The organism is Aquirufa sp. OSTEICH-129A, assembly GCF_054558355.1.
Genome location: NZ_JBPXKC010000005.1, coordinates 173,015 through 257,279, shown reverse-complemented (window position 1 = coordinate 257,279; position 84,265 = coordinate 173,015). Strand labels below are relative to the sequence as shown.

The 84,265-nt window shown below is 39.9% G+C and carries 61 protein-coding genes (1 of these 61 only partly in view); 20 read left to right on the top strand and 41 right to left on the bottom strand.

Annotated features, from left to right (window positions below; all coding sequences use genetic code 11):
• The coding region (locus SKC36_RS11005; protein ID WP_459465916.1) for an invasin domain 3-containing protein at positions 1-8,315 on the top strand (8,315 nt) is incomplete at its 5' end.
• A 174-nt stretch (positions 8,316-8,489) separates the two neighbouring features.
• On the top strand, positions 8,490-9,089 hold the full coding sequence (locus SKC36_RS11000; protein WP_459454626.1) for a Crp/Fnr family transcriptional regulator: 600 nt from the start codon (positions 8,490-8,492) through the stop codon (positions 9,087-9,089).
• A 307-nt stretch (positions 9,090-9,396) separates the two neighbouring features.
• Here SKC36_RS11000 and SKC36_RS10995 read toward each other — a convergent pair whose 3' ends face one another.
• The gene (locus tag SKC36_RS10995; protein WP_459465915.1) at positions 9,397-10,281 is read right to left on the bottom strand and encodes a YitT family protein; all 885 of its coding nucleotides are present in this window, start codon (positions 10,279-10,281) and stop codon (positions 9,397-9,399) included.
• Between the two features lie 344 nt (positions 10,282-10,625).
• Between SKC36_RS10995 and SKC36_RS10990 the strand changes: the two genes are divergently transcribed.
• The 3 genes from SKC36_RS10990 to SKC36_RS10980 all read left to right on the top strand — a co-directional run bounded on the left by SKC36_RS10990 (position 10,626) and on the right by SKC36_RS10980 (position 14,129).
• Positions 10,626-11,126: a heme-binding domain-containing protein gene (locus SKC36_RS10990; RefSeq protein ID WP_459465914.1), complete on the top strand. Its 501-nt coding sequence runs from the start codon at positions 10,626-10,628 to the stop codon at positions 11,124-11,126.
• 143 nt (positions 11,127-11,269) lie between these two features.
• Positions 11,270-12,412, top strand: a complete 1,143-nt coding sequence (locus SKC36_RS10985) for a glycoside hydrolase family 88/105 protein (protein ID WP_459465913.1) — start codon at positions 11,270-11,272, stop codon at positions 12,410-12,412.
• A 4-nt stretch (positions 12,413-12,416) separates the two neighbouring features.
• Positions 12,417-14,129, top strand: coding sequence for a prenyltransferase/squalene oxidase repeat-containing protein (locus SKC36_RS10980; RefSeq protein WP_459465912.1), 1,713 nt, complete (start codon positions 12,417-12,419; stop codon positions 14,127-14,129).
• Positions 14,130-14,134: 5 nt separating this feature from the next.
• Here the strand turns inward: SKC36_RS10980 and SKC36_RS10975 are convergent, their stop codons facing one another.
• The 13 genes from SKC36_RS10975 to SKC36_RS10915 all read right to left on the bottom strand — a co-directional run bounded on the left by SKC36_RS10975 (position 14,135) and on the right by SKC36_RS10915 (position 28,798).
• Complete coding sequence (locus SKC36_RS10975; protein WP_459465911.1) at positions 14,135-15,514, bottom strand: sulfatase family protein; 1,380 nt, start codon at positions 15,512-15,514, stop codon at positions 14,135-14,137.
• A 2-nt stretch (positions 15,515-15,516) separates the two neighbouring features.
• The gene (locus tag SKC36_RS10970) at positions 15,517-16,983 is read right to left on the bottom strand and encodes a sulfatase family protein (RefSeq protein WP_459465910.1); all 1,467 of its coding nucleotides are present in this window, start codon (positions 16,981-16,983) and stop codon (positions 15,517-15,519) included.
• A gap of 50 nt (positions 16,984-17,033) precedes the next feature.
• Complete coding sequence (locus SKC36_RS10965; RefSeq protein ID WP_459465909.1) at positions 17,034-17,483, bottom strand: hypothetical protein; 450 nt, start codon at positions 17,481-17,483, stop codon at positions 17,034-17,036.
• Positions 17,484-17,566: 83 nt separating this feature from the next.
• Entirely contained in the window at positions 17,567-18,565 is a 999-nt protein-coding gene (locus tag SKC36_RS10960) for a GRP family sugar transporter (RefSeq protein ID WP_459454617.1), read from the bottom strand.
• Positions 18,566-18,583: 18 nt separating this feature from the next.
• A complete protein-coding gene (locus SKC36_RS10955) occupies positions 18,584-20,128 on the bottom strand; it encodes an ADP-ribosylglycohydrolase family protein (protein WP_459465908.1) in 1,545 nt (514 codons plus the stop codon).
• 3 nt (positions 20,129-20,131) lie between these two features.
• A complete protein-coding gene (locus SKC36_RS10950; RefSeq protein ID WP_459454615.1) occupies positions 20,132-21,079 on the bottom strand; it encodes a nucleoside hydrolase in 948 nt (315 codons plus the stop codon).
• Complete coding sequence (gene rbsK, locus SKC36_RS10945; protein WP_459454614.1) at positions 21,076-21,972, bottom strand: ribokinase; 897 nt, start codon at positions 21,970-21,972, stop codon at positions 21,076-21,078. Before rbsK ends, SKC36_RS10950 begins: the two co-directional genes overlap by 4 nt.
• Positions 21,972-23,168 carry a Gfo/Idh/MocA family protein gene (locus SKC36_RS10940; RefSeq protein ID WP_459465907.1) on the bottom strand — a complete coding sequence of 399 codons (1,197 nt, stop codon included), beginning with the start codon at positions 23,166-23,168 and terminating at the stop codon, positions 21,972-21,974. The genes rbsK and SKC36_RS10940 overlap by 1 nt, the downstream gene beginning before the upstream one ends.
• A gap of 1 nt (position 23,169) precedes the next feature.
• Complete coding sequence (locus SKC36_RS10935) at positions 23,170-23,985, bottom strand: phytanoyl-CoA dioxygenase family protein (protein WP_459465906.1); 816 nt, start codon at positions 23,983-23,985, stop codon at positions 23,170-23,172.
• Positions 23,986-24,160: 175 nt separating this feature from the next.
• The gene (locus tag SKC36_RS10930; protein WP_459465905.1) at positions 24,161-25,765 is read right to left on the bottom strand and encodes an amidase; all 1,605 of its coding nucleotides are present in this window, start codon (positions 25,763-25,765) and stop codon (positions 24,161-24,163) included.
• Positions 25,766-26,044: 279 nt separating this feature from the next.
• Complete coding sequence (locus tag SKC36_RS10925; protein WP_459454610.1) at positions 26,045-27,034, bottom strand: aldo/keto reductase; 990 nt, start codon at positions 27,032-27,034, stop codon at positions 26,045-26,047.
• Positions 27,035-27,037: 3 nt separating this feature from the next.
• A complete protein-coding gene (locus tag SKC36_RS10920; protein ID WP_459465904.1) occupies positions 27,038-27,820 on the bottom strand; it encodes a TauD/TfdA family dioxygenase in 783 nt (260 codons plus the stop codon).
• A 129-nt stretch (positions 27,821-27,949) separates the two neighbouring features.
• Positions 27,950-28,798: a polysaccharide deacetylase family protein gene (locus tag SKC36_RS10915; RefSeq protein WP_459465902.1), complete on the bottom strand. Its 849-nt coding sequence runs from the start codon at positions 28,796-28,798 to the stop codon at positions 27,950-27,952.
• 91 nt (positions 28,799-28,889) lie between these two features.
• On the opposite strand from SKC36_RS10915, the gene SKC36_RS10910 reads away from it, so the two are divergent.
• Positions 28,890-30,449 (top strand): Atu1372/SO_1960 family protein, encoded by a 1,560-nt coding sequence (locus tag SKC36_RS10910; protein WP_459465901.1) that lies wholly within the window; start codon positions 28,890-28,892, stop codon positions 30,447-30,449.
• Here SKC36_RS10910 and SKC36_RS10905 read toward each other — a convergent pair.
• The 3 genes from SKC36_RS10905 to SKC36_RS10895 all read right to left on the bottom strand — a co-directional run bounded on the left by SKC36_RS10905 (position 30,446) and on the right by SKC36_RS10895 (position 33,541).
• Positions 30,446-31,267 carry a sterol desaturase family protein gene (locus SKC36_RS10905; protein WP_459465900.1) on the bottom strand — a complete coding sequence of 274 codons (822 nt, stop codon included), beginning with the start codon at positions 31,265-31,267 and terminating at the stop codon, positions 30,446-30,448. The two genes, SKC36_RS10910 and SKC36_RS10905, sit on opposite strands and share 4 nt — an antisense overlap.
• Before the next feature lie 87 nt (positions 31,268-31,354).
• The gene (locus SKC36_RS10900) at positions 31,355-31,981 is read right to left on the bottom strand and encodes a PepSY-associated TM helix domain-containing protein (protein ID WP_459454605.1); all 627 of its coding nucleotides are present in this window, start codon (positions 31,979-31,981) and stop codon (positions 31,355-31,357) included.
• Positions 31,982-32,041: 60 nt separating this feature from the next.
• Positions 32,042-33,541: a DUF2271 domain-containing protein gene (locus SKC36_RS10895; protein ID WP_459454604.1), complete on the bottom strand. Its 1,500-nt coding sequence runs from the start codon at positions 33,539-33,541 to the stop codon at positions 32,042-32,044.
• A 245-nt stretch (positions 33,542-33,786) separates the two neighbouring features.
• On the opposite strand from SKC36_RS10895, the gene SKC36_RS10890 reads away from it, so the two are divergent.
• On the top strand, positions 33,787-36,216 hold the full coding sequence (locus tag SKC36_RS10890) for a TonB-dependent receptor (protein WP_459465899.1): 2,430 nt from the start codon (positions 33,787-33,789) through the stop codon (positions 36,214-36,216).
• Between the two features lie 51 nt (positions 36,217-36,267).
• On the opposite strand, the gene SKC36_RS10885 is transcribed toward SKC36_RS10890, so the two are convergent.
• The gene (locus SKC36_RS10885; protein ID WP_459465898.1) at positions 36,268-37,458 is read right to left on the bottom strand and encodes a DUF6786 family protein; all 1,191 of its coding nucleotides are present in this window, start codon (positions 37,456-37,458) and stop codon (positions 36,268-36,270) included.
• Between the two features lie 292 nt (positions 37,459-37,750).
• Here SKC36_RS10885 and SKC36_RS10880 point away from each other — a divergent pair, with 292 nt between their 5' ends.
• Positions 37,751-38,587, top strand: a complete 837-nt coding sequence (locus SKC36_RS10880) for a glycerophosphodiester phosphodiesterase family protein (protein WP_459465896.1) — start codon at positions 37,751-37,753, stop codon at positions 38,585-38,587.
• Between the two features lie 54 nt (positions 38,588-38,641).
• On the opposite strand, the gene SKC36_RS10875 is transcribed toward SKC36_RS10880, so the two are convergent.
• From SKC36_RS10875 to SKC36_RS10850, 6 genes are all read right to left on the bottom strand, one after another.
• The gene (locus SKC36_RS10875) at positions 38,642-40,879 is read right to left on the bottom strand and encodes a hypothetical protein (RefSeq protein ID WP_459465895.1); all 2,238 of its coding nucleotides are present in this window, start codon (positions 40,877-40,879) and stop codon (positions 38,642-38,644) included.
• A gap of 24 nt (positions 40,880-40,903) precedes the next feature.
• Positions 40,904-42,085: a sialidase family protein gene (locus tag SKC36_RS10870; RefSeq protein ID WP_459465893.1), complete on the bottom strand. Its 1,182-nt coding sequence runs from the start codon at positions 42,083-42,085 to the stop codon at positions 40,904-40,906.
• Positions 42,086-42,089: 4 nt separating this feature from the next.
• A complete protein-coding gene (locus SKC36_RS10865) occupies positions 42,090-43,172 on the bottom strand; it encodes a polysaccharide deacetylase family protein (protein WP_459465891.1) in 1,083 nt (360 codons plus the stop codon).
• Positions 43,173-43,248: 76 nt separating this feature from the next.
• The gene (locus SKC36_RS10860) at positions 43,249-44,547 is read right to left on the bottom strand and encodes a hypothetical protein (protein WP_459465890.1); all 1,299 of its coding nucleotides are present in this window, start codon (positions 44,545-44,547) and stop codon (positions 43,249-43,251) included.
• 66 nt (positions 44,548-44,613) lie between these two features.
• On the bottom strand, positions 44,614-46,254 hold the full coding sequence (locus SKC36_RS10855) for a SusD/RagB family nutrient-binding outer membrane lipoprotein (protein WP_459454596.1): 1,641 nt from the start codon (positions 46,252-46,254) through the stop codon (positions 44,614-44,616).
• A gap of 26 nt (positions 46,255-46,280) precedes the next feature.
• Positions 46,281-49,676 carry a SusC/RagA family TonB-linked outer membrane protein gene (locus SKC36_RS10850; RefSeq protein ID WP_459465889.1) on the bottom strand — a complete coding sequence of 1,132 codons (3,396 nt, stop codon included), beginning with the start codon at positions 49,674-49,676 and terminating at the stop codon, positions 46,281-46,283.
• Positions 49,677-49,842: 166 nt separating this feature from the next.
• Between SKC36_RS10850 and SKC36_RS10845 the strand changes: the two genes are divergently transcribed.
• From SKC36_RS10845 to SKC36_RS10835, 3 genes are read left to right on the top strand one after another with little or no spacing between them, the layout of a single operon-like run.
• The gene (locus SKC36_RS10845) at positions 49,843-50,706 is read left to right on the top strand and encodes an AraC family transcriptional regulator (RefSeq protein WP_459454594.1); all 864 of its coding nucleotides are present in this window, start codon (positions 49,843-49,845) and stop codon (positions 50,704-50,706) included.
• Between the two features lie 41 nt (positions 50,707-50,747).
• Complete coding sequence (locus tag SKC36_RS10840) at positions 50,748-52,043, top strand: hypothetical protein (RefSeq protein WP_459465887.1); 1,296 nt, start codon at positions 50,748-50,750, stop codon at positions 52,041-52,043.
• Between the two features lies 1 nt (position 52,044).
• Complete coding sequence (locus tag SKC36_RS10835) at positions 52,045-52,830, top strand: polysaccharide deacetylase family protein (RefSeq protein WP_459454592.1); 786 nt, start codon at positions 52,045-52,047, stop codon at positions 52,828-52,830.
• Here the strand turns inward: SKC36_RS10835 and SKC36_RS10830 are convergent.
• From SKC36_RS10830 to SKC36_RS10815, 4 genes are all read right to left on the bottom strand, one after another.
• Positions 52,827-53,771, bottom strand: coding sequence for a dihydrodipicolinate synthase family protein (locus SKC36_RS10830; protein WP_459454591.1), 945 nt, complete (start codon positions 53,769-53,771; stop codon positions 52,827-52,829). The genes SKC36_RS10835 and SKC36_RS10830 overlap by 4 nt on opposite strands.
• A 2-nt stretch (positions 53,772-53,773) precedes the next feature.
• A complete protein-coding gene (locus SKC36_RS10825; protein WP_459454590.1) occupies positions 53,774-55,279 on the bottom strand; it encodes a sodium:solute symporter family protein in 1,506 nt (501 codons plus the stop codon).
• 1 nt (position 55,280) lies between these two features.
• The gene (locus tag SKC36_RS10820) at positions 55,281-56,300 is read right to left on the bottom strand and encodes a sialidase family protein (RefSeq protein ID WP_459454589.1); all 1,020 of its coding nucleotides are present in this window, start codon (positions 56,298-56,300) and stop codon (positions 55,281-55,283) included.
• Between the two features lie 141 nt (positions 56,301-56,441).
• On the bottom strand, positions 56,442-57,293 hold the full coding sequence (locus SKC36_RS10815; RefSeq protein ID WP_459454588.1) for a LiaF transmembrane domain-containing protein: 852 nt from the start codon (positions 57,291-57,293) through the stop codon (positions 56,442-56,444).
• 164 nt (positions 57,294-57,457) lie between these two features.
• On the opposite strand from SKC36_RS10815, the gene SKC36_RS10810 reads away from it, so the two are divergent.
• The 3 genes from SKC36_RS10810 to SKC36_RS10800 all read left to right on the top strand — a co-directional run bounded on the left by SKC36_RS10810 (position 57,458) and on the right by SKC36_RS10800 (position 62,313).
• Positions 57,458-60,454 (top strand): PVC-type heme-binding CxxCH protein, encoded by a 2,997-nt coding sequence (locus tag SKC36_RS10810; protein WP_459465886.1) that lies wholly within the window; start codon positions 57,458-57,460, stop codon positions 60,452-60,454.
• Between the two features lie 132 nt (positions 60,455-60,586).
• The gene (locus SKC36_RS10805) at positions 60,587-61,387 is read left to right on the top strand and encodes a 3-keto-disaccharide hydrolase (protein WP_459465920.1); all 801 of its coding nucleotides are present in this window, start codon (positions 60,587-60,589) and stop codon (positions 61,385-61,387) included.
• Positions 61,384-62,313: an SGNH/GDSL hydrolase family protein gene (locus SKC36_RS10800; RefSeq protein WP_459465885.1), complete on the top strand. Its 930-nt coding sequence runs from the start codon at positions 61,384-61,386 to the stop codon at positions 62,311-62,313. Before SKC36_RS10805 ends, SKC36_RS10800 begins: the two co-directional genes overlap by 4 nt.
• Here the strand turns inward: SKC36_RS10800 and SKC36_RS10795 are convergent.
• Together SKC36_RS10795 and SKC36_RS10790 are read right to left on the bottom strand one after the other, a co-directional pair.
• The gene (locus SKC36_RS10795) at positions 62,310-63,230 is read right to left on the bottom strand and encodes a metallophosphoesterase (RefSeq protein WP_459465883.1); all 921 of its coding nucleotides are present in this window, start codon (positions 63,228-63,230) and stop codon (positions 62,310-62,312) included. The genes SKC36_RS10800 and SKC36_RS10795 overlap by 4 nt on opposite strands.
• Before the next feature lie 9 nt (positions 63,231-63,239).
• Complete coding sequence (locus tag SKC36_RS10790) at positions 63,240-63,995, bottom strand: sterol desaturase family protein (RefSeq protein WP_459465882.1); 756 nt, start codon at positions 63,993-63,995, stop codon at positions 63,240-63,242.
• 148 nt (positions 63,996-64,143) lie between these two features.
• Between SKC36_RS10790 and SKC36_RS10785 the strand changes: the two genes are divergently transcribed.
• Together SKC36_RS10785 and SKC36_RS10780 are read left to right on the top strand one after the other, a co-directional pair.
• Complete coding sequence (locus SKC36_RS10785) at positions 64,144-65,262, top strand: vWA domain-containing protein (RefSeq protein ID WP_459454583.1); 1,119 nt, start codon at positions 64,144-64,146, stop codon at positions 65,260-65,262.
• A gap of 6 nt (positions 65,263-65,268) precedes the next feature.
• The gene (locus SKC36_RS10780; RefSeq protein WP_459465880.1) at positions 65,269-66,711 is read left to right on the top strand and encodes an AAA family ATPase; all 1,443 of its coding nucleotides are present in this window, start codon (positions 65,269-65,271) and stop codon (positions 66,709-66,711) included.
• A 293-nt stretch (positions 66,712-67,004) separates the two neighbouring features.
• On the opposite strand, the gene SKC36_RS10775 is transcribed toward SKC36_RS10780, so the two are convergent.
• From SKC36_RS10775 to SKC36_RS10755, 5 genes are all read right to left on the bottom strand, one after another.
• A complete protein-coding gene (locus SKC36_RS10775; RefSeq protein ID WP_459465919.1) occupies positions 67,005-68,603 on the bottom strand; it encodes an FAD-dependent oxidoreductase in 1,599 nt (532 codons plus the stop codon).
• Positions 68,604-68,677: 74 nt separating this feature from the next.
• Positions 68,678-70,162: a DUF1501 domain-containing protein gene (locus SKC36_RS10770; protein WP_459454581.1), complete on the bottom strand. Its 1,485-nt coding sequence runs from the start codon at positions 70,160-70,162 to the stop codon at positions 68,678-68,680.
• 4 nt (positions 70,163-70,166) lie between these two features.
• Positions 70,167-73,379, bottom strand: a complete 3,213-nt coding sequence (locus SKC36_RS10765; protein ID WP_459465879.1) for a DUF1553 domain-containing protein — start codon at positions 73,377-73,379, stop codon at positions 70,167-70,169.
• A 3-nt stretch (positions 73,380-73,382) separates the two neighbouring features.
• Positions 73,383-74,783, bottom strand: a complete 1,401-nt coding sequence (locus SKC36_RS10760) for a c-type cytochrome domain-containing protein (protein WP_459465878.1) — start codon at positions 74,781-74,783, stop codon at positions 73,383-73,385.
• Positions 74,784-74,792: 9 nt separating this feature from the next.
• Complete coding sequence (locus SKC36_RS10755; protein WP_459465877.1) at positions 74,793-75,512, bottom strand: hypothetical protein; 720 nt, start codon at positions 75,510-75,512, stop codon at positions 74,793-74,795.
• Positions 75,513-75,642: 130 nt separating this feature from the next.
• On the opposite strand from SKC36_RS10755, the gene SKC36_RS10750 reads away from it, so the two are divergent.
• Positions 75,643-76,209, top strand: a complete 567-nt coding sequence (locus SKC36_RS10750; protein ID WP_459465876.1) for a pentapeptide repeat-containing protein — start codon at positions 75,643-75,645, stop codon at positions 76,207-76,209.
• Here the strand turns inward: SKC36_RS10750 and SKC36_RS10745 are convergent.
• From SKC36_RS10745 to SKC36_RS10730, 4 genes are all read right to left on the bottom strand, one after another.
• A complete protein-coding gene (locus SKC36_RS10745) occupies positions 76,177-76,713 on the bottom strand; it encodes a hypothetical protein (protein WP_459465875.1) in 537 nt (178 codons plus the stop codon). The genes SKC36_RS10750 and SKC36_RS10745 overlap by 33 nt on opposite strands.
• Positions 76,701-77,204, bottom strand: coding sequence for a GNAT family N-acetyltransferase (locus SKC36_RS10740; protein ID WP_459465874.1), 504 nt, complete (start codon positions 77,202-77,204; stop codon positions 76,701-76,703). The genes SKC36_RS10745 and SKC36_RS10740 overlap by 13 nt, the downstream gene beginning before the upstream one ends.
• 87 nt (positions 77,205-77,291) lie before the next feature.
• On the bottom strand, positions 77,292-78,656 hold the full coding sequence (hemN, locus tag SKC36_RS10735) for an oxygen-independent coproporphyrinogen III oxidase (RefSeq protein ID WP_459465873.1): 1,365 nt from the start codon (positions 78,654-78,656) through the stop codon (positions 77,292-77,294).
• 313 nt (positions 78,657-78,969) lie between these two features.
• Entirely contained in the window at positions 78,970-79,611 is a 642-nt protein-coding gene (locus tag SKC36_RS10730; RefSeq protein WP_459465872.1) for a DsbA family oxidoreductase, read from the bottom strand.
• A gap of 111 nt (positions 79,612-79,722) precedes the next feature.
• On the opposite strand from SKC36_RS10730, the gene SKC36_RS10725 reads away from it, so the two are divergent.
• On the top strand, positions 79,723-80,073 hold the full coding sequence (locus tag SKC36_RS10725; protein ID WP_459465871.1) for a DUF2834 domain-containing protein: 351 nt from the start codon (positions 79,723-79,725) through the stop codon (positions 80,071-80,073).
• Positions 80,070-80,756, top strand: coding sequence for a carbohydrate-binding family 9-like protein (locus SKC36_RS10720; RefSeq protein WP_459465870.1), 687 nt, complete (start codon positions 80,070-80,072; stop codon positions 80,754-80,756). The genes SKC36_RS10725 and SKC36_RS10720 overlap by 4 nt, the downstream gene beginning before the upstream one ends.
• 18 nt (positions 80,757-80,774) lie before the next feature.
• Here SKC36_RS10720 and SKC36_RS10715 read toward each other — a convergent pair whose 3' ends face one another.
• Positions 80,775-81,653: a PIG-L deacetylase family protein gene (locus SKC36_RS10715; protein WP_459465869.1), complete on the bottom strand. Its 879-nt coding sequence runs from the start codon at positions 81,651-81,653 to the stop codon at positions 80,775-80,777.
• A 12-nt stretch (positions 81,654-81,665) separates the two neighbouring features.
• Positions 81,666-83,816, bottom strand: a complete 2,151-nt coding sequence (locus SKC36_RS10710; RefSeq protein ID WP_459465868.1) for a TIM-barrel domain-containing protein — start codon at positions 83,814-83,816, stop codon at positions 81,666-81,668.
• 193 nt (positions 83,817-84,009) lie between these two features.
• Between SKC36_RS10710 and SKC36_RS10705 the strand changes: the two genes are divergently transcribed.
• Positions 84,010-84,265, top strand: partial view of a DUF4260 family protein gene (locus tag SKC36_RS10705; RefSeq protein WP_459454568.1) — the 5' portion only. Its footprint extends 116 nt past the window's final position; only the first 256 of its 372 coding nucleotides appear in the window; it begins with the start codon at positions 84,010-84,012; its stop codon lies off the right edge, out of view.

Sequence of the window (84,265 nt, the reverse complement as noted above, 5' to 3'; positions counted from 1 at the left end):
CCACCGCTGATGGAACAGTTACTCTTACTCGTAAGACAGGTACTGGTACTTTAGGTGGTACACTTACAGGTACCATTACTTCTGGATCTAGTGCAGTTACCATCTCAGGTGTTACTTATACCAAAGCTGAAACGGGTGTAGTTTTAACTGCAACAGGAACTGGTGCTGGTAGTAATGTAGCAGCCAAAGTTGGTGATTCTAATGCGTTCACTGTTGTGGCCGGAACAGCATCTAAATACCTTGTTACCAGTAGCAATTACTCTCCAGTAGTTGGAGCTAATGTAACGATTACAGCACAATTAGTAGATGCATATAACAACCCTGTCAGTACCGCTGGTAAAACCATTAATTGGTCTAAGAGTGATGCTGCCAATGGCTCTTTCTCATCAGCACAAAGTACAACGGATGCCAGTGGTACAGCTACCGTGACATTTACAACACATACTGTTGCTAATACAACAACAACCATCACGGCAACGGATAACACAAGCCTTACGGGTACTACTACAAATATTACAACAGATGCTAGTGGAGCTTCTAAATTAGTGGTAAGTAATATCGCTCAGCAAACAGCTGGCACTAGTTTCGCCGTTACCGTTACTTTAACTGATGAAAATGGCAATGCGGTAAATGCAAGTGCTAATGGAACAGTAACGCTGACACGCAAAACTGGTACTGGTACTTTAGGTGGAAATTTAACAGGTACCATTACTTCTGGCACCAATTCCGTAACCATTTCTGGCGTTACTTATACCAAAGCCGAAACCGGCGTAGTTTTAACTGCTACGGGTTCTGTGGCTGGAAATGTGAATGGAAAAACGGGTGATTCCAATGCATTCACCGTGCTTGCTGGTGCTGCAGATGCTACTGCATCTACATTAACTCCGACTTCAGCAACTATTACAGCCGACGGTTCTACGACTCAAGTATTAACCGTGACTGCTAAAGATGCCAATGGAAATAATGTAGGAGCAGGTGGAGCTACCGTTACCATCACTAAATCTTCGGGATCTGGTACAATTGGTAGTGTTTCAGATAACTCAAATGGTACCTATACGGCTACTGTTACTGCTCCAACAAGCTCTGGTAGTGGTATCTTTGTAGCAACATTAAATTCCAACCCGGTAAAGAGTGGCACAGGTTCTCAAACTCAATCTACCATTACCTATGCGGCTGGTGCAGCAACTAAATTAGTTGTTTCTTCTATCTCGCAACAAACAGCTGGTACAGGGTTTGCCGTTACCGTTACACTAACCGACGTAAACGGCAATGCAGTCAATGCAACTGCGGATGGAACCGTTACTCTTACTCGTAAAACTGGTACAGGTACTTTAGGTGGTACACTTACAGGTACCATTACTTCAGGATCTAGTGCAGTAACCATCTCAGGTGTTACTTATACTAAAGCAGAGACAGGGGTAGAGTTAACAGCTACTGGTTCTGGATCAGGTAATGTTTCTGGTAAATCAGGTGATTCTAATGCCTTTACGGTAGTAGCGGGTGCTGCATCCAAATACATCGTAACAAGTAGTTCAAACTCCCCAGCGGCTGGCGGTACTATTACTATCACCGCCCAATTGGTAGATGCTAATAATAATCCTGTTGCAACTTCAGGTAAAACCATTACTTGGACTAAGAGTGATAATAATGGTTCTTTCTCTCCTACTTCAAGTAATACGGATATCAATGGAACAGCTACTGTAACCTTCACAGCCCATACCTTAGCTGGAACCACGACAACCATTACAGCGACAGATAACACAAGCTTGACTGGAACAACATCCACCATTACTGTTGGTTCAGGTGGAGCAAGTAAATTAGTTGTTTCTACCATCTCAGGTCAAACTGCAGGAACTGCTTTTGCTGTGACGGTTACCTTAACAGACGCAAACGGAAATGCAGTCAATGCTACTGCTGATGGAACAGTAACGCTGACACGCAAAACTGGTACTGGTACTTTAGGTGGAAATTTAACAGGTACCATTACTTCGGGATCTAGTGCAGTAACCATCTCGGGTATAACTTATACCAAAGCCGAAACCGGCGTAGTTTTAACTGCTACGGGTTCTGTGGCTGGAAATGTGAACGGAAAAACGGGTGATTCCAATGCATTCACCGTGGTTGCTGGTGCTGCAGATGCTACTGCATCTACATTAACTCCGACTTCAGCAACTATTACAGCCGACGGTTCTACGACTCAAGTATTAACCGTGACTGCTAAAGATGCCAATGGAAATAATGTAGGAGCAGGTGGAGCTACCGTTACCATCACTAAATCTTCGGGTTCTGGTACAATTGGTACTGTTTCAGATAACTCAAATGGTACCTATACAGCTACTGTTACTGCTCCAACAAGCTCTGGTAGTGGTATCTTTGTAGCAACATTAAATTCCAACCCGGTAAAGAGTGGCACAGGTTCTCAAACTCAATCTACCATTACCTACGCGGCTGGTGCAGCAACTAAATTAGTTGTTTCTTCTATCTCGCAACAAACCGCTGGTACAGGGTTTGCCGTTACAGTTACATTAACCGACGTAAACGGCAATGCGGTCAATGCAACTACTGATGGAACCGTTACTCTTACTCGTAAAACTGGTACAGGTACTTTAGGTGGTACACTTACAGGTACCATTACTTCAGGATCTAGTGCAGTTACCATCTCAGGTGTTACTTATACCAAAGCCGAAACTGGCGTAGTTTTAACTGCTACAGGATCAGGTGCTGGAAGTAATGTGGCAGCTAAAGTTGGTGATTCTAATGCCTTTACTGTAGTGGCTGGAGCAGGTGCTAAATACCTAGTAACTAGCAGTTCTAGTTCACCTGCTGCAGGTGCAACAGTAACCATAACAGCTCAGTTATTAGATGCTAATGATAATCCTGTTACAACTGCTGGTAAAACCATTACTTGGACTAAAAGTGATATCAATGGTACTTTCGCTTCGGCAACTAGTACTACAGATGCTAATGGAACAGCCACAGTGGTCTTCACTTCGCACTCCGTTGCTGGTACAACTACAACGATTACTGCAACTGACAATTCGAACTTAACAGGTACAAGTCCAAGCATTACTTCTGGTTCTGGAGGAGCAAGCAAATTGGTTGTTTCAACCATTGCTGGCCAAACAGCAGGAACGGCATTTGCGGTTACTGTCACGTTAACTGATGCCAATGGCAACCCTGTCAATGCGTCTACCAATGGAACAGTAAGCTTAACCTTGAAATCTGGAAATGGTACCTTAGGGGGAACTCTAACAGGAACTATTAATGCAGGCTCAAGTGCGGTAAATATCTCAGGTGTCACATATACCAAAGCAGAATCAGGTGTTGCTTTAACTGCAACAGGTTCTGGTAGTGGAAACGTTGTTGGCAAATCGGGAGATTCTAATACCTTCAGCGTCGTGGCTGGAGCAGGTGCTAAATACATTGTCACTAGCAGTAATTCAACACCAACCGCTGGTGGTACTGTGACAATTACCGCTCAATTAGTTGATGCCAACAATAACCCTGTCACAACTGCTGGTAAAACGATAACTTGGTCGAAGAGCGACCTAAATGGTTCATTCTCATCTGCGACAAGCACAACAGATGCCAATGGTATAGCAACAGTAACATTTACTACGCATACAGTTGCAGGTACATCTACGACCATCACAGCTACAGACAATACTAACTTAACTGGAACGTCAGCAGGGTTCAGTTCTACTGCCTCTGCAGCGTCAAAATTAGTGGTAAGCACCATTGGAAACCAAGCAGCAGGAACGGCATTCTCTGTAACAGTTACATTGACTGATGCCAATGGAAATGCAGTCAATGCAACCGCCAATGGAACCCTAAGCTTAAGTTTGAAAACAGGTACAGGTACTTTAGGTGGAACTTTAACTGGAACCATGACCGCTGGTTCGAGCACACTTACTATTTCTGGTGTTACTTACACCAAATTAGAGTCAGGAGTTGTTATCACAGCTACGGGTTCAGGTGCTGGAAATACCAGTGGAAAATCAGGAGACTCAAATGCATTCAATGTAACGGCTGGTAGTGCAAATAAATTCATTGTTTCAAACATTACGGATAAAATTGCCTTAAATGCCTTCCCTGTTACAGTTACCTTAGTAGATGCCAATAATAACCTTGTCAATGCCGACGTCAATACTACGGTAACATTAAGTGTTAAAACGGGAACAGGTACTTTAGGTGGCACAATTAGTGGCACAATCATTAGTGGCAATTCAAGTGTAACCATTACAGGTGTTACTTATGATAAAGTTGAAACTGGCGTTGAATTGAAAGCAACGGGTACAAGTGCAGGTAGTGCCAATGGTAAAATTGGTAACTCCAACGCATTTGCAGTTAGTGCGGGAGTTGGCTCAAAAATCAAATTGAGTACACTTAGCAATTATGTTGCGGGTACTACGCAAACGATAACGGCCACCTTAACTGACGAAAATGACAATACGGTTTTAGCTACGGCTAATGGAACAATTACCTTAAGTGTTAAAACTGGAACAGGTACCATTTCAGGTACTTATACTGGAATTATTTTGGCAGGAACAAGTTCTGTCACCATCACCGGTGTAGTTTATAACAAAGCAGAAACCGGCATAGTGTTACGCGCCACTGGTACCGGAGCTGGATCTAATGTAAACGGAAAAGTGGGAGATAGTAATGCCTTTACGGTAAGCCCGGGTCCACTTTATCGCTATTTCATTAGTGGTTTAACCAAGCAAGAGGCTGGTACTACTCAGACGATTACCATCCGAGCGTTGGATCAATATGATAACATCATTCCTTCGTATGCAGGAGTGAAACCTATCACCTTCACAGGTGCCACCGCTGCTTCGGATATTTATAAGCCTAGTGCAGGTGCCCCAAATAACACTCCTACGTCCATTGGTGGTGGTAATGGCACATTGAATCAAACGGTTAAAAAGACAAATTCAACTACCACAGCAACTACCGTAAATATAAATGCAACTTCTGCAGGTAATATTGTTGTTCAAAATCCAAGTTCGACTAATGTCAATCTAAATGCTACACTTAGTACATCTTTATCTGAATTTGGAAGTACAGTCAACCTAACATTTACCAATGGTATTGCAAGTGCAGTGATTATTCTTTACAAAGCAGAAGTTGCTACCATTTCGGCTACTGATGGGGTGGTAAATACGCCAAAAGAAGGAGAATTACAGGTAGAAGTAGTTAACTCAACCTTTGTTAAATTGGAAGTAACACTCGCTCCGCAGCAAGTGGTAGGTCAACCTTTAGTAGGTTCATTAAAGGCCCTTGACCAATATGGCAACGTAGTGAAAAACTTTGATGCATCCCAAAACAACATCACAGTTGTTGTTACGAATTTAACAGGTAATGTAACAGGACTTTCTGGAACGATTAAATTAACCAGCCCAAGTGACTTTGTTAATGGGGTGGCAGACTTCTCTTTACTTGGAATTAAATACCAAGGTGGATCAGGTAATGGTGGATTTACCTTTACCCCAACTACGGGAGCAGGCGTACAAGCAGAAAATATTGTGGTTGTTGCCGATGACGTGGATGGTGATGGTGTATCTGATGAGAAAGAAGTAACCGATGGTACCGATAAAAATGATCCATGTTCGTACTTGGTGGCTAGTCAAGATTTCTCCAAAACAACACTTACTTGGAAGGGCTTAGACTGCGACGGCGATGGAACAACCAATGGTACCGATGCAGCTCCATTGAACTCATGTATTGGAGGTATTCCAGGATATATTCCAGTGAAAGGATCTTTAGGATATCAACGATATTTCTTAGGAGACTGTGATGGTGATGGCATAACCAATGACATGGAATGTTACGGTGGATATACGGGTGGTACTGTTTGTCAAGACTTTGACAGTGATGGTATCCCGAACTCTCAAGATCCTGATTCAGATGGTGATGGCATTTTAGATATCATTGAAAAGAATATTGATAGTGATGGTGATGGTGATGCCAATTACTTAGATCTTGATTCTGATAACGATGGTATTTTGGATTCCATGGAAAGAACTGTTGATAGTGATGGTGACGGAATTCCAAACTACTTAGATACTGATTCAGATAATGATGGTATTATGGATGCTTGGGAGGCTACGAATAGCACTCGTGGGGTTATAGATACCAACTATGATGGACGTGTTGACATCAATGGATCAGCTCCAGATGTAAACGGTAACGGATTGGTTGACTTCTTAGAATCTAATCCAGCTCCAATTCCAGATACAGATAAGGACGGTACTCCTGATTATTTAGATCTTGATTCCGATGGTGATGCCATCAGCGATAAAGTTGAATCTACAGGAGATGCGGATAAAGATGGTAAACCAAATTACCGTGATAAAGATTCGGATGGAGACTGGTTAGGTGATACCGATGAGCGTGACCGTGATAATGATGGTGATGGTACTCCAAATTACTTAGATCTAGACTCTGATGGAGATGGTATTCCAGACGCATGGGAAGGCAAGAGCAAATGCGCTGCCTGTGACAATAAAAATGATGATAATGATGACGGATGGGATGATCGTGGTCAATACAAAGCCGTTATTGATACAGATAAGGACGGCTCGCCTGACTTCTTTGACCTAGATTCGGATAATGATTGTATTCCTGATCGTATTGAATTAGGTGGTGATGTGGATGGTGATGAAATCCCTAATTTCCGTGATGAAGATTCTGACGGAGATGGTATTCCAGATAAAATTGAAAGCGTGGTTTGTGAAAGTCCTGTGGATACAGATAAGGATGGCATAAAAGACTTTGAAGATCTTGACTCCGATGCAGACGGAATGCCAGATGCAATGGAAGCAGGAACTAATCCAAGTGCGCCTATTGACTCTGATAAAGATGGCTTAGCCAATTACCGAGATACCGATTCGGACGGCGATGGCATTATGGATATCTATGAGGCAGGAAGCAATCCAAAATCTCCAGTAGACACGGATAAAGATGGTACTCCAGATTACCTAGACCTAGATTCTGATGGAGATAAAATACCAGACCAAATTGAAGGTGGTGGAAATGGATTCAAACCATTAGATAGTGACTCAGACGGTATCGAAGACTTTAGAGATTTAGATTCAGACAATGATACGATTCCAGATGCGATTGAAGCGGGCCCTAGCCCAAGCAATCCTTTGGATTCAGATCAAGATGGTAGCTATGACTTTAGAGATTTGGATTCTGACGCTGATGGTTTATCAGATAAAATGGAAGTAGGATCAGATCCAAATAATCCTTTAGACACTGATAAAGATGGTAAAGCAGATTATATTGACACCGACTCTGACAATGATAGCATTTTAGATCGTTTAGAAATTGGTTCTGATGCCAACAAAGCATTGGATACCGATGGCGATGGCTTACCAAACTACCGTGATACCGATTCTGATAATGATACCATTTTAGATAGCTTCGAAGTTGGCCCGGATGCCTTAATTCCAGCTGATTTTGATAAAGATGGTGTAGCTGATTATATCGATAGCGATTCTGATAATGATAGCATTCCAGACAAGGTAGAAGTAGGAGCTAATCCTGCCGCTCCATTAGATACAGATAAAGATGGCGTTTCAGATTACCGTGATACGGATTCTGACAACGACGGCTTATCCGACAAGATTGAAGCTGGATCTGATCCAAACAGACCTGTGGATTCTGACAAAGACGGACTACCAGATTACCGTGATGTGGATAGTGACAATGATGGTATCCCTGACAGAATTGAGGTAGGAAAAGATCCTAATAAACCTGTTGACACAGATGGTGACGGAACGCCAGATTACCGTGATACGGATTCTGACAACGACGGAACTCCGGATAGTATTGGAGCTGGAAATAATCTAAATACCCCATTGGATACTGATAAAGACGGTATTTACGATTACATAGATCCAGATGACGATAATGATAGAATTCCTGATTTATTAGAAGATGATTTGAATTATGGTGCTATGCCTGATTGTGATAAGGATGGTATTCCAAACCGACTTGATCCAGATAATTGTGACACCTTTGTTCCGCAAGGAATATCGCCAAACAATGATGGATTCAATGATAAATTGATCATTCCAGGAATTTTGAACTACCGTAATAGAATCAGTATTTACAATCGTTGGGGAGATTTAGTTTTCGAAACTGAAAACTATAAAAATGATTGGGGTGGAGAAAGTTCTCCTAACAATGTATTAAACATAGATAAAAAATTACCAGATGGGGTATATTATTATGTTGTCGATTTCTTTGGTGTTAAACCAAATATTTCAACTTACGTATTCATAAATCGCACTGCGTTGGATCGTTAACATAACTACTTTAACGCATGTAAAAACGAGGGCTTCAAGTCCTCGTTTTTTTTGCCCCTAAAAAATTGCCCTCCTTTTCTTTTTTATTTCATAGAATTAAACATAACTTTTGAGGGAATATGCAGTTTCGACTCATTAGAAATTAGCAAATCCCATTCATGTTTCTATTCAACTATGAGTAACCCGACACCCAAGAATTTATATAGCCTAATCTTTTTTAATTCAATTACTCCTATTTCCAAGGATTTAAAACAATACCTTTCAGCCCATATGACAAGTCATAGCTTTAAGAAAGGCGAATTAATATGCCAAGCTGGGGACACAGTCAGCCACTTACATTTAATTAAAAAAGGATTAGTTCGTGGTTATTACCAGCATGGGTCAAAAGAAATTACCCAATGGGTAGATTGGGAGAACCATGTTTTCACCTCGGTGGGCGGATTTTTCATGCGGACGCCTTGCAAAGAAAATATTCAAGCTATAGAAGCCACACAAACGGAATCATTGCATTATGACGATTTGCAATATTGTTTAAAGCACTTTCCTGACATGGCTACTATCTATCGAACCTTGTTTGAATTTTACTTAGTTTCAGCGGAAGAAAGAGTCTATATTTCACGGATTCCTAATGCCAAAGACCGATATGACGCATTTTTGGCCTCTGGATACTCCGAAAGTATATCACGAATTCCGAATAAATACATTGCCGAATTTCTGGGAATTAGACCCGAAACATTAAGTAGATTAGGTCATGATCATCCCGATATATCGTAATTCAAAGGGGATTAAATTATTGACAATTATCAAGAGGACATATCAAATTTGAAAATAATTCGATGAGATTGCCATCCTTTGACTTACTTTTGTGGAACCAAATCACAACTACTATTAGTTAGCTAGTTGCTCCGTGTTCTTAATAAATAAACGAAAAAGGAATTTCTTTCTATCTGACAGTAATGTCTAGCCAGTGAGTTTATTCCTTTTTTTATGCCAAAAAGCAACTAATCAGGCCTTATCAATAGCTTCTAAAGCTGCTTGATTTGTTTGGTCAATTCATCCCAAAAACTGTCCTTGGTTTATTTTAATGTTTCAGTGGTCGCTGTTTAATCATGCCTCCTTTGGTATCTTTTACACTAGACATTACCACAAAAGCATCTTTATCAATTTGTTCAATGGCATTGTTCAGTCGATTAAGTTCCAATCGAGTCACAATGGTATAAACGATGTCCACATGTTCTGATTCCCCCTTTTTCCCAAATCCCTTTTTTCCTGAATAGACCGTAAAACCCCTTCCCATTTCCTTTTGAATCATTTCCTTGATGGCATTATGTTCGCTTGAAATAATAGTCACTCCCATATATTCTTCAAAACCTTCTAAGAAAAAATCCAAGGTCTTTGAAGCAGATAAATAGGTTACCATAGAATAAAGGGCAATTTCTACCGAAAGAAAATAGGTAGCCGCTAAAAAAATACACGCATTTAAACCAATGATGATGTCTCCTATGGTCGTTCCCAAACGTTTACTCAAATAAATAGCCAATACCTCTGTTCCGTCAATCACCGCTCCCCCACGTATAGTCAAACCTATACCTGCACCCAGAAAAAAACCACCAAACAAGGCCACTAATAAATTATCACTGGTTACATCAGGAAAAGGAATAAAGGCCACTACAGCCGCTAAACCAGAAATAGCAAATGCTGTTTTGATAGCAAAGGTTCGGCCCATCACGCGTAAGCCTAATAAAACAAAAGGAATATTGATGATGATCAATAATATGGCCAAGGGTAATTTAGTCACATTCGTGAGTAATAAAGATATACCGGTGGCACCTCCATCAATAAAATGATTGGTCAATAAAAACCCTTTGAAACCAAATGAGGCCGAAAAAATCCCCAAAATGATTAAAACGATATCCTTGAGCAAAGACTGATTGCGGCTTTTATTTGAAGAATGTTTATTTGGCATAGGCTAAAATTATATTTACAATCGGAATAGGCATTAAACTTCTTTATTAACAGCATAAAACCATTCGCTGTTCCATTCTATAATTAAACACTTTTTTCAAAAGCACTAGGCTAACTAGATTGAAACCTAATTCAAAAAGGATCGAACAGAATAATTAGATAATTAACTAAATCATGAAATAACTCAAACCTTAACCTGGGTGGATTTCAACTATGTCAAATATCGTAATCAATAAAATTCTCTTGACTTAAAATTGGATTTTTCTCCCATAAATTAGATTAAAATATTCCTAATTTTTACTAAATTAGGGAAATAAGAACCAAAAGACCAATCGAATACATCGCATGAAAAAGAAAATTCTAATTACCCTTATCGTTGTTCTTGTGGGGATACAATTTATCCGCCAAGAAAAAAATGAATCTGATGATCAAACTTTTGCTATCTCCAAGAAATACCTAGTACCTGAAAATGTGAATCATATTCTTCAAGTGGCATGTAACGACTGCCATTCGAATAAAAGTACTTATCCTTGGTACCACAACATTCAACCTGTTGGGTTTTTCTTAACGCACCATATCAATGATGGGAAGAAACATTTAAACTTATCTAGTTTCACCAAATTGCCGATTGCGGTACAAAACCATAAATTGGAAGAAATTGTAGAAACCGTTGAAGAAAAAGAAATGCCCATGGAATCTTATACGTATTTTGGCCTACACCCAGAAGCGAACCTGAGTCAAGAACAACGTGAGGTGCTAATCTCCTGGGCAAAAGCTCAAATGGACAGCCTGAAGGCTCATTATCCAGCTGATAGCTTAGTGATGAAAAAAAGAAAACAATCCTAAAACAAAAATCATCATATAACTATTTATATGAATTTTTGTACAGAATAAAGGATTAAAATATCTATATTGAAGGGAAAATGTATGGCTACAAAAGCAACATTTTCCCTTTTTTTGCTCTAGACCTTTTAAATGATGATTAAGCGATGAAAAATAGATTTTTCCTCAGCCTCCTCTTGTGTTTTTCTCTGAGTATAAGTCAAGCTCAAACTTGGATAGATTCATTAGACCGATACGGTAGAGAAGTGTATATGCCTGCCGAAAAATATGTTTGGGATTGGGGACAAGCCACTTTTCTTAATTCTTTAATTCATTTATATCAAAGTAAACCGGATACAGAAAAAGCACAATACCTTCAATACATTCGAACAGCCATGGATAAAACATACGATGTAGCCAATGGCAAGCATCCCAATGCCATAGCTTCAGGAATAGGCATGGCGTTTTTAGCCCGAGTGAGCAAAGAGGAAAAATACAAAACCAAAGCCCAAGCGATATATCAAGATTACCTAAATGCTCCAAGATCTAAAAATGGAGGCATTTCTCACCGTACAGAGACCGTTGAATTATGGGATGATACGGTATATATGCTCCAAATGTTTCTCATGGAAATGTACCGAGGCACTGGAGATGAAAAATACCTGGCGCATATCTACTCCCAAATAAAGGCACATAGTCAATCCTTAGCTAACCCCAATACAGGGCTTTGGGTGCATGCATGGGACGATGATGATCAAGATTATGATGATGGATGCAGTATAGTGGGTTGGCCAGATAAAAAGACCCGAAAAAGTAGCGAATACTGGGGTAGGGCAAATGGTTGGGTAACCATGACCTTGGTTGATGTGATAAGCAACATTAGCCCCAAGTCCAATTACTACGAACCATTAAAAAAAGAATTTCTTTCCATCATTCGGACCTTGCCATCTTTGCAAAACAAACAAACTGGGCATTGGTATCAACTCCTTTTGTACCCACAGGACGCCAAAAACTGGGAAGAAAGCTCTTCTACAGCCATGTTTGCTTATTCCATGGCTAAAGGAATAGAATTAGGTCTATTGAATCCTTCCGAATATTTACCTTCTATCCATGCCGCTTACCAAGGCTTAAAAAAACATAGCTTGGTGCAGCCTAAAGGCCCTTACCTATGCCCTAGTCGAGTTTCCGGAGGAACTTGTGTAGGTATGAAAGACTATTATTATGGAAGACCAATCGTGGAAGGCCAAGGCTTTGGCATTGGTTCATTTATCATGTTCGCTCTAGAATACCAAAAAATCGCACGCCACTAATGCCATGAAAAGAAGAAAGTTTGTACAAATCGGAGCAATGGGTTTAGGTTCGTTAAGTCATGCCCATTGGGCTTATTCCGCTAAGGCAAAGGAAGAAAAACCAGCCTGGCTTATCCAAATCATTCGACAAAATGACCAAGATTTTCCTCGCTTTGAAGCACTTCGAATTAGCGATCCAAAGCAGGTCTATTATGGTGGTTTTAGAGATGGGGATGATATTCCAAATCCACAAACTACGGGTTATTATGTATTGAAAGTGGCCTGTGCCGTCATTAGTCCGGAATCTAGTTTTTACCAATCTCAAATACTCTTAGATAAAGCCATTCAGGCTACACAGTGTTTGCTTAAAATGCAACATCCTGATGGTACCATAGACCTATTAAGTACCAATTTTCACTCACCTCCAGATACGGCATTTAGTGTAGAAAAGTTGTGTGTGGCCTATGCCCTACTTCAAAAAAACAATGCCGATAATCGCTATACAAACCTGATGAAACCGTTAGAAACGTTTTTAAAGCGTTGCGGAGAATCATTGGTAGTAGGTGGAATTCATACCCCAAACCATCGTTGGGTGGTCTCAGGGGCTTTGGCCAAACTATATCAAATTTGGCCTGACCCTCGATATAAGGCAAGGGCGGAAGAGTGGCTCCAAGAGCATATTGATCTAGATCCAGATGGACAATACACCGAGAAAAGTGCAGGTATTTATTCCGCTATTATCAACAAAGCACTTATAGCCATCCACCATGGATTTAAAAAACCAGCACTGCTGGAGGTAGTTCGGAAAAACTTGGAAATGACTTTGTATTATGTGCACCCCAATATGGAAGTGGTGACAGATGCCTCAAACCGACAAGACAAAGGCGGCATTAATATGTTTGAAAATTACTATTATGCTTACCGTTATTTAGCCATTTTAGATAAAAATCCTCGCTTTGCAGCCATGTGTCGATTGATTGAAAAAGCTTATTTTCCAAGGATTGGCACGCACATCGAAAACTTTTTGGATGAACCCTTTTTATGGCAAGAACTTCCCGCTGGAGAAAGTATCCCTACTCAATATGTAAAATCATTTCCTTATTCGGGATTAGTCAGAATTAGGAGGGATAAATGGGATTCCACCATCTTGGTTAATAATCCCAATTTCCTGACTTTTCATCATGGAAATGCCATTCTTCAAGGACTACGTCTAGCGGCTTCATTTTTCGGGAAAGGTCAGTTTCAATCTCCGGAAATTAAGCAAGTAGGGAACACTTGGTTGCTTCAACAATCGTTGGATGGGCCTTATTTTCAACCACATGCTAAGGAGCAAATTGACCCGAGCGGCGATTGGGAAAAAATGCCTCGAAGCAATCGTAAACAAAGTGAAATTCAATACCTAGAAACAAAAATTCAAGTAAAGGAAATCGAGGGCGGTTTGAATATTGACATTGACATGAAAGGAACTGACGGAGTTCCTGTGAGTCTAGAACTAATCTTTCGAGGAGATGGCCAATTTGAAGGAGTTATTCCAAGTGGAAAAGAAAGTAATGCCTACCTATTAAAAGAAGCCGAAGGTAAATACACTTTAGCTGAAGATAGCATCCGATTTGGCCCAGGCAGAGCAGAGCATAAAGCCATCCACTTAAGGGGAGGTTTGCCTTTTGCGCAAGCTCCATCTGTTTATATCACAGGCTTCACTCCTTTTTCACATCAGCTATATTTAAGAAAAAATTAAAGCCACTAGGGTAGCCGTTGTCCCTCCAAGGAAGCTACTTTATTGGCTAATTTTTGGCGCATTTGATTTAACACCTTTTTAAACTTTGGCTCATTGGCTAAATTATTTTTCTCCAATGGGTCAGCTTGTAAATCATACAATTCTTCCCGATCTAAATGATCGCGGTATCTGAAATACTTCCATTGTTTGGATCTAATTCCTTCGCTGGAAGCAATGATTTTAACCTTCCAAAGGTGCTCTACTAAAAAGTCTTTTCGTGATTTGGCTGGCCTTTTCCCCTGCACATAAGAGGATAAATTTTGCCCTTGCCAGGAATTGGGAATCGGCAGACCTGCGAAGCCAAAAATGGTAGGTGCAATATCAATATTCAGTACTTCATCCGATATGTCTTGGTGTTTGGAATTCCTAGGATCATATACGATCATGGGTACACGAAGGGAATTATCATACATTAGCCACTTTCCGGCCAACTGCCGTTCTCCCAAAAAATACCCATTATCGCCCATGACAATGATGACGGTGTTTTTATCTAAACCCTTTTCCTCCAGCACCTTTCGGATTTTCCCAATCTCCACATCCACTCCAGATATCATGCGATAATAACCTTTCACACTTCTTTGGTATTTTTCAGGTGTATCAAATCGCCAATACCAGCGTGTTCTATTTTCGCCTGTTCTAACATATTCTGGCTGTGCCAAAAAATCCGCCTCGGTGGCCATAATAGGTGGTGCAATCGTCACATCTCGGTACAAATAATCTACCTCTGGCTGCCAAAAGTATTGCTGCTCAGAAGGGTCATGCGCATGGGGAGCTGAAAAACTGAGTGATAAACAAAATGGTTTGTCCTTGGGGGCTTGGGCAATAAAATCCATGGCTTTTTGGCCGGTATATCGACTTAAATGCACCGAATCTTTGCCCAATTTCTTATAAAAATACCCTCGATAATCTTTTAGCTTATCATCACGATCATAACTTTCTCCTTGATCAAATAGACTTGAAAAGCCCGCATAATTTATCCCAAATTTGCCATAAAATCCGGTATAATACCCGGCTAGCTTTAACATGACGGGGTAAGACTGGGCAACATAGCCTGGCTTGATGTCCCCTTGTCCAAAGGTATATTGATGTGTTCTTTCATACATGCCCGTGATAATACTTGCCCGACTAGCCGCGCAAATGGGCGTGGTAACGAAGGCATTTTTGAAATAAATTCCCTTCTTTGCCAAATCATCCATCACGGGCGTTTGAATGATTTTATTACCTGCATATCCCAAAGCATCCCAGCGATGATCATCGGTCAAGATGAAAATGATATTAGGCTTATTGGATTGGGCAATCCCCATCCAAGGCAACATTATTAAGGTTAAAACGAGCCATTTTTTCATGCTTATTTAGGATTTTGGGGATAACCGGTGGATAAATCGCTAATGGGTATTCCTTGGTAATTAACTTTCTGATAAGGAACAGTTTCCGTTTCATCAATTAAATAATTCCATTGTTTGACATAAAAAAGGCCCGACTTAAACTCGTCCTTTCTTTTCTTCAATTCCGTTTGTAATGCCATTTCCATTTGGTTTTGAACTTCTTTCACCGAATCCTGATTAACCAAATTTCGTAATTGAAATGGATCATTTTGATTGTCAAACAATAGCCAAGGTCCCTTTAAATCTTTGACATAAGTATACCGATTAGAAACTAAACCACGGTATTCTCGGCCTCCTTTAGCCCGAGGCCATTGGCCAAAAGGCTGCACGCAAGATATCAGTGTATAGGCCACATCATCCTTTTTCTTTCCTTGCAAAACAGCTGAAAAATCGTGCCCTTCCACCGATTTAGGGATTTTAATTTGGCTCAGCCCTAAGAGCGTTGGCATAATATCGGGAGTATTTAATAGAATATCTAACTTCTTGCCTTTCCTCCCAAATGCTTTGGGATAATGCAGTAAAAATGGCACTCGAATACTCTCTTCATAGGGTTGCTGCTTATTCCAAGCTCCATGTGACCCTAATAAATCTCCATGATCCGATGAAAAAACGATGATGGTATTTTCGTCTAAACCCTGATCCTTGAGTGCTTGCCACATTTGCCCTACGCAATCATCGATGGCCGTCATGTGCGCATAATAACCACGGGTATCCTTAATGGCCTTTTCTCTATTTTCTGGAGGTACATTATCCCGCAACTTAAGCTCCAGGTTTTCGTACATTTTACTATACTTTTCTGGGGCCGTTTGATAAGGATCATGCGGAGAACCTATGGAAATAAAAAGCATGAATGGTTGGGAAGTAGTAGATTGAGCCTTTAGGTATTTCACCACATCTTCCGACTGAGCGATGGCATCATAAGTCTCCCAAGTTTTTTTAACAGGTGAATCCCCCGAATAATATTCCGAATGGTTGTAATCATGGGTGCATTCCAAAGCTTTCCAATAGTCGAAACCTTGTCGGCGCGTTTCGGGAATATAGGAACTTCGCCCATGTCCATCCATATGCCATTTACCAATATATCCTGTCTGATATCCTGCTTGTTTGTATATTTTAGCGATGGTCGTTCGATTGGTATCGAGTAAGACATCATTCATAAAAACGCCATGACTAAGCGGGTATTGACCTGTAATTAAAGAGGCTCGGTGGGGGGAACAAACAGGCATTCCAGAAACCGTTTTACGCAAATTGAGGCTTTCTTTTTCTAATTGATCCAAATGAGGCGTTTTTACTTGTTGGTCTCCCGCATAGCCGATGGATTGTGCTCGCCATTGATCGACCAAAATGTAGAGAATATTCGGTTTTTTAGGCTGTGCCTGTAGGGAAAAATATCCAAGCATGGAAAGTAAAAGGAATACAGAATTTTTCATGCAATGGATCTTTTAGGTTTAGGTTTTTATCAAGGCAATAAGAAGTTTCCTTATTGAGATAATTCGCTTTTCAACTGGGCAATTTTGGCTTGTAATGTATTAATCGTATCAATTTTCAGGCCTTTACTAAAGGTAATTTGATGCAACAAGTCACCATTTTGTAAGGCAATCCATTCATCGCAACCATCGAAACAGACATTGCAAGTTTTATAATTTAATCGAATAAACTGATACCAATTGACGGAGCTCTTTAATTCCGTCCATTCTTGGTCAGTCAATTTTCTGGTTTTTAAAATCTGTGCCTTAGCCGATTTACGAGGAACATAATAGACATAACGTACCGTTTGATTCGCAATTTCTAAGGTATCTATGCCTGCGCCCCAGCCACAGATATAGCCTGCTTTGATTTTAAAATTTGATTCATTCAAAGGGTCAGGAGTGGAATTTTTACAAGACATCATCCATACACCTAATAAGAACACTAAACCTACATTCTTCATAATAATTCAATACTTGATGGATGTAATACGATGAAAGAGTAGGTAAAATTGTATCCGTTTTCTTTAATTCATAGCCATTGAGATTACTTTGCCCCAATCAATAATGCCAAACCGACAATATACAAAAGCAACATCCAATTGAGCATGCTTTTGGTAGAACTCTTGGCTTTGGCAAATTCCTTCCAAATGAAAATACCCCAAATAGCCGCCACTACCGTAGCCCCTTGGCCTAAACCATAAGACACCGCCGGACCAGCTTTTTCGGAAGCCAAAATGCTTAATGCCATCCCCACAAACCAAATCCCTCCGCCTAAGATCCCCATCACATGGTCTTGAAAAGACCCTTGGAAATAATCCCCAAATGAAACGGATTTACCCGAAAACGGCTTTTTCATTTGCCAGGTATTGAACAAAAAAGAACTGCTTAAAACTCCCACTGAAAATAAAACTAGTGCGGAATAAGGACTTAACTTCCCTAATTCAGGTTCTACAAAATTCGTGGCCATAGAGGCTGCTACGTATTTATAGAATAAACCCATCAAACAGCCACTAATAACGGACAAGAATAAACCTTTGCTAGATAGCTTTTCGGAAACTCCCTCATTCAGTTGTTTATAGGCTCGGGCATTTAAAATAATGGCCAAAGAAATCAAAGCTACCCCGCCAAAAATCAACAAGGGACTACCTTGTGGAGAGGCCAAATAATTGACCAAAACACCTAATACCAAGGCAATGCCGATGCCCACGGGGAATGCCACGGACATACCCGCAATGGAAATAGCGGCGACCAATAAAATATTGGCTCCATTAAATATTACACCACCCAAAAAAGCAGAAAAGAGGTTTTCTTGGCTAGCTTGGTTTAAATCCGGGATAAAACTTCGACCCTCTTCTCCGACACTTCCTAAGGTCAAGGCAAACAATATTGCCGAAATCAATATCCCTAGCGCATAATCCCAATAGAATAATTCAAATCGCCAATGACTGCTAGTCAATTTTTGGGTATTGGCCCAAGACCCCCAGCATAGCATGGTCACGATGCACAATAAAACCGCGGTCAAATAATTTTCAATGATAAACATGGCGTACTATTTAGAGGTTTATTTCAAATTTCCCAATCGGTAAAACTGCGAATCGGTGGATTTTTTGCCGGGAGCATCATATACTATCACATCCATCATCCGCACTTCCTGTCCTTCTACGGGGTTCAATAGTTTCAAACGAACTTGGTGCTTACCCGGTGCCAAATCGTAGTTCCAGGTCAATTCATGGCGTCGAGTGGTAAAGGCAGTGGGTAATTGAGCCTTTTCCATCAATTTGCCATCGACATATACCTCCATTTCAAAATTATGGTTGGAAGTAGAGGCCCATTTGGCTGTTTCGCCGCGAAGCACAAAACCTTTTCCGCTAAATTCAAATTGGTATTCATCTTTCAGGGCCTTTCCCACACCAATTTTCTGAATCGGATACACCCCATCAAAACTCTTTTCAAATGCCACCGCTTTAGGCGCCTCCACAGGAATAAAAACCTTTTCTCCCACAATTTTACCCCCATTTCTTTCAATATTTAGTAATGCATGTTTGAAGCCAATGCTATACACATCGGTCAAAGAGGTACTTGTGTATTTAAAATCTATCCCTTCTGCTTCCTTTAAACCTTGTTTCCAGTAGGAAGGAATTTTGTCATAACCCAACATCGTTCCCAATATTCCTCCAGCAGAAGAGGGGTTGCAATCTGCATCCTGCCCACAGCGTGTGGTGATTTCCATCGTTTTCGTAAAATCTCCTTGTCCATACAATAAACCAATCACGACATAGGCTGAATTTACGGTAGCATCTATATTAAAAGGTGCAAAAACGCCATCTGGGCAACCAATATCTTGAGCCCATTTCTTCTGCACTTCCAACCAAGTTTTAGTCCAATCATTCGGATATTGTTTATGCCAACGCACTACATCTGAGATGCATTGGTAATAGGCGCTTTGCTTGGGAATTGTTTTCAATGCTTCCTGGATGATGTGAGGAATGTTATTGGATACAAAGGCCAAAGTATAGCAAGCTCCCAAAAATACTCCACCATAATACCCATCACCATAGTTCATGATATGGCCAATTTTATCGGAGATTTTAGAGGCAGCATTGGGCATACCGGGCGACATCAAGCCAGCAAAGTCGCACTCAATTTGGTAGTCAATACAATCTGCATGTGGATTATTTTTCCAATGCCCAGAAGCTGGTGCACCTATTCCATGCAAAATATTATACCTACCTGCCTGATTAGCATGCCAAAGTGCATATCCTGCCTCCGCATAAGCTTTGGCATGAGAAGCGATGGGGGCATCTAATCCTTCCCTTTCGAAGACCTCAACAAAAGTCAAATCCATATATAAATCATCGTAAAGACCAGCATTTTCTAACATGGTCTTTTTCAAATAGCCATCGTACCAAGGAACGGGTTGGTAGGCATCAATCATGGTGCCATTGTAACGAAACTCCATGGGGCCACCAAAGGTCACTCCTATGGTTTGTCCGGCCCATCCGCCCTTGATTTTATCTTGAAGCGTCTGTTTAGAAAGGACAATCGACTTAGACTGAGACCAGGCTAAAAAGGGTAAAAACATTAATAACAAGCCAAATTTTTTCATGTTTTAGGGTTTTAAAGCAAATTTTTGATTCAAATATTGGTCCATTAAAATTTCAAGAACTTTAGCCTCCTTGATTTTTATACCAACGATGGCATTTGACTTGCCAACTGAGCTGCGAGTAAATCCTTGATCATCTACAGCAATGTGCCGCTTTTCAGTTTGAAATAAATCTGGATGTAACAACATGGCGATGGCCACTGGATCGAATAAAGTGGGTGTCTCCTGACCCCACAGTCGATATAAATCTGTCAGCGCATTGGTCAAGGGGCTATTTTTCTCCTTTAAAAGCCGACGGTTCTTCGCGGAAAGTTTCACTTGAGAAGTTACATCAGTACCAGCATAAGTAATCTTAGCTCCAGAATTTACAAATTGCTGGGAAGCGGGCACATCTACTTTAACATTCCACTCGGCATCAATCGGCTTCTTTTGGTTATAGCCCACATCAAATGAGCCAAACATGGCATAAATATGTTTTGCTTTCTTTAAAATTTGGGGGTCTTTCTGGATGATGTCAGCAAAGTTAGTGACGGGCCCTACCGAAAAAACCACGACTTCGTTGGGGTATTTTTTGATTTGCTCGATGATGAAATCAGCAGCAGGTTTGGCCTGTGGTTTAATTTCCTCAAATCCTTTAGCCCAAGAAAATTGATCCGCATACCAGTTGGCTCTTTTGTCAATATGCGACGTATTTCTTCCCATAAACACCGGAATATGACTTTGTCCCGTATCATACAACATCTTTAATGCCAAACGAGCGCGGTCGTCTGTTCTACCATAACAAGTGGTAATTCCTAAAATTTCCAACTTGTCCTGTTGGGTCAATAAATAGGCCAATGCATAGGCATCGTCAATATCATCTCCCAAATCGCAATCAAAAATGACTTTTTGTTTTTTGCTTTGGGCGTTCAGAAAAAAAGGAACTAATAAAAGAAGTAAGATAAGTTTTTTCATAATTGCTTTCGATTGGGCATGGAGGCTTGTGCTCCTAATTGAGTAACAGATAATGCAGCGGCTTTACAAGCAAAAGCAATCGCTGATTCAAAGGTCATTCCTTCAGACAGGGCAACTACCAATGCTCCATTGAAACAATCTCCAGCGGCGGTGCTATCTACCGCTTTAACCTGCTGGGCTGGCACATGACCAAAACCCTTGGATGTTTTCCAATAGGCCCCTTTGGACCCTCGGGTTATGACTACCCTTCTCACTCCACGGGTTAAAAAATAGTCGCAAGCCTGAGATAAACTAGCTTCATCCATAGGCCGGATTCCTGTTAAAAACTCTGTTTCAGTTTCATTGGGAGAAATAATATCAATGTAAGCATAAATAGATTCAGGTAAGGAACAGGCAGGTGCGGGATTTAAAACAACTGAAATACCCGCATGATGGGCTTTTTCTAGCGAATAAACGACAGTTTCTAAAGGTATTTCGAGTTGAATTAAAAGCCAATTCCCTGCTTGAAAGAGGGAATTCGCCGCTTCAATATCTTGAGGTAAAAGGCGAGCATTGGCTCCTGAGGCCACCGTAATGCAGTTTTCTCCATGGGCATCTACATTGATTAAAGCAACACCCGAAGGTTGTTTATCGTCTTGGCAAATAAATTCGCTATGAATTCCTTCTAGGGCAAATTGTTTGAGGGCACTTTCTCCAAACACATCTTTTCCTACTTTGGCAATAAAATAGGTCGTTCCCCCTAGTCGGGCGGCAGCAACAGCCTGGTTGGCCCCTTTACCCCCTGGATTCATAAAAAAAGTTCCCCCCAAGACCGTTTCCCCTGGGGCTGGAAGCCTGTCCGACTGGATAACCATGTCGGTATTTGAACTGCCTATAACGATGATTTTTGCCATTATACCCAAGTTTCTTTTTCAATAATTTCCCCTGTGGCTTTGACTTTCAGGATAACTTTCTTGTCGCCATTAGGCAAAATCTCTTCCTTGATAAACCAGTGATCCCCATCAAATTCTTGGTAAACGGATGGTTTTGATAGGCCAACTTGACCACGCCATTCGGGTAATTGTACCGGTTCCCACAATTTTGTTTTCGCCGATCGATAGGCCGCATCTATAATGGCGTTCACTACATAACCATCATAGAAAGTTTCCATGGGGCTTTCCCCTTTCTCATAAGCATCAAACATATCGGTAAACATATTGGTATAACCCAGTTCATGGGCTTCGTCTCCAACAGGAAACTGCCAGCCTGAATCGCTCTCTGCCTTTTCGGCCACATAGGATTTACCAGCGCCCGAAGTAAACATTTCAAAACCTGTTCTCAAAAATGAATTGATCCAAATAGTCCCTTCGGTTCCCATTACTTCATCTCGTAGGTCCATTCCTCCACGAAAAGTCCAAGACACTTCAAACTGCCCTATGGCTCCGTTTTCATATTTTACTAATCCAATTGCATGATCTTCGGCATCAATGGGTTTTACTTGAGTATCTGCCCAGCACATCACTTCCACAGGCTTTACATCTTTGCCAATGAAATTGCGGGCAATTTCTATGCAATGGCAACCTAAATCCAACACGGCGCCTCCTCCAGCTTTTTGAATATCCCAAAACCAATCTGAATGTGGACCAGGATGGGTTTCTCTGGATTTTGCCCATAAAATTCGACCTAGTGCGCCTGATTGAACTGATTTTAAGGACTTCAAAAATTTAGGCGTATAACAAAGGTCTTCCAAATAACCAGCGAATATCCCCGCCTTTTCACAGGCTTGGGTCATGCGCAGCGCCTCCTCGGCCGTTCTTCCAAGCGGTTTCGTACAAAGCACCGCCTTTTTGTGTTGCACACATAAATTAACGGCTTCTTCATGCAGGTAATTCGGGAGAGCAATTACCACAAACTCCGTAGCTGGATGGGCGATGGCCTCCTCCATATTCGTTGTGTAATGAGCTACTTGGTAATCTTTGGCAAAACGAATTGCTGTTTCTTCTTTTCGAGCATAAACAACACTCACCTGGTCTTTTCCTCGTCGACCCGTCAATGAATCCGCATAAAATCTACCAATAAATCCTCCACCTAGAATACAAACTTGTGCCATCTTATTTTAAATCTTGTAAGGTTATTTCTTTGTCTTTACTTAAAAAATCTGCTTGGTTCACGACCCTTTGTCCACTGGCCAAAAGAGCCTCATCATCCACTACTTGAACGGGCTCAATACAAGAGGTATGCTTCTCTCTAAAGGGTTTGTTATAAGAAAGATTATAAGCCGAAATCACAGACCAGCGAGCCTGATCGGATAAATTAGCTTCGGAACGATGTAAAATATTACTGTGGAAAAATAGCACGTCTCCCGCTTTCAATTCACAATAAACGAGCTCTGAAATCTTTTCCGCTTCTGTCACAAAATCCATGTCGGCCCCTTGTTGTTCTCCTGCAAATAAATGCTCAAATCGCTGCATTTTATGGGTTCCTTTCAACACTTGTAAACAGCCATTTGCTATAGTGGCATCAGTTAAGGCCACCATGACAGATATCATGGCTTCAGGAAAAAGAAAGCCATTTTTATACCAATAACCATAGTCTTGATGCCATTCCCAAGAACCACCTACGCGAGGTTCTTTTTGCATTACTTTAGAATGAAAATGACAAACCTCGCCTTCTCCTAATAAGGTTTGAACGCCTTCTACTAAGCGCTTACTCCGCGACATAAGCCCAAAGGAATCGTCCCCCGCTGTAAACCAAAGTGTCAGTTTCGTTTTTTTCCCAGATTGATCATTTAAATCAAAAGCTTGATTAACCACAGATTGGTCGGTGGCCACAGCGTATAATAAGTCAATTTCTTCTTTGGAGAAGAGATTTGGCATAATCAAGTAACCGTCTCGATGGTATGCCTCCTTTTGTGTTTGATTTATCATAGTTTAGATTAGATAAAGCTAATATAAGTATTTCTTAAAAAAATCTTATTTTATCTACCCTGATTACTAGAAACAAAAGGAAATTTATTTGACGGCTTCAAACAAAAAAGAGTGGATTTCTTTATTTAAAAAGCTCGGGATGCATTTCGTCCCAAGGTGTCGCATCCTGATATATTTAGGCCAATGCCAAAAGCGTAGCCTCGTCGAACAAGTTCCCCAAAAAACTAATGCTAGTAGGTTTATTCGTTTTTTTGTCAAAACCATTGGGAATACAAACTACTGGGTGGCCAGTCAGATTGGTAATGGCCAATTGATTTCCTGAAAAAAGGCTAGGGCTGATAATCACATCATAATCTTTGAAAAGGTAATTGACTTGCTGCATCAATAGATAACGATGACGTTGGGCATTAATATACTCCACAGCCGGGATAAATCTGGCGGTTCTAAACTGATTTGGCCAATCTCCTTTTCTTTGCATGGTTAATTCATCATCCACGTTAAAACGAGTCAATTCATCAAATTGGGCAGCGCATTCAGCCCCGATGATGATATCCATCATTTGGAAAGGATAAAACTGATTATCTGGAAATTCTACCGGAACAATGTTTGCTCCTGCCTGTTTGAGAATTTGGAGCACTTTCCATTCATTAGCACTACTATCTTTTAATTTTTCAAAATAGTTTTTGGCATAAGCGATTCTTAACTTTTTGATATCCAATTGATTGGTATAATTAAACGCTGCTTCCGTAGCCGATAAATCTAGTCCATCTGTACCCCTAATCGCATTAAAAACAATTGCGGCATCTTCCGCATTCCTGCAGATCGGTCCTATTTTATCCAAGCTATAACTCAAAGCCATAGCCCCAGTGCGGCTCACCCTTCCAAAAGTAGGTCGAAGTCCCAAAGCACCGCATACGGTAGATGGAGAAACGATACTTCCCCAGGTTTCCGTACCAATGGCAAATGGGACTAGTCCTGCCACAGTGGCTGAAGCAGAACCTGCTGACGAACCTGAGGAACCTAAAGCCAGATTCCACGGGTTTTTTGTTCTACCTCCATACCAATAATCACCCATGGCTAGGGCCCCTAATGTGAATTTGGCGACTAAAACGGCTCCTGCCTGGCGCAATTGCTGATAGACAAATGCATCTTCTTCAATCACTTGCTCTTTGTAAGGCGCTGCCCCCCAAGTAGTTTTAGTTCCCTTTACAGCAAAAAGGTCTTTTAGGCCATAGGGTATTCCATGTAAAAGCCCACGATATTTTCCTTGGGCTATCTCTTCATCAGCTTGCTTAGCCTGTTCCATGGCAATGGATTCTGTCAAAGAAATCAGGCACTGTAGCGTATCCCCATATTTCTTTATTCTATCAATATAAAATTCGGTCAGCTGAACTGAGCTAATCTTTTTGGTTTTGATTAATTCGGCCAATTGGGGAATGCTATAAAAAGCCAGCGATGATTTTCTATTAGGTAAATCGGTACCTAGAGCTTTGGACCAAAGGATAGGCTGTTGGGTTTTATTGACCGTTACACCGGGAAGAAGTACGGTTTGCCAAAGACTTAAGGGAACGGAATTGGGTAGATGAACACGATGTTGTTCTTGGTAAATAGCTAAATTATCTTGCACATCCGACAATAGGGTATCTATTTCCTTGCTAGTAAAATTGAGGTCAAAAATCTTGGCTGCCCCTTCTACATCTTTCTTTTGAATTTTAGAGGACTGAGCCAAGCCCGAGGTAACAAGAAAACAGAAATGGATCCAAAGTATATATTTCGCCATAGGGTAGTCATTAGTTACCATGAAATAAATCAAAATAAGCGAAATAGTAATTTCTAATTAAAAAAATATCAGGATGCTGATTAGAAAAGGCTTGGAATTGAATAGCCCCCCCGATTAGATTTGTCAACTTAGATTTGTCAACTTAGATTTGTCAACTTAGATTTGTCAACTTTTGAAAAGTTGACAAATCTATGGGCAAACCTTGGGGGGGAATGCAGAATCAAATTCAAGGGCAAATCAAGCGGCGAAAGTAGGTTCAATACCTAGATGTAATCAGAACTAACTTGTAGGCTTCCACCAATCGGGAACTGATGGAACCGTTTGTTGTATACGTTGAATATACCCCTGGCTAAGTGCCGGTAAATTCGCAGCTTGTACATTGGATTGAACCTGAGCCACTGATCTAGCCCCCGGAATCACCACCGCGATTTGAGAATTTTGTAGCGTAAAACGTAAGGCATTCGACGAGAGTCCTCCTGGTAATTCGGCTAAAAAGGCAAGTTTCCTAGCATTTTCAAGCATCCAATTTTTATCTCGATCCGCCATATGAGATCGGTAATCATCCTCTCCAAATTGTGGATCTTCCAACAATAAGCGGTCACTTAAGAATCCCGAACCTAAAGGAACCCTTCCAATCATATCGTAATCTAGATAATCAGGATGATTGAATAAAATCTCCTCAGCCCGACGATCCAAAGCATTATATATCACTTCAATCACTGATCCAAAACCGGCATCCATCACCCGCTTGGCGCCATAAACACTTTTAGAACTTACACCATATTGTCGAACAAGTCCCCTTCGAACCAATTCCTCAAACGGCTCAGGATCATATTGTTCCCAATCAAAATTATCTGGCGGGCTATGCATCAACAATACGTCAATATGGCCTCTGCCTAAGCGTTGTAAACTAGCGTTAACACTGGCATGAAGGTGTTCAGCAGAAAAATCCTGACCTGTACTTCCATCGGGTAAATACACATTCCCAAACTTGGTACAAACAATAATATCCTGCGGGTAAGTAGCCGCTTGAAGCGCTTTTCCTACGATAATTTCAGAAAGGCCTTTGCCATAAGAATCCGCTGTATCAATGAATTGAATACCCGATTCTAAAGCCGTAGCCAAGATAGATAAAGATTCTTGTTCGCTGATTTCACCCCAGCCCATGGCCTTTCCCTGAACCATATTGGGTCCTCCCAATTGCCAAGTACCAAGGCCTAATTTCTGTTGTAAGCGAGTCGAAAAACGAGGAATGCCAGCTTTCTTCATGTCCTAAGACAATTGAAAATCTGGCTCTAAAATAATCTTCCCTTTAATCAAGCATCGTTCGCCTTTTTGAGTAGCGAAATAGGCATTTCTGCCATGTAAAATACGATCATCATGAAAAAATGCCGCCTCTCCACGTTCTAATTGAACAGGTAAAACCAAACCAGCATTTATCACTCGAGTTTCTAAAAATTGGTGAAAATCTTCTACCAATTGCAAAGCTTCAGGTGTATTGTCTTTATCCACACAGAAATAGTTCCAGTTGGCTAGCCAACCCAATTCATCCTGGTCTAAAATCTTACGTACTTTCTTATGGCCCGCCTTTTCAAAATTCACTGTAATGGTCATCAAACGCTCCAATAGTGCTTCTTGACCGTCAATTTTCAAGCAATCAACCAAATCTGGCAAATCAAAAAAAGTGGTAGCGCCTCCGCGAGCGGCACGCGATGTACAATAAAAAAACTGCAATGATTTCTCATCCCCTAATTCCACATAGGAATCATCAGTATGTAAGGGCTGACGGGTATTACTACTTCTATAACGATCTGGAATAGCAGGGTCATAGCTGATATCTATCCAACGATTGTCCTTTCTTTCTCCTGTAATCAAATCTTCATCCTCATTGAAAGGGGTCCCGATTGAATCCGCAAAATTGATGTAAAACTGCTCCAAAGGAATTGGTAAATTATACCCAGCCAAATGGATTACCTTGTATTGTTTGACCGCCTCTGTCAACTCAGCAATGGTTTCTTGTTCGGTCGTAAAATTAATTTTCTTAAAGAATTTCATACGTAGATATTTCAAATTTGCTACAATCAGAACAATTCAATTATTCCAATTTCAAAGGTACAAAAATTTGTGAACTGACTTTTCTTGCTTGTATGAATAAATTATTAATCGGTCAATGCTTAAGCTCATTCAGGGCTTAGGTCCTAAATCTCGGTAAGCAATGATTTTAATTCCCAAAGTTTTAATGGCATTCATTACTTTTTGACTTGTAAATAATTCTGTTACGCCTTGTCTGTCTACTGCCACTGCCTCATAACCAATATGTGAAATGGCCTTCAGTTCCGAATCATCAAGTCCAGGATGGTCAACAAAAACATAGGTTTTCCCTGCTTGTAAAGAGCCAAGCATGTTGATAAAACTATCTATTTTCTGCTCAGATGTCTGATGGGGCCCTTCATAAGTAGCCCGATCAAAAGGGTATTGGGTGTTTTCATAAATCAAGTGATACTCTTTGGCTAATTTCTTAGTTAATTCATGTACCTCATTGGTGATTCTGGAACAACCCATGTGAGAAGAAATATGACTTATCCATGGGATTTTTTTGATGGCCAATTCTATTTGAGCCCTGAATTCTGCTTCAATATCAGCCAAGGTAAATTTATTATCCACGATAGCTAAGCCTGGATAATTCTTATTGGCATAAACCATGGGAAAAAAATACCCGTCTGGATCTCGTAAACTTTTCGCCTCAGTTAAAGGTCTCCACTTAAGTTTATCCCACTCACTCGTTAATGCCAAATGTATCCCCACATCGATAGTAGGGTGCTGATGAAGCATCTGAACGGCCTCAGGAAACCAAGGTGAAGGGACAATAACCTCGATGGACGACTGGATTCCTTTTACAGAAGATTGGATCAATGCCAAATTTCCTGAATGGCTATAACCCATATCATCCCCTCGAACCACGAGGCGGGGAGCTGGGGAGTTTTGAGCCCAAGCCTGAAACGCACAAAAAAGCAATAGTAAAATCTTTTTCATCTTGTTTAAATGAGGATAAGGAAAATTGTTCTGGGAAAAATACCCAAATTTTACGGACATTCGTATCTTGTTGCACAAAAACCTATTTTCCATGTTAAGCTCCATTTTCTTATTTGTCAGTTCCCTATTCTCGATATTACCTTCGGATTCGACACAATATCAATTGATTGTAGGATCGTATACCAAAGCTAAAAACCCCGGTATAGAGGTATTTGATCTTGATATAGCAACTGCCAAAACGAAGGTCAACTATGTAAGAGAAAACCCCAATGCCTCCTACCAAGCCATCTCTGCTGATGGGAATTTATTGTATTCTGTTTCTGAAGAAGGGGGTGGTAAATCTGCCATAAGTGCCTACGCCCGAAATGCCAACGGAACTTTTACCAAATTAAACACTAGCCCAACCCTGGGTGACGGCCCCTGCTTTGTGAAATACCATGAAGCGAGCAAAACCGTATATGTTGCTAACTATGGCAGTGGTTCCCTGAATGTTTTTAAAACTGAAGAAAACGGTCGACTACTCCCGGCTTCTCAATCCTTTTTTTACAAAGGTGCTAGTGTCATTACGGGCCGACAAGATGCCCCGCATGCCCACATGGTGGCCATTTCTCCTGATCAGAAAAGCTTATATGTTCCCGATTTGGGTTCTGACAAAATACATTGGCATCCGATTTTACCTGATGGGACTTTGGCCGAAAATTATCAGTCCATTTCAGTCAATCCTGGTAGCGGTCCTCGCCATATGATTTTTCACCCCAATGGGAATTTGGCATACGTTATTAATGAATTAAATGGCAGCGTTGATGTCTTTAAAATCAGTGCTCAAGGTTTGGACAAAATTCAAAACATCGTTTCTGATACCAGTACCAAAGTGGCCGTCAAAGCCAGCGCCGATATCCATATTTCTCCCAATGATAAATGGCTCATTAGTTCGAACCGTATTACGAGCGATAACCTGGCCATATTTGCTATTCAGGCTGATGGGACATTGAAAACACTAGCTTATCAGGCAGTGGCAAAAATGCCTAGAAATTTCAGTTACGATCCAAGTGGGAAATGGTTATTTGTGGCTAGTCAAACTGAAAATAAAATTCAAGTCTTTTCTGTCAACCAGCAGACAGGTCTTTTAACGGATAGCAAGCAGGATATTCAAGTCGTAGCTCCCGTTTGCCTTTTATTTACCAAAAAACCTGATAGTCCTGAGGAGCGTTTACAAGCATTAGGAATCAATTTACTTAAACCTAGTACCCCATTGGCGAATTATGTCAAATTTACTCGTGCTGGAAATATTGCCTATTTGTCTGGGCATTTACCCGAGAAGGCTGAAGGAGGATTTGTACTGGGAAAACTAGGAAACAAGCTCAGTGTGGAAGAAGGCCAAGCGGCAGCCAAATTGGCTGGGATAGCATTGATCTCTACCTTAAAAGCTCAATTGGGCGATTTGCGCAGAGTTAAACGCATTTTGAAAGTGACAGGATTTGTTAACTCTGATCCTAGCTTTACCCAACAACCCATGGTCATGAATGGCTTTTCTGATTTAATGGTGGCTGTTTTTGGCGATAAAGGAAAGCATGCGCGTTCAGCAGTAGGGGTAAATGTCTTACCCAATAATGCTGCCGTAGAAGTAGAAATGGTGGTAGAGCTTTACTAATAATCTGTTTTGATGCTTGAATCAAAAGGAGCTTTTAACTGGTAGCCCAGTTCGCCATCTCGTTGATTATCCAAGACGTCCAAACCGTATACAACTTCATGGACTGCCGTGCTATTGTAAGTACCTAATATTCTATCCCAAATGGAAAATATATTTCCGTAATTGGAATCCGTCTGCGGGCGACTTACATGATGATGCACCTTATGCATGTTAGGTGAAACAATCACATAGCTTATTGTGGTATCAAGCCATTGGGGTAAACGAATATTGGCATGGTTGAATTGAGAAAGTACTACTGAAATACTTTGATATATCATGACTAACCACATAGGGGCTCCACAAACTAATACTCCTAGCAGAGTAAATAATGCCCTAAAAACACTCTCCCCTGGATGATGACGATTGGCGGTAGTGGTATCTACCTTGGTATCTGCATGATGAACCATGTGAAATTTCCACATCACTTTAACTTTATGTTCTACCCAGTGGACAAAATAGGCCCCTACTAAATCCAATAACAACAATCCTAGAATTAATTGCCCCCAATTTCCCATTGGAAACCATTGTAAAAAACCTATTTGATTGGCTACCGCCCAGTCGCTTAATTGAACAATCCAAACCGCGAAACCAAAATTGACTAGGATAGTGGTGATGGTAAATAGGAAATTAATCCCCGCATGTTTCCACTTATTATAACGGAAAGACACCAATGGAATGGCATTTTCTACCAACCAAAAAAAGGTAATTCCACCAGCTAAAATAAGTGCGCGGTGGCTACTAGGGATATGATCAAAATAAGAGATAAGTTGCTCTAACATAGGGATATGGTTTTGCCTAAATCTTAACAAAGTAGGTCAAAACCTACTTCAATTCCAAAAGATAAACATCCGTAGAATAAGAATTGTTTAGGTTAAAAAGTAATATATCCCATAGGAAAGAATTAGGCCTATGAATGCCCAAAGCAAACCCGTAATTTTTCTTTTCTTCAAAAATAACAACAAGATTAAACCCGTGGCAGAAATGAAAATCATGAAAATCGCTGAAATATCAATCACCCAAGCCCATGATTTTCCGGTATCTCTTCCTTTGTGTAAATCATTGATTACAGCCATCCAACCCATGCGCGTTTCTGTGAGATCATAAGTACCTGTTTCACGGTCAATAAATACATCCGCAGTATATCCAGGACCTTGAAATGAAACCGAAATTTCAGAATCATCAATTCTAAAATCATTTAACTGACCTTTAATTCCATGGGTGTTTCTTAGGTGTTCAACTACCTCCAATTTGGCTATTTTTGCGGTATCTGCCTGATGTACCCAGGTGACATTTAGTTTTGCTTTTTGTTCCTGAACATCTGACTTTTCAGGTAACCACTCTTGATGGTTCAAGGTTAAACCTGTCACTGAAAAAAACAAAACGATAGCAAAGCTGAACATGGATAAATAAATGTGCAACCATCGAGAGATTTCAGCGGTAGAACGACGAAGTTTATTTGATTTAGGCTTTAATTTAGAATTAGGAGTACTCATACGTTTGGTATAAAGGAGCCCATGATGGCACATGAGCTCCAAAGAAAAATTTTAATCTACTTATTTGGCTACGTAATTTAAAGAAGCACCGGTTACTTCTTCATTTCCCGAAAGTGTTTGTTTTTGATCTTTACCATTGAAATTCATTTCTTGTTTCATCAATTGGTAAGTCCCATGCTCACGAGCGGCTTCAATATACACCGTATATTTTCCTTGTTTGACATACTGACCTGCGTCATTCTTTCCATCCCAAACTAAGGTATATTCCCCAGGTGAACGAGTAGCACTGGCTAAAGAGGCGATATCAATTGCACTTTCTCTCTGGGCGGCATACCAAGAACGTAAATCAGGCAACCATCTTGGCTTATTGAACCATAATGCGATACGTCTAATTGGCTTATGATTTTCATCTTCTACCCAAACGGCTACAAATGGCCGACGAAATCTACCTTCAAAACTGGCTAACTCAAATTTGATTTGTAATTCTTGTTTTTCCGTCCACATTTTCTCCTTTTGATTGACCATTAGGATGTTGGTACTAAAACTAGATGGACTAACACTCGGAGCGCTAGAAGCAAGTAAATTTTTCCAGTTGGGGCTACTATATTCCTCTCCTGATTTCGTAAGAATTAAATAATCTGTATCAGGAATGGCAGCGGCTAGGCGCTCACTTTGTTGGGGAGTCATCACTTGAAAAGCAGTAGACAAAGCACCTGCTGTTACTGCATCAGGATGTACGACTGTGGCACTGATAATATCTGAGGCCGGTTGACCAGTCAAGGGATTGATCACATGTGAAAACCATTGTTTATTGATTTCAAATCCTCTTTGATAATCTCCTGAAGTAGCTACCGCTTTATTTTCCACAATAATTTGGGAATGTGGAGCCGCATTTTCAGCAAAATTACGGGGATCTTTTATTGAAATTTGATCTACTCCATTTCCTTTAATGAGGATATCTCCTCCTACATTTAAAACAATTCCATGGATTCCTTCTGTCGCTAAAGCCTTCTCTGCTGCTTTTTGCATGACATAAGATTTTGCAAACGAATGCAAGCGCAAGGTAGCTTGGCTAGTTTTAGCAATGCTTTGTTCCAATTCATTGATTTCCCAATGTTTCTGTTGGGCTAAGCGGACAGCCGCTTGAATATTCTCTTGAGAGGGTAATTGATTTGCTGCACTGGCTGCTTTCCACACCTGAGTAATTTCTTCCGAGGAAGCATTGATGATGCCTCCTGTTTTTTCATTCCAGGCATCAAATTGTTTTAGTACTTGTAGTAAATCGATTGATACAGGTTTAAATTCTCCTTGACTTGCCATCCACTGATTAAACTCGGTGTTGGAATGATAAGTACCCAAAATTTGACTCAGGCGCTGTACTTCAGCAAGCAGGCTGGCTTCTGCTTTTTTAGCAGCTCCATAATGTGAAGCAGCTATTTTAAGGTCTAAAGATGTTCCCAATAAATGATCCATTTGAGAAACATAGATACCAGAAGATTGGGTAGATGTAAGTTGAGGCGTAGCAACAGAAAGGGCCGCAAGGCCAAGGGATTTTAACATAAGCTATTTCATTAGGGTTTTTTGATGTCGAAATTTAATTTTATTCATTTGTTAGCTCTTCAAAATATAGATAAAGTCCTCTTTTGTGTCTACCCAAAGCAAAAATAATTCCTTTTTATAAACGCGGCTCTGCCCTGATTATTAGACGGCTATCTGTATTTACGTTGTAATTAATCCCCATTTTGTCGATTTTTACGAAAAAAATTACCTCTAAGTCCCATATTCGGGCTGTTATCAAAAAAACTATGAAAGTTAAATCCCTAGTAAGCATTACGTACCTTCTTTTTGTCCTAAGTTTTCAAATTGTAGCTCAAATAGGCCCCAAAGGCAAGATCAAAGGTCAAATTATTGAAAAAGATTCTAAAGCTCCTGTACCATTTTCTAGCATTCGAATATTTCAAGCAGGTGCCCAAAAACTTATTACAGGGGGAATAGGTGATGATAAAGGTCATTTTTCAACGGATGTGGTTTATGGGACTTATGATGTAGTCATTGAAAGCGTTGGCTTTGAAACCATTACTCAAAAAGGAATCAATATCAATAAAGACAATCAAACCATTCAATTGGGCGTATTGGAAGCAAAGGCCTCATCCAAAACCTTGGAAGAGGTGACTGTGAAAGGTCAAAAGGCATCCATGGAATTGGCCTTAGATAAGCGAATTTTTAATGTTGGCACCGATTTAGCCAATCGTGGTGCGACAGCCTCTGAAATTTTAGGAAATCTACCTTCTATTCAAGTAGATGGTGAAGGTGCTGTCAAACTAAGAGGAAGTGACAATGTCCGTATTTTAATTGATGGCAAACCATCTACTTTAGTGGGCATTAGTGGATCAGGCGGCTTACAGTCTTTGCAAGGAAATTTAATCGAAAAAGTGGAAGTGATCACCAATCCTTCGGCCCGGTATGAGGCAGAAGGTATGGCAGGAATCATCAACATTGTTTTGAAAAAAAATCAGAATCAGGGCTTTAACGGTGCCATTGAAACGACTACAGGATATCCTGAGAATTTCGGTGCGACAGCCATTGTCAATTACCGCAAAGACAAACTGAATTTCTTTTTAAACTACGGATTGTTTTACCGTAGAACCCCAGGAAGAGGTAATATTTATCAGGAGGTGTATACCCCAGGTCAGACCAATTATTTACAACAAACCTCTCAAAATAACGTCAGGGGAATGGTTAATAATATTCGTGGTGGGGCTGATTACTTTTTCAATGAAAAAACGGTATTGACCGGTTCGTATATTTTCCGAAGAACCGACGTTCGTCGTATTTCCGATTTCCATTATTTGGATTACCAAAAAAGCTTAAGCAATTTATATAGTATTACTGACCGTCAACAGGACGAGAAAGAGGCGGAGCCTAATAGTGAATATGCCTTAACCTTCAAGAAATCCTATGCCCGAAAGGGAAAAGAATTTACCGCTGATTTGCGCTATTTGGATTATTGGGAGAGCTCAGATCAATTGTTCACTCAGGTAGGAAAAAGACCTGATGGAAGTGCATTTCCAGAAAATTCAAGAATTCAAAAATCCCTGAATGATGAAGCAGAACATCAATGGATTTTACAAGCGGATTATGTAAATCCGGTTGGGAAAGATGGTAAAATAGAAACAGGTTTACGTACGAGTTTCCGGGATATGACGAACGATTACATTGTCACCCAAAGACAAGAAACCGGAGAATATACCGTGGTTCCTGGTTTACAAAATAACTTTGTTTATAACGAAAATATTACAGCTGCCTATGCCATTTGGGGTACCAAAATCAAGAAGTTTTCTTATCAAGTAGGTATTCGTGGGGAGATGACAGATATCCGTACGGAGTTATTGCAAACCCAAGAAAAGAATCCAAGAAACTACGCCAATCTCTTTCCTAGTGCCCATTTTACCTATTCTTTGTCGGCAGATAATTCCTTTCAGCTAGGTTATTCTAGAAGGGTGCGTAGGCCTACTTACAATGAATTAAGCCCTTTTGTTACATTTTCTGACAACCGAAACTTTTTCTCCGGTAACCCTAATTTAAATCCACAATTCACGGATGCTTTTGATTTAGGGCACGTAAAATATTATGAAAATGGAAGCATCAGCTCGTCCATTTATTATCGAAATACAGATGGAAAAATTGACCGTATTCGTCAGGTTGATGCCAATGGTTTTTCTGTTACATTACCCCAAAACTTCAAAAATGAAGTTTCCATGGGAGCAGAGTTTACAGGTTCCTCTAACTTAAGTAAAGCCTGGAAAGCTGATTTGAGTATCAATATTTTTCGTGCCAAAGCTGATGCCAGCAATATTGACCCTACTTATGTAAGTGACACATATTCTTGGTTTGCGCGTCATACTTCCCGAATTAAATTAGGAGGTGGCGTAGATGCCCAAGTGAGAGCAAACTACGAAGCCCCTCAAAATACCGCACAAGGGACAAGAGGGTATATAGCTTGGATGGATTTATCAGCGAGTAAAGATATCATGAAAGGAAATGGAACATTGACCTTAAATATCTTAGATGTTTTTAGTTCAAGAATCATGCGTTCAGAAACCAGAGGTACTGGATTTTATACCAAATCCGAGTTTCAAGGTCGTTTGACGCAGTTCAATTTAACCTTCAATTACCGAATCAAAACTACCAAACAAGCAGCTAAGCAGCGTAGAAGTATGATGGATGAGGAGTAGATAGATTTACCTAATACAGGTTAAAAGCTCAGGATAAATCTTGAGCTTTTATTATTTCCAAGGCAAATTCTTCAGTTCGATTCCCAGTAATTTTTGACAAACCTGATTCAATTTTTCTTCAGAGGCTTCTAAATGAAAGGTTCTTTGAACATGCCTCAGCGACTGACCGTGATGCAGCGCTATGGCCGGAGAAGAGCTTTCCAATTCATAAAATTTACCCATCTGAGTCCCCGTATCATTTTTGCCATCATTATAGGCATTTAAGGCATCTCCTTGGTAGGGGTTTTCCTGAATTTCCCACATGGAATTGACATATTCCTGATCACCATGATAATCAAATTGAAGAATGGTCAAAATACGATTGGCAGCATCATAACTAGCAGCTAAAGGTACCAGGGCTTTGGGAGGAATTCCCAATTTACCCCTTGAATTGGCATCGGCTTTAAAGTAGAGCATACCCTCTTTTTTGATGAGTCTATCCGCAGGAATCTGACCAAAATACGCATCATTTATGCCCGCCTCTTGACCTTTTTGATAAGGAATTAAAATGGTGTTTTGATCCGAAGCCTTCATCATACCCAATAACCAAATCGATAATACCCCGCTTTCTTTATTCCAATCTTTCCCCGTATTCTTTAATACATTATCTGTCTGATAGCCTACCCAAGAAATCCCATCCAAGGAGACCTGTAAATGTTTCGAGGCTTCTTCCTGACTTAATAATTTGATTTCTCGATCAAGAGAAACGTTAAATTGAGTTCCTGAATAATTCTCTATCTCAAAATCCTTATGAAAAAGGGCCTTTTGCGCATCTGATTTCACTAATGGATAAGTCTCTGTATCAATGATGGCTGGAGTCTGCCAATGTTCAAAAGTAAAAGGATCTCCTTTTTTAAAATACACGGAAAATTGGCCACCCTCAGGTCCCAACCAAAAGCGTTCCTCTCCCCCAAATGCATTCATATATGGACCCAATTTCCCCGATTTAATAAGTTCATGATTAATCCAACCATAGCTAAATCCTGCCGCCCCCTGAGAGCTACTAGTCATAACCCGTGCTTGGTATTTTCCTACTATAAGCACTTGTTGATCTCCTTGACTTAATAATACGGTAGTAGGCTCGTTTTTCAATAAATCATAATCGTATGCAAAACTATTTTCTGGGTTAATCATGGTATGGGAAGGCTTAGTAGGTTGACAAGCCATCATTCCTGCAAGGACTAATAAATAATGAACTTTCATAGGTTTTGAGGGCTTGTAAATAGCTTTCAAGTTAATTAAAAATCTTAACGCTGGCAAGGTTCGAAACCTTGACAGCGTTGTCGATAACGAATTACATTTCACCCATATTGTCCAAAATATTGATAATCTTGGAAGCCTGTTTTTTTACCTTTAAAATTCGATATTTCAAGAAAAATCATTACTCATAAATTTAATATTCAATAGCCCTATTTTCTCCAAATAAATGCCAATAGATGCTTAATTTTGAATTTGAAAAATGATAGTCTTTTTCAAATTATGAAACCTATTTAATATGAAAAAAAACATTTGGATAATAGCATTATCCATGGCTAGCATCATGTCTTGCCAGAGGTCCAACAGCCCTAACCAAATTGAAGCATGGACCTATAAGTCACAACAAAAGCTTCGAATTTCGGCCCATCGTGGAAACTCAGGATTAGCTCCTGAAAATACTTTGGCTACCTTTCAAAAAGCTTTAGATATGGGAGTGGATTTCATTGAGATTGATGTCAGAACCTCCAAAGACAATCAATTGGTTATTTTACATGATGGAACTTTGAACCGAACTACCAATGGTACAGGACCTATTGCCCAATTGACTTTAAAAGAAATCAAACAATTAAAAGCAAACAAAGGCTGGGAAGCAAAATTCTCCGAGGAGCGAATTCCTACACTAGAAGAAACACTTCAATTAGTCCAGAAATGGAATAAACAGAAAAAAACAAAAACGTTTATTTATGTGGATTGCAAGCAGGTGGCACCCAAACCTTTATTGAATTTAATGAAAAAATATCAGCTGGATAAAGAGTCTGTTTATTATGGCGATGATGATTTCTTAGAAAAATTAAGAATGGAAGACCCTAAAAGCAAAAGAATGCCCAGCTTAAATAAGTTCGATGAAATGGACGCTAAAATAAAACGTTTAGCACCTTATGCTTTTGATGTCAATTGGCTTCGGATCAATGAACAATTGGTGAAAGCACTTCATGAAAAAAATATCCGCGTTTATTCTGATGTATTAGGACCGCTAGACCAAGCTGTTAATTATCAAAAAGCGAAAGAACTGGGAGTAGATCTAATTCAAACCGATCATGTAAAATCAGTTTATAGATATTTTTTGGGAAACTAATCTGCAAAATTCAACGTTGTCAAGGTTTGAAACCTTGACAACGTTAGGAAATTTTTACTTTTTAGGCGCTGAAATCACCCCTAAATAACGACCCATCCAATAAGGCAAAAGCCAAATATCTCCTGCACTGTGCTCAGATAAACCATTCCCCCCATTACGATCCATATTGAACTGATTTGCGTTATGGCGCATGATGGGTTTTTCGTCTGGTGGTAAAACTTCTTGGGTTGTTTGACGACGGAAATTATCCGCCACTTTTACTATATCCTTACGGTGGCTATTTTGAATTGCCCAATCAATCATATCCAAAGGGTGTTCCCGCAAATACCAGGCGGCCTCATTTAAATCAAATTGTTTAGTCCCAGTTAATGCCGTGAAAATATTCCATGCTCCCTCTTTCTCTGGGCGCTCTATTTGCCAGTGATCCAGGATGGATTTCTTGAAACTAGCTTTTAAGGTATCATTGAAAGCATATCGGTATAGCCCCCAATAACCTACATAATACATTTCATCATCGGAGTGATTCCAACCATCCGACATGTTTTGAGCATGGGCATCCGCATCCTTTCCAGCACGGCCTAACACACTAAATGGACGCATTAAATTCTCATAATATCCATGTTTTGTTAATAGTTCAAACGCCTTTTGTTTATACTTTTCTTTCTTCGTGAAATGATAGGCAGTTTGCAGCATGGCTGTAATATTAGATGAATTTAATTTCCTATCCCCTACGTTGGTCGGGAAAGCATTAACATATTTGGGATTCCATTTTCCCCATAAAGTTGGCTTTCCGTCGAAGTCAATTAAATACATATCATTTTTCAAGATATGCGACATTAATGTATCAATCAGGACGATAGATCGTTTCTTTAAATCAGGATCATCCACTAATTCGGCCATAGCACCAAAGGCAAAAATATGCCCAATCACCTCATCACTACTCGTGGTAGATTTAAAATCCCACTCAGGATCAGGTGATGGCTGCCAGCGCTCTGGATCGGATAAACTTGAGATAAAACCACGACGCTCAAAGGAACGTGCGGGGAATCCTGGAACTGGAGTTAATTTATATAAACGCTCCATGGCGTCTAATGACTCCCGACAATTTTGCAAGGCTTCTGGATCTTTCGTTGCCGCATAACGGAAAATTTCTCCTCCCAAATACATGGATGTCCAAAGTCCATCATTATCTGAATCAGCCAAATATCCGGTACTTAAATTTCCTTTTTGCATACCATCTAAGGAAGCATTAAATCCATTTCTAATATGTCGTTTTCTCACTTGCTCATCATAAAAAACAGCCTTTTCATGCAAGGTCATTTTCTTAAAACAGATTTGTCCTAAACCTCCCGTAGTAGTGATTAACACGGAATTTTTAGGCCCTTCAGCTATGTGCTTAACAACATTGCTTGGTAACCATCTTTCTCCATTATAATAATCAAACTTTCCATCTTTCTTCAAAGCAAAAGCGCCTTTGGAAGAACCAAACCAGACTTTATCTCCAATCACTTTAATGGCCGTAATTTCAGTCCAAGGTAATTTTTGTTGCGTTTCGCCCACTTGTTTCAAGGAAATATCAAGCACCTGATAGCCCGAATTAGTCCCCACATAAGCCTTGGTCGAATTTTCAGCTATATCAAAAGCCGTGAATGGTCCACCAGCGATAAGTTTAGAAATACTTCTTGAAGCTGGAGTAAATTGATACAAGCCTTGTTTTCCCAATATAAAATACGTCTGGCTAGAAGCCTGATATTTCATATCCAATACCTGATCCCCTGATAAATCTCCTTTGAAAAAGGTTTTAGAATCTTTCACCCAATGTATACTTATTCCATCCGAAATTAAAAAGGCAAAGTCTTTACCTCCAACCACTTGATTCGCCTTAGCTAATTCATGTTTTGAATAAATACTACCTGCAAAAGCGTGACTTAAAATGGCCTTATCATCTATCAAAACAAATTGCTTCTGATACGAGGTCAATGCTGCCATTCGTTTAGGCGCGCTGGTCCGGTATTTAGTGTCTTTTATCAAAGTCCCAGGATACAAAAACTGCCCATCGTGTGGCAAAAGAGTTCCTGTAGATCCAAACAAAATAATATTACCATTTCTATCGGAATAGCTCGCATTTAAATCAATTGACTGATCTTTAGCGAGATAATATTTGACACTATAATCCTGCCAAAAAGGAGTGTCTTGATATACAGGCTGCTTGGCTTTATTTTGAGCCCATGTCAAATGTGTGGCCAATAATAGACACACATACATTAATCCATTTAATTTACTGATTTTCATTTTATAGGTTTAGGTTTAAATTCACTACTCGGATTTGATTTTCTGTGGATCCACGACCACGTATTTGATGGATTTTTGATCTTTCTCTAGGTGAGAAGAATATGAAATATGTAAAAGACCATCAGGACTTTGAGTCATACAAGGATAAGAAAAACTACCTTTTCCCGGAGCTACATTTTCTAAGTAGGTCTTCCAATTCCAAGTTTTCCCTTCATCATCAGATAAAAACAAGCCTAGGCGGTACCGCCCATCAATAATATCATTTCCTAAAAATGCCAAGCGACCGTCTTTCAGCACTAGAAGCTCTACACTGGCGGTATTAGGGATATCTGTTTTCACCGAGGGAGACCAACTTTCCCCTTGATCTGTGGACTCACTCATATGTACTCGCGGAGGATTATCCCCGCTATCACGTAAATATGCCAAAAGGTTGCCATTCTTTTTTTTCACAATAGCCGGCTGAATGGGTCCACGACCGACCAATGGCAAGCTTGGCCGCCAAGTTAGTCCTTGATCATCCGAAATAGCCATCAAAGAGAAATTGAAACCATCGGAATACAAAGGCAATATGATACGTCCATTGTCCAATATGAGCGGTTTGATACGCGTCATCCATCCAAAACTTCTTTTCACTGGATCTGCACTCGCCTTGGAAATCATTTCATCATATTTCGGAGCATAGCCTGCCCAACCAATATGATGCTCGGGTAATTGTTTCAATTTTTTACTCACTTCGCTAGCAAAATCATTGCCTGGTTTTAACAAAATATTGTCTTGCCACTCCCAGACTGGTGCGCCATCTTTGGAATAATTCGTGGATGTCCGCACGCGCAAAACTGATTGTTCCCATTGGTTAGCTTGAACTGCTATCCATACTAAGAACAGTTTATCTTCCCTGTTTAAAAATAGAACCGGATTGCAATCTGGAATATGGGGTGTATCGGCCATTAAAAAGGGTTCACTCCACTTAGAATCCCCATTTTTTAGTCGAGAACCCATTAATTTAACATCGTCGGCAGTTCTTTCTCCACTTCCATAAAACCAAACCGACAGGTAGTCGCCATTAGGCAAACGAACCAAGCTACTTCCATGGACATGCTTGTCTTGTCCTGGGAAAATAAGCATGGACTTGACAATAGCCGAACTTTGAGCTAGTGATTGAAGAGAAATCACTAACAAAACCAATAGTATTTTAATAAATTTCATGTGATTATTTTACTTTTTTACGGCGCTCCATTAACTCCCGGAAAGTACTTAAAATGATACCTTCTTTCTCTATATAGGCCTTTAAATCTGGATGCATCATGGAGTTCATATCAGCTAATCGAGAACCTCCAGAACCACTGATAAATTTAAATTCTTCAGTGATATCACTACTGTGTACGATCAACATGGCTACGCCAGGCTTCATGTGTTCCAATTGGTAAATCCACTGATCTGCTTTGTATTTTCCCCACTCCGCCGGGCTAGGGTTACCTTCTGGTTTCCAATCTCCACTATCTGAGTGTAAATCATCCAATACGGGTAATCCTGCTTTCCAAAGCATTTCACCAATCTTCTTGGATTCAGTCACTAAGTCCGTTAAACCAAATTTGGCCATAGGTAAAGGCATTCCTTCTTTCCACTTGCCTTCTGCCTTCATTTTTTTGATATAAGGCTTATTCACAGATTCAATCAACATTTTATTATTACCTCCAGGGAACATAACAGGAATCCCTAATTCCATTCCCACTTTTAAATACCGCTCCAAGAAAGGAGGATAGGCAAATAAGGTACCCATATGTGAATCTAGGTGGGTCGGTTTCCAACCCAAGCGAGTGGCACGTTCTATTTGCGCTCTAATTTCCCTTTCTACTTCATCTGGGCTACCATTTTTAATCACTTGTTCCACACTATGCCAAAGGCAACCATCCCCATCACTTAAGGTAGGTACTTGTTGAAAACCAGATAATGCCGGCCAACGGTAATCCTTCCACTCCGAAGTTAAGGTCAAGTGTAAACCTGCGTCTAAATTGGGGTGGTTTTTTTGGATGTAATGAATAAAACTAGCGGCCCATGGACAAGGCATCATGATACTGCAAGATGTAGCGACTCCCTGTTCTATGGATTTATAAGCCCCTTGATTGGAGGAATAGGACATCCCGCAGTCATCCACGTGAAAAATGACTACTTTTTTACCCTTTGGATAGCCTAATTTTTCTGCGTAAGTAGGTTCTAACTGCTGAGCACCTACAGTAGTAAATACCATGCTGGATGCCACGAAAGCCCATAAAAGTAGTCCTAAATTTTTCATATGATAAAACACAAGGTTTAGAAAAGGGAAATAGCCAAAAATAACTTGGCTAAGATAAATCAAAACGTTTTAAATTTTACTTCGTACTAGGTTTTGGACTAGCTTGAATTAGTTGTAAGGCCTGGTCCATATAAATTTCTGCGGTCATTTCACCTAAACTAGTACGGGTGACATAATCATAGCGTTTGAAGCTATTATAGTCCACCTTGGCCAACATATATCCAAAAGCGTCATTGGTAAGTCCAAACAAAAAGGGCATTTTAGTAGCCATGTGACGTTTTACATAATAACCTACATTGGGCAAAGCCTCACCTGGAACCGTTAAAATCTGTGCGGGCCCAATGTTCAATAGATTCAATTGTGTACTAACCGTATTAGGTTTTTTGTATTCGTATTTCAAAGGTGAATTTGTCAAAATATAGCGCATAATTTCCGAATCCACAGGAAGTTCAATCATTTTTGATGTACAATAAATGGAAGGAGAATCTAAAACAGGGGCTTTGTTTATAATTCGTAATGCCTCAGCAGCCAACAACTCCCCTATCCGAATGCATTCCTCCCAGGTATTGGCTTCTTTTTGATTACTTTGACCTTCTTTCCCATATTCCAAACGGGTATCTGCTGTGACCATACCTCCTTGGGCTCCATTCATAAACAGAGCCACACCTCCTGCTTGGGCTTCAATTCTATCGTATAAAGGTCCGCATAAATCCGGACTTAAAATGCCTCGACCACTTCCGAGTACTTCTGGGTGAACGGCATAATTAACTAAGGTAGCAATGGCCTTCCCTTGGCGGGCACCCGAAGTAGCAATGGCCTGAATAACCCCACAGCGTGGATCATATAAAGCAGGAGCATAATAATTATAGGCAATCTTTCCTTTTGCTTCCTCCACATTCACTTTTAAAGCAGCAGGTTCTAATTTTGATATGGCTTCATTTACTGCATCAGCAATTTGCTGAACGCAAAAATCTAGGTATTTTAAATCGGCATAATTTTTTCCAGTAGCATCTGGAAAACCATAAGCATCTGGGGCGGAGTGTGTATGCGTAGCACCAATTAATATATTTTCTGGGGCAATTCCCTTGATAAGGGCTCTGGATTTATTTCCAAGAACAGAGGTCCACCCTAAATTATCAACATTGACAATCGCAAAACGGGTATTTCCTTGTTCAAAAACCATGGCACGGGCAAATAAATCACCCTTCTTTTCTATGCTAGGTTTGGGAGTGCCTATACCCCCCGACACGGGAAGTAAAGGGTTTGGAGTAATAACTCGAACGGCTGCCCCCACCCGTAAGGTTTGAGCAGTCGCTTGAGTAAATAAACTTAAAAATAAAAGTATTAAAAGGTTTAGAGGTGTATATAGTTTCATTGGTTAACAGAAGATTAGAGCATCTAATTTTTTGAAGGGCCTCCCGAGAGAGGCCCCTTAAAATTCTTAATATGGCTTACCCGTTCCTTGGATTACCCAAGGCTTAGACCAAGCACTGTTTTTACCATCAGCCTGTGAATAATTAGTCACTTCTAATTTATCCAAAGCAGCAGATGTATTTTTTGCATTGATACGTAACTCATCCTGCATGTAATAGAAACGAACAGGAATTGCTTGACGCTTTGCCACAGGACCCGCCTTTAATTCTGGGAAACCTGTACGACGGAAGTCGAACCATGCCTCCGTAGCGGCAGTCCAGCTAGCAATCCATTTTTGCTCAATCACTTGCTTTACCGTTCCTGCATACGCCACACCAGCATTAGCCAAATAAGCTGAAGCAGTAGAACCTACTCCCCAAGTAGTCAATGAAGCTTTTACTCCATTTTCATAGAAAGTTTTGGCATCACCTACTGAATAGCCTTTTAATGCCGCTTCCGCTAAGATAAAGTTTACTTCCGCTGCAGATACTAAACGAGCTCTCAACAAAGGTCCAGAGGCATTTTTGTACATTGGAGCTAAGAATGAAACGTGAGGGTTAAACGAGGTTTGACCTGGTGTAGGGTTCATGTTATAAGCAGATGGTAACTGAGAAAAAGAGGTAGGTAAACCTACATATTCTTGATCCGTATCTACTTTAGAATTACCTACTACATCAGGAGACAAATAACGCTTTCCGTCAATGATCTTATCTGTTTTGGCTGGAAGACTTGCATCAACTACTAATGGAATTTCCACTTTAGCAGCCCAAATTCCTAAACGAGGATCTTTAACTGTTTGTAAATATTCCACAAATGTATTCGCCATTTTGATACGACGGTAATTACTACCACTCACATCATATACTGCATTAGCTGGCCAAGATGTACCATCTGATGTTCCTGGAAAACCCATGGTTGCATCGTCAGAGTTAGTCAAAATCACAGGATAGTTCGCTGGATTTTTTGCAATCTTCTCAATACCCGCTTTAGCTACATCAGGTTTCTTTGCAGAAATACGCATGTAATAACGTAAAGCCAAAGAGTTGGCTAATTTACGCCATTTAGTAGGATCACCTGAATAAATCACATCCACGTTATCCACGATGTTCGAATACTCGCTTTTTTGCTTAGATAACAAGGTATTTGCTTTCTCCAAATCCGCTAAAATACCCGTGTAAATAACCTCTTGAGAATCATATGCAGGTAGGATATTATCAGCTCCACCCGTTTCTCCTTTCAAAGCATTCGTATAAGGAGCATCTCCCCAAAGGTCTGTAATCAAACCAAACATAAATGCTTTATTGACTAAAGCCACTCCTTGTTGGAATTCCCAATTCAAGGCTAGGGCACGGTTATACAATAAGTCGTTATTACGTAAAATATCATAGTAACCAGACCAACTTTGGTTTCCACCCCAGTCATAATCATTATGACCTGATGACCAAGCATCTTTTTGCGTATGTTGAACCACACCTGCAATATCTTGATATCCTAGGTTTACATAAGCCTTGGACATTTCCGTTAACACGGTTGGCATAACCAAATTAGGATTTACAACCTCTGGCTGAACTCCATTTGGATTTATATTCACTTTTGTCAAGTCTTCACAAGAGAAAAATACTCCGGTTAATAGGGTGAAGGCGACAGCTTTTATTAATCTTATTTTCATGATTTTAATGTTTTAAGGTGCTTTGATTAAAATGTCAAACCAAGTTTAAATCCTACTGGGATAACCCAAGGAGTAACATTATAGCGCTCAATTCCTTGCTTAAATTGGGTTCCCGCTTGTGCTCCTGCTTGTGGCTGGAAAGCTGTTTCAGGATCTATACCAATTTTAGAAGCCGTCCATAAAATGATATTACGGCTATAAACAGAGAAGTTAGCACTTTGCAAACCTAAGCTCTTAACAAAATTACTTGGTAGCTCATATCCTAAAGAGATCTCTCTCAACTTCACGAAAGAAGCATCGAAAGTAGCTGCACGAGTAAAGCTCCATGGATAATTATCTCCGTATGGTAAAATACGGGTATTAGGACCACCTAAATTTTCCTCATAACCTGTAATGTTTCCTTTACCATCATAAATGGCAATTACACCTGGGTTAAACACACCATTAGGATAGGTTTTTCCTCCATATTCAAATGGGTATCCACCATATTCCTTAGTAGGTCCACCAACGATTGGGAAATAACCATTTTGGTTGATGCGGATATATTTATCTTGGTTAGCTACTAAAAAATTACGTAATGCATCTCCCGTTAATCCATTTGGATTAATCAAGTTGTCTAAGAAACGTTGAGATTTCAAATCAGACTCTCCATAACGATAAGTTTGAGAAACAAAGTCCCCACCACTTCTCCAGTCGAAAGTCATATTTAAACTAAAGTTCTTATAAGATAAAGAAGTCTGTAAACCTAAAATGAAATCTGGGTTAAAGTTTCCAATCTTAGTACGTGTATTACTAGCGTTCACCGACTGCCAAGAACCATCTGAATCCAAGATTGGATATCCATAATACTTAGATGATTGATCTTTTACCGTCACAATTTCCGCATCGTAAATATCTCCAATCTTATCTCCTACGTAAGTCCATGCACCACCTTTAGCATCTGTCCAAAGTGTATAGAAATTCAAACCTTGTGAAAGCTCTTTAATCGTAGTTTCGTTCTTGTAGAAGTTAGCCGTTAAATCTAATCTCCAACCATTCTTGTCGATTGGCGTTCCACCCGCTGTTATTTCTATACCCTTAGATACTAACAAACCTGCGTTGATGTTCTTCGAAGTAAAACCTGAAGAAGAAGGTAATGTAGTCGGGATAATTTGGTTACGATTTTCTACGGTATAATATGTTCCTGAGAATCTCAAACGATTTTTGTACATCGTCAAATCAGCTCCTAAATCATACGAAGTAGAAATTTCTGGCTTCAAATCTGGTAATAAGATAGAACCTGATTTTCCTAAACGAGTTAAAGAACCCCATGCCTCAGCATTTTGAAGTGTATTGATCAAGGCATAAGGATTGGTATCATTACCCACTTGCGCCACACCTGCTCTTACTTTCAATAAATCAATCTTGTCATTTGGAATAGCAAATGCTTCATTCAACAAGACACTCAAAGAAGCTGATGGATAGAAATAAGATCTATTTTCTACTGGCAATGTACTTGACCAGTCGTTACGAGCAGTCAAATCCAAATAAACCATGTCCTTATAGCCAATGTTCGCCATACCATAAGCACTGTACACCACTTTCTTAGTCTGGAAACTAGAATAGTTGATATTCGTGTTAGCAATGTTCTGTAGAGTAAATAAACCTGGAATAATCAAGCCTGTACCTCCTCTAGAAGATGTGCTTACGTCCATCGTTTTAGATGTTCTAGCATTGGCTCCCACGGAGAAAGATAATTGGAAATCTTCCACTGGCTTAGTCCAAGTAGCTAAGAAGTCTACGTTACGCTCATAGCGGTCTAGATTCATGATACCATAGGCACCATTTTTTTCACCAGTATAGGATTTAGAAATTTTTGTCTCGCGTGTTTCACCATAAGTATCCAAAGCATAACGAGCCATGAAACTTAATTCTTTCGTGATCTGGTAGTCTAATTTAACATTACCAAAAGCACGATTACGTTCAAATCCATTTTTCACTTCATAAGCTAAGAACCATGGATTATTATAATTTCCAATAGCCTGAGATTTCTGTTGTAATCCCTCTTGACCTGGAACCCAGTAATCTTTCAAATCCATGATGTTGATGTGCGGAGAAACGGCATAAGCCCATTGCAATGGGTTAGCTCCTCTTTCACTAGCTGGACGGTTATTGGAGTTATTTCTGCTCAAATCAATGTTAGCGCTCAATCTCAATTTGTCTGACAATTTGAAAGATGAAGCAGCCGATAAAGAGTTCTTGAATAAATCAGAACCTGGAATAATTCCACGGCTAGACATGTTAGAGTAAGTCAAACGATAGTTGGCTACATCATTTCCATTGGTCACAGAAACACCGTTTGTAGTGGTGATACCTGTTTGAACGAAATTTTTAATATTGTCGGCATACGATTTCAATTCGGTAGGAATTTGTTTTCCATCGGCTCCCTTAGGACTATTCCATTGAATAGCTGTGTAACCTTTATCTAACTCAGGTCCAATACCTCCAGCAGATCCTTCTTCAATCTTTAAAATTCCTCCTGGATATGGGTTATTGTCTGGAGTAAATGGAAGTACACCCGTTGCAAACTTCGAGTGCATTTTCAAAAATTTGAAAGGTTGATCAAATACGGTATTTGAAGTAATATTTACCGTCATTTTCTTTGCCTTTGCTCCATTTTTAGTGGTGATTAACACCACACCATTTCCTGCACGTGAGCCATATAAGGCCGCCGCACTTGGTCCTTTCAATACAGATACACTTTCTACGTTCTCCGGATTTAAGTCAGAAATTGCATTTCCATAATCCACTCGGTTATCATTACCAATTTGACCTACGTTATTCAAGGAGTTAATTACTGGCACACCATCAATCACAAACAATGGCTGGTTGTCATTGCTCAATGATTTCGCACCACGAATGATCATACTAACAGAAGAACCTGTACCTCCTGTAGAGTTGATACTCACACCCGCAACCTTACCAGATAAAGAGTTCAAAACGTTTTCGTTTACAACGCGGCTGATATCTTTTCCTGCCACTTTACCTACCGAGTAGCCTAGCGACTTTTCTTCACGCTTGATACCCAAGGCTGTAACTACCACTTCATTTAGTAATGCAGTGCTAGAAGATAATGAAACGTCTAATACACTACGACTTCCGATACGAATCTCTTGCGTATCAAAACCTACAAATGAAAATACCAAAACAGGATTCGTTCCATTCACTTCTATGGAGTAAGCTCCAGATGAATTAGTGGTTGTTCCTTTCGTAGTTCCTTTCAGTGAAATATTTACACCTGGAACTTCCGTACCATCCTGACTGGAAGTAACCTTACCAGTAATCAGTCTGGACTGAGCGACAGCAGCTGAATAGCACCCGGCTATCATGACCGCTACAAATAGAAAATGCCGCAGCATTTTTACTGTAAAATTTAATCTCATAATTGAATTGATTTGGTTAACAAAAGATATTAATCGGTAAACAGGTTTAAATTTTTAACAAAAAAATGCATTAAAATGGATGAATAATTAAATAAATTTGTCAAATAGCACAACTATTCTAGCATAATAGCTCCAATACCTCCAAATTAACAACTTTAATAATTCAATGAAGGCTCATTTACTTAAAGTTTCGAACCAACCACTGCGTTCATTTAGTGTTCGTCGGGACATAGTTAATTACTTTTTTAACAAGTATCATTACCATCCGGAAATCGAATTGTTATTAATTGAAAAAGGAACTGGAACCCAGTTTGTGGGTGATAGTATTCAACGATTTCAAGATGGCGATTTACTCTTAATTGGCTCCAATTGTCCACACTATTTACGAAGTGATAACGTGTATTTCCAAGGCGACGAAGACCTAAAAGCTAGCGCCCTGGTTATCCATTTTAACCCTGATTTATTTGGAAATTCATTCCTTAAACTACACGAAAATCGATTTATTTTTCAATTATTAGAAGAAGCTAGAAAAGGAATCCGCATACAAGGTGAAACCAAAAAACAAATTATTTGTCGGATGAATTCTATCCTAGACAATGAAAATGATAACCTAGTTTTACACTTGTATCAAATTTTAGATCTACTTTCCATGAGTAAAGAAAGGGAAATTCTTTCCATGGGTATCCTAGAAAATTCTACCAGCGAAAAAGAAACAGAACGCCTAAATTTAATCTATAATTACTCCGTTAAGCATTTCAAAAGAAAGATTAGTATTGATGAAATTGCCAGCATTGCCCATTTAAGTCCCTTGTCATTTTGTCGGTATTTTAAGACCAAAACCAGGAAAAACTACGCCAGCTTCCTAAATGAAATACGGGTTGAATACGCTTGTAAATTGATTAAGGAAAATCAATTTCTGGTAACCCAAATATGTTATGAATCGGGCTTCAATAATTTCACCAACTTCAATAAAGCCTTTAAAAAAACCACTGGTAAAACTCCTTTTCAGTATGCGAAGGAATTCAATTAATACCTGAATATTCTGTTAACATTTTCTAAACCTATCAAACAATGAACAACAAAAAATTATTATTATCTCTACTGACAGTAGGGATGTCTTTAGGAACGGCATGGGCTATACGTGGCCAGTTTGGACATGAACATGGTGCTGCCTGGGCTGGTTCCATTGGGTCCATCGCAATTTTACTAGTAGCCAAACGACAAGACTGGTTTTCTAAGGCTTTTCAAATTATCGTTTCGGGAGCCATGGGTTGGGGAATTGGTGGCGTGATGAGCTATGGCCTGGTAGTAGGTTACGGCCGAGATACAGAATTTATCAATGTCTATTATGGCTTAATTTCCCTTTTTGTTATCGGAGGGCTTTATGGTTTTATTGGTGGAGGTTTATTTGGACTTAGCCTATCCAACTCAAGTAAAAGCCCAGTTGCCTGGCCTCAGCTTTTAGTTGAAATGGTTGTTGGAGCTATCTTATTTTACTTTTTCATCATCCAACAATATGAATGGCTAATGACTCCACCAAGAGATGAATCTTGGGCAGGTGTTTTAGGAATGGCTGCCGCACTTACCTGGTTCATGTTTCGCACCAAACAATATTCCGCCCTTCGGGTAGCGCTATTTGCCGGACTAGGCGGAGGCTTTGGTTTTGCTTTTGGTAATTTCTTACAAGTATTAGGACATGTTTCCGAAATAAAATTCAATTTCTGGAATGTGATGGAGTATTCGCTCGGTTTCTTTGGTGGAATAGGTATGGCTTATGGTACGTTTACTTCCCATTGGGAAGATACAAGCGAGGAAAAGTATACTAAACAATGGTTTCCTATACTGATGTTAGTGCTGATTATTCCCTTTACCATGTGGCAACAAAATTTCCGTATGGACCGTTTGGAGAAAACCATTACCCCTTTACTCCAATCCTCCGATCAGGCCATGGAACTATCGGTTCGATGGGATTCCCTATTATTAATCCTATTTGCTGGAATATATTGGATCAATGTGCATGCCAAATCCAAGTCCTTAACCTATGAGGATATCAGAAAATTCTTCATCGGTCATTTTGGTCTTTACATGTTATTAAGCATCATGATCACCGGGGCATTCTTAAGTACCTACCGTATTGAGCAATATTTATACCTTGTCAATTTTGGTATCATTTTATATTTAATTAATCGCGTAGACCTTAGCTTTGAAAATTACTCTATTTCATGGAAAAGCTATGCGAAAAACCTAGGTATCGTCTTGGCATTCATCGCCGTATTGGCATTTATCGCTTCCAATTCGCACGATGAAATCAAAAGTTCTCATAAACGATTTGGACAAGAAATTCCACTTGAAACACCTAAACCATAACATGAAACAAATCCCTCACCTTCTTTTGGGAATAGCCCTCTTAGTGGCTATTCCTTCTTTTGCTCAAAATTTTACCTGGCCCCAAGGTAAAAAGATGGCATTGAGCCTCAGTTTTGATGATGCCCGTGCTAGTCAGGTAATTCATGGTACACAGCTGCTCAACCAATACGGCGTAAAAGCTACTTTTTTCCTTAACCCTGGTGCCATGGAAAAAAACTTAGCAGCTTGGAAGAAAGCGGTTGCTGCAGGACACGAAATAGGGAACCACAGTACTTCCCACCCTTGCACAGGAATATTTACTTGGTCTAGAAGCAATGCACTAGAAAACTATACCCTAGAAAAAATGGAGAAGGACATATTAGATTGCAATGTTTCCATCGAAAAGAACCTCGGGGTAAAAGCCGAAGTTTTTGCCTATCCATGCGGACAAACCTTTATTGGGAATGCCGCTCAAACGCAAAGCTATGTGCCACTCATAGCCAAGCATTTTTTATTAGGCAGGTTATGGAAAAGCGAAGCGCCCAACGACCCTACTTACCATAATTTTGCTCAACTGACGGGTATAGAAATGGATGGACAAGATTTTGAACAAATCTTACCTTTGATTGAAGAGGCTAGAAATTCAGGAAAATGGTTGGTATTGGCTGGTCATGAAATGAATGAGTCGGGTAATCAAACTACCCGACTCAGTATGCTCAAAAAACTCATGGAATATGCCAATAATCCAGCTAATGGTATTTGGATTGCCCCCATGGGAACGGTAGCCAAATTCATTCAATCACGCTAAACTAATGGCCCAAAATCCAGACTTTTTACCATAGGCAAAGCCAAATAATCCTGGATTAGTTTATCCAAAGCAGAGGTTTCCTTCGGCGTTAATTTACCTACATCACGGCGGGTAGCTAAACGAATGGGGAAGCCTCTTTTTTGTAATACATATTTAGCACTGGTTGGATAAACCGTATGCATCACGTCCATATTGTCGATAAAGAACTTTTGTACAGTGGCCACTTGATCTTCTTTTCCAGGTGTATTAAAGTTGGCACATAGCCAAGCGATCAGCTCTGGAAAATAATTCCCTTGAATACAAGACAATCCCATGGCACCTGCCTTTAATACAGAGACAGCATGACCCATGTAGGCATCGTATAAACCAAAATTATAACCCTGAGCAGTACGAATACGTAAGGCAACCTTAGCTAAATCCAAGGAGGTGTCTTTATGATATACCAAACGTCCTGACGGTAATAAATCTTCTAATACCTCTTGACTAATCAAGCGCTTGTAAGGTACAGGGCACTCATATATGCCAAAGGGAATTCCTGGTGTCAAATCCATGAAATGGTGCATATGCTTTAAAAACTCCGCATCTGACTCATCTTCCTTCACCATCAAGTTATTTAATACAATCACAGCATCCACTCCCAAAGCATAAATAGCTTTAGAAAAATCTGCCATTTCCTCGATACTATCTCCTAGCGTTCCCGTAGCCACTACTGGCACTCTTCCTGCTGCCGTTTTCACAACAGTTTCGACTAAACTTAAGCGCTCCGCACGAGTTAATTCATACATTTCGCTCGACAAACAATTAGCAAATAGGCCAACTGAACCTGTTTGAATATACATTTCCGTTAAACGGGCTATTCCTTCCAAATCCAAAGAATGGTCTTCTTTGAAGCTACTTATCATCACGGGTACGAAACCCTTCGGTAATTTCTGCTGCATCATTTTTACTTTTTACTAACAAATTTTTGAACAAGGCGACCGATTAATATGATGGAAATGGTCCCCAATACGACGGTCATTTTAGAATCAAAGGGGCTTCTATACGCTTCTGGGAAACTATCTTTAAAAGATATCCAAGCAATGATGGCCACGCCGGCAATGGCCCCAATTTTGGCCGCCAAATTTTCCACATGTTTTGATAAAAAACCTAGTAAGAAAATCCCTAACATACCCCCTGCAAATATCCCTGATAATTTCCACCAAACATCTAAGAGACTTTTGACGCCTATCATGCTAATGCCAAAGGTGATACCCAATAAGCCCATAATCACCGTAGCGATATGCAATACTTTCAATTGCTTAGCTGCTGGTAAATCCTTTTGAACATACCGTAAATAAATATCCTTTAAAAATACGGTAGCCGAGCTATTCATACCGCTACTCATGGTACTCATAGCTGCTGATAGCAGAGCCGCCATCAATAAACCCAACAAACCTTTTGGAATCTGTGTCTTCATGAAAAATGGCAAAACACGATCCCCATAATCAGCCGGTTTTAGGGCATCTAGGGCAATACTTTTTTCAGCGGAAACCTGCTGCTTTAATTCCAAAATCAAGGCTGGATTTTCCATGTAAAAAGTATAGAGCGCTGTTCCAATAAAAAAGAACAAACAAGAAACTGGAACAAAGTAAAATACACATAACCAAATGCTTTTAGCCGCTTCTTTGGCATCTTTTGCTGTATGGTATCGCTGAATGTAGTTTTGATCAATTCCGAAATTGGTCAAATTGATAAAGAAACCATACAACAAAACCACCCATACGGAACTGGTGCTAAAATCTGGATCAAAACTTCCTAAACTAAATTTATCATCGCGAATCCCAACTTCGATAACCTTGGAAAAACCTGTTTGGTAAATAATAATACCAACGATCATCAGTGCACCCATGGTTTTTAAAATGGCCTGAATTACTTCCGTCCAGATAACTGCCTCCATGCCACCTAGAACGGTGTAAAAAATGATGCATAAACCAGAAACGATGATAATCAAGCGCATATCTACACCCGTAAGGGCATTGATAGTCAAGGCAATTCCATAAAAAATAGTACCCATCCTGGCCAATTGCGTCATGATGAAACAGACCATGGCGTAGGTCCTTGCCCAGGCTCCAAAACGTTTTTCTAAGTGCGTATAGGCACTAACTTCTCCCGAGTTACGGTAGAAAGGAACAAAATACTTGGTGGAAACCCAGGCCGCAAATGGAATGGATAAACTAAAGACAAAAGGATTCCAGTTTGACCCAAATGATTTCCCAGGGTCACCCAAAAAAGTGATGGCACTTAAAAAAGTAGCGTAAAAACTTAAACCTAAAGCCCAGCCAGGAATTTGGCCTGAAGCCGTTGTAAATTGCTCGGAACTATTATTTTTCCTTGAAAAATAAATACCTATGGCCACCATGCAGAGCAAATAAACTACAATGATGCTAAGATCAAGAATAGGTAGTGTCATATTACAAAGTGATCACAACGTGCTTAATCTTCTCTCGCTTCCATGTATAGGTAATATGTATCTTACCATCTTTCGTTTGGATCACTGCTGGGTAGGAGAATTCAGCCTTAGGCTCTGTTTCTAATACAGCCAATTCTTTCCAAGTTTTACTATCCGAAGAAATTGCTACGTTTAGAGGAGAACGTTTACCTCCCCATTCTTGAGATTCTTTAGTCACATGGTTATAAACCAATACTTGACGGCCATCCTTTAAGGTTACTGCATCAGTTCCAGAATTGGGATTTGGAAGCGAAATGGCCTTTAAAGCTGTCCAGGTTTTACCTTGATCCGAAGAAAATGCCTCTAAAATAAATCCATTCTTACTCCGACAAAGAATTTGTAAACGTCCGTCTTTTAAAAACAAGACACTCGGTTGAATGGCAGAAAACTCTTTTCCATCATTTATGGCATCGGTGCGTGACCAGGTACGACCCCCATCTTTGGTCATTTCAAAATGAACGCGCCAGCCATTGTCCTCTGAACTAGTTGGACAAAGCAAGGTGCCATCCTTCAACATTACAGGCTTATTTTTAATCGGACCTAAAATACCGAGTGGCAATCGTTCAGCATTTGACCAAGTTATACCGCCATCTTTCGAGCGCTTAATCATACCCCACCAATCTCTAGGGGTAGGTCCTTCTTTATAGAATAATAATAACTCTCCTCCTTTTGAGGCAGGCATTTGGAATAAAACGGGGTTCCAAAGGGGATAGCGAATGGTACTATTTTGAACCCCATTAGCTACTTCTACCGGAGCCGTCCATTTACCATTCACCATTCTGCTCACCCAAATTCCTACATCTGGATTACGCTCTTCGGTTCCTCCAAACCAGGCCGTAACTAAGCCTTTGGGGGTCTCTTCAATGGTGGAGGCATGACATTCTGGAAATGGCGCCTTATCGTAAATAAATTCTGAGCTAGTAATCTGCGCGAAAGCTCCTTGACCTAGCACCATAAGTGCCAGTATGTATAAAATTTTCATAGTTAAATAGGTTCAATGGAAAGCGAAATTACACTATTTATGAGAAAATCACCCTTTTTAGCTAATTTTTTGAAAAAAAGAGTCTCCAAAAAACGAATTTAAACTTATGAAAATACCTTCCTGCAGCCAAAAAACGTATACTTAACGGATATCTTTAATTTGAATTCCTGACAAAACTTGAAAGCCATTTATACGTAAAATCTTCCTCTCACCTTCTATATTATTACCAAAAGTCTTTCTTTTATCTTCAAAACCTGCCAATAAAGTTGTGTAATGCTGCCTAATTTCCCAATGTGCAGGCACATATAAAGTAGTCCCTCCCATGATTTGAGTTAATTCAATACTTGCCGATTCTCCTTCGAATGAAACTTGGCTAAAATCAATTTCCAAACCCGCTACAATGTTGGTCAAATTGGCTCCTTTAAATTCTTTGCTCGTAGCCTGAATAGTGCTCGAATTAAAAACTACGGATACCGCTAAAAATGGGTCATCATTGATAGAAAAATGGGTATTTGATTTATCAAATGAAAAGGAATCATTTTCCATGTCTGAGCCGGATGAGTCCTTATTTTTCTTACGGTTCGACTTCTGAATCAAAGAAATACCGACAATGATAAATACGATAGGTAAGGTATACTCAAAAATATCAATATCCATAAATTCTCGGTCTACCAAGAAGGCCCCGCCTATTAATACTGGCCAAATCCAACCAGTCCTTTGGAAAGAACTACTAATACCAGAAACTAATCCCACAATGATCAAGATGACAGGCCAAGTAAATAGCCAATCAGGGAATAAGAACCAGTCAGCCTGCCGAATAAAAAATACGACACCAACTAATAGGAATACAATACCTACGGTACTGCTAGATTTTGAAGTAGATTTTTTGCTCATGATTTTAGGGTATACAATTATTTTAACAAGTAAATCAAAAGGATTATTTCCTTCATCCAATTTGGGATAAACGGATAAAGCAGCTAGGTGAATTGTCAAAATGACGGTGTAACATGCTGACAAAGACCGACAAAAGACAACTATTTATACATGTTGATAATAAAATCTAGCATATTGTATAAATTCTGTTTTTTGTTTGATTTTGAGACTCATCAAAAATTAATAAATACACTAACTTGCGATAACTAAACCTATAAAACACCATGCGTAATTTATTATTCATTGCTCTTTGTCTCAGCATTTTCGCTTGTTCAACTGAGAAAAAGAATGCTCCCAAGCTGTCCAAAGAACACCAAAAAGCCCTTGATGATTTTCAAATCATGGAAGGATTTGAAATTGAAATGGTCGCCGCAGAACCCTTGGTAACTGATCCTGTAGCTATGGAAATAGATGAAGATGGCAACTGGTTCGTATTAGAAATGCCAGGTTACCCTTTGGACTTAAGTAAAACGGGACAAGTGCGTAAACTTATAGACAGCAATGGTGATGGCTATCCAGATAAATCGGAGATTTTTGTGGACAGTTTGACCCTTCCCATGGGAATTATGAAATGGAAAAAGGGAATCATCGTGGCTGATGCTCCTAATATCCTCTATTTCGAAGATACCAATGGCGACAATAAAGCGGATAAAAGAGAGGTCATCTTAACTGGGTTTTCTTTGTCCAATCCCCAACACAATATGAATACGCCTAAGTTTGGTCTTGACAACTGGATTTACTTAGGCCACTCTGGATCCATCAATTCCTTTGCCTATGAATACCTGTTTGGGGATAAAGGAAGTGACATTCGCTATCCTTCAAATCCAAAGGCAAATATTCTTCCCAAAAATGGTAATGGGCGAAATGTGCGCTTCAAACCAGATAGTTTTGGACTAGAATCCATGTCAGGAGAAACTCAATACGGCCATACCTTTGACCCTTGGGGCCATCGATTTTATACGGATAATGCCGATCATTTATACCATGAAGTATTGGATGCTCGCTATACCAGCACCAACCCAAATTTAGTTATACCAGAAGCCATGGAAAAAATCCCCGATCATGGGGATGCTTGTGAGGTATATCCCATTTCAGAGAATCCCAATCATCAATTATTAACCGATGTGGGAGTCGTGACATCAAGTTGCGGCATCACCTGGTATGATGGAGGTGCATTTGGAAAGGATTTTAGTCAAGTGACTTTTGTTGGCGAACCAGTACATAATTTAGTCCATGCCGATATCATTGATTCGAAAGGTTCTACCTTTTCTGGCAAAAGACTATTGGAGAAAAAAGAATTTTTAGCTTCCAAAGACCCCTGGTTTAGACCCGTTAATTTTTATGTAGGACCTGACGGGGCTTTATATGTGATTGACTATTACCGACAATTGATCGAGCATCCGGAGTGGATGTCGGAAGAAGTGAATAAAAGCGGAGCCTTGTACAATGGTAAAACCAAGGGACGCATTTATCGAATCACTAAAAAAGGAAGTGCAGGAATGAATTGGATGAATGAAACACGTTTATCGAAAGAATCCTCCGAAAAGCTGGTGGAGCTTTTACAATCCGACAATGGTTGGTTCAGAAAGACTGCGCAGCGCTTGTTGTTCCATCGCAAAGATGTCTCGGTAGCACCAGCTTTACAAGAAATCATAGCCAATAAGGAGGCAGAAGCCAGTGTACCGGCCTTATGGTTATTATCTGATTGGGGTAAATTGACTCCAGCAGATTTGGTGGGAGCATTAGGAAATAAAACGGCCGGGGTGCGTGAAAACGCTTTAAAAATTGCCGATCAGCATTGGCATTTACCGGCTTTCGCCTCCGATAAAGCATTGACCCAATCTATCATAGAAACAGCTAAAGATACGGATGCCCGCGTTCGTTTTCAATGGCTTTGTTCTTCTGCCTTTTTTACTTTTCCAGAAGCCGTGGCTCTGAGAAGTATTATTTTGAATCAAGATATTGACGACCATTGGGTGGGCGTAGCTGCTATTGCCGCATCAAAGGGCTCAGAATTAAATTTGTTAAAAGGAGCGATTGCCAACTTTGGGAATAAGCCTTCAGAGGGAAAAGAAAATTTCTTTGCCTATGTCGCAGCGGCATTAATGAAAAAGCAAGACATAAGTTTCTTAGCATTAACGAGCGATTTACAAGTAAGCAATGATTGGTGGCAGGCAGCTTTACTTAAAGGTTTAGCTTCCTATGCTGATTATGCCGAAAAGAAAATTAACTTGGATGAAAAGCAAAAAAATGCCCTCGCTAAATCCTTCATGATTTCCCCAGATGCTAAGATGCGCCATGCCATCATAGCGGTATTTAAAGCGGTAGGTTTACCGGCAGATAAAGCATTTGCTAAAGAGGTTTTTGCTAAATTTTCAGGCAGTCAAGATGCCAAATTCCAGGAGGATGCCTTAGCCTTATTAAGCTTACCAAAGGATCCTGCATTCACCAGCAAATTAATTTCATTCATTCGTACTTCTACCAGTGAATCCATTCAATTGGCTAGTATCAAGGCGCTCCCTAATCAAATATCTACTCAAGAAATAGCCCAGATCAATCAAGTATACACCAAGATGAAAATGCCTTCTCGTAAGGCTTGGATTCGGTATCAAATTGTGAATGAAAAATACATGATTCCACTCTTGAAGGAAATTGCTACTAAAAATATCCCTAAGTCAGATTTGGAGTGGCCTCAATTGGTAGAGCTAATGAATTCGTATGATGCCAATATCCGAAAATTAGCGCGTGAGGTTTTGGCCATCAGTGAGGATAGAAAAGCCGTTTTACAAAACTATTTACCTGCAGCTGATATGGCAGGAAATGCGGCAAAAGGCAAAGAAATTTTTAAGAGCAATTGCACCGTTTGCCATCAAATCAAAGGGGTCGCTGGAGTAGCATTTGGGCCAGATTTGTCAACGTTGAAAAGTAGAAATGCGCTTTCAATTATTACTGAAATTATCAACCCGAATAACTCCATCGCTGATAAATATGGCAACTGGGATTTACAATTATCCGATGGTACCCGACTATCCGGAATTATAACTTCTGAAAATGATAATTCCCTAAGTTTAAAACAAATGGGGGGAGCCGTACAGGTTATCGAGAAATACCGCATCAAGTCAAGAGTCGCATCCAAGGTTTCTGCCATGCCAAATGGATTAGATGCCAATATCAAACTTCAGGATATGGCTGATTTAGTGGCATTTATCAAAGGAATTTAAACCGAAAAATGACTAGGGTTGCCAGCGTTTGGAACGCTGTCAACCCTGTTACAAAAACAAAATAATCGAATTTTTTATTCAAGAATCTGATATATTTGGACATTCGCTCTATTTACCTATTAACTGATAATGATGTCCAAAACAGCACTAGTATGTATCGCCCTATTATTGGCATTTAATGCCTTTTGTCTCAAGCCTAAAAAAGAAAAATGGGTTTCCTTATTTAATGGGAAAGACATCAAAGATTGGACTGTAAAAATATACCACCATGAAGTGGGAGATAATTACGGTCAAACATTCCGGGTAGAAGATGGCATGATTAAAGTGCGGTATGACCAATACGACCATTTTAATAATCGATATGGGCATTTGTATTATAAAAAACCGTTTTCATACTATAAACTCCGCTTAGAGTATCGATTTACGGGTATTTGGAGAAAAGATGCCCCCGATTATACCTTAAAAAACTCGGGTGTCATGTTCCACTCTCAAGACCCCAAAACCATGCCAAAAGAACAGGATTGGCCAATTTCTGTGGAAATGCAATTTTTGGCCGGCTTAGGTGATGGAAAACCTAGACCCACAGGAAATATGTGCTCACCCGGAACGGATGTATTTTATCAGGGTAGAAAAGATCCGAGGCATTGCATTAACTCTAGTTCTAAGACCTATGAAGGAGATCAATGGGTAAAAGCCGAACTCGTAGTACTAGGAGATTCCTTAGTAAGCCATTATATCAATGGAGAAAAGGTATTGGAATATACCCAACCTCAAATTGGTGGAGGTGTGGCCAATGGCTATGATCCTGCGATCAAAATTGATGGAAAATTATTGAAAGAGGGATATATTGCTCTGCAAAGCGAAGGCCAAGAAATCGATTTTAGAAATATCGAAATTCAAGTTTTACCCATTCCAAAATCCAGAAAAAAATGAGGCTAAAAAAGACACCATTGCCCTGGATATGTTTACTTTTCATTTGCTCATGGAGTAGTTTACAAGCTCAGCTATTTGATGACTCCGTCAAACGAGTGCTTTTTCTAGGAAATAGCATCACCTATGCTGCTGGTTATGTGCAGGCGATAGAAGCTTACCACAAGGCCCATTTTCCCCAACATAAAATTGAATTCATCAATGCCGGTTTACCTAGTGAAACCGTCTCAGGCTTGTCAGAAGAAGGACATGCCGATGGGCGATTTCCTAGGCCAGATTTACACGAAAGATTGGACCGTGTGCTACTTCAAACCCAACCCGATATTGTTTTTGCTTCCTATGGCATGAATGATGGCATTTACCTGCCTTTGGATTCCCTTCGTTTTCAAAAATTTAAAGATGGCATTACTTGGCTACATGCCCAAATTGAAGCTCGGGGTTCTAAAATCATACACTTGACTCCCGCCCCTTACGATGAATTATTGGGGAAAAAATTAGGCTATGCCCAAGTACTAGATCGCTATTCAGAATGGCTCATCCAACAAAAAAACTGGGAGGTGATTGATGTGCATTTTCCTATGAAACAATACCAATCGAACCAACAAAAGATAGACCCAAATTTTGCTTTAGCGAAGGATGGTGTTCATCCGGGAGATTTGGGACATTGGCTTATGGCCCAACAAATTTTATTTCACTTAGGTCAAAAGAATATACTTCAATCGAACTCCATACTCCAAGCTTTATCGAATCTGAAAGACCCTCAAGCTTTCTATCAACTCATTGTGCAACGACATAATTTGATGAAGGATGCTTGGCTTGGCTCAACAGGACATCGGCGACCTGAAATGAAAAAAGGACTTCCTTTGATGGAAGCCCTGCAATTATCTTTAGCCATAAACAAGCAAATAGATGCGATGCTCGCTCCTTAGTCCACCATCAATTGTTCAAACAAAAATAATTGTGATGATTTAGGGTCAACAATCACCCGAACCGCTTCCATGTCCGCCTCTCCAAAAACTTGTAAACGCGTAAAATTCAATATCGTCGACTTCTTATCTGGCATCAACAATGGCTTCTCAATAATCAAGCGATGTGAATCTCCATTGATCCACAAAATAGGCTTTCCATAGGCACGGGTTAATGCTGTTAATTTCTCTACAATTTGAGTAAATCCGGTTGGAACAGCACCATGGTAAAACATGTCGGCCTGTGTAAAAAACACCAAACCTTTCTTATTGCTCGCCTTCGCAAACACTTCCTCCAACCACGCTTGATTGGCCTTTTCGCGATCATTAAATTCCGTGTTATCGGCATTTCCCCCTTTCAAATTATTGTTTGAACCCACTAAGTGAATCGTCGCGAATTGTATACCGCCATATTCCCAAGCATTATTTTCAACATAGTTAGCAAAAGCAGGATTCTCAGATTGAGAAACTAATTTAATCTTCTTCTTCCCAAAGCTTTCCTTCTTAGCAAAAAACACTTTTCTCAGTTCTTTTAAGCGTTCATTGGCATCATATTCTCCAGCAGCTTTGCGGTGACAATCCGTCCATTCGTTATCACCAGGTGTATATACCAAAGGCTGATCAAAGGTTTCAAAATACTGATGTATTTTATAAAAGTACTCCGTAGAGCATGGGGTAGACCCGGATTTAATGTCTCCCACATGAACACTAAAAACAGGTTTCTCTTGATTTATCTTGTTGATCACTCCTTCAAACCGAGCATAATCTTCAGGCAATTTGTAGGGCATATCTCCAAAAGCGATAAAATCAAATTTTTTGTTTTGAGCGAATGCTCCCAGACACAGAAGTAAGCTGAAAAGGAATGTTGATAAAAATTTCATAAGATAGGTTTATTTTTTTTGCTTTACTTTTTCAAAAGTCGCATCATAATCTTCGCGTAAAGTTCCCATAATCCGGTCCCAAAACAGCAAATACAAGCCATAATTTCCTTTAAAATATTTATGATGCTGGTTATGACTTACCGAAGTATTAATCCATTTGCCAATCCAAGTTTTAGAAAAACCTGCTGGATATAATTCCCATCCCAAATGGCCATAAGCATTGTAAATGATGGAGAAAAAGAAGAACAAATATATGTGACTTTGATGCACTGGAATCGTAAAAACAAATAGGGCAAAAATGCCCGTTTCTACGATAGATTCCAAAGGATGAAAGGCATAAGCCGCCCAGGGCGAAGGGTTAGTCGACAAATGATGTACTTTATGCACCCATTTAAAAATACTTGGATGGTGCATAATTCGATGAGCCCAATAGAAATAGGTGTCGTGCATTAAAAACATCAACAAATACGCGAACCAATAATAGCCCCAACCCATCTCATCCATTCGGTCATAAAGCGTCGTATAGGGCCTTACGGCAGGGTTTTGTACAATGAAAATGGGTACGGCCGCAAAAAGAATTATGGTCCCAAATGAATAAGCCATTTCACGCAAATAATCCTTGTTAGCAGGAAATGCGGCTTGTATTTTTTTACTGGATAAGGCCTTCCTAAAAAGGACATAGAAAATCAAGAAGTATACTCCTGCCACCAAGTAATATCGGCTACCTATACTAAAGGCAATTTGAAGAAATTTTTCTACGCTCATAGGTATAATTTTGCCTGGTAAAAATATGGAATTCAAGCCGCTTAAAAAACTTTGCCAGTCCGAATTCAAACTCATCCTGCATATTTTTACATTTATGAAACAGAAAAGCCTAGATTAGCGTTACTATAAAGCTTCCCAACCCCATGACATGAGTCAAGAAAATAAAAGAGCCTTCTATTTTAAAATCTATGAGCCTGAGAATCAGAGCCCTTTCGATAAGCTTTTTGCTATTTTCAAAGAGCTGATTGTGCATACTTCAGGTGATTTGGATGAGGCGATCGACTGGCTTCGGGAATTAGATAAAGAATATCAGCTAACGGATGAGGCCTATACCATCGACGATTTCATTGAAGACCTGAAAAAAAGAGGCTATATACGGGACGAAACGAAGGAAGATGGGAGTTCGGGTTTGGGCATCACCGCCAAAACAGAGAGAGCCATTCGTCAACAAGCACTGGATACGATTTTTGGCGATTTAAAACGCAGTGGGTCAGGAAACCATAAAAGCAAACATCCCGGTAGTGGCGATGAACATACGGGTGAGTTTCGTGAATACCGTTTTGGCGACAGTTTAGAAAAAATTTCTTTGACCGAAAGTCTACGCAATGCCCAGATTAATCATGGCATGGACCAATTCCAACTCAGCGAAGATGACTTGGTGGTCGAAGAATCCTTACATAAATCTCAAATGAGTACCGTGCTGATGATAGACATCAGTCATAGCATGATTTTGTACGGAGAAGACCGAATTACCCCAGCCAAAAAGGTAGCCATGGCCTTAGCCGAACTTATCACAACACGCTACCCTAAAGACACTTTGGATATTTTGGTCTTTGGCAATGACGCCTGGAGTATTTCCATCAAAGATTTGCCCTACCTCAAAGTAGGTCCTTACCATACCAACACCGTGGCAGGCTTACAGCTCGCTATGGATATTTTAAGAAGAAAAAGAAATACCAATAAGCAGATTTTCATGATCACAGATGGTAAACCCAGCTGTGTGAAATTACCGAATGGGGAGTACTACATGAATAGCAATGGCCTAGATGAGTACATTGTTGACAAATGCTATACCCAAGCTCAGCAAGCCCGAAAATTACATATTCCTATCACCACATTCATGATTGCTCGGGATCAATACCTGCAACGATTTGTGAATGAATTTACCCAAGCCAATCAAGGCAAAGCCTTTTATACAGGGCTAAAAGGATTGGGAGAAATGATCTTTGAAGACTACGAAACGAATCGAAAAAAACGCATTAAATAAAGCCACATGTCCATGAACAACATTGCCACCTTAGGAGAGTTAAAAAAATCAGCTTATACGAGTAGAGGAATCAAAGATGAATTAAGACAAAATTTGATTGCCAAAATCAAGTCGGGACAAACTCCGTTTGAAGGAGTGCATGGTTTTGAACATACGGTTATTCCTGAGCTGGAGAGAGCTATTTTATCTCGACACAACATTAACCTACTTGGCCTACGTGGACAGGCGAAAACCCGATTGGCACGGTTGATGGTCACACTTTTGGATGAATATATTCCTTTTGTCAGCGGTTCAGAAATCAACGATGATCCCTTTCAGCCGATTTCACGGTATGCCAAAGATTTGATTGCTGAAAAAGGAGATGCAACACCTATTTCATGGTTACACCGTGATGAGCGATTCTTTGAAAAATTAGCTACCCCTGATGTGACGGTGGCCGACTTAATTGGGGATGTAGACCCCATTAAAGCAGCTAATTTAAAGCTTTCTTATGCCGATGACCGAGTGATACATTTTGGGATGATTCCTCGTGCCAATCGCTGTATTTTTGTCATCAATGAATTACCCGATTTACAAGCCCGCATTCAAGTGGCTTTGTTCAATATTTTACAAGAGGGTGATATTCAAATCCGTGGATTCAAATTGCGCATGCCATTGGATTTGCAATTTATTTTTACGGCTAACCCAGAAGATTATACCAACCGTGGTAGTATTGTTACTCCTTTGAAAGACCGTATTGGTTCTCAAATCTTGACACACTATCCAGAAAGCATCGAAATTGCCAAAACCATTACGGCGCAGGAAGCCAAGCTAGAAAAAGAGCAAAAAGACCGCGTGTACATTCCTGATTTGGCCATGGATATTTTGGAACAAATTAGCTTTGTGGCAAGAGATAGTGAATTTGTAGATGCCAAAAGCGGTGTAAGTGCGCGCATGAGCATAACGGCTTTGGAAAACTTAATGAGCGCTGCCGAAAGACGTTCCTTGAGAGCTGGAGATGAACATACCTCTTTGCGTTTATCGGATTTCATGGGCATCGTTCCATCCATTACAGGAAAAGTAGAGTTAGTGTATGAAGGCGAGCAAGAAGGGGCAGCAGAAGTAGCCCAACAGCTAATCAGTCAGGCGGTGCATCATTTTTTCCCCAACTATTTTCCTAAGATTGAGAAATTAAACAAAAAGGATTTAGTGAGTCCTTATGATCCTTTATTGGAATTTATCTTCACGGAAGGCGGTGTCGTGATTACGGATGATTGTCCAGATGCAGAATACCAAAGTAGCCTTGACTCCATCAAACCTTTGGATGATTTATTGAAAAAATACATCCCAAAAGTCAAGAAGGAAGACCGCTATTTCATGAAAGAATTAGTGCTTTGGGGATTAGCCGAATACCGTAAATTGAGTAAGGAACGCATTACGGAGGGATATCAGTTTAAGGATTTGCTTTGATAGAATGTAGAATGGAAAATGTAGAATGAAGAATGTCTTGAGTCTTGTCCTGAAATAGGTTGATAGTTTAAGTATTTCTGGCAAATTCAAATTACAGGATTTTATTGCCTAATTACCCTCGTTTGTTCCAAAAGATTTTAGGGGATCAATTTGAAACCATTTTAGAAACAGAACGATTTAACTAGGGGAAAATGTTCAATTATGGCTTTTGACCAATCTAATTAGGGAAAAGATATTCTACATTCTTCATTCTACATTCTTCATTCTTCATTCTAAACCCTAACCCCTAATAACTAATAACTCACCACCTGCCCATCTTTCAAAAGTCGATCTTTCAATAGCGAATAGGGCACTTGCTGCGTACTGGTTTTTTGCTGAATAGCCAATACCGCTGCGGTGGCTGCGGATTGTCCCAATATCATAAAGACTGGCTCCATGCGGATGGATCCATAGGCGATGTGCGAGCTAGACAAACAAACGGGTACCAATAAGTTCTGACATTCCTGTTCTTTGGGGACAATGGAGCCATAGCTAATGGAATAAGGTTTATCTGGATGCACTCCAATATCTCCCTCATTTTGGACATAGCCTTCTGCCGTCACAAAGCGCTGCGCATTGTGTGAATCCAAAGAATAAGAACCCATTCCAATCGGTTCTTCGATTTTCGTTTTTCCCAAGGCATCTGCTTCTTTCATCACGTATTTTCCCAACATTCGGCGGGCTTCTCGCACATATAATTGATGCGGCCAGCCTCCGTTGTCCTTGAATTCATCCTTCGCCAATCCCCAAGTTTTCATGCGTTCCTGAACCTCTGATGGCACCCTAGGGTCATTTTGCAAGAAATACATCAATCCTTTTTGATAAAATTCGTGTTCTTTGATGATGGCTTTTCTGCGGGCATAACTAGCCTCTGGATAATCGTAGTTTTTGCCGATAAAATCCGTGCTAAATGGGCCATGGTTATTGGTATCCGTCTTTCGATTCGGAATCGCGTCAAACTTATCAAAGGTTTCTCGCCAACCACTTTCAAACACCCGGGCATACAAAGTATATCGATTCGGGTCATAGCCTGCTGGCTTCGGAAAAGCAATGCGGTTATTTGGATGATTGCTTAAACACATCCTAAAGCAATAAGCCTGAATTTTATGATCACCTGAGCCATTAGGACCCGGTTTTTCGGTAGAAACCTCTGGCAATAATCCACTGCTAGGGTCATTGGCAATCACATATGGGCTAATTTTGGATTTGAAATAATGCCCATGCTGAAATACTCCCACTTGTACCCCATTCCACTTTTCTCCATACACCGAATTGGCTTCCCTTCCAACATGGTATTTCACTCCCGCCAAGGCCATCAAGTCGCCTTCATAGGTGGCATCAATGAACATTTTACCCACAAAATGCTTCTTAGACAAAGTTACCATCTCCTGAATTTTGCTGTCTTTTAATCGGATGCCTTGTTTACTGCGGTCCAACCATTCGTCACGCAATACTTGAATTTGGTACTCCTTCACCAAATCCTCAAATACCCGCTCTGCAGCATGGGGTTCAAAAATCCACATGGTTCTATTTGCCCCATCCATGGCCACTGTACCTTGGCCTTTATTTCCATATTGCGACTTCTTTTCCCAAAGCCAGTTCTCTTCTTTTTGATAATGTTGGTAAATTCTTTGATAAAACTCCCTCGACAAGCCTCCAATCACTTCTTTATTCCCCGTATCCGAAAAGCCTAATCCTCCAGCTGTTAAGCCCCCAAGATGTTTATCTGGCGAAACCACAATGACACTATGCCCCATTTTTTTTACTTGAACCGCCGCTATGATGGCCGAAGCATTACCACCATAAATAATGACATCTGCGGTATAGGTATTTTTCTGCGCCCAACTAGGCATGGCAACCCAAGTGAATATTAATGCCAAAAGAAACCTGCAAGTTTTCATTGAAAATTCGTTAGAAATTGAAAAAATTAAGCTAAAATCCCCTTCACTATTTTTCCGTGTACATCGGTTAGTCGAAAACGACGACCCTGGTATTTATACACTAATTGCTCATGATCTATTCCCATCAAGTGCAACAAAGTAGCTTGAAAATCATGTACATGCACGGGATCTTTGACTATATTGTAACTAAAGTCATCGGTCTGACCAAAGCTTGTACCTGCCTTAACTCCTGCTCCTGCCATCCACATGCTAAAACACTTAGGATGATGATCTCGACCATAACCTGTCGGCGATAGTTTACCTTGTGAATAAACCGTTCTGCCAAACTCGCCTCCCCAAATCACCAAAGTATCTTCTAACATCCCTCTTCGTTTCAAATCCATGATCAAAGCGGCCGTAGCCTGATCCGTTTGCTTACATTGGTTCACAATGTTTTTAGGTAAACTATCATGGTGGTCCCAGCCTTGATGGTACAATTGAACAAAACGAACATCCTTTTCTAAGAGCTTTCTGGCCAACAAACAGTTGGCCGCAAAACTTCCTTTGTCCCGACTGTTTGGTCCGTATAAATCAAACACCTCTTGCGGTTCATCTGAGACATCCATCACCTCGGGTACCGAAGTTTGCATTTTGAATGCCATCTCATATTGAGCAATGCGCGCATCTACTTCCGGATCTCCCCAAGACTCATTTTGTAATTGATTCAACTGTTTCAAATATGCCAACATTTCCTGTCGATCTTGCCCATCATATCCTTCAGGATTCGACAAAAACAAAACGGGGTCTTTACTTGACCTAAACTGAACTCCTTGATGTTCGGATGGCAAAAAGCCATTTCCCCACAGTCGAGCATACAAGGGTTGATCTTTAGAGGCATCCTTTGACACCATCACGATAAAGGCAGGCAAGTTTTGATTCTCCGAACCCAAACCATAACTCATCCAAGAACCAATGGATGGCCGACCGGGCAATTGGTGTCCAGTTTGAAAAAAGGTAATAGCGGGATCATGGTTGATTTGTTCCGTAAACATGGATTTAATGACACATAATTCATCCACCACCTGAGCCGTATAAGGCAATAAATCACTCACCCAAGTTTGGCTTTGACCATAGGGCCTAAAACCATAGGCTGATGCCGCAACGGGCAAAATCGCTTGATTGGCGCTCATGCCAGTTAAACGTTGTCCTTTACGAATGGAATCGGGTAAATCCTGACCCATTCGCTTACTGAGTTCGGGTTTATAATCCCAAGTCTCAAACTGTGAGGGGCCTCCACTCATGAATAAATACACCACGCGTTTGGCCTTGGGGGCAATTCTGGGCAATGCCTGCATGATTTGCTCCTCTATGGATTGTCCATGCGCCTGATTTGAAGCCAAAAGGCCATTTAACGCGATGGCGCCAAAACCCATGGCGGTCTTTTTCAAAAAATCTCGTCGGTCTAATCCCCGATTAAGCTTTTCTAAATCAGGATGCGATAAACGAAATGGATCGGTATGTCTATGTCCCATAATTTTATCGTTTAGTGATGCTAGCGTCAGAATTCATAATAGCACTAGCTACTACAGCATTTGCCGCCACTAGATTAGCATCCAACTTTTCATTTATTTTCCTCATACCAGCTAACAACCAACCTTTTGCTTTGCTTGAATCCCGCTGAAAACGAAGCAGGCTATTCTTTTGCAAATCAATCAATAAGGTCAATTCCTTCTCTGAAGCTTCTCTACTTGTCAGCTTTTTAAAGGTGATTTGAATCGCTTTCTTAATGTCATTTTCTGTCGCCATTTGTTCGCCCAATACTTTAGCCGCTTCTAAAAAGGTAGGATCATTTAAGCCTACCAAGGCCTGTAAAGGCGTATTGGTTTTTTGTCGACGGACCAAACAAGAACTTCTAGCTGGGGCATCAAAAGTCGCTAACGTAGGGTTGGGCACAGAGCGTTTCACTACCACATACAAACTCCGTCTATATACCGCCGAAGTGGTGTCTTGCTTGTAATGGGAACTATTGATTTCCCATAAACCATCTGGTTGATATGGATACACACTTTTTCCTCCAATTTTATTGACCAATAAACCACTGGCCAATAAGGCATTGTCCCGAATCATTTCCGCACTGAGTCGGACTGAAGGCCCTCGGGCTAACAAGCGATTTTCCGGGTCTTTCTCCCTTTGTTCTGCAGTGGCTTTGGAGTCTTGCTGGTAGGTTTCAGACATCACCATTTGCTTCATCATTTGCTTGATATTCCAACCTGATTCTCGGAATTGAATCGCTAAAGCATCTAGTAACTCGGGGTGAGAAGGCATTTCTCCTTGATTCCCAAAATCTTCTGAAGTTTTGACTATGCCCGTTCCAAAGAAATTTTGCCAAAAACGATTAACTGCGACTCGGGCAGTAAGGGGATTATTTTCGTGGGTTAACCATTGAGCCAAACCTAGTCTGTTCTTCGGGAGATTAGCTGGAAAAGGTAAAATTTTATTGGGCGTATTAGGGAAAACGTCTTCTCCCTTGGCATCGTATTGACCCCGCTGAAGTAAGAACGACTTTTTAGGTTGGGGCATTTCCTGCATGATCATCACTTCCTCAATTTTCTCAGAGGAATCCGCTAGGGCCGTTCGCCAATGTTTCAGTTCTTTGGCCAGCGAAACCTGTGCACTGTCCAAATTTTGCTTAAAATAAGCCCTAAAAGTCTCGCCTTGATAATTGGTCCATTGGTCTTGAGATTTAAATACTACATCCTTCCAGGAGGACTTTTGGGCCAAAACTTGAACTTCAAATGGTATCAATTCTCGGTTGTAAATGGCCACTTCATCAGCCTTTCCCCCTTTGAAACCAAGTCCACGCCACCAGCCTCCAATTTGTAGGCCTAATTCATTTTTTGAAAAATAAATAATGTCCTTATAAAGTTGATCCATGACGGCTTCCATTTCCGACTTTTGACCATCCACAAATAAATTAAAGCCCGAGGCTTTCGAAGATCCATCATAGGTCAGGGCCAAGTGTATCCATTGGTCTCTAGGAATATCCATTTTCATCACTTTATTGATGGCATTAGATGGAGCCGTATGGGCCATATTTATCTCCAAGCGATTGTTTTTCAAATAGACATGAAAACCTTTAAAATTGTACAATCTTTCCGCATTACTCTTATGAAAAATAACCCCTTCTTTCATGTCCTTGGGGATATTAACCCACATCCCAATAGTAAATGGTTCAGACTTTCTAAAAACCCCAGATGGACTTAAATCCGCGTAAATATCTCCATCAAAAGCCAATCCTTGACCTTGCTTTCCTTTCACAAATACAGGTTGATCTCCAGTCTTCCCGGATTCTCTTTTGATAACGGCTGGCTGCTTATCGTTCAACTTATTTTTTAGAGAAGCATCCAAATCAAAATAGGCTACCAAACCTTGTTGAGGAATCAAATCTTGAGCTAATTTTTCATGTCCTCTGCTTTTAATCCAAGTTTGAAATGGTGCATTGGAATCTGCCATCTGATTCATTTTTTCCTCTGCAGTATGAATCTTGTTCTGAATAAAATTCAAAATCGCTTCTTTTTCTTTGGTCGGCAACATCAGTGTTGGTGTAGGCAAATCATCCGAATATGAAATTTGACCTGCTTCACGAACATTATTAAAAAAGCTAAAAAGCTCATAATAGTTTTTCTGAGAGATTGGGTCATATTTATGGTCATGGCAACGAGCACATCCGGTAGAAATGGCCATGAAAGCTTCACCAAAGGTATTAGTCCGATCGATGACATATTCTGTTTGAAATTCTTCCTCGACAATTCCTCCTTCCGTATTTTGAGGATGATTCCGATTAAAACCCGTGGCAATTAACATCTCCTTGCTAGGATTAGGCATTAAATCTCCGGCCAATTGTTGATGGATAAATGTATCATAAGGCATGTTATTATTGAATGCCTTAATAACCCAATCGCGGTAGGGCGACATATCTCGAATGCGGTCAACCGTATAACCATGGGAATCAGCAAAGCGTGCTAAATCTAACCAATCAACAGCCATTTTTTCTCCGAAATGGGAGGAGGCCAACAAGCGGTCCACCTGTTTTTCATACGCATTAGTTGATTGATCGGCTAAAAAATTATCTACCTCTGTCAGGCTTGGGGCAAGACCCGTCAAATCAAAAGATAGTCTACGAAGTAGCATAGCTTTGGAAGCCTTGGCATTCATTTTCAAGGATTCTTTTTCCAATTTTGCCTGTACCCAATAGTCGATTACATTCATCCCTTTTTTATCTTCAGGGATAGCCTGTTTCAATGGTTTTACAAAGGCCCAATGAGGTTTATAAACGGCCCCGTCTTGAATCCATTTTAGGAGTGTTGCTTTTTCTTTAGCCGATAAATTAAGGTGCGATTTAGGACTGGGCATCACATAGCTTGGATCTTTTGAAAGGATACGGTGAGCAAGCTCACTTTTCATCAGATTTCCAGGAGAAATGGCCACTTTATTGGGGTTTTCGGGCAATTTACCATAGGCGTTTTCAGGCAAATCCAGACGTAATCCAGCCTTTTGTTTTGCTTTATCAGGCCCATGACAAGCAAAGCACTTATCCGACAAAATGGGTTTAATATGCATGTTAAAATCCAAAGCCGCAGGCAGCTGGCGGTATTCCAAAGCCACGTCGGCAGGTAAAGGCAGGCTTTTAGGGGGCTTGGCAGCCATCAAGAAGCAAAGAGGAAATAATAAAAACCAATACCTTTTCATAATCTATTTTATTACTTTCAATCGATTTGTATCGGGTGGACTAAAACTGATTTTTCCTTCAACAATGGTAAGATCAGGTCGGGCAGTTTTCAAAGCCACTAAGCCTTCTTGGCTGAGCTTACTTTGCCAAATATAAAGAACTTTTAATGCCTTCATAGCAGTCAATGCCTTTATACCTTGGTCAGAAATAGCTGTGCCATAGAGATTTAACTGTTCTAAATGCGGCAATTGAACTAAACGCTCTAAATCTTTATCTTGAACATTACTTTGCTCCAGATTCAATTGTTGGAGATGGGTAAAATTCAACAATTCCTCCACTTGAATATCTTTCCGTTTAGTCAATTTCATGACTAAAACATTGTGTTGGATTTTTTTGGCAGCTTGCCAAATTGGTGGGTCAAGATTTTTGACATTGACAAAATTCAGACTTAAACCCGCTGGGTGGCTTGCGGCAGGGCTAACACTCAAACCATGTGCTTTTACTTCCAAAATATCTGCTGGCTCGGCTGCTGCTAGCTCCATGGTTTTTGGTATATCCGATGCAGGCCCTGATATATCCGATGCATGCGAAAAAAGATCCGATGCATGCAACTGCATATCCGATGCATGCATCGGATCCATCTCCCCAAACGGGGCACCAATTTCAATCCATCTACGGATGATGGCAATCTGTCTTGAAGTAAGCTGTTTTTTACCTGAGGGAGGCATGTGTAAATCATCGTCTTCGGGTAATATCAAATAGCTGTATAAATGACTTTTTAATGGATTACCTTCCCACAATATTTTACCTTCTTTACCTCCTTTTTTGATAAATGCTTCTGTATCTAAGCGCAATTTTCCTTTTTGCTTTTTACTGGAATGGCATTGAAAACAATGGCTTTTCAGAATCGGTAGGACCTCATCTTGAAAAGGAAAATACTTCGCTGAATTCACTACCTGAACACTGGTATCTATCGTAATTTTTTGTTGGGCAGAGTCCAATGACTGAAGCTTTGGCTGGGTAGTAGAGCTTGTCTTTTTCCGTTCAAATAAATAGTTTGCTCCATAGGTCAGCTCACCTCCTAAATGACCTGTGATGGCAAGTGCTAAGAACAAAAAGAGACTAATAATTTTTTGATAGGCTTGAAAGAAATAAAGAATAACAGCCCCAAAACTTGTTCCTATTCCCCACCATTGGTGTAAGGCGACTTGGGAAGCTTCATAATCACCTGAAATTGATAAAATATACCCTGAAATGGAGGCTAGGATAGCCGCCATTGCCCCTAATAAAACTAAGGTAGTAATGGAAGACTGGTAGTCTACTTTTCGAATCGCCTGTATCCAAATCATGACACAAGCTATGACCAATATACCAATGGGAAAATGCACTAAAAAGGGATGTAAATGGCCGAGCAACTCCATCATGTTTGGCAATTATTTATGGTCCAATAATTCCCTTCTGGACCAAGCCTCATCCATGGGTCCTCCCGTAGACTTTTGACCTTTATGCCTCCAAATTCCGTCTTGTATCTGAAACTCAAATTGCAGCTTTTTGCCAATACTAGAACTAGCCTTGGTAAAAAATACAATCTCTTCTGTATAAGTATTTCCTTGTGTGTTGTAATAACCTCCTCCTGTAGCAAAAAATTGTTTGGTTTGAACGTTGTAAGCTATCCATTGAAAGGCTTTTCCTGTATGTATTTTCATGGTTCTTCTAGGAAAAAATGGGTTGTTTCTACGTGAAAGAACTTCACCTGAAAAATTTCCTACTATAATCCAAGCCCCCTTCATTTTACCTGACTCTCCCTTTTCGTTAGGAATGAACACTTGTTGGTCTAGCAGCAATTGGCCTTTTTTAATTTGGTATGAAAGCCGTTTTTTTTGACCTACTTGAAGAGAATCTTTTGAATTCCATTCTTGCAAAATTTCCAATTCTTTATGCTTTGATTTATAAGTTCCGCCCATGGTGGAAATCAATTTATGACTATTTGTTTCAAATTCAGTGATACTAATAATTTGATCTGTCACTAAAATCCAAGTTGAAACATCGCCTTGCGAATTGGACCATGAACCTTCCAATGAATTTTGGGCAAAGGCGGCATTGGACTGCAAGAAAAATGTCCAAGCCAAAAAGGCGAGTATTAGCTTTTTCATGAGGAGGAAATAGGTTTTAAATCTGGCCTAATTTACAATCTTTTTCTGAATCCCCTAGCCTTAAGATTGATGAATCCAAATAGAAAGATGGTTAAAATTTTCCTAAATTAGCTATTTCAATTACTACATCATGGTCAACCAATTTCAACAAATTTTTGAGAAAAAAAACGACACGACTGAAAGCCTCCCCAAGGGAGAATATGAAGCTTGTATTTTTAAGCAATGTGACTTGGCCCAACAAGATTTATCGGATTATTCTTTCATCGATTGCCAGTTCCATGATTGCAACTTAAGTTTAGTAAAAATAGGAAATACCAAGTGGCAAAATGTATCCTTCAAGGATTGTCGTTTACAAGGTTTACATTTCGAATATGCCAATCCATTTTTGTTTGAAGTACATTTTGAAAACTGTTTTTTAAATCTTTCGTCCTTCTATCAAAGACAAATGAAAAAGGCTCAATTTCAGCATTGCTCATTGCATGAAGTTGATTTTAGCCAGGCCAATTTAAGTGAGGCAAATTTTGAAGATTGTGATTTTTTGAATGCACAATTTGATCAAACTAATTTAGAAAAAGCCGACTTCCGAACCTCCTTTCATTTTGATATAAATCCACAGAGCAATCGGATCAAAAAAGCCAAATTTTCCAAAAATAGTTTGGCAGGATTATTGACCAGTTTTGGTATAATCATTGATTAAATCGGCCATGATTTTTAGGTGATGGTGGGTATGAATTCTCAAAAAATAATGCGTATCAGCCAAGTTCAAATCTCCAAAAATAAAATGATGGAAATAGGCGTTGGGGGGTATCATTTTCATCTCTTCTACTAATTGGTAGACCTTAGCAATCTGAGCTTGAATATCCGATAATCGTTGATCCGATTCTTGATCCGATACATGTATCGGATTCGCTTGTATCGAATCGTTTATTTGATTGTTATATGAAGGATCAACTATCAAAGGCGCTTTCACTCGCCCTCGAGGAAATTTTTGGGTAAAAAACACCCAAGCTCTTTTCCAATTAAATACCCAGCGATAAGTATCGATATCCGATTTTTTCAAAGCACTGACGATACTAATAATGACTAGTAAACTATGCTCAATATGCCAGCCAACAGATCCTTTAGAGATTTGTTCATTCCTTACCTGCATATAGGCCAGGTTTTTTTCTAATTGTTCGATTTGCTTCTCTAATGATTCCATGGATCTTTTTTGTAAAGATGAAGTATTTGTTGATCTCTTTCTAAACTGCGTTCAAAAGTTAGGCCTAAACGAAATAAGAGACTAATGGAACGAACATTATTTTCCATGGTAGTAGCGAAAATAGGTGCCTTGTGGCAAGCAAAATAATCGTCCAATACCAGCTTAGCTGCTTCATAGGCATATCCCATTCCCACGTGTAAAGGTAAAAATGCAAAACCAATATCCGGTTGAGGCAAATAATCTCTTTGAACGAGAGAAATGATTCCAAGGGGAATGTGAGTTGAGTGGAGAAATACCACCTGATAATGAATGGCTGGATTATCCCTTAATTTGACACAAAATGCTTTTGCTTCTTCTAAACTCCGTACCCCGCGATCACCGATAAATTCCAAAAATCCAGAAGTATTGAGTAGTTCCAGAATAAAGGGGGCATCATCTAGAGCTAGCTCCTTGACATATAATCGTTGACTTCGCAAAATCTTGACACCCATAAACAAAGGGATGGGGCACCATATCCCCAATCATTTCCTAAAGAAAATGAAAAATATAGTATGGTTTATGAAATAGAAAGGAGAAAATTATACGGCTTGACTAAACTTTAAAGTAGCATGCTCATCCGATAATAATTTTAGGTCAAAAGCTTTACACACGTTTCGAACAAAATTAGCTCCTAAAGTGGTCAAGATTAATCCTTGGTAATCCCAATGAACCAATCCATCTTCTTCCAATTCGGCTAAATAGGGAAATGAATACGTTTCTAATAGCGGAATATCCTCTGATCTAAATTGGGTCTTCCCATTGCAAGCAATATCCAAAATATATTGGCGCATAGATTGATCCGTCTCGCTTAGAAAATAACCTTTGAATACAGCTAATTTTCCTTGTTTTACCTCTTCATAATAATCATGAATCGTTTTTTTATTTTGAGCAAAGCCATAAAAAACATCACTAATACTAGATACTCCCAAGCCCAACACCATACCCGTTTGCTGAACAGTATAACCCATAAAGTTTCTGTGCAATCTCCCTTGCTCTTTAATTTTATACATGAGGTCATCTGGTAAAGCAAAATGGTCCATACCAATATCTTGATAACCTTGCGCTAAAAAGAGACTTCTCCCCAATTGATATAATGCTAATTTTTCAGCCGCAGACGGTAAATCATTTTCATCAAATAAACGTTGTCCTCGACTGGTCCAGGGCACATGGGCATAACTATAAAAAGCTATTCGGTCGGGACATAAAGAAATGGCATCTTGAATGGTTTTTTCTATACGATCAATGGTTTGAAGGGGAAGTCCATAAACTAAATCAATATTTACTGATTCATATCCAATTTCTCTAGCCCATTGAACCACCTGTTCCACATTTTTTTGAGGCTGAATCCGGTTAATCACCTGTTGAACTTCTGGATTACTATCTTGCATTCCAAAACTCACCCGATTAAATCCCAAATCAAACAAGGTCTTTAAATGTTTGTAAGTGGTATTATTGGGATGGCCTTCAAAACTAAATTCATGCTCATCAGCTACCTGAGAATCAGACAAAATAGTCTGAATTAAGCGATGTAAATTAGCTGGTGAAAAAAATGTAGGGGTGCCTCCTCCAAGATGAAACTCCCTTATGAGCGGGGTAGTCGTCATTTGTTGACGGTATAGTTGCCACTCTTGCAAAACAACCTCGATGTATTCGTCTTCTACTTTGTGGTTGGTGGTAATGCGTTTATTACAACCGCAAAACGTACACATACTTTCACAAAAAGGCAGGTGAATATAAAGGCTGATTCCTTGTGTTTCATTGCATGCTGCAAAGCGCATTTGAAAAGCGGATTTCCACTGATTTGGGTCTATATCATTATCCCAATAAGGTACTGTTGGGTAACTGGTATACCTGGGAATTGGAACATTGTATTTATTCAGCAGGGTAGTATCTATGGCGCTCATGTATCCGCATTTAATTTTGAATTTATCAACTCCATTCTAGTGGGGCCTAATTGGATCTAAAAGGTATCTGTGAGACCAACTTAGTCCTAACTAGGTTCTACTATTATTGTCTTACTGACCTTGTACTACAGATTTGTCATCCTACTGATTTATCATCCTACAGATTTGTCAACTTTTGAAAAGTTGACAAATCTAACGTTGACAATTCAAATTAGACAAATCACCAAGTTGAATAATTCAAGTTGACAAAACTAAGCAGATCTCCCGAAATAAATCATGAGAAAACTACCAATTACATGATAAAATACTGATATTAATCATGTTCTGCAGCCTGCCGAAGGGTATCCATAAAAACTTCTAGGGGCTGTGCACCGGGAATTCCATAGCGACGATTAAACACAAAAAAAGGCACACCTTTCAATCCCAAACTAATACCTTCTTGTGTATCTTGTCTTACTCGATAGGCCAATTCATCATTCTGCAATGCCGCTAAAATGGCCTCTTTTTCTAATCCAACCGATTCCCCTATCGCTACCAAATCCGACTCATTAGCCAAATTTTTTCCCTCCACAAAATAGGCTTCAAATAGCTTTTCCTCTATTTCGTTATCCTTATTTTGCTCCTTGGCCAATTGTATTAGCTGATGCGCCTTCATCGAATTAGCCACTACCATTCGATCAAATTGATAATTCAATCCTACTTTTTCTGCCATTTCGGCAACTTGTTGGTGAATCTCCTTCGACTTCTCTACACTAATACCTTTACGATCTGCTAAATATTCGTAGACATTGACCGGCTCATTAAAATGCATGGGAATGCTTGGGTCAAGTTGATAACTTTTCCATTCAATTTCTATGGGCGTCTTCGACTCAAATTGTTCTAATGCTTTTTCTAAATGCCGCTTCCCGATGTAGCAAAAAGGGCACATAATGTCACTCCAAATTTCTATTTTCATGCTGATTTGTTATTATCTCAAAACCGAATTACGAATATAAAATTTCCGATTCGAATATTTAAGTAACTTAAACTCGACAAATTTGATTCCATCTTTCAAATCAATCTGGTTATGAAACTTTTCCCAATTAATGTTGGCCATTTTTACCTATTCCTATCCATCGTAGGGGGTTCGATTACTTTTTATTTCGTCTTTTTAGGTATGCAAGAGCAAAACGGCTATTTTGATGTCAGCCAATTTGTTCAAAGCACTTGGACAAGCTATTATGCAAAAAGCCTAACCTTCGACTTTTGGACAGGAACTATGGCAGGAACATTTTTCATGATTGTCGAAGGCCTCCGATTACAAATGAAAAAAGTATGGTTATTTATCTTATTTACATTTCTCATCGGATATGCCTTTGCTTTCCCCTTGTTTCTCTTTTTTAGACATCAGAAAATAACTCCTCAAATTACCTCATGAAATACTGCTTTTACTTACTCCTACTGTTTGCTAGCTCGGTGTATGCTCAAGATACTTTATTGGTGCAGCATGTGGCCGACTTCCCAATTGACGGCCAAGCGAGTCATCCTTCCTGGCAACAAAGCAACTGGTATACTTTACCTGCCAGAAATGAACTAGCCAAGAATTTGGACAGTCGATTTAAAATTTTGTACTCTGACAAAGGAATTTACGTGTATTTGGAAGGCCAGGATGAAAAAGTTAGCACAAGCTATCAAAACGACTTTGAAGATTTATACCAAGCCGATGTGTTTGAAGTATTTTTTCATCCCAATCCCTCAGTGCCTCTCTATTTTGAATATGAAATCAATCCCCTGGGGAAAGAATTGGTCTTAATGGTACCTAATTTTCAAGGCAAATTTTACGGATGGTTACCTTGGCATTATGAAGGGGAAAGAAAAGTCCAAAAGAAGGTATCCCTCAAACATATATCCGGTACCAAAGGATTATGGTCAGCAGAATTATTTATCCCTTTTTCCTTATTAAGTCCACTCGAAAATATACCTGCCAAAGCCGGAATGACTTGGAGAGGAAATTTTTGTCGGCTCGACTATGATACAGGTAAAATGGCTAAATGGTCCTGGTCTCCACTTCCGGGTACCTTTCATGACTATAAAAAATATGGGGTCTTTTTATTTAAATAATTTTCGGCCCCCAATGCCTTATTTTCCCAACATGGGAAATAAACGACGAATATCTTGTTCCGTGGGTTGAGTCCCGTACTCACATATTTCAAATGCCTCTGCATATTTTGCTTGATCAGCACGCGATTTTCCATACCACTTTTCCAAGGTTTTTCTAACCTCTGGATTGGGAGCTTGAACACGTTTTGCCAACAAATATTCTTTGTGCTTGGAAGGGTCTTTAGGGACTTCATTTTCATAATTTCCGATCCATGGCAACCACTCATAAAACTGAGATTGATGAGCATCTAAACCAGCCAATTTTTTTTCTATGACGGGAGTTATGTCCACCGCAATATCCGCTTGAAATGGGTTGGGCTTTTTGAAATTATCTTGAAAATATAAGAATACTGGGTTTTTTCTCAATGGTTCCACATCAGGGGCCACATTAGGTACACCCACCATAAAAGCAGCATCTTGAACTAAAACACCAGTATAACGATGATCCGGATGGTAGTCATTCGAACGCGGAGCAATCACCACATCGGCCTTCCATTCCCGAATTTTTCGGATGATTTGCAAACGAATTTCTAGACTTGGTAAAAGCTCCCCATCATGGTTATCCAGCACATCATAAGATACCCCCAAGCGACGAGCAACTTCCTTCGTTTCTGCTATCCTTCTTTTAGCCAACATGCCTCCTCCTTCCGTTTGGTGACCTGCGTCTCCATTGGTAACAGATACAAATTTAACATGATGGCCCATCGCAACAAACAATGCAGCCGTACCCCCACTTTTAATATCACAATCATCTGGATGCGCACCAATCATAATAATTTGCAATGGCTTATCTTGTCCAAAGATGGGGCTTACAAGCGCAAAGGCTAATAAAACACTACATAAAATTCCTTTTTTCATATGTTCAACTGTTTATTTCGTCATAAAAGTCCAAGTGATATCTGGTAAATATCCAAAATTCGGTTTAGGATCAACTCGCTTAGGCCAAGGCTCTAATTGTCCATTTGTTCCCTTTTTTACCCCTAGCTCCGTCCAAGTATAAGACCCCTTTTCAAAATTAAATGTCCGGCCATCATCATCATAAATTTTCCAAGTACTGGCTTTCTGACCATAATGTCTAATTTCTAATACAAAAGACTGTCCGTCTTTAGGGGCTTGTCGGTGCACAGGTACCATGGGTATCATGGCTCCATCTTTGACAAAAAGTGGAATCTTCTCTAGGCTTGGAGTAATTCTAATTTTTTGATTTTCTCCCACTAATTTACCTGTATAAAAATCATACCACTTCCCTTCAGGCAAATATACATCCCTACTTTTCTCTCCAGCAAACATAGGGGCAACCAATATAAAATCTCCCATCATGTATTGATCCTTGATGTCATTTTTAATACTCATCCCGTAAGGATTTTCCGTAGCATCTACTTTACCTCGGGTTCCAATAGGTTTAAACCCAAAGCCATCCACCAAATTCATTGCCCTAAAAGGAGGTTTTCCTTCAAAACGATATTGCGCAAAAGTGGTATAGAGGTAGGGCAATAATTGCATCCGTAAATTTGCGACATCATTTACCGCCTGTGAGACCTCTGGAAAAGACCATGGTTTTGTTCCATCGGACCAGGCATTCAACATCGCCATGGGTGAAAAACAAACAGATTGCATCCTCCTAACCCATTCCTCTGCCGATTTTGAAGCCCTCACCTCAGGAGTCCAAAGCACGCCAATAAAACTAGAATTCACTAAGGCGGTTATAAAATCTTTATGACTGTAATAGTCGTTGTAAATCACATAGGGCAATCGACTTGCTCCTGCATTAGACGCACGGATTAATCCATAGGTTCTTTTATTTTTTTCTTTAAACCAAGAGTTGGTCATGTCTTGAACCATCAAGCCATAGATTTGCCGCATTTGCTCCGCACTTGTCCCGGATGGGAAGGTGCTTACATCTGGCCAAATCCAGTTATCATAACCATCTACTTCATCAATTTTATAGCCCCCTACACCCAAATCCAAATGGTTTTTCACAAAATGATCTTTCACTAATTTTCGAGCCTGTGCCATGGTAAAATCAGGAATAATACCATTCCAAACCAAGTGGGACCCCGTGTATTTTTTGATTCCTGCATATAAAGAAGACTTGGGTGAAACATAGGGATTCATCCAAAGATTAGCCGATAAACCCATACCTGCTAGGGTATCTAAAAATGCCTTAGGCCTAGGAAAACGGCCAGGATCCCATTCAAAGGTGCAAGGATAAGATGAGCTATGCCAACCTGGTTCAACCCCAATAAAATCAAGGGGGAATTGATTCGTCTCAAAGCTTTTCGCTTCCTTGATGATATCATCCTGACTAAATAAAGTGGGTACTCGCTGGGTAAATCCTAAGCCCCACTTAGGTGGCAAATAGCCTCCTCCATTAAATAAATTATAGCGCTGTACTGCCTGCATGGGTGTAGGCCCTGCAAAGACATAAATACTAGCCCCATCGGCAGGAATCAATACTTCTAGTACGTCCGAAGGAGGCTGTGAATCCCAGTTTTTATCCGAATTTCTATCTTGAATCGCTGGTGGGTTTTTCGCATCTACACGGACATTTGAACCGGCATATACTGTCATATAGGCCGCAGCATCTATTAGCACCCCGTAACCTTTGGATGAAACATAAAAGGGTACTGGAGCATGGGTTCGTCCATTATCCTTACCCCCATAATGATCAACATGTAAATTTAAAATTCGCCCCCGTTGATTAACCGTTTGAAAATTTAATCCCAAACCAAAAACTTGTTCTTCCTGACTTAATGGAAAACGGAGGTAAATTTTATTATTGAGGCGTTCGATCCTAATATCCGATTTGGTCAAAGGAAAATGGGAGCTTGGTAATATTTTCAAGGCCTCATGAAGTGCATGAGCACCAGCTGCCTGCAATAAACTGATATGACGGGGATTCCCAATGTGGGTTTTCCAAACACCTGGCTGAACTTCCTTCCATACATTGGCTTTTTGGGCAAATAGGCTTGAAGCAAAAAGTACAGCAATACTGATACTTACTAATTTAACGAATTTCATGTTTCAAAGGCTTAGAGTTTCAAATATGTCTAATTATTCATGGAAGTACAAATACCCAGGATTAAGTGAGGAGATTTGAAGGAATTTTGCTCCTTGATTCAACAAAAAACCTTTCCTAAAATTATCCGCCATTTGTCATAATTTATGGTTCAATTAAAAAAATTGACCTTAATTTGACATAAAAATAATTTCCATGAAAACCCTACTAAAATTAGAATCCTTGGGCTTATTTGCTTTGAGCATTTGGGCTTATCAAGAATTTTTTCCTGAACAATGGGGGAAATTCGCTTGGCTAATTTTAGCCCCTGATCTTTCCTTTTTAGCGCTACTTATATCCAAAGATTTAGGCTTAAAAGCTTATAATCTTTTTCATCATCAAGGCTTAATCGCCTTGGTGATCATACTTGGTTACTATCAAGAACCCTTACTATTTCAAATAGGGTTAATTT

Coding starts and splice junctions, on each gene's coding strand:
- SKC36_RS10960 (WP_459454617.1), bottom strand. CDS start 18,565: ATGTTTATCATTGAAAATTATTTGACCGCGGTTTTATTGTGCATCGTG.
- SKC36_RS10955 (WP_459465908.1), bottom strand. CDS start 20,128: ATGAAAAAATTTGGCTTGTTATTAATGTTTTTACCCTTTTTAGCCTGG.
- SKC36_RS10870 (WP_459465893.1), bottom strand. CDS start 42,085: ATGAAATTTATTAAAATACTATTGGTTTTGTTAGTGATTTCTCTTCAA.
- SKC36_RS10910 (WP_459465901.1), top strand. CDS start 28,890: ATGTTAAGCTCCATTTTCTTATTTGTCAGTTCCCTATTCTCGATATTA.
- SKC36_RS10845 (WP_459454594.1), top strand. CDS start 49,843: ATGAAGGCTCATTTACTTAAAGTTTCGAACCAACCACTGCGTTCATTT.
- SKC36_RS10865 (WP_459465891.1), bottom strand. CDS start 43,172: ATGAAAAATTTAGGACTACTTTTATGGGCTTTCGTGGCATCCAGCATG.
- SKC36_RS10780 (WP_459465880.1), top strand. CDS start 65,269: ATGTCCATGAACAACATTGCCACCTTAGGAGAGTTAAAAAAATCAGCT.
- SKC36_RS10990 (WP_459465914.1), top strand. CDS start 10,626: ATGAAAAAGAAAATTCTAATTACCCTTATCGTTGTTCTTGTGGGGATA.
- SKC36_RS10975 (WP_459465911.1), bottom strand. CDS start 15,514: ATGAAAAAATGGCTCGTTTTAACCTTAATAATGTTGCCTTGGATGGGG.
- SKC36_RS10880 (WP_459465896.1), top strand. CDS start 37,751: ATGAAAAAAAACATTTGGATAATAGCATTATCCATGGCTAGCATCATG.
- SKC36_RS10810 (WP_459465886.1), top strand. CDS start 57,458: ATGCGTAATTTATTATTCATTGCTCTTTGTCTCAGCATTTTCGCTTGT.
- SKC36_RS10740 (WP_459465874.1), bottom strand. CDS start 77,204: ATGGGTGTCAAGATTTTGCGAAGTCAACGATTATATGTCAAGGAGCTA.
- SKC36_RS10825 (WP_459454590.1), bottom strand. CDS start 55,279: ATGACACTACCTATTCTTGATCTTAGCATCATTGTAGTTTATTTGCTC.
- SKC36_RS10785 (WP_459454583.1), top strand. CDS start 64,144: ATGAGTCAAGAAAATAAAAGAGCCTTCTATTTTAAAATCTATGAGCCT.
- SKC36_RS10715 (WP_459465869.1), bottom strand. CDS start 81,653: ATGAAAAAAGGAATTTTATGTAGTGTTTTATTAGCCTTTGCGCTTGTA.
- SKC36_RS10725 (WP_459465871.1), top strand. CDS start 79,723: ATGAAACTTTTCCCAATTAATGTTGGCCATTTTTACCTATTCCTATCC.
- SKC36_RS10800 (WP_459465885.1), top strand. CDS start 61,384: ATGAGGCTAAAAAAGACACCATTGCCCTGGATATGTTTACTTTTCATT.
- SKC36_RS10935 (WP_459465906.1), bottom strand. CDS start 23,985: ATGATAAATCAAACACAAAAGGAGGCATACCATCGAGACGGTTACTTG.
- SKC36_RS10795 (WP_459465883.1), bottom strand. CDS start 63,230: ATGAAATTTTTATCAACATTCCTTTTCAGCTTACTTCTGTGTCTGGGA.
- SKC36_RS10745 (WP_459465875.1), bottom strand. CDS start 76,713: ATGGAATCATTAGAGAAGCAAATCGAACAATTAGAAAAAAACCTGGCC.
- SKC36_RS10790 (WP_459465882.1), bottom strand. CDS start 63,995: ATGAGCGTAGAAAAATTTCTTCAAATTGCCTTTAGTATAGGTAGCCGA.
- SKC36_RS10720 (WP_459465870.1), top strand. CDS start 80,070: ATGAAATACTGCTTTTACTTACTCCTACTGTTTGCTAGCTCGGTGTAT.
- SKC36_RS10995 (WP_459465915.1), bottom strand. CDS start 10,281: ATGCCAAATAAACATTCTTCAAATAAAAGCCGCAATCAGTCTTTGCTC.
- SKC36_RS10855 (WP_459454596.1), bottom strand. CDS start 46,254: ATGAAAATAAGATTAATAAAAGCTGTCGCCTTCACCCTATTAACCGGA.
- SKC36_RS10830 (WP_459454591.1), bottom strand. CDS start 53,771: ATGATGCAGCAGAAATTACCGAAGGGTTTCGTACCCGTGATGATAAGT.
- SKC36_RS10775 (WP_459465919.1), bottom strand. CDS start 68,603: ATGCCTAGTTGGGCGCAGAAAAATACCTATACCGCAGATGTCATTATT.
- SKC36_RS10750 (WP_459465876.1), top strand. CDS start 75,643: ATGGTCAACCAATTTCAACAAATTTTTGAGAAAAAAAACGACACGACT.
- SKC36_RS10850 (WP_459465889.1), bottom strand. CDS start 49,676: ATGAGATTAAATTTTACAGTAAAAATGCTGCGGCATTTTCTATTTGTA.
- SKC36_RS10905 (WP_459465900.1), bottom strand. CDS start 31,267: ATGTTAGAGCAACTTATCTCTTATTTTGATCATATCCCTAGTAGCCAC.
- SKC36_RS10760 (WP_459465878.1), bottom strand. CDS start 74,783: ATGATGGAGTTGCTCGGCCATTTACATCCCTTTTTAGTGCATTTTCCC.
- SKC36_RS10755 (WP_459465877.1), bottom strand. CDS start 75,512: ATGAAAAAGCTAATACTCGCCTTTTTGGCTTGGACATTTTTCTTGCAG.
- SKC36_RS10950 (WP_459454615.1), bottom strand. CDS start 21,079: ATGAAAAAACTTATCTTACTTCTTTTATTAGTTCCTTTTTTTCTGAAC.
- SKC36_RS10710 (WP_459465868.1), bottom strand. CDS start 83,816: ATGAAATTCGTTAAATTAGTAAGTATCAGTATTGCTGTACTTTTTGCT.
- rbsK (WP_459454614.1), bottom strand. CDS start 21,972: ATGGCAAAAATCATCGTTATAGGCAGTTCAAATACCGACATGGTTATC.
- SKC36_RS10965 (WP_459465909.1), bottom strand. CDS start 17,483: ATGAAGAATGTAGGTTTAGTGTTCTTATTAGGTGTATGGATGATGTCT.
- SKC36_RS10770 (WP_459454581.1), bottom strand. CDS start 70,162: ATGGGACATAGACATACCGATCCATTTCGTTTATCGCATCCTGATTTA.
- SKC36_RS10980 (WP_459465912.1), top strand. CDS start 12,417: ATGAAAAGAAGAAAGTTTGTACAAATCGGAGCAATGGGTTTAGGTTCG.
- SKC36_RS10820 (WP_459454589.1), bottom strand. CDS start 56,300: ATGAAAATTTTATACATACTGGCACTTATGGTGCTAGGTCAAGGAGCT.
- SKC36_RS10890 (WP_459465899.1), top strand. CDS start 33,787: ATGAAAGTTAAATCCCTAGTAAGCATTACGTACCTTCTTTTTGTCCTA.
- SKC36_RS10765 (WP_459465879.1), bottom strand. CDS start 73,379: ATGAAAAGGTATTGGTTTTTATTATTTCCTCTTTGCTTCTTGATGGCT.
- SKC36_RS10900 (WP_459454605.1), bottom strand. CDS start 31,981: ATGAGTACTCCTAATTCTAAATTAAAGCCTAAATCAAATAAACTTCGT.
- SKC36_RS10875 (WP_459465895.1), bottom strand. CDS start 40,879: ATGAAAATCAGTAAATTAAATGGATTAATGTATGTGTGTCTATTATTG.
- SKC36_RS10860 (WP_459465890.1), bottom strand. CDS start 44,547: ATGAAACTATATACACCTCTAAACCTTTTAATACTTTTATTTTTAAGT.
- hemN (WP_459465873.1), bottom strand. CDS start 78,656: ATGAGCGCCATAGATACTACCCTGCTGAATAAATACAATGTTCCAATT.
- SKC36_RS10840 (WP_459465887.1), top strand. CDS start 50,748: ATGAACAACAAAAAATTATTATTATCTCTACTGACAGTAGGGATGTCT.
- SKC36_RS11000 (WP_459454626.1), top strand. CDS start 8,490: ATGAGTAACCCGACACCCAAGAATTTATATAGCCTAATCTTTTTTAAT.
- SKC36_RS10885 (WP_459465898.1), bottom strand. CDS start 37,458: ATGAAAGTTCATTATTTATTAGTCCTTGCAGGAATGATGGCTTGTCAA.
- SKC36_RS10895 (WP_459454604.1), bottom strand. CDS start 33,541: ATGTTAAAATCCCTTGGCCTTGCGGCCCTTTCTGTTGCTACGCCTCAA.
- SKC36_RS10730 (WP_459465872.1), bottom strand. CDS start 79,611: ATGAAAATAGAAATTTGGAGTGACATTATGTGCCCTTTTTGCTACATC.
- SKC36_RS10930 (WP_459465905.1), bottom strand. CDS start 25,765: ATGGCGAAATATATACTTTGGATCCATTTCTGTTTTCTTGTTACCTCG.
- SKC36_RS10915 (WP_459465902.1), bottom strand. CDS start 28,798: ATGAAAAAGATTTTACTATTGCTTTTTTGTGCGTTTCAGGCTTGGGCT.
- SKC36_RS10940 (WP_459465907.1), bottom strand. CDS start 23,168: ATGGCACAAGTTTGTATTCTAGGTGGAGGATTTATTGGTAGATTTTAT.
- SKC36_RS10970 (WP_459465910.1), bottom strand. CDS start 16,983: ATGAAAAATTCTGTATTCCTTTTACTTTCCATGCTTGGATATTTTTCC.
- SKC36_RS10835 (WP_459454592.1), top strand. CDS start 52,045: ATGAAACAAATCCCTCACCTTCTTTTGGGAATAGCCCTCTTAGTGGCT.
- SKC36_RS10925 (WP_459454610.1), bottom strand. CDS start 27,034: ATGAAGAAAGCTGGCATTCCTCGTTTTTCGACTCGCTTACAACAGAAA.
- SKC36_RS10805 (WP_459465920.1), top strand. CDS start 60,587: ATGTCCAAAACAGCACTAGTATGTATCGCCCTATTATTGGCATTTAAT.
- SKC36_RS10985 (WP_459465913.1), top strand. CDS start 11,270: ATGAAAAATAGATTTTTCCTCAGCCTCCTCTTGTGTTTTTCTCTGAGT.
- SKC36_RS10920 (WP_459465904.1), bottom strand. CDS start 27,820: ATGAAATTCTTTAAGAAAATTAATTTTACGACCGAACAAGAAACCATT.